This is a genomic window from Streptomyces sp. C1-1, from assembly GCF_050214755.1.
Classification (GTDB): Bacteria; Actinomycetota; Actinomycetes; order Streptomycetales; family Streptomycetaceae; genus Streptomyces.
In genome coordinates, this window is sequence record NZ_CP189826.1 from 7973185 (window position 1) to 8086957 (window position 113773).

The 113773-nt window shown below is 72.1% G+C and carries 102 protein-coding genes and 1 pseudogene (2 of these 103 running past the window's edge); 64 read left to right on the top strand and 39 right to left on the bottom strand.

Going from position 1 to position 113773, the window contains the following annotated elements:
- On the top strand, positions 1-1267 hold the 3' portion of the coding sequence (locus ACQF4J_RS36240; protein ID WP_351569018.1) for a DUF2252 domain-containing protein. The gene continues 143 nt to the left of window position 1, outside the view; 1267 of the gene's 1410 nt are visible here — the last part of the coding sequence; its start codon lies beyond the left edge, outside the window; it ends in the stop codon at positions 1265-1267.
- Between the two features lie 13 nt (positions 1268-1280).
- Here the strand turns inward: ACQF4J_RS36240 and ACQF4J_RS36245 are convergent, their stop codons facing one another.
- The 8 genes from ACQF4J_RS36245 to ACQF4J_RS36280 form a co-directional block, all read right to left on the bottom strand.
- On the bottom strand, positions 1281-1478 hold the full coding sequence (locus tag ACQF4J_RS36245) for a hypothetical protein (RefSeq protein ID WP_142150741.1): 198 nt from the start codon (positions 1476-1478) through the stop codon (positions 1281-1283).
- A gap of 117 nt (positions 1479-1595) precedes the next feature.
- A complete protein-coding gene (locus tag ACQF4J_RS36250; RefSeq protein ID WP_351569015.1) occupies positions 1596-2114 on the bottom strand; it encodes a hypothetical protein in 519 nt (172 codons plus the stop codon).
- A 124-nt stretch (positions 2115-2238) separates the two neighbouring features.
- The gene (locus ACQF4J_RS36255) at positions 2239-3864 is read right to left on the bottom strand and encodes an MFS transporter (protein ID WP_351569012.1); all 1626 of its coding nucleotides are present in this window, start codon (positions 3862-3864) and stop codon (positions 2239-2241) included.
- Positions 3865-3976: 112 nt separating this feature from the next.
- Positions 3977-6658 carry a LuxR C-terminal-related transcriptional regulator gene (locus tag ACQF4J_RS36260; RefSeq protein ID WP_427167711.1) on the bottom strand — a complete coding sequence of 894 codons (2682 nt, stop codon included), beginning with the start codon at positions 6656-6658 and terminating at the stop codon, positions 3977-3979.
- Positions 6659-6786: 128 nt separating this feature from the next.
- Complete coding sequence (gene atzF, locus ACQF4J_RS36265; protein WP_427168662.1) at positions 6787-8487, bottom strand: allophanate hydrolase; 1701 nt, start codon at positions 8485-8487, stop codon at positions 6787-6789.
- A complete protein-coding gene (locus ACQF4J_RS36270; RefSeq protein WP_427167713.1) occupies positions 8484-11999 on the bottom strand; it encodes a 5-oxoprolinase/urea amidolyase family protein in 3516 nt (1171 codons plus the stop codon). The genes atzF and ACQF4J_RS36270 overlap by 4 nt, the downstream gene beginning before the upstream one ends.
- Positions 11996-12595 carry an urea amidolyase associated protein UAAP2 gene (locus ACQF4J_RS36275; RefSeq protein WP_351569004.1) on the bottom strand — a complete coding sequence of 200 codons (600 nt, stop codon included), beginning with the start codon at positions 12593-12595 and terminating at the stop codon, positions 11996-11998. Before ACQF4J_RS36275 ends, ACQF4J_RS36270 begins: the two co-directional genes overlap by 4 nt.
- A gap of 59 nt (positions 12596-12654) precedes the next feature.
- Positions 12655-13479: an urea amidolyase associated protein UAAP1 gene (locus ACQF4J_RS36280; RefSeq protein ID WP_351569001.1), complete on the bottom strand. Its 825-nt coding sequence runs from the start codon at positions 13477-13479 to the stop codon at positions 12655-12657.
- Positions 13480-13670: 191 nt separating this feature from the next.
- Between ACQF4J_RS36280 and ACQF4J_RS36285 the strand changes: the two genes are divergently transcribed.
- From ACQF4J_RS36285 to ACQF4J_RS36310, 6 genes are all read left to right on the top strand, one after another.
- Complete coding sequence (locus tag ACQF4J_RS36285; RefSeq protein WP_351568998.1) at positions 13671-14297, top strand: TetR/AcrR family transcriptional regulator; 627 nt, start codon at positions 13671-13673, stop codon at positions 14295-14297.
- Between the two features lie 280 nt (positions 14298-14577).
- Positions 14578-16173 (top strand): sensor histidine kinase, encoded by a 1596-nt coding sequence (locus tag ACQF4J_RS36290; protein ID WP_351568995.1) that lies wholly within the window; start codon positions 14578-14580, stop codon positions 16171-16173.
- Entirely contained in the window at positions 16170-16577 is a 408-nt protein-coding gene (locus ACQF4J_RS36295) for a roadblock/LC7 domain-containing protein (protein ID WP_058926362.1), read from the top strand. Before ACQF4J_RS36290 ends, ACQF4J_RS36295 begins: the two co-directional genes overlap by 4 nt.
- On the top strand, positions 16574-16981 hold the full coding sequence (locus ACQF4J_RS36300; RefSeq protein ID WP_351802466.1) for a DUF742 domain-containing protein: 408 nt from the start codon (positions 16574-16576) through the stop codon (positions 16979-16981). The genes ACQF4J_RS36295 and ACQF4J_RS36300 overlap by 4 nt, the downstream gene beginning before the upstream one ends.
- On the top strand, positions 16962-17582 hold the full coding sequence (locus tag ACQF4J_RS36305; protein ID WP_351568990.1) for a GTP-binding protein: 621 nt from the start codon (positions 16962-16964) through the stop codon (positions 17580-17582). The genes ACQF4J_RS36300 and ACQF4J_RS36305 overlap by 20 nt, the downstream gene beginning before the upstream one ends.
- Before the next feature lie 64 nt (positions 17583-17646).
- On the top strand, positions 17647-19140 hold the full coding sequence (locus ACQF4J_RS36310; protein WP_351568987.1) for a cytochrome P450: 1494 nt from the start codon (positions 17647-17649) through the stop codon (positions 19138-19140).
- Positions 19141-19155: 15 nt separating this feature from the next.
- Here the strand turns inward: ACQF4J_RS36310 and ACQF4J_RS36315 are convergent, their stop codons facing one another.
- From ACQF4J_RS36315 to ACQF4J_RS36325, 3 genes are all read right to left on the bottom strand, one after another.
- Complete coding sequence (locus tag ACQF4J_RS36315; RefSeq protein ID WP_351568984.1) at positions 19156-20097, bottom strand: RluA family pseudouridine synthase; 942 nt, start codon at positions 20095-20097, stop codon at positions 19156-19158.
- 43 nt (positions 20098-20140) lie between these two features.
- Complete coding sequence (locus ACQF4J_RS36320) at positions 20141-21217, bottom strand: terpene synthase family protein (RefSeq protein WP_427167716.1); 1077 nt, start codon at positions 21215-21217, stop codon at positions 20141-20143.
- Positions 21218-21360: 143 nt separating this feature from the next.
- Complete coding sequence (locus tag ACQF4J_RS36325; RefSeq protein ID WP_427167718.1) at positions 21361-22881, bottom strand: hypothetical protein; 1521 nt, start codon at positions 22879-22881, stop codon at positions 21361-21363.
- Positions 22882-23384: 503 nt separating this feature from the next.
- Between ACQF4J_RS36325 and ACQF4J_RS36330 the strand changes: the two genes are divergently transcribed.
- The gene (locus ACQF4J_RS36330) at positions 23385-24782 is read left to right on the top strand and encodes a cytochrome P450 (RefSeq protein ID WP_351568976.1); all 1398 of its coding nucleotides are present in this window, start codon (positions 23385-23387) and stop codon (positions 24780-24782) included.
- Between the two features lie 43 nt (positions 24783-24825).
- Complete coding sequence (locus ACQF4J_RS36335) at positions 24826-25407, top strand: GNAT family N-acetyltransferase (protein ID WP_351802476.1); 582 nt, start codon at positions 24826-24828, stop codon at positions 25405-25407.
- Here the strand turns inward: ACQF4J_RS36335 and ACQF4J_RS36340 are convergent.
- Positions 25404-26921: an amino acid permease gene (locus tag ACQF4J_RS36340; RefSeq protein ID WP_351802478.1), complete on the bottom strand. Its 1518-nt coding sequence runs from the start codon at positions 26919-26921 to the stop codon at positions 25404-25406. The two genes, ACQF4J_RS36335 and ACQF4J_RS36340, sit on opposite strands and share 4 nt — an antisense overlap.
- Before the next feature lie 221 nt (positions 26922-27142).
- Between ACQF4J_RS36340 and ACQF4J_RS36345 the strand changes: the two genes are divergently transcribed.
- The 3 genes from ACQF4J_RS36345 to ACQF4J_RS36355 all read left to right on the top strand — a co-directional run bounded on the left by ACQF4J_RS36345 (position 27143) and on the right by ACQF4J_RS36355 (position 29824).
- Complete coding sequence (locus tag ACQF4J_RS36345) at positions 27143-27775, top strand: PadR family transcriptional regulator (protein ID WP_351568900.1); 633 nt, start codon at positions 27143-27145, stop codon at positions 27773-27775.
- A gap of 259 nt (positions 27776-28034) precedes the next feature.
- A complete protein-coding gene (locus ACQF4J_RS36350; protein WP_351802480.1) occupies positions 28035-29051 on the top strand; it encodes an ATP-binding cassette domain-containing protein in 1017 nt (338 codons plus the stop codon).
- Positions 29048-29824, top strand: a complete 777-nt coding sequence (locus tag ACQF4J_RS36355; RefSeq protein WP_351568894.1) for an ABC transporter permease — start codon at positions 29048-29050, stop codon at positions 29822-29824. Before ACQF4J_RS36350 ends, ACQF4J_RS36355 begins: the two co-directional genes overlap by 4 nt.
- 117 nt (positions 29825-29941) lie before the next feature.
- On the opposite strand, the gene ACQF4J_RS36360 is transcribed toward ACQF4J_RS36355, so the two are convergent.
- From ACQF4J_RS36360 to ACQF4J_RS36370, 3 genes are all read right to left on the bottom strand, one after another.
- On the bottom strand, positions 29942-30790 hold the full coding sequence (locus ACQF4J_RS36360) for a siderophore-interacting protein (RefSeq protein WP_351568891.1): 849 nt from the start codon (positions 30788-30790) through the stop codon (positions 29942-29944).
- Positions 30791-30889: 99 nt separating this feature from the next.
- Complete coding sequence (locus tag ACQF4J_RS36365) at positions 30890-31810, bottom strand: 5'-3' exonuclease (protein WP_427167722.1); 921 nt, start codon at positions 31808-31810, stop codon at positions 30890-30892.
- A gap of 29 nt (positions 31811-31839) precedes the next feature.
- On the bottom strand, positions 31840-32193 hold the full coding sequence (locus ACQF4J_RS36370) for a hypothetical protein (RefSeq protein ID WP_351568889.1): 354 nt from the start codon (positions 32191-32193) through the stop codon (positions 31840-31842).
- 142 nt (positions 32194-32335) lie between these two features.
- Here ACQF4J_RS36370 and ACQF4J_RS36375 point away from each other — a divergent pair, with 142 nt between their 5' ends.
- From ACQF4J_RS36375 to ACQF4J_RS36390, 4 genes are all read left to right on the top strand, one after another.
- Positions 32336-33388, top strand: coding sequence for a quaternary amine ABC transporter ATP-binding protein (locus tag ACQF4J_RS36375; RefSeq protein WP_351568886.1), 1053 nt, complete (start codon positions 32336-32338; stop codon positions 33386-33388).
- Complete coding sequence (locus ACQF4J_RS36380; protein ID WP_351568883.1) at positions 33381-35999, top strand: ABC transporter permease/substrate binding protein; 2619 nt, start codon at positions 33381-33383, stop codon at positions 35997-35999. Before ACQF4J_RS36375 ends, ACQF4J_RS36380 begins: the two co-directional genes overlap by 8 nt.
- A gap of 361 nt (positions 36000-36360) precedes the next feature.
- Positions 36361-36936, top strand: a complete 576-nt coding sequence (locus ACQF4J_RS36385) for a helix-turn-helix domain-containing protein (RefSeq protein ID WP_351568881.1) — start codon at positions 36361-36363, stop codon at positions 36934-36936.
- The gene (locus ACQF4J_RS36390) at positions 36936-37661 is read left to right on the top strand and encodes a helical backbone metal receptor (protein ID WP_351568879.1); all 726 of its coding nucleotides are present in this window, start codon (positions 36936-36938) and stop codon (positions 37659-37661) included. The genes ACQF4J_RS36385 and ACQF4J_RS36390 overlap by 1 nt, the downstream gene beginning before the upstream one ends.
- Here ACQF4J_RS36390 and ACQF4J_RS36395 read toward each other — a convergent pair.
- Positions 37573-38736 carry a TDT family transporter gene (locus ACQF4J_RS36395; protein WP_351802484.1) on the bottom strand — a complete coding sequence of 388 codons (1164 nt, stop codon included), beginning with the start codon at positions 38734-38736 and terminating at the stop codon, positions 37573-37575. The two genes, ACQF4J_RS36390 and ACQF4J_RS36395, sit on opposite strands and share 89 nt — an antisense overlap.
- A 70-nt stretch (positions 38737-38806) precedes the next feature.
- Between ACQF4J_RS36395 and ACQF4J_RS36400 the strand changes: the two genes are divergently transcribed.
- Positions 38807-39742: a LysR family transcriptional regulator gene (locus ACQF4J_RS36400; protein WP_351568867.1), complete on the top strand. Its 936-nt coding sequence runs from the start codon at positions 38807-38809 to the stop codon at positions 39740-39742.
- Positions 39743-39826: 84 nt separating this feature from the next.
- Here ACQF4J_RS36400 and denD read toward each other — a convergent pair whose 3' ends face one another.
- Positions 39827-40831, bottom strand: coding sequence for a D-erythronate dehydrogenase (gene denD / locus ACQF4J_RS36405; RefSeq protein ID WP_427167723.1), 1005 nt, complete (start codon positions 40829-40831; stop codon positions 39827-39829).
- 89 nt (positions 40832-40920) lie between these two features.
- On the opposite strand from denD, the gene ACQF4J_RS36410 reads away from it, so the two are divergent.
- Positions 40921-41889 (top strand): aminoglycoside phosphotransferase family protein, encoded by a 969-nt coding sequence (locus tag ACQF4J_RS36410; RefSeq protein ID WP_427167724.1) that lies wholly within the window; start codon positions 40921-40923, stop codon positions 41887-41889.
- Here ACQF4J_RS36410 and ACQF4J_RS36415 read toward each other — a convergent pair.
- Together ACQF4J_RS36415 and ACQF4J_RS36420 are read right to left on the bottom strand one after the other, a co-directional pair.
- Entirely contained in the window at positions 41858-42544 is a 687-nt protein-coding gene (locus ACQF4J_RS36415; protein ID WP_351802488.1) for a gamma-glutamyl-gamma-aminobutyrate hydrolase family protein, read from the bottom strand. The two genes, ACQF4J_RS36410 and ACQF4J_RS36415, sit on opposite strands and share 32 nt — an antisense overlap.
- Positions 42545-42627: 83 nt before the next feature.
- Positions 42628-43362 carry a FadR/GntR family transcriptional regulator gene (locus tag ACQF4J_RS36420; RefSeq protein ID WP_427167725.1) on the bottom strand — a complete coding sequence of 245 codons (735 nt, stop codon included), beginning with the start codon at positions 43360-43362 and terminating at the stop codon, positions 42628-42630.
- Between the two features lie 85 nt (positions 43363-43447).
- On the opposite strand from ACQF4J_RS36420, the gene ACQF4J_RS36425 reads away from it, so the two are divergent.
- The 3 genes from ACQF4J_RS36425 to ACQF4J_RS36435 are packed head-to-tail and all read left to right on the top strand — an operon-like array spanning position 43448 to position 46982.
- Positions 43448-44806 carry a glutamine synthetase family protein gene (locus ACQF4J_RS36425; protein ID WP_351568852.1) on the top strand — a complete coding sequence of 453 codons (1359 nt, stop codon included), beginning with the start codon at positions 43448-43450 and terminating at the stop codon, positions 44804-44806.
- Positions 44807-44814: 8 nt separating this feature from the next.
- Positions 44815-46194, top strand: coding sequence for an aldehyde dehydrogenase family protein (locus tag ACQF4J_RS36430; protein WP_351568849.1), 1380 nt, complete (start codon positions 44815-44817; stop codon positions 46192-46194).
- On the top strand, positions 46191-46982 hold the full coding sequence (locus tag ACQF4J_RS36435; protein WP_351568846.1) for a 3-oxoacyl-ACP reductase: 792 nt from the start codon (positions 46191-46193) through the stop codon (positions 46980-46982). Before ACQF4J_RS36430 ends, ACQF4J_RS36435 begins: the two co-directional genes overlap by 4 nt.
- 6 nt (positions 46983-46988) lie before the next feature.
- Here ACQF4J_RS36435 and ACQF4J_RS36440 read toward each other — a convergent pair whose 3' ends face one another.
- On the bottom strand, positions 46989-48191 hold the full coding sequence (locus ACQF4J_RS36440) for an amino acid deaminase/aldolase (RefSeq protein WP_351568843.1): 1203 nt from the start codon (positions 48189-48191) through the stop codon (positions 46989-46991).
- A 1257-nt stretch (positions 48192-49448) separates the two neighbouring features.
- On the opposite strand from ACQF4J_RS36440, the gene ACQF4J_RS36445 reads away from it, so the two are divergent.
- Entirely contained in the window at positions 49449-50534 is a 1086-nt protein-coding gene (locus ACQF4J_RS36445; RefSeq protein WP_351802490.1) for a hypothetical protein, read from the top strand.
- Positions 50531-51697, top strand: coding sequence for a type VII secretion-associated serine protease mycosin (gene mycP / locus ACQF4J_RS36450; RefSeq protein WP_351568837.1), 1167 nt, complete (start codon positions 50531-50533; stop codon positions 51695-51697). Before ACQF4J_RS36445 ends, mycP begins: the two co-directional genes overlap by 4 nt.
- 14 nt (positions 51698-51711) lie before the next feature.
- On the opposite strand, the gene ACQF4J_RS36455 is transcribed toward mycP, so the two are convergent.
- Positions 51712-52716, bottom strand: a complete 1005-nt coding sequence (locus ACQF4J_RS36455; RefSeq protein WP_351802492.1) for a serine hydrolase — start codon at positions 52714-52716, stop codon at positions 51712-51714.
- Positions 52717-52877: 161 nt separating this feature from the next.
- Between ACQF4J_RS36455 and ACQF4J_RS36460 the strand changes: the two genes are divergently transcribed.
- Positions 52878-53606, top strand: a complete 729-nt coding sequence (locus ACQF4J_RS36460) for an SseB family protein (protein ID WP_351568831.1) — start codon at positions 52878-52880, stop codon at positions 53604-53606.
- Position 53607: 1 nt separating this feature from the next.
- Here the strand turns inward: ACQF4J_RS36460 and ACQF4J_RS36465 are convergent, their stop codons facing one another.
- Positions 53608-53979 carry a DUF1844 domain-containing protein gene (locus ACQF4J_RS36465; protein ID WP_351568828.1) on the bottom strand — a complete coding sequence of 124 codons (372 nt, stop codon included), beginning with the start codon at positions 53977-53979 and terminating at the stop codon, positions 53608-53610.
- Positions 53980-54328: 349 nt separating this feature from the next.
- Between ACQF4J_RS36465 and infC the strand changes: the two are divergent.
- From infC to ACQF4J_RS36515, 10 genes and pseudogenes are all read left to right on the top strand, one after another.
- Positions 54329-55010 (top strand): annotated as a pseudogene (infC, locus tag ACQF4J_RS36470) (translation initiation factor IF-3).
- Positions 55011-55122: 112 nt separating this feature from the next.
- Positions 55123-55317 carry a 50S ribosomal protein L35 gene (gene rpmI / locus ACQF4J_RS36475; RefSeq protein WP_004933563.1) on the top strand — a complete coding sequence of 65 codons (195 nt, stop codon included), beginning with the start codon at positions 55123-55125 and terminating at the stop codon, positions 55315-55317.
- Positions 55318-55418: 101 nt separating this feature from the next.
- Positions 55419-55802, top strand: coding sequence for a 50S ribosomal protein L20 (gene rplT / locus ACQF4J_RS36480; protein ID WP_004933571.1), 384 nt, complete (start codon positions 55419-55421; stop codon positions 55800-55802).
- Positions 55803-55896: 94 nt separating this feature from the next.
- The gene (locus ACQF4J_RS36485) at positions 55897-56739 is read left to right on the top strand and encodes a TrmH family RNA methyltransferase (protein ID WP_351568825.1); all 843 of its coding nucleotides are present in this window, start codon (positions 55897-55899) and stop codon (positions 56737-56739) included.
- Positions 56740-56793: 54 nt separating this feature from the next.
- Positions 56794-57930 carry a sensor histidine kinase gene (locus ACQF4J_RS36490; protein WP_351568822.1) on the top strand — a complete coding sequence of 379 codons (1137 nt, stop codon included), beginning with the start codon at positions 56794-56796 and terminating at the stop codon, positions 57928-57930.
- A gap of 150 nt (positions 57931-58080) precedes the next feature.
- On the top strand, positions 58081-59202 hold the full coding sequence (pheS, locus tag ACQF4J_RS36495) for a phenylalanine--tRNA ligase subunit alpha (protein WP_351568819.1): 1122 nt from the start codon (positions 58081-58083) through the stop codon (positions 59200-59202).
- The gene (gene pheT / locus ACQF4J_RS36500; protein WP_351568816.1) at positions 59202-61712 is read left to right on the top strand and encodes a phenylalanine--tRNA ligase subunit beta; all 2511 of its coding nucleotides are present in this window, start codon (positions 59202-59204) and stop codon (positions 61710-61712) included. The genes pheS and pheT overlap by 1 nt, the downstream gene beginning before the upstream one ends.
- A 137-nt stretch (positions 61713-61849) precedes the next feature.
- Positions 61850-62905 carry a PP2C family protein-serine/threonine phosphatase gene (locus ACQF4J_RS36505; RefSeq protein ID WP_351802495.1) on the top strand — a complete coding sequence of 352 codons (1056 nt, stop codon included), beginning with the start codon at positions 61850-61852 and terminating at the stop codon, positions 62903-62905.
- Positions 62906-63242: 337 nt separating this feature from the next.
- Complete coding sequence (locus tag ACQF4J_RS36510) at positions 63243-64583, top strand: transcriptional regulator (RefSeq protein WP_351568810.1); 1341 nt, start codon at positions 63243-63245, stop codon at positions 64581-64583.
- A gap of 74 nt (positions 64584-64657) precedes the next feature.
- Positions 64658-65203, top strand: coding sequence for an NUDIX hydrolase (locus ACQF4J_RS36515; protein WP_351568808.1), 546 nt, complete (start codon positions 64658-64660; stop codon positions 65201-65203).
- 26 nt (positions 65204-65229) lie between these two features.
- Here ACQF4J_RS36515 and ACQF4J_RS36520 read toward each other — a convergent pair whose 3' ends face one another.
- Positions 65230-65487, bottom strand: a complete 258-nt coding sequence (locus ACQF4J_RS36520; RefSeq protein ID WP_351568805.1) for a hypothetical protein — start codon at positions 65485-65487, stop codon at positions 65230-65232.
- A gap of 222 nt (positions 65488-65709) precedes the next feature.
- Complete coding sequence (locus ACQF4J_RS36525) at positions 65710-66570, bottom strand: 3-hydroxybutyryl-CoA dehydrogenase (protein WP_142150648.1); 861 nt, start codon at positions 66568-66570, stop codon at positions 65710-65712.
- Between the two features lie 187 nt (positions 66571-66757).
- On the opposite strand from ACQF4J_RS36525, the gene ACQF4J_RS36530 reads away from it, so the two are divergent.
- Positions 66758-68017, top strand: coding sequence for a glycoside hydrolase family 10 protein (locus tag ACQF4J_RS36530; protein WP_427167727.1), 1260 nt, complete (start codon positions 66758-66760; stop codon positions 68015-68017).
- A gap of 1 nt (position 68018) precedes the next feature.
- Here the strand turns inward: ACQF4J_RS36530 and ACQF4J_RS36535 are convergent, their stop codons facing one another.
- A complete protein-coding gene (locus ACQF4J_RS36535; RefSeq protein ID WP_351568799.1) occupies positions 68019-68213 on the bottom strand; it encodes a DUF1918 domain-containing protein in 195 nt (64 codons plus the stop codon).
- 92 nt (positions 68214-68305) lie between these two features.
- Positions 68306-69277 (bottom strand): DMT family transporter, encoded by a 972-nt coding sequence (locus ACQF4J_RS36540; RefSeq protein WP_427167728.1) that lies wholly within the window; start codon positions 69275-69277, stop codon positions 68306-68308.
- Between ACQF4J_RS36540 and ACQF4J_RS36545 the strand changes: the two genes are divergently transcribed.
- The 3 genes from ACQF4J_RS36545 to ACQF4J_RS36555 all read left to right on the top strand — a co-directional run bounded on the left by ACQF4J_RS36545 (position 69276) and on the right by ACQF4J_RS36555 (position 71892).
- Positions 69276-70712 carry a PLP-dependent aminotransferase family protein gene (locus ACQF4J_RS36545; RefSeq protein ID WP_427167730.1) on the top strand — a complete coding sequence of 479 codons (1437 nt, stop codon included), beginning with the start codon at positions 69276-69278 and terminating at the stop codon, positions 70710-70712. The genes ACQF4J_RS36540 and ACQF4J_RS36545 overlap by 2 nt on opposite strands.
- Positions 70713-70752: 40 nt before the next feature.
- Positions 70753-71196: a GNAT family N-acetyltransferase gene (locus ACQF4J_RS36550; protein ID WP_351568791.1), complete on the top strand. Its 444-nt coding sequence runs from the start codon at positions 70753-70755 to the stop codon at positions 71194-71196.
- Between the two features lie 117 nt (positions 71197-71313).
- Positions 71314-71892, top strand: a complete 579-nt coding sequence (locus tag ACQF4J_RS36555) for a histidine phosphatase family protein (protein ID WP_351568788.1) — start codon at positions 71314-71316, stop codon at positions 71890-71892.
- On the opposite strand, the gene ACQF4J_RS36560 is transcribed toward ACQF4J_RS36555, so the two are convergent.
- Genes ACQF4J_RS36560 through ACQF4J_RS36570 form a run of 3 tightly spaced genes read right to left on the bottom strand, consistent with a single transcriptional unit; the run spans position 71889 to position 73294 of the window.
- A complete protein-coding gene (locus tag ACQF4J_RS36560; RefSeq protein WP_351568786.1) occupies positions 71889-72398 on the bottom strand; it encodes a DUF6314 family protein in 510 nt (169 codons plus the stop codon). The genes ACQF4J_RS36555 and ACQF4J_RS36560 overlap by 4 nt on opposite strands.
- A 36-nt stretch (positions 72399-72434) precedes the next feature.
- Positions 72435-72875: a carboxymuconolactone decarboxylase family protein gene (locus ACQF4J_RS36565; protein WP_351568783.1), complete on the bottom strand. Its 441-nt coding sequence runs from the start codon at positions 72873-72875 to the stop codon at positions 72435-72437.
- The gene (locus tag ACQF4J_RS36570) at positions 72872-73294 is read right to left on the bottom strand and encodes a MerR family transcriptional regulator (RefSeq protein WP_351568780.1); all 423 of its coding nucleotides are present in this window, start codon (positions 73292-73294) and stop codon (positions 72872-72874) included. Before ACQF4J_RS36570 ends, ACQF4J_RS36565 begins: the two co-directional genes overlap by 4 nt.
- A 333-nt stretch (positions 73295-73627) precedes the next feature.
- Here ACQF4J_RS36570 and ACQF4J_RS36575 point away from each other — a divergent pair, with 333 nt between their 5' ends.
- From ACQF4J_RS36575 to ACQF4J_RS36610, 8 genes are read left to right on the top strand one after another with little or no spacing between them, the layout of a single operon-like run.
- Complete coding sequence (locus ACQF4J_RS36575; RefSeq protein ID WP_427167731.1) at positions 73628-76270, top strand: YfhO family protein; 2643 nt, start codon at positions 73628-73630, stop codon at positions 76268-76270.
- A gap of 21 nt (positions 76271-76291) precedes the next feature.
- On the top strand, positions 76292-77242 hold the full coding sequence (locus ACQF4J_RS36580) for a glycosyltransferase family 2 protein (protein WP_351568775.1): 951 nt from the start codon (positions 76292-76294) through the stop codon (positions 77240-77242).
- Positions 77242-77673, top strand: coding sequence for a GtrA family protein (locus ACQF4J_RS36585; RefSeq protein ID WP_351568772.1), 432 nt, complete (start codon positions 77242-77244; stop codon positions 77671-77673). The genes ACQF4J_RS36580 and ACQF4J_RS36585 overlap by 1 nt, the downstream gene beginning before the upstream one ends.
- 34 nt (positions 77674-77707) lie before the next feature.
- Positions 77708-78736 carry an N-acetyl-gamma-glutamyl-phosphate reductase gene (gene argC, locus ACQF4J_RS36590; protein ID WP_351568769.1) on the top strand — a complete coding sequence of 343 codons (1029 nt, stop codon included), beginning with the start codon at positions 77708-77710 and terminating at the stop codon, positions 78734-78736.
- On the top strand, positions 78733-79884 hold the full coding sequence (argJ, locus tag ACQF4J_RS36595) for a bifunctional glutamate N-acetyltransferase/amino-acid acetyltransferase ArgJ (protein ID WP_351568766.1): 1152 nt from the start codon (positions 78733-78735) through the stop codon (positions 79882-79884). Before argC ends, argJ begins: the two co-directional genes overlap by 4 nt.
- Positions 79881-80789 carry an acetylglutamate kinase gene (gene argB / locus ACQF4J_RS36600; RefSeq protein WP_351568763.1) on the top strand — a complete coding sequence of 303 codons (909 nt, stop codon included), beginning with the start codon at positions 79881-79883 and terminating at the stop codon, positions 80787-80789. Before argJ ends, argB begins: the two co-directional genes overlap by 4 nt.
- Positions 80786-81973, top strand: a complete 1188-nt coding sequence (locus ACQF4J_RS36605; protein ID WP_427167732.1) for an acetylornithine transaminase — start codon at positions 80786-80788, stop codon at positions 81971-81973. The genes argB and ACQF4J_RS36605 overlap by 4 nt, the downstream gene beginning before the upstream one ends.
- 19 nt (positions 81974-81992) lie before the next feature.
- A complete protein-coding gene (locus tag ACQF4J_RS36610; protein ID WP_351568758.1) occupies positions 81993-82532 on the top strand; it encodes an arginine repressor in 540 nt (179 codons plus the stop codon).
- Positions 82533-82936: 404 nt separating this feature from the next.
- Here ACQF4J_RS36610 and ACQF4J_RS36615 read toward each other — a convergent pair whose 3' ends face one another.
- The 5 genes from ACQF4J_RS36615 to ACQF4J_RS36635 all read right to left on the bottom strand — a co-directional run bounded on the left by ACQF4J_RS36615 (position 82937) and on the right by ACQF4J_RS36635 (position 87905).
- Positions 82937-83674 carry an FAD:protein FMN transferase gene (locus tag ACQF4J_RS36615; RefSeq protein WP_351584869.1) on the bottom strand — a complete coding sequence of 246 codons (738 nt, stop codon included), beginning with the start codon at positions 83672-83674 and terminating at the stop codon, positions 82937-82939.
- Positions 83675-83732: 58 nt separating this feature from the next.
- Positions 83733-84548, bottom strand: coding sequence for an FMN-binding protein (locus ACQF4J_RS36620; RefSeq protein WP_351584867.1), 816 nt, complete (start codon positions 84546-84548; stop codon positions 83733-83735).
- Positions 84549-84576: 28 nt separating this feature from the next.
- Positions 84577-85959: a ferredoxin reductase family protein gene (locus ACQF4J_RS36625; RefSeq protein WP_351584865.1), complete on the bottom strand. Its 1383-nt coding sequence runs from the start codon at positions 85957-85959 to the stop codon at positions 84577-84579.
- 76 nt (positions 85960-86035) lie between these two features.
- Positions 86036-86533, bottom strand: coding sequence for an FMN-binding protein (locus ACQF4J_RS36630; RefSeq protein WP_351584863.1), 498 nt, complete (start codon positions 86531-86533; stop codon positions 86036-86038).
- A gap of 19 nt (positions 86534-86552) precedes the next feature.
- Positions 86553-87905 carry a ferredoxin reductase family protein gene (locus tag ACQF4J_RS36635; RefSeq protein ID WP_427167733.1) on the bottom strand — a complete coding sequence of 451 codons (1353 nt, stop codon included), beginning with the start codon at positions 87903-87905 and terminating at the stop codon, positions 86553-86555.
- A gap of 150 nt (positions 87906-88055) precedes the next feature.
- Here ACQF4J_RS36635 and ACQF4J_RS36640 point away from each other — a divergent pair, with 150 nt between their 5' ends.
- Both ACQF4J_RS36640 and ACQF4J_RS36645 read left to right on the top strand, forming a co-directional pair.
- Positions 88056-88793 carry a response regulator transcription factor gene (locus tag ACQF4J_RS36640; protein WP_351584859.1) on the top strand — a complete coding sequence of 246 codons (738 nt, stop codon included), beginning with the start codon at positions 88056-88058 and terminating at the stop codon, positions 88791-88793.
- Positions 88790-90247 carry a sensor histidine kinase gene (locus ACQF4J_RS36645; protein WP_351802509.1) on the top strand — a complete coding sequence of 486 codons (1458 nt, stop codon included), beginning with the start codon at positions 88790-88792 and terminating at the stop codon, positions 90245-90247. Before ACQF4J_RS36640 ends, ACQF4J_RS36645 begins: the two co-directional genes overlap by 4 nt.
- Before the next feature lie 9 nt (positions 90248-90256).
- Here the strand turns inward: ACQF4J_RS36645 and ACQF4J_RS36650 are convergent, their stop codons facing one another.
- Together ACQF4J_RS36650 and ACQF4J_RS36655 are read right to left on the bottom strand one after the other, a co-directional pair.
- Positions 90257-90862 (bottom strand): pyridoxamine 5'-phosphate oxidase family protein, encoded by a 606-nt coding sequence (locus tag ACQF4J_RS36650; protein ID WP_351584855.1) that lies wholly within the window; start codon positions 90860-90862, stop codon positions 90257-90259.
- 144 nt (positions 90863-91006) lie between these two features.
- Positions 91007-91936 (bottom strand): hypothetical protein, encoded by a 930-nt coding sequence (locus ACQF4J_RS36655; protein WP_427167734.1) that lies wholly within the window; start codon positions 91934-91936, stop codon positions 91007-91009.
- Positions 91937-92133: 197 nt separating this feature from the next.
- On the opposite strand from ACQF4J_RS36655, the gene argH reads away from it, so the two are divergent.
- The 4 genes from argH to ACQF4J_RS36675 all read left to right on the top strand — a co-directional run bounded on the left by argH (position 92134) and on the right by ACQF4J_RS36675 (position 96836).
- Positions 92134-93567 (top strand): argininosuccinate lyase, encoded by a 1434-nt coding sequence (gene argH / locus ACQF4J_RS36660; protein ID WP_351581521.1) that lies wholly within the window; start codon positions 92134-92136, stop codon positions 93565-93567.
- A gap of 139 nt (positions 93568-93706) precedes the next feature.
- Entirely contained in the window at positions 93707-94678 is a 972-nt protein-coding gene (locus ACQF4J_RS36665) for an aldo/keto reductase (RefSeq protein WP_351581523.1), read from the top strand.
- 83 nt (positions 94679-94761) lie between these two features.
- A complete protein-coding gene (locus ACQF4J_RS36670; protein ID WP_427167735.1) occupies positions 94762-95328 on the top strand; it encodes a TetR/AcrR family transcriptional regulator in 567 nt (188 codons plus the stop codon).
- Complete coding sequence (locus tag ACQF4J_RS36675; RefSeq protein WP_427167736.1) at positions 95325-96836, top strand: MFS transporter; 1512 nt, start codon at positions 95325-95327, stop codon at positions 96834-96836. The genes ACQF4J_RS36670 and ACQF4J_RS36675 overlap by 4 nt, the downstream gene beginning before the upstream one ends.
- A 69-nt stretch (positions 96837-96905) precedes the next feature.
- Here the strand turns inward: ACQF4J_RS36675 and ACQF4J_RS36680 are convergent, their stop codons facing one another.
- Entirely contained in the window at positions 96906-97577 is a 672-nt protein-coding gene (locus ACQF4J_RS36680) for a lysophospholipid acyltransferase family protein (protein ID WP_427167737.1), read from the bottom strand.
- 333 nt (positions 97578-97910) lie between these two features.
- Between ACQF4J_RS36680 and ACQF4J_RS36685 the strand changes: the two genes are divergently transcribed.
- From ACQF4J_RS36685 to ACQF4J_RS36695, 3 genes are all read left to right on the top strand, one after another.
- Positions 97911-99071: a glycerophosphodiester phosphodiesterase gene (locus ACQF4J_RS36685; protein ID WP_427167738.1), complete on the top strand. Its 1161-nt coding sequence runs from the start codon at positions 97911-97913 to the stop codon at positions 99069-99071.
- Between the two features lie 75 nt (positions 99072-99146).
- Positions 99147-99653 (top strand): sigma-70 family RNA polymerase sigma factor, encoded by a 507-nt coding sequence (locus ACQF4J_RS36690; RefSeq protein ID WP_427167739.1) that lies wholly within the window; start codon positions 99147-99149, stop codon positions 99651-99653.
- A gap of 46 nt (positions 99654-99699) precedes the next feature.
- The gene (locus tag ACQF4J_RS36695) at positions 99700-100197 is read left to right on the top strand and encodes a GNAT family N-acetyltransferase (protein WP_351581534.1); all 498 of its coding nucleotides are present in this window, start codon (positions 99700-99702) and stop codon (positions 100195-100197) included.
- Here the strand turns inward: ACQF4J_RS36695 and ACQF4J_RS36700 are convergent.
- Together ACQF4J_RS36700 and ACQF4J_RS36705 are read right to left on the bottom strand one after the other, a co-directional pair.
- Positions 100187-100603 (bottom strand): hypothetical protein, encoded by a 417-nt coding sequence (locus tag ACQF4J_RS36700; RefSeq protein ID WP_351581535.1) that lies wholly within the window; start codon positions 100601-100603, stop codon positions 100187-100189. The two genes, ACQF4J_RS36695 and ACQF4J_RS36700, sit on opposite strands and share 11 nt — an antisense overlap.
- Before the next feature lies 1 nt (position 100604).
- Positions 100605-100964, bottom strand: a complete 360-nt coding sequence (locus ACQF4J_RS36705) for a hypothetical protein (RefSeq protein WP_351581537.1) — start codon at positions 100962-100964, stop codon at positions 100605-100607.
- Positions 100965-101033: 69 nt separating this feature from the next.
- Between ACQF4J_RS36705 and ACQF4J_RS36710 the strand changes: the two genes are divergently transcribed.
- The 9 genes from ACQF4J_RS36710 to ACQF4J_RS36750 all read left to right on the top strand — a co-directional run.
- A complete protein-coding gene (locus ACQF4J_RS36710; RefSeq protein WP_351581539.1) occupies positions 101034-101684 on the top strand; it encodes an HAD-IA family hydrolase in 651 nt (216 codons plus the stop codon).
- Between the two features lie 325 nt (positions 101685-102009).
- Positions 102010-103041, top strand: a complete 1032-nt coding sequence (locus tag ACQF4J_RS36715) for a methionine ABC transporter ATP-binding protein (protein WP_351581541.1) — start codon at positions 102010-102012, stop codon at positions 103039-103041.
- On the top strand, positions 103038-103775 hold the full coding sequence (locus ACQF4J_RS36720) for a methionine ABC transporter permease (protein WP_427167740.1): 738 nt from the start codon (positions 103038-103040) through the stop codon (positions 103773-103775). The genes ACQF4J_RS36715 and ACQF4J_RS36720 overlap by 4 nt, the downstream gene beginning before the upstream one ends.
- 65 nt (positions 103776-103840) lie before the next feature.
- A complete protein-coding gene (locus ACQF4J_RS36725; RefSeq protein ID WP_351581545.1) occupies positions 103841-104671 on the top strand; it encodes a MetQ/NlpA family ABC transporter substrate-binding protein in 831 nt (276 codons plus the stop codon).
- Between the two features lie 163 nt (positions 104672-104834).
- Positions 104835-105473, top strand: a complete 639-nt coding sequence (locus ACQF4J_RS36730) for a GNAT family N-acetyltransferase (RefSeq protein WP_351581547.1) — start codon at positions 104835-104837, stop codon at positions 105471-105473.
- Positions 105474-105576: 103 nt separating this feature from the next.
- The gene (gene cbiE, locus ACQF4J_RS36735) at positions 105577-106788 is read left to right on the top strand and encodes a precorrin-6y C5,15-methyltransferase (decarboxylating) subunit CbiE (RefSeq protein ID WP_351581549.1); all 1212 of its coding nucleotides are present in this window, start codon (positions 105577-105579) and stop codon (positions 106786-106788) included.
- Positions 106789-107177: 389 nt separating this feature from the next.
- Positions 107178-111599, top strand: a complete 4422-nt coding sequence (gene cobT / locus ACQF4J_RS36740) for a nicotinate-nucleotide--dimethylbenzimidazole phosphoribosyltransferase (protein ID WP_427167741.1) — start codon at positions 107178-107180, stop codon at positions 111597-111599.
- Between the two features lie 141 nt (positions 111600-111740).
- Positions 111741-112973: a uroporphyrinogen-III C-methyltransferase gene (gene cobA / locus ACQF4J_RS36745; protein ID WP_351581552.1), complete on the top strand. Its 1233-nt coding sequence runs from the start codon at positions 111741-111743 to the stop codon at positions 112971-112973.
- A 64-nt stretch (positions 112974-113037) separates the two neighbouring features.
- Positions 113038-113773 carry the 5' portion of a TrmH family RNA methyltransferase gene (locus ACQF4J_RS36750; RefSeq protein ID WP_200702712.1) on the top strand. Its footprint extends 83 nt past the window's final position, so only the first 736 of its 819 coding nucleotides appear in the window; it begins with the start codon at positions 113038-113040; its stop codon lies beyond the right edge, outside the window.

Consider the following 113773-nt stretch of genomic DNA (forward strand, 5'->3'; position numbering starts at 1 on the left):
CGAGCGTCAGTCGGCGACCCGCGTCCAGGAGTTGGTGCCGGTGCGCTACGGCCGCATGCTGGAGTCGCCGTTCCGCTTCTACCGCGGCGCGGCTGCGATCATGGCCGCCGACCTGGGGCCCACACCGAACTCGGGGCTTCAGGTGCAGCTGTGCGGGGACGCCCATCTGCTGAACTTCCGGATGCTCGCGTCACCGGAGCGGCATCTGGTCTTCGACATCAACGACTTCGACGAGACCTACCCCGGCCCGTTCGAATGGGACGTCAAGCGTCTGACGAGCAGTTTCGTCACGGCCGGCCGGGAGAACGGCTTCTCCGTCAAGGAGCAGAACCTCGCCGTACTGGCCTGCGCGGCGGCCTACCGCAGGCGGATGCGGGAGTTCGCCGGCATGCGCACCCTCGACATCTGGTACGCCCAAGACGACGTGGAAGGCCTGCGCAAGCTGCTCGCGTCGTCGATGGACAAGGACGTCAGGCGCCGTACCGAACGCGCCGCGGCACAGGCCCGCACCCGCACCAGCATGCAGGCGTTCGAGAAGTTGACCCGCGACACCGCCGACGGCCGCCGGATCACCCCGGACCCACCGCTCATCACCCCCCTCAAGGACCTGCTGTCCTCGTCGACGGGGGACGAGGAGGAGAAGGTGCTCCGGGGCGTGATCGAGGACTACGCGCGCACCCTGCCGTCCGAGCGCAGGCATCTGCTGCGCCACTACCACCTCGTCGACATCGCCCGGAAGGTGGTGGGCGTCGGCAGCGTCGGCACCCGCTGCTGGATCCTGCTCATGCTCGGCAGGGACGACGACGACCCCCTGCTGCTGCAGGCCAAGGAGGCCCAGGAGTCGGTGCTGGCCGCCCACACCGGCGACGCCGGCTTCGACAACCAGGGCCGCCGGGTGGTCTCCGGGCAGCGCCTCATCCAGACGACCAGCGACATCTTCCTGGGCTGGACGCACGTGGTGGGCCTCGACGGCAGGGACCGCGACTTCTACGTACGACAGCTGCGCGACTGGAAGGGCATCGCGCGCCCGGAAACCATGGGGCCGGAGACGCTGAACCTCTTCGCCCAGGTGTGCGGCGCCAGTCTGGCCCGGGCCCACGCCCGCTCCGGCGATCCGATCGCCATCGCCGCCTACCTGGGCGGCAGCGACCGGTTCGACCGCGCGCTCACCGAGTTCGCGCAGTCCTACGCCGACCGCAACGAGAAGGACTTCGAGGCGCTCGGGGCCGCGGTCCGCTCCGGCCGGGTCCTCGCCCGGGACCTGTGAGCGGACGTCCGGCTCACTCCGGCACCTGTCGCATCTCCAGCACGTGCAGGCCAAGGGACTGGCAGCGGGCCAGCAGCCCGAAGAGCTGAGCCTCGTCGATGACCGATCCGTACAGGACCGTCTGACCGGACATCACCACGTGGTCCAGCTCAGGAAAGGCCTGGGCCAGCGTGTCCGACATGTGTCCGTCGACTCGGATCTCGTAGCGCATGGGCTTTGCTCCCGCGAGCGGCCTGGTAAGGCGGTCTGCGCCCCGTACCGCGATGGTCCGGCCCGGCGGCGCGCGGGGCCTCACCCGGCAGAGGTGATCCGAGTGCCGTGTCGCGGGTCAGTGCGTCAGGACGAACTTGAAGGAGACGATCAGCAGGCCCAGCAGCAGGTTGACCGACGCGGTGGCCGCCACCAGACGCCAGGAGGCACCGGACCGGCGGGCCGCGGCGACCGACCACCCCACCTGTCCGGCCACGGCCACGGCCAGCGCCAACCAGACGGTGCCCTGCACGTCCAGTCCCAGCAGCGGGCTGACGGCCACGGCGGCGGCCGGGGGGACGGCGGCCTTGACGATCGGCCACTCGTCGCGGCACGCGTGCAGCACCGCGCGCCGGTCGAGGCGGCGCCGCGCCAGGCGGGCCCCGAACAGCTGGGCGTGCACGTGCGCGATCCAGTACACCAGCCCGGTGAGCAGCAACAGCAGCATCAGTTGCAGCCGTGGGAAGGAGCCGAGCGCGCCGGCGCCGATGACGACGGAGGCGGCGAGCATGGAGCCGTAGACGCCCCCGGTGTAGTCCGTGTGGGCGACCTGCGCGGGGGTGTCCGCGCCGGCCGTGGCGTGATCGGTTCGGGGCATCGCAGTCCACTTCCGGGTCGGCGGGACGAGTGGTCCGCTTGTGGCTCGGGCGGTTCGCCTGGGGCTCGGGCGGTCCCCCTGGGGCTCGGCGGTCCATCTGCGGCTCAGGCGATCCAGCCGCGGCTCAGCGGGACGAGCCGACGGCTCCGGCCGGTGTGTCGGTCTCCCGCGGTTTGGTCCGGCCCTTGCCGGTCGGCAGGTTCGAGGTGACGAGGAAGGTCGCCACGGTGACTCCGCCGGCGGCGAGGATCGCCGCCTTCAGGCCGTCGAGCTGCGCCGACGCGTACGAATCCGTGACGGCCTCGACCTCGGACGGCGGGAGCCCGGCCTCCTCGGCCGCCGAGCGCACCTGGTCGGTGGTGACGAAGGAGATCCCCGACTCCAGGGCGACACCGGTCTGCTTGCGGGCCTCGTCCGACAGCCTGGGATCGTCCGCCACCTGGGCGGTGAAGGCGTGGGCCAGCGCGCCCAGGAGGATCGAGCCGATGAGCGCCGTACCGAGCGCGGAGCCCAGGTTCTGTGCCGTGAACTGCAGGCCGCCGACCTCGCTGCGCTCCTCCTCGCCGACGCTCGACTGGACGACGTTGCCCAGCTGCGAGGCGAGCAGACCGGTGCCCACCCCGACCAGGGCCATGGCTCCGGCGAACTGCGCGTCGTCGATGACCGGGTCGATGGTGGCCAGCAGCCATACGACGGCCACCGCGAGGACGACCAGGGCCAGCCGGACGATCCGGCGCGGGCCTGCCGCCCGACCCAGCGCGGAGGCGAGCACGGAGGCCACGAGCATGGTGATCGAGACCGGGAGCAGCCGCAGGCCCGTCTGGAACGCGTCGAAGCCCTGCACCACCTGCAGGTACAGCGGGATGACGAAGAACAGTCCCAGCAGGATCAGGTTCTGGCCCAGCAGGGCCAGCAGACCGGAGCGCAGGGCCGGCCTGCGCAGCAGGGGCAGATGGACGAGCGGGTCGGCGCCCTTGGCGTCGCGGTGCCGCTCCCAGCGCGTGAAGCCCGCCAGGACGAGGACGCCGGCGCCGACGACGAAGAGGGTGGGGGAGAAGCCGAAGACGGTGAAGGGCGGGTTGCGGGGCGACACCCAGCCCCAGGTGCTGCTCTGCAGCACACCGAGCACGCCCAGCCCGAGTCCGGCCGCCGACAGCACGGCCCCGATCCCGTCGAGCCCGGGACGCCGCCCGGTCCGCGCGGCCTCGGTGATCATCCGACGGCACAGCAGCACGGCCAGCACCACCACGACCTCACCCGCGAAGACCAGCCGCCAGGTGAGGTACGTCGTCACCCAGCCGCCCAGCAGCGGGCCGACCGCGATGCCGGCGCCGGCGAGTCCGCCGATCACGCCGTACGCCACGGCCCGGTCCGGTCCGCGGTACGACTCGGCGACCAGGGCCGCCATGGCCGGCAGCACCAGGGCGGCACCGATCCCCTCGATGACCGACCAGCCCAGCGCCAGGACCCACACCGTGGGTGCCACGGCGGTCAGGGCCGATCCGGTGCCGTAGACCATGAGTCCCAGGAAGAAGACGCGGCGGCGCCCCAGGATGTCGCCCAGCCTGCCCCCGATGATCATGAATGCGGCCATGACCAGCGCGTACAGGGTGATCACGGCCTGGATGGTGGTGACCTCGGTGTCGAAGTCCTTGACCAGTTGGCTGATCGAGACGTTCATCACCGAGGTGTCCAGGACCATCAGGAACTGGGCCGTTCCCAGGACGATCAGAGCGCGCCAGCGTTTCACTGTGCCCACCTCGCCGAGTCGGGCCGGAGCGGCGTCGGGTCGGACGCCAGTCCCATGGCAGCGGAAGCCCGGCACCCGGCGCCTCACCCGTCGCGGGCGAGACCGTGCCGGCTCACAGCAGGCCCATGTCCCGTGCGCGGCGCACCGCGGCACCGCGCCGGTTGACCGCGAGCTTGCGGTACAGGCTCTTCAGGTGCGTCTTCACCGTGTTCACGGACACGTACAGGTCCGCGGCGATCTCCTGCGTCGACATCATCTGGGCCAGCCGCAGCAGGACGTCGCGCTCGCGTGCGCTGAGCTCCTCCACGACGATCGGCGCGGGGGGTGTCCCTGGCCCGGCCGGTTCCTCGTTGGTGGGGTTGCCGGCGGTGAGCCAGCCCGCCGCCAGCCTGTCCAGCGGCGCCGTGACCAGCAGGGGCCGGATCCACCGCCCGGCGTCGAGGAACGGCCGCCGCAGCCGCTCGCGCCGGGCGTCGAGGAGGGCCTGCGCGACGAGCCTGCGGGCAGTGGCCGTGTCGCCCGCGGCATCCGCGGCCATGGCCTTGACCAGCGTCGCCCGGACGGTCACCGCCGGGCCCGCCCGGCCGGTGACGGGGACGCTGAGGAGGAGGTCGATGGCCTCTTCCTCGTTGCCCACGGCGAACTGGATACGGGCGGCCTCCGTGGTGCACGTCGGCTGGTCGTCCCCCAGCTTCCGCAGCATCTCGGCCGCCTCCCCGGCCCGGCCTTCGGCCAGGTGGGCGGCCGACGCCACCAGCGTCTTGTGGCTCTCGGCCCAGGGGGAGGACACGACGGCGGAGACGTCCGGGTCGGCGGCCTCGACGGCCGCGCGGGCGTCGCCCCGGGCCAGCTGGAGCCGTGCGGTGACGATGGCCCGGCCGGCGGCCGTGACCGGATCGTGCGGGGTGGCGGAGCGTTCGGCGGCCTCGTCGAGGAGGGCCCTGGCCCGGCCCAGTTCGTTGCGGTCGACGGCGACGCCCGCCAGCACCACCTGCTCGATGCCGGAGCCGGCCGACGGCGACGGGCCGAACCGCTCCGCCTCCGCCACCGCCTCCAGGGCCTTGTGTTCCGCCCTGCCCGGCCAGCCGTCCAGGTAGTCGATCAGCGCGAGGTGTCCCATCGACTCCTCCCGGGCCAGCACGGTCGAGGCGTTGTCGGGCGAGTCGGCCGCCTTCGACAGCGCGGCCCGGGCCTCCTCGAAACGCCCGGCCCACAGGCGCGCGGAGCCCAAGTGGGTGAGCAGGAGCGCGGGCAGCTCGGGATGCTTCTCCAGCAGGTCCGGGTCCACCTCCGGGCGTACTTCGTCGGCGGCCTCGGCGGCCAGTTCCGCACGGGTGGGGGACCCGGTCAGCCGGGCGGCCAGGGCCTCCAGCAGTGCACAGCTCAGCTGGGCGGCCGCCGGATCGCCGGTGACGGTGTCCAGCCGGGCGCGTGCCTGGCGCAGATGAGCCGTGCCGTGCCGGAAGTCGCCGTGGGAGAGGTCGCGAGCCGCCCGGACGAGGTCGGTCGCGGGGCTGGTGGTCTCGGGCCCCATCCGGGAGAACAGCCCGGCCAGGTCGTCGGAGCGCATGCCCGTGAAGAACCGGCCGATGGCCAGGTCGTCGACCAGCGCGCCGGCGGTGAAGTCCCAGTCGCCCGCGGCGGCGCCGTGGGCGAGCGCCTCCGGGAGCGATCCCGCCCGCCGCAGCCACTGGGCGGCCCGCCGGTGGAGCTCGGGCTCCAGACCGGGACGGCGCACGCACAGGTGGGTGCGGAGTATCTCCCCGAACAACGGGTGCAGGCGGTACCACGAGTGTCCGAGCTGCTCGACGAAGGCGTTCTCGCGGTGCAGGTCGGCGAGGATGCGCGCGGAGTCGGTGCGCCCGGTCAGCGCGTTGGCCAGCTCGGGGCTGAAGCGGTCCAGGACGCTGACCCGCAGCAGGAGGTCCTGCGTGGCCTCCGTCTGCCGCTTGAGCACCTCGGCCAGCAGGAAGTCGGCGATGGTGCTCCGGTCCGCCTCGAACTCCTTGAGATACACCTCCGGGTCCTGGCTCTCCTGCGCGGCGAGGGCGCACAGCCGCAGTCCGGCGGCCCAGCCGCGGGTGCGGTCCACCAGAGGCCGCGCCGACTGCACGGACAGGCGCAGTCCGTGCCGCTCCAGCAGGGCCACCGTCTCCTCGGGGGTGAAGGCCAGCTCGGCGGCGCGGATCTCGGTCAGTTCACCGGCCGTACGGTACCGGTGCAGCGAGAGCATCGGTTCCGTACGGGTGACGAGGATCAGCCGCAGTCCCCGCCCGGCGTGCTGCAGCACGAACTCCAGCTGCTCCGCGATGTCCGGCTCCGTCACGCGCTCGAACTCGTCGAGGACGACGGTGACGGGCGGCTCGGCGGTGGAGAGGTCCTCGGCGATCGCCGACAGCAGTCGGTGGTCCACGTGGTAGGCGTCGGCCGGGCCGCGGACCCGGTCCGAGAGCCGTCTGCCACTGGTTCGCACGGCGTGGAGGAAGTACGCCCAGAACATGCCGGGCCGCTTCTCCTGCGCCTCCATCGTGAGCCAGGCGACCGGCCGGGGCAGGCCCGCGGCCCAGTCCGCGAGCAGCAGGGTCTTCCCGGCGCCGGCCGCGCCGTTGACCATGGTCAGCAGCGTGTGCGGCGAGTGGTCCAGACGCTCCTTGAGCCGCGGCCGCGACAGGAAGGTGACGGGCCGTGACGGCAGAGTGAAACGCGTGCGTAGGTACGGGTCCCCGAGCGGATCTGTGTGCTGTTCGGCCGGTTCCTGCTGGTCGTCGTCGACGGACACGGCGCTCACCACCACTGGGCGTCAAATCATGGGCAGCGCTCCCCATCGCTGATCATCCCATCGTTCTCGGGTGCGCGCTCGCCGCACATGAGCCGAAGGTCCGGTTGCAGGGCCGAACGTCCCGGATCGAGGGACCTGAGGGCCTACGACCGCCGGTGTGCTTCGCGGTATGCCCGCCAGCCGCCGTACGACGTGATGTCCTCGGCGTCGTCGAGGGCGCCCGGTTCACACAGGAAGCCGGGGACGAGGCCGCCGTCCGCCAGCTCCACGGCGCCCAGGGTCATCGGGCGGGGAAGGGCGGCCAGCAGGCGGCCCAGGCCCTCGGCCGGCAGCCGCCACACCTCGGCCTCGATCGCGGCCCCGCTCTCGCCGACCCGGACCAGGCCCGGCTTCGGCGGGGTGGTCCGCAGGGCGTGCAGACGGTACGCCGGGGCGGTCGTGGTCGTGCGTTCCAGGCGGGCGCCCAGGGACAGCAGCTGGGGGTTCAGGGGCTGACCGGAGAGGTGGGCGCCGACCACCGCGACGCGTGTCTCCGGGCGGAGCAGCGCGGCGATCGTCGCCAGCCGCTGGTCCGTGAACGCCGGGCCGATCAGCATCACCCCGAAGGGGAGGCCGTTCACCTCGCCCGCCGGTACGGCGACGGCCGCCAGGTCGAAGAAGTTGGTGGAGTTGGTGAAGCGGCCCAGGCGGGCGTTGGCGCCCAGCGGGTCGGCGGCGACCTCGGCGAGGGTGGGATGGCCGGGGGTGGTGGGCAGGAGCAGGGCGTCGCAGTCGGCGAGCGCGGCCAGGGCGCGGGCGCGCAGTGCGGCGAGGCGGTCCAGGTCGGCGTAGAGCCGGTGGGCGGGGATGTCGCGGGCCCGGGTGATGATGCCGGTGACGGTGGGGTCCAGGCCCTCGCTCCCGTCGAGGGCCGCCTTGTCGACGAAAGCGCCCACCGCCGTGTAGCGCTCGGCCACGAACGCGCCCTCGTAGAGCATCGCCGCCGCCTCGGTGAACGGCGTGAGGTCGAGCGTGCGCACCTCGGCACCGGCCGACCCGAGCTGTTCCACCGCCGACTCGTACGCCTCCGCCCAGCCGTCGTCCAGTTCGCCCAGCTGACCCGGTGCCGGGACGGCGACCCGCCAGGGGCCCGGTGCCCGCTGCGGGAGCGGGGGGAGTTCCCGGGCCGGCGGGGACGTCATGATCGACAGGGCCTGCTCGGCCTCCGGGAGGGTGCGGGCGAACACCGTCACGCAGTCGAGGGAGGCGCAGGCCGGGACTACGCCCGTGGTGGGGACCAGGCCGCGGGTCGGCTTGAGGCCGACGATGCCGTTGAAGGCCGCCGGGACCCGGCCCGAACCCGCGGTGTCCGTGCCCAGGGCGAAGTCGACGATGCCGAGGGCCACGGCGACCGCCGATCCGGAGCTGGAACCCCCGCTGACCCGGGCGGGGTCGTGGGCGTTGCGCACGGCGCCGTAGGGGGAGCGGGTGCCCACCAGGCCCGTCGCGAACTGGTCCAGGTTCGTCGTCCCCAGCACGATCGCGCCCGCCGCCCGCAGCCGGGCCACCACCGGCGCGTCGGACGCGGGCCGGTAGGCGTACGCCGGGCAGCCCGCGGTCGTGGGCAGTCCGGCCACGTCGATGTTGCCCTTGGCCGCGAACAGGCGTCCGGCGAGCGGGAGCCGCTCACCTGCGGCGACGCGTTCGTCGACGGTCCGCGCCTCCGCCTCGACCTCCTGCCGCGGACGCAGGTCGATCCAGATCTCGGGCCGGTCCACCGCCTCGATGCGGGCGTGGGCGGCGCGGACACGGGAGAGAGCGGACATGCTGTGTGCCTCTTTCGGTTCGTGGACCGCAGCGGTCAGTTCGTCGCCGGGGCCAGGACGAGCAGTGCCGTTCCCGCCTCCACCTGGTCGCCGGGCCGGGCCAGGATCCTCGTCACCACGCCGTCCATCGGCGCGTGCACCCTGGACTCCATCTTCATCGCCTCCAGCGCGAGCAGCGGCTGTCCGGCCGACACCGCCTCGCCCGGCCGAACGTTCAGCTGCCAGACCGACGCGGCGAACTCGGCCTCCACCAGCCTGCCCCCGGGCGGAAGGGCGACCTCGGCGGGCGGGGCCGGTGGCGCGGCCGCCGCCTCGGCGCGGGCGAACTCGCCGGCCGCCTCCCACGCGTCGCGCTCCGCCGCGAACGCCGCCTGCTGCCGGGTCCTGAACTCCCGTACGGACTCGGCGTTCTCGGCCAGGAAGGCCTGGTGGGCGGCGAGCGAGAAGGTGCCGTCCTCGATGCGCGGCACGAAGCGGCCGGACGTGATGTCGGCCCGCAGGTCGAGGAGTTCGTCCGCGCTCACGGGATACCACTTGATGCGGTCGAAGAAGCGCAGCAGCCAGGGGGAGCCCGGTTCGAAGGCGCCGCGCTGCTGCCAGCCGGACCAGACCTGGGTGGTGCGGCCGACGAACTGGTAGCCGCCGGGGCCCTCCATGCCGTAGACGCACAGGTAGGCGCCGCCGATGCCGACCGAGTTCTCGGCCGTCCAGGTGCGTGCCGGGTTGTACTTGGTGGTCACCAGGCGGTGGCGGGGGTCGAGCGGGGTGGCGACGGGGGCCCCCAGGTACACGTCGCCCAGGCCCAGTACGAGGTATTCGGCGTCGAAGACCGTGTCGTACACGTCGTTCACCGACTCCAGGCCGTTGACGCGACGGATGAACTCGATGTTCCACGGGCACCAAGGGGCGTCGTCGCGTACGCCCGCCATGTAGCGGGCGATCGCCTCGCGGGTCGCCGGGTCGTCCCAGGACAGTGGGAGGTGGACGGTGCGGGAGGGCACGACCAGTTCGTCCGTGGGCGGCAGGGCGGCCACGATCTCCCGTACGGCGTCCAGGAGTTCGGGCTGGGGGAGGCGGGCCGGGTCGGTCCGGATCTGCAGGGAGCGGATGCCCGGGGTGAGGTCGGTGATGCCGTCCGGGCCCTGCGCGGTCAGCGCCTCCATCAGGGCGTGGACGCGCATGCGCAGCGCCAGGTCGAGGTGCGGGGGACCGAACTCGACCAGCAGGTTGTCGTCGCCGCTGCGCCGGTAGGTGACGTCGCCGTCCCGGGCCAGGACCCCGCCGTCGACGATCTCGGGGCGCGGCGAGCCGTCGATCTGGACGGGGGCGAACCGCACGGTGTCGCCCGGCCGGAGCTGCCCCAGCTTCCAGCGTTCGGCGCCGAGCACCGTCGCCGGGCACACGAAACCGCCCAGCGACGGCCCGTCCGGGCCGAGCAGCACCGGCATGTCGCCGGTGTAGTCGACGGCGCCGACCGAGTACGGGGTGTCGTGGATGTTGGAGGGGTGCAGGCCCGCCTCGCCGCCGTCGGCGCGGGCCCAGCGCGGTTTGGGCCCGACCAGGCGCACACCGGTGCGCGCGGAGTTGAAGTGCACCTTCCAGTCGGCCGCGTAGAAGTCGCGGATGTCGTCCTCGGTGAAGAACTCCGGTGCCGCGTGGGGGCCTTCGACGGCCCCGATCCGCCACACCGCGCCGAAGGAGGGCCGGTCCGCCGGCGGCACCGGTGCGCCGTCCCGGGTCACGCGCCCGCCGTGCAGGACGTCGCCCGTGCGCAGCGCACGGCCGCCGTGCCCGCCGAACCCGCCCAGCGTGAAGGTGCTCGCGCTGCCGAGGAAGGCCGGGACGTCGAGGCCGCCCGCGACGAGGACGTAGGTGCGCAGGCCGTGCCGAGCCGGTGCGGCGGTCTCCAGTACGGCACCGGCGGGCACCGTCACCGGCTCCCACTGGGCGACCGGCGTGCCGTCGACGGTGACCTCGGCGGGGGCGCCCGTCACACACACGGTCGTGGCGTGCGTGAACCTCAACGCCGGTCCCTGAAGCGTGCATTCGAGGCCGGGGGCGCCCTCGTGGTTGCCGAGGGCACGGTTGCCGAGCCGGAAGGACAGGTCGTCCATCGGGCCGCACGGGGGCACGCCCACCTGCCAGTAGCCGGTGCGGCCCGGCCAGTCCTGCACGGTGGTGAGGGTGCCGGAGGAGACGACCTCGATCCGGGGGGTGGGGTCGGTGACGCGGGCGAGGGTCGCCGTCGAGTGGCCGGCCGTACGGAAGGCGTCGTCGGCCAGGGCCGCCCGGACGAGGCCCAGGTTGGTCTCGATGCCGTCGACGCGGGTGCGGGAGAGAGCCTCGTCGAGCCTGCGCAGCGCGTGGGCGCGGTCCGAGCCGTAGGCGATGATCTTCGCCAGCAGCGGGTCGTACGACGTCGTCACCTCGGTGCCGGTCTCCACCCAGCCGTCCACGCGCACGCCCGGCGGGAACTCCACTCGCGTCAACAGGCCGGCGCTGGGCCGGTGTTCGCGTGAGGGGTCCTCGGCGTAGAGGCGGGCCTCGACGGCGTGGCCGCGCGGCGTGCCCGGGTCGCGGACGACGTCGCGCTCGCCGCGGGCCAGGCGCAGCATCCAGGCGACCAGGTCGACGCCGTACACCTCCTCGGTGACCGGATGCTCCACCTGCAGACGGGTGTTGACCTCCAGGAAGTAGGCCTCCTCGCGGGCGGCGTCGTAGACGAACTCGACCGTGCCGGCCGAGCGGTAGCCGACGGAGGCGCACAGGTCGCGGGCGCTCACGGACAGTTGCTCGCGCACGTGGTCCGGAAGGCCGGGGGCGGGTGCCTCCTCCAGGACCTTCTGATTGCGGCGCTGCAGCGAGCAGTCGCGGTCGCCGAAGGTGACGACCCTGCCCTCGCCGTCGCCGAAGACCTGCACCTCGACATGGCGGGCGTGCTCCACCAGGCGTTCCAGGAACACCCCGGCGGAGGCGAAGGACGCGGCGGCGACACGCTGCACCCGCTCCCAGGAATCGGCCAGCTCCTCGGCCGACCGGCACGCCGACATGCCGATGCCGCCGCCACCGCCGGTCGCCTTGAGCATGACGGGATAGCCGATGACCGCGGCTTCGGCGAGGGCCTGGTCCAGTGAGGCCAGCAGCCCCGTCCCGGGCGCCAGCGGCACCCCCGCCGCCTCGGCCGCCGCCCGTGCCGTGTGCTTGGCGCCGAACAGCTCCAGCTGCTCCGGCGCCGGACCCACGAACACGATCCCGGCCTCCTCGCACCGGCGCGCGAACAGGGCGTCCTCGGACAGGAAGCCGTACCCGGGGTGGATGGCACCCGCGCCGGTGTCCTTGGCCGCCTTCAGTACCAGGTCGGCGTCGAGGTACGACTCCTTCGCGGGTGCCGGGCCGAGCCGTACCGCCTCGTCGGCCAGGCGGACGTGCGGTGCCCAGCGGTCGGGGTCGGAGTACACGGCGACCGTGCGCAGGCCGAGTTCGCGGGCGGTGCGGATGACGCGCACGGCGATCTCGCCGCGGTTGGCGACCAGCAGCGTGTCGAAGGTCATCGCGTGGCTCCGGTGATGGTCATCTCCACCGCCGTCGGCTCGAAGCCGTTGCAGGGGTTGTTGATCTGGGGGCAGTTGGAGACGAGGACCAGGACGTCGCGCTCGGCGCGCAGGGTGAGTCCGAGGCCCGGGGCGGAGAGGCCGTCGACGATGCCGAGGGTGCCGTCCCGCTCGACCGGCACGTTCATGTACCAGTTGATGTTGGAGACGAGGTCGCGCTTGCCGAGGCCGTGCCGGGCGCCCTCGGCCAGGAAGTTGTCCACGCACGCGTGCTGCGTGAAGGTGTGGTGGCCGTAGCGCAGGGTGTTGGACTCCTTGGAGCAGGCGCCGCCCACCGTGTCGTGCCGGCCCACCTCGTCCTCGACGACCGTCATCAGCGGGGTGTGCTCGTTGGACATCAGCACACTGCCCGTGGTCAGGAAGAGGTTGCCCTGCGCCTGGATCGTGTCGGGCGCGCTGTAGCGGACGGACGTGTCGTGGGCGTCGTACACGAGGAAGTCCACGGCCTGGTTGCCGTGCAGGTCGGTGACGGTCAGCGTCTCGCCCTCGCGGACGATCGACGACCAGGCGGCGCGGGCCGGAACCACGGTCTTCATACGGCCTCCCTCGGTCTTCGTGCGAGCTCCCTCGGTCTCCATACGCGCTTCCTCGGTCTTCATGCGAGCCCCCTCGATGCGAGGTGTTCGGCGGTGTTGAGGAAGGCGCGGCGGCCCTCGGGGGTGGCGTCCCACAGCGGGTCGCCCGGCGCGGTCGGCGCGGCGCGCCAGGCCAGGACCTCCAGCGGGGTGGAGACGTACTCCTGCCGGGGATCGGCCGGATGCGGCACGTTGGCGATCAGGACGGTGACGTCCTGCTCGGTGCGGAGCGTGACACTGCCGCCGGGGCCGGCCGAGCCCGTGAAGTCGAGGGAGCCGTCGTCGCCGATCCGGACGCCCTGGAAGAAGGAGAGGGAGGGCGGCAGGTCGCGGGGCTCCAGGCCGTTCTTGGCCGCCGCCAGCTTCAGCAGCTCCCGGCCTGCTGGGGAGGCCGACTGGGGGGTGCCGTCGCCGTACCGCCGGGTGTTGCGTACGAGGGTGGAGGTGCCGCACAGCGCGTCGTGCCGTCCGGAGGTGTCGGCGACGACCGACGCCAGGACCCGGCCCTGGTCGGACAGCAGCAGCCGGCCCTCGCCCAGGTAGGCGTTCCACTGCACCTTGACCGTGTCGGCGACGTTCAGCCGCTCCCAGGGCCGTTCGGCGACGTACAGCAGAAGATGGGCGCAGGCGTCGCCGCGCAGGTCGGTCAAACGCAGCTCGGTGCCGCGGGCCAGCACCCGGTGCGTGTAGTTGCCGCCCGCCACCGTCTCGGCCCACAGCAGATGACCCGCCTCGCAGGGCGGGGCCGGCCAGTCGGTCGCCGGGACGACGGGCATGGCCTCGGCGCGGGCGCCCTCCTGGGCGCGGGCATGGTCTCGGGCTCCGTATGTGGTCGCTGTCGCCATCGCGGACCTCCGGCTGCGGGGTGGCTCGTCGGGATGTGTCTCAGGGGCTCTTCGGGTATTTCTGTCGGTCGACAGAAATTAGAAGGGCCCGGCGGGTCGAGGGCGTTGCCCGCGCGTTGCCGGTCGGTTACCGGGTCCTCACCAAGATCGCCGCGAGGCCGGCGGGAGGGCGGTGTGCGAGGATCGAACCCATGGGGACGACAGGTGGGCGCCGGGTCGGCAGGCCGCGGGCCGCGCGGCGGCCGGAAAGCGGGCTCTCGCCGCGCGACGAACTGCTCACCGCCGCCGCAGAGTTGTTCACCACCCGCGGCTACGCGGCCACCTCCACCCGGGCGGTCGCCGAGCGGGCGGGCATGCGCCAGGCCTCCATGTACCACTACGTCTCCGGCAAGGAGGAACTCCTCGCCGAGCTGCTGGAGTCCACCGTCACGCCCTCGCTGGCCTGCGCCCGCGACCTCCTCGCCGACGACGCGAGGCCGGCCGGGGAGCGGCTGTGGGAACTGTGCCGCACGGACGTGGAGCTGCTGTGCGGCGGCCCGCACAACCTCGGCGGCCTGTACCTGCTGCCCGAGGTGCGCGCCGAGCGGTTCGCGGGCTTCCATGCCGTGCGTGCCGAACTCAAGGACGCCTACCGGCAGTTGCTCGCGGCCACGCCCGCCGGCGGAGCGCTCGCCAAGAGCGAGCTCGACCTGCGTACGGATCTGCTGTTCGGGTTGATCGAGGGCGTGATCCTCGTGCACCGCTCCGATCCCGACCGCCCGGCGTCGGCGTTCGCGGAGGCCACCGCCGACGCGGCGCTGCGCATCGCCGGCGTCTGAACCGACCGCCGGGTCACGGCCGGAAACCGGTCTTCACTCGTCACAGTGAGTGATTTTCGCACCCACATTCGCCGTCACTCGCTGTATGCGAACAAGGGCGCACCGTGTAAATGGAGCCGAGAGTACTCGCTTCCGGTGCCCGTTTTCAGGGGCTTGCTGAATATGACACGGCGATGATCCGGTCGGACTAAGCTCGCCCGCAGCGCACCGAGTTGAGATGTATTCGTGCGCTTGTTCCCTATATGTGCGACTCCCTGCCGATTCGTTTCAGAGGGCCTAAATGGTGAGTGTTCAATCCCCGCCCGGGCGCCGCGAACTGCCTTACGCGCGCGTGTTGTTGCTGCCCGCGATACTGATGGCCGCGGCGACCGGCGCCGCCGTCGCCGTGGTGACCGACCCGGCCCGGGCCGCGGTCGGCTGGTGCGGCGCCGCCGCCACCCTCCTGGTGATCGCGACGGCGGCCGAAGCGGTCCGGCGCGGCCGCAGCCTGCGGGCCCTGCGCGAGCAGACCGGCCGTCACACTGCGTATCTGGAACAGCGCCTCGCCGGACACGAGCAGCAGATGCTCCGCTTCGCACGCGAGATCGCCCCGAACGCGATCTACTGGCTGCGCAGGGGCAATTCGCCCACAGAGGTGATTCGCCAACTCCCCAACGTCGACCCGAGCTACGCCGAACTGCCCGAGTCACAGCTGCGGTTGCTCAGGACGATCCTCGACATCATCGACACCGAGGAAGCCCTGCGGGACTCCTCCCAGCGCTCCTTCGTCAGCATCGCCCGCCGCGTCCAGGCGATCGTGCACCAGCAGGCCAAGGAACTCCGCGAGATGGAGGAGGACCACGGCCGCAACCCCGAGGTCTTCGACGACCTGCTGCGCATCGACCACGGCACCGCGCTGATCGGCCGCCTCGCCGACTCCATCTCCGTCCTCGGCGGCGGCCGCCCCGGCCGCCAGTGGCCGCAGCCCGTCCCGCTCTACAGCGTGCTGCGCGGCGCCATGTCCCGGATCCTGGATTACCGGCGCATCTCGCTGGACACCATCGCCAAGGTCAACATCCGCGGCATCTCCGTCGAGCCGGTCATCCACGCCTGCGCCGAACTCCTCGACAACGCCACGCGCTACTCACCGCCGCAGACCAAGGTGCACGTCACCGCCTCCGAGGTGCAGACCGGCATCGCCATCGAGATCGAGGACGCCGGCGTCAGCCTCAGCGAGGAGGCCCGTGCCAAGGCCGAGGGCATGCTGGAGCGCGCCAAGGCCGGCGTCGACCTCCAGGAGCTCGGCGAGTCCCCGCGCCTCGGCCTCGCCGTCGTGGGCCGCCTGTGCAAGGCGTACGACATGCAGATCTCGCTGCGCTCCTCGGCGTACGGCGGCGTGCGCGCCGTACTCGTCGTGCCGCGGGTGATGGTCACCGAGGACATCGCGCCGGGCATCGCCCACGGCATCGGCGCCACCGCCGCGCCCAAGCTCGACATCGGCGGCATCGAGGGCCCCAAGCGCGCCCCCAAGCGGCGCCGTCCCACCAGCCCGCGCATCCCCGCCGGCGTCTCCATGGAGGACGACGTCCCCGTGGTCACCGAGTGGACGGCGGGCGGTCTGCCGCAGCGGCGCAGCCGGGTCAAGACGCCGCTCAGCGTGCGGCTCGCCGAACAGGCCGCCGCCGAACGCGCCGAACGGGAGGCCGAGGAGGCCCGCTCCGCCTGGGCGACGCCCGAACCCGAGCCCGAGCCGGAGGAGAAGGACGAGCCCGAACCGGGCCTGTGGGTCGAGGCGTTCTGGAACGGCCTGAAGGGCACGCCCGACCCGTTCGACATTCCCCAGCCGACCAACGAGCCGGCCCGCCTTGAGGCCGACGACGAGAGGGACCCCAAGTGATCCAGCAGCGAGCCAACTTCGACTGGATGCTCAAGGATCTCGCCGATGGAGTACCGGGCATCGAGATGATCGTGGTGCTGTCCGCGGACGGCCTGCGCATCGCTCGCTACGGAGGTGATCCGGACGCGGCCGACCGCGTCGCCGCGGCCTGCGCGGGCCTGCAGAGCCTCGCGGGCGCCGTCGCCCAGGAGATCCCGGACAGCGACGGCCGGATGAAGATGGTCCTCATCGAGATCAACGGCGGCTACTTCTACCTGATGGCCGCCGGCCCCAACGCCTATCTCGCGGTCCTGTCGGACGTGGTCGCCGAACCGGGCCTGATGAGCAACCGCATGCGCGACCTCGTCGTCCGCATCGGCGCTCACCTCACCAGTCCACCCCGACGCAACGGGCAGGCCGTATGACTCCTCCGCAACGCCGGCGACGACATCCGAACCGGCAACCACCCCCGCCGCCCCGCCCGCGGACCGCCAAGCAGGGCGACGAGAAGGCCCCGGAACGGCTGTACGTCGTCGCCGGACCGGACGGCGAGCGGGCGGACATCGACCTCGTGACCTTAATCGTGGCGCGCGCCGACCCGCCGCCCTCGGCCACACCGGAGCAGACGGCGACGCTCCGCTTGTGCGCGGCCCCCCTCTCGGTGGCCGAGCTCTCGGCCTATCTGAACCTGCCGTTCAGCGTGATGACCGTACTGCTCACCGAGATGCTGGCGGCCGAACTGGTGCAGGCGCGCGCCCCGATCGTGCGGCAGGCGCTTCCCGACCGTTCCCTCCTCGAAGCGGTGATGCATGGACTTCAAAGGCTCTGACACCATCCCCGGACCACGATCAGAGGATCATCTGCCGCAGACGGCCCAGGCCGCGGTGAAGATCGTGATCGTGGGCGGCTTCGGAGTCGGCAAGACGACGATGGTCGGTTCGGTCAGCGAGATCAGGCCGCTGACGACCGAGGAGACCATGACGCAGGCCGGCGTCGGCGTCGACGACAACTACGGCTCCGAGTCGAAGACGGCCACCACCGTGGCCATGGACTTCGGCCGCATCAGCATCACCGACCAGCTGGTGCTCTACCTCTTCGGCACGCCCGGCCAGGAACGCTTCTGGTTCCTGTGGAACGGCCTGTTCGAAGGCGCGCTCGGTGCGGTCGTCCTGATCGACACGCGCCGCCTCGAGGTCAGCTTCGACGTCATAGGGCGACTGGAGGAGCGGGGCGTCCCCTTCGTCGTCGCCGTCAACTCCTTCCCCGACGCCCCGCGTTACCCCATCGAGGACCTGCGCAGCGCCCTCGACCTGGCCGCGGAGATCCCGATCATCGAGTGCGACGCCCGCCGCCGGGCCTCCAGCAGGGACGTCCTGATGACCCTCATGCGCTTCCTGCACGCCCTGGCGACGGCGAAAACACGGGCGTGAGCAGCGCGCCCGACCTCGACCTCCCCCTTCACACCTGATCCACCTCAGCTTCGGAGCGACCATCGTGACGCCTGAATCCTTCTCCCCGACCGGCACGGACGAGCCCATCACCGCCCCGCCCCCCGGCTGCCCGGCCCACGGCATCGGCCCCGGCGGGCTGCGCCGGCTGTACGGCCCCGGGTCGGAGGATCTGAGGCCTGTGTACGAGCAACTCCGCGCCGAGCACGGCCCGGTGGCTCCCGCGCTGCTGCACGACGATCTGCCGATCTGGGTGGTGCTCGGCCACAGCGAGAACATGCAGATGGTGCGGACGGCCTCGCAGTACTCCCGTGACCTCCGGTTGTGGACCCCGCTGCGGCAGGGCATGGTCAAGCCCGACAATCCGCTCATGCCGCACCTCGCGTGGCAGCCCATCTGCAGTCACACCGAGGGCGACGAACACCTGCGGCTGCGCGGCGCGGTCAACGGCGCCATGTCGACCATCGACCATCGGGGTATCCGCCGCTACATCAACCGCGCAACCCAGCACCTCGTCAACAAGTTCTGCGAACAGGGCCGGGCCGACCTGGTGGGTCAGTTCGCCGAGTACCTGCCGATGGCCGTGATGTGCGAGATCCTCGGCATGCCCGAGGAGTACAACGACCAGATCGTGCAGGCCGCCCGCGACATGCTCAAGGGCAGCGAGACCGCCATCGCCAGCAACGCGTACATCATGGACGTCCTGATGCGGCTCACCGTCCGCCGCCGGGCGGACCCCCAGGACGACTTCACCAGCCACCTGATCAACCATCCCGCGCGGCTCACCGACGACGAGGTGGGCCAGCACCTGCGCGTCGTCCTGATCGCCGCGTACGAGGCCACGACCAACCTCCTCGCGAACGTCCTGCGCGTGGTGCTCACCGATCCGCGGTTCCGCGCCCAGCTCAACGGCGGCCAGATGACGGTGCCCGAGGCGGTCGAGCAGTCCCTGTGGGACGAGCCGCCGTTCAGTACCATCCTCGGCTACTTCGCCAAACAGGACACCGAGCTGGGCGGCCAGCACATCCGCAAGGGCGACGGTCTCCTCTTCGGTATCGCGCCCGGCAACGTCGACCCGCGAGTCCGTCCGGATCTCACCGCCAACATGCAGGGCAACCGCTCCCACCTCGCCTTCGGCGGCGGCGCCCACGAGTGTCCCGGCCAGGACATCGGCCGCGCCATCGCCGACGTCGGCGTCGACGCGCTGCTCACCCGGCTTCCCGATGTCGAACTCGCCTGCGAGGAGGACGAGTTGCGCTGGCGGGCGTCCATCTCCAATCAGCACCTGGTGGCACTTCCGGTGGAGTTCGCACCGAAGCCCCAGCAGGACGTCATGGAGCGGCTCACGATCTCCCCGGTGCCGTCACAGCGCTCGAACGACTGGCAGATCGGCACCGTGCAGACACAGCTTCCCCCTCAGCAGCCCACCGCCGCGGAGCCCGCCGCCGCGATGCCGGCTCCGACGCCGCCTGCGACGCCCGAACCGGTCGGCCGACCGAATCTGTTCCAGCGCCTTCTTCGCTGGTGGCACGGCGACTGACCGACCGAGCCCGTGCTATCCGGCCCACTCGTCGTACGACGACCAGGCCCGCAGCAGACGGCAGCTGACGAACCGGTGCTCGCGCCCCGTGACCGGATCGCCGAACTCCAGCACGCGCGACAGCAGTTGGAGCGGCCGACGAAAATCACCGTCCGGCACGGGGCCGGTCACCACGGGATAGAGGGGGTCGCCGAGGATCGGCACTCCCAGCGCGCTCATGTGCACCCGCAGTTGATGGGTCTGGCCGGTGTGTGGTCTCAGCCGGTACCGGGCACGTCCGTTCCGCTCCTCCAGCAGGTCGACCCGGCTGACGGCGTTGGGCTCGCCCTCGACCTCGCGTGCCGTAAGCACCCCGCGCTCCTTGATGATCCGGCTGCGCACGGTGCGTGGCAGGACGAGTTCGGGGTCGTGAGGGGCCACCGCCTCGTATTCCTTGCGCACGCGCCGCTCCTGGAACAGCGCCTGGTACCTGCCGCGTTCCTCGGGGCGCACGGTGAACAGCACCAGCCCGGCCGTCAGCCGGTCCAGCCGGTGCGCCGCCCCGAGCGTCGGGATGTCCAGCTGCCGCCGCAACCGTGCCAGGGCGGTCTCGGTGACATGGCTGCCACGCGGGGTGGTGGCCAGGAAATGCGGCTTGTCGGCCACGACCACATGCTCGTCGCGGTACACGATGTCGATCTCGAACGGTACCCGCTCCTCGGCGGGCAGTTCGCGGTGGAACCACACGTACATCCCCGGCACGTAGGGGGCGTCCCACGGCACCGGACGTCCCGTGGCCTCGACGATCCGTCCCGCGTGGAACATCTCGTCGATCACCCCGGCCCCGGGCGCGAGGCGCGCCACGAGATGGTCCCGCACGGTCGCCCAGGTGCCTGCGGGCGGCAACCGCACCCGAACGGGATCCACCCCGTCGCGCTGCGGCAGGGGAGAGGGCGGGGGCGGAGTACGGCGTCTCATCGCGTCCAGCTTACGAAGGTGTCGGCCCTCGCCTCGTACCCCGTTACCCGGCGACCTTGCTGGACAGCCGCCCCCACCAGGCGATCGACGGGATCCTCAGGGGGTCCGGGCCGGAGGTGTCGCAAGCGGGGCGCGCGGAGCTGATCCGGATGACCGAGCCGCCCTGCGGGACGGTGTGGCGGGGGCAGGCCGCCGCCCAGTCGAGGTGCCCGCGGATCATGGACGCGAGGTTGGCGATATGGGCGGCCAGCGCGGGCCTCGCGGTGTCGGCGACCTGGTCGCGCAGTGCCAGCCAGTGGGCCAGTACCCGATCACGCATCGCCACGGCCTGGGCGAGGGACTCGGCGGGGTCGGCGCCGGTGGTGCGGGCGAGGACGTCGGGCAGGTTGTTGACGTCGACGACACCGTCGCGACGGTCCTTGGCGTAGCCGCAGATGTCGTTGTCCCATCCCAGGATCAGGCCGGTCATCTCGGTCAGCGCCCGTACCTCCGGTCGGTCCAGGTCCGCCGGAGCGGGTTCCGCGCCGTCCACGGATGCGGCGAGGTCCGTGAGTGGCAGCACCCAGGTGGTGGCGAGGCGGTTGCGCACATAGGTGTCCAGGTCGGGCGGCAGGCGGCGGACATTGTGCGTGCTTTCGCGGACCTCGGCGGCGAGGGTGAGACGGAAGTCGCGGACGAGGCGTGCCCTGAGCCCGGGGGACACCGAATGCCTCAGACGCCGGCCGATGTCGTGGAGCGCCCCAACCGTGGGTTCGGTCGGTTCGCCCAGTGGGCTGCGGTCGAGTGCGCGGGAGAGCGCCGAGGCGTAGCGCGCGAACTCGTCGGGCCGACCGCGCAGCGGGCCCTCGTCGTTCAGGTCGTCGATGACGAACGTCAGGGTGAGCAGGGCGGCCATGGCCCGGACGCCCGCCAGGGTGGCACGCGGAACGAAGCGGGCGGCGAGACCGGCGATGTCCGCGCGGGCGAGGCGTGTCAACTCGGCGTCGCCCGCGACGAGCCGGTGACGGAGGCTCCAGTCGAGCTGGAACTCGGTGACGGAGGCGCGTTGCGGGTGGATCCGGCTGGGGATCGGGCACCACAGCGAGGGTATGGAGAGCGATCCACGCGGCTGCTCGTTCATGCGTATTCCCTTCCTGGCCGCCGGCCCGCGGCGTGGTCGGCCGACGGTGGGCGAAGGGGGCGGATCGGTCGGGACGGGCCCTGTCGGCTGAGCGAGTCGGTTGCGCTACGGGCGTGTTCGGGCCGGGGTCACGGCGCGGACCGTCAGGTGCGGGCCGCCGTCGTGTGCGGCAGCAGATCCATGAGCCCTCGGCAGGTCAGGGCGTGTGCCTGGGCAAGCACGTCGGTGAGGAACGGTCGTGGTCCACTCATGAACGGGTCAGGCTCGTCCCAGGTGCCGTCGTCCAGTTGAGTCTCGACGAGGAAGCGGGCGGCCCGCACGAGCACCTGCGGCGTGCTGGTCCGGGAACGGATGAGGACGGTCGCGGCGAGGGCTGTCGCCGCCGGGCTGGAACCGCTCGCGCCGGGGAACGCGGGCCAGCCGCCGTCCCTGTTCTGAGTGGCCGCCAGTGCTCTGGCCTCGGAGCGGGCCGCGGCGGTGCTCCAGCCCACCACCGGACTGATCTCGGCGGCGGGGTAACCGGGGAAGACGTACCAGTCGGCGGTCCAGCGACTGGCACCGCGGTGCTGCTGGTGAAGCCACCGGGCCGCCCGTGCGACGTCGACCTCGTCGGGGGCGTGGGCACGTACTCCGCCGACCATGTGCGCGACGGTGTCCTGGGCCACCGTGTCCCGGGCCGATCTCCATGTGGTCCACAGGCCCCGGCCGTCCTGGTTCTGGCGCGCGTACACCGCGACGGCCGGCCAGACCCGGCGTCCCTGTTCCGTGCCGGCCAGAGCGAGCAGGGTGTTGCCCGTGGTGTCCGCGTCACAGTCCAGTCCGCTGCCGGCGATCGCCGGGGACACACTGCCCCATCCTCCTTGTGGGGACTGGGCGTCGGCCAGGAAGTCCAGTGCCGCGGGCCGGGCAATGGTGTCGAAAGCGGAGTGGCCGCGCAGGCAGCGAACCATCAGGCCGGTGTCCCAGACGTCGAAGGTCGTGAACCGCCATGTCCCGTCCGCGTGTTGGTCCGCCAGGAGCCTTGTCGTACAGCGGTGCGTGGCAGGCCGCCCCGGTGCGACCCGGGTCAGTGCCAGGCAGGCCATGGCGGTGACCAGCGGCATGGCGTGGTAGGAGCCGTCCGGGGCCTGTTCGGCGGCCAACGCGGCGACAAGGCGTTCGTCCACCGGCAGGCCGACCGCGTCCCTGGCGATGATCGCGGCGGACAGGAACTGTGCTCGATGCCATCCGGTCAGCGCGGTGCCGTGTCCGTGGCCGAGTGCCTTTGTAGCGTGGTCGAGCAGATCGTACGGGGAGCAGCCGGGCGCGCCGGCGGCCACACCCAGGGTCTGCAGAAGCAACCGGCGGCGCTGATGCGCGGCACTGTCGCGTGGGAAGACGGGCAAGGGGGGAGGGCTTGTGAGGTCGAGTGCGAGGGCGCGCAGCCATGCGTCCGCCGCCGCCGTGAAGGCGTCGTGTCTCTGGGGCTCCGCCTGCCGGAGCCAGGCACGCACACGGTCGTGGTACGGCGAGCCGCATTCCGCCTTGGCCAGGGCGAAGGCCGCGAGGGCGTTCTCCAGAATGCGGGGGCGCGCGGGCGTCGCCCACGAGCCGTTGGATCGCTGCAACTCCAGGCAGGCGGCAACGGCGTGGTCCAGGCAGCGCCGTATTTCGCGGGCCGGCACAGGCGCTTCGCCCAAAGGATGCCATGCAGTACGGGAACTATTCATAACGGCTCAACTCCGCAGCGCAGGTGAGGGCCGGGTTCCGGTCAAGGCGTGCCGAGGAACAGGGTCGGGGACAACCTTCCCGCCCGCCATACGGCGCGATGCGCTCGGTTGTACGCCCCAGCGCGCGCGGTCGTGACTGGCGAGCCTCAGTGCGTCTCACAATGAGGTTTGTGTAGCCGGTAGTTGCAGACTGCGGTCCTGAGCGGGGGGGCGCACGATGTCGCGTGAAGAGCAGGAACGGTCAGGTCCGCGCCTCCATGTCACAAGACCTTACTTCCGTGCGCCCTCATGTGGTTGGCTTGCGTACCAAACTGACAGGGCACCTTCCGAGGAGCCCGGGCATCGGCCCCAGAACCGCAGTCAGTTGCCGGGCACACCGTTTCGTCGGTCGGTGCCCCCGAGGCGCGGCGCAACCTGATCTGTGCGGGTGCATGTGCACCCACAACGGTGGAGGACTCATGGCGCAGGCCGACTGCTCGTTCGTCATCGCGCCGGGGGCGCTGCCGCTGCTCGGACACACGCTGCGGTTCCTGCGTGATCCATTGGGCTTCCTGCGTTCACTGCCCGACTCCGGAGACGTCGTGGCCATCCGGCTCGGACCCGTCAGCGCCGTCGTCGTCTGCGCTCCCGAGCTCGTCCGCCGGGTCCTCGTGGACGACCGCACCTTCGACAAGGGCGGCTTCCTCTTCGACCGCAGTCGCGAGTTCCTGGGCAACGGTCTCGGCACCTGCCTGCACAAGGACCATCGTCGGCAGCGACGGATGATCCAGCCGGCGTTCCACCGGGCGCGCCTGCCGGGCTACGCGCGGGAGATGAGCACACAGGCCCACGCCGTGGCCGACGCGTGGCAGCACGGGCGGACCATCGACGTGCTGGCCGAAACGACCACGATCAGCCTGCGCACGACCGCGGTCACGATCTTCTCCGCCGCGCCCGCCGCCCTGCGGGAGTCACTGGCGACCGATCTGGCGACGCTGGAGGAAGGCGTGTTCCGGCGTATGCTCCTGCCGCCTCACGTCGATGCCGTCCCCACACCCGGCAAGCGGCGCTACGACCGCGCACACGCCAGGTCCCAGCAGACCATCAACCGCATCATCGCCGACTACCGCGCCGACGGTGTCGACCACGGCGACCTGATGTCCATGTTGCTGGCGGCCCAGGACGATCTCGCCGGCCCAGGTGCAGAGGGGGCACGGCTGTCCGACGAAGAGGTCAGGGACCAGGTCATGTCGTTCCTCTTCGCGAGTACGGACACGATCGGCAAAGCCCTCGCCTGGGCGCTGCACCTTCTGGGACGTCATCCCCACGTCGCGGAGCGGCTGCACGCAGAGGTCGACGACGCGCTCGCCGGCGGCGTCGCCGGCTTCGAGGATCTGCCGCGGCTGGAGGTCACCCGGAACATCATCACCGAGACCATGAGGCTGTATCCGCCGGGCTGGCTGCTGACCCGCACCACGACGGTCGACACCGAACTCGGTGGCCTGCACATCCCCGCCGCCACCGATGTCGCCTTCAGCCCGTACCAGATACATCATCGCGGGGACCTGTACACCGAACCGGAGCGCTTCGATCCCGACCGATGGGCGCCGCACCGGGTGGGGGCCATCCCCCGCGACGCGTTCCTGCCCTTCGGGGGAGGTGCGCGCAAGTGCATCGGTGACGCGTACGCGTTGACGGAAGCCACCCTCGCGCTGGCGACCATCGCCGCCCGGTGGCGACTGGAGCCCACGCCCGGCCGACAGGTCAGGGCTGCGCCCTATGCGCTCGCCCTGGGACCCAAAGGGCTGTTCATGCGTACCGTCGCGCGGGACGTCGCGGGACACGGGGTCGAAGGGCGCTCGGCAGTTCTCGGATAAAAGCGTTGGGCAGGTGCCACCACAGGGCGGCAGGATGCCCCCCATGCCGTACACCGCCGACGAACTGCTGCCCAAGGGCACCCTCTCCCGTGCCTCCCAGCCCCTGCTGGCCACCGGGGACGGGCTGGTGCTGCGGCCCTGGCGGGTCGAGGACGTGCCCGCCGTGCACCAGGCGTTTCAGGATCCCCTCATGCATCAGTGGCACATCCGGCGCAGTGACTCCGAGGAGGAGGCCGCCGGGTGGGTGCGGGAATGGGTCGAGGAGTGGGAGGGCGAGCGCAAGGCCCAGTGGGCCGTCGTCGACGCCGACACGGACCGGCTGCTGGGGCGGGTGGCCCTGCTCGGCATCCTGCTCGTGGAGGCCCAGGCCAAGGTCGCCTACTGGACCACGGCGGCGGCCAGGGGCCGGGGCGTCGCCACCCGCGCGACGGACACCCTGACCCGCTGGGCCTTCGACGAGATCGGCTTCCACCGCCTCGAACTCCTGCACGCCACCGCCAACCAGGCCTCCTGCCGCGTCGCCGCCAAGGCCGGCTTCGCCCTGGAGGGGACCAAGCGCAGCGCCGCCTACCACCAGGACGGCTGGCACGACATGCACCTGCACGCCCGCCTGCGCGAGGACTAGACCGCGGCTTCCTGAACGGCCGGTTCCGGTACGGGAGTCGTGATCTCGGTCGTCCTGCGGTACGCGCGGTACCCGGCGCCCGTCACGAGGGTCGCGGCGAGGAACAGGACCGTGAACCACTGGAAGTACCAGTGGCCGCCCGCCGGGTCGTACACCGCCGCCCGCGGCCAGGCCAGGTTGACCGTCATCAGGAGGCCGTAGAGCAGGGCCAGCGCGTTGACCGGGACGCCCCAACGGCCCAGGGAGAACAGCTTTCCGCCCGTCTCGTCCGTGCCTCGCGAGGTGAACTCGCCGCGCAGACGGCGGACCAGGAGCGGGCCGGTGACCATCGCGTACGCCAGGTACAGCATCACGATGCAGGTGGTGCCGATGGCCAGGAAGGCGTCCGGCGAGGCGAAGTTGAGCAGCAGGAGCGCGGCGGCCAGGACGCCGACGACCACGGCCGGGGCGCTCGGCATGCCGGTGCGCGGGTTGACGCGTGCGAGGCGCGCGGAGAAGGGGAGTTGTCCGTCGCGGGCCATGGAGAACAGCATCCGGCAGGCCGCCGTCTGGATGGCGAGGGTCGCCACCGCGATCGCCACCACCACGTCGGCGAGCAGGACCTTGCCGACCCCGTCGCCCAGGCTGCTGGTCAGCACGTAGCTGAGGCCGTCGACGCCGAGATGGCCGTCGGTGAGGCTGGGTGCGGCGAGCAGTCCGCCGAGGATCACCAGGCCGCCCAGCAGACCGGCGGCGGCGAGCGCGGTGAGGATCGTACGCGGCGCCGTACGACGGGGGTTGTGCGTCTCCTCGCTCATCTCGCCCGCGCTGTCGAAGCCGATCATCACGTACGCCGCCGTGAAGGAGCCGACGAGCAGCGCCCCCAGCAGCCCGGAGCTCGCGGCGCCCTCGGTGTGGAAGGTGATGCCGGGGGAGCGCTTCGAGTGGGTGAGCAGCAGGACGACGATCAGGACCGCGCCGATGATCTCGGCGGTCACGCCGACCCGGTTGATCACCGACATCACGCGGTTGTCGACGATGTTCACGATCGTGGTGAGCACCAGCAGGATCACCCCGAGCACCGCCGCGTTCGCGGCGCCGTCCGTCGACGTCACCGCCGGGTCGGTGCCGACGAGTTGGAAGCCGGACCAGATCGCCGGCAGCACCATCTGCAGCGCCAGCGCCGCCGCCGCGACCACCACGATCTGCCCGATCACCATGATCCAGCCGGCGAACCAGCCGAAGGTGAGGTTCGACAGGCGGGAGGACCACTGGTAGATCGCGCCCGAGATGGGGTAGCGCGCCGCGAGTTCGGCGAAGCACGCGGCCACCAGCAGCTGGCCGAGCAGTACCGCCGGCCAGGCCCAGAAGAAGACGGGGCCGCCGAAGGCGTACCCGAAGGCGAAGAACTGGAAGACGGTCGTGAGGACCGAGATGAAGGAGAAGCCCGCCGCGAAGGAGGCGTACCGCCCCAGGCTGCGGTGGAGCTCCTGGCGGTAGCCGAACTCGGCTAGGGAATGGTCGGTTGTCGGCACGGCGGCACCTGCCTTCGGCACGGTCCTGCGAGCGGATTCCTGTCAGGCGACAGAAATTAGGGACGGGCTGTTTCCGCCGCGTCACGCCGGCATGTCGGGGGCGGGCCCAAGTCCTCACGTGCTTGCTATGCACGCCAAAACGCGATACATCGTGTGTATTGACGCTCATCTGCTGGTCGCGATATGTTCGGCCACGGATATTCGTTGGCGAGGTGAGGTCCATGGCGAGGAAGCGACGCAAGCTCGGCAACCCGCTGGCGCTCGCCGTGATGGTGACGCTGTGGCAGAAGCCGATGCACCCGTACGAGATCGCGCAGACCCTTCGCCGGCAGGGCAAGGACACCAGCACGAAGATCAACTACGGCTCGCTCTACACCGTCGTGCAGAACCTCCAGAAGCACGGCTTCGTGGAGGTCACCGACGTGGAGCGGCAAGGCAACCGCCCCGAGCGCACGGTCTACGGCCTCACCGGGGCCGGGCGCCAGGAGGCGACCGAGTGGCTGTCGGACCTGCTGGCCGTCCCCGCCGAGGAGTTCCCGGTCTTCGAGAGCGCGCTGTCCTTCCTCGGGGCCGTGCACCCCGATGAGGCGGTGCGGCTCCTCGAGGAGCGGCTGAAGACCCTGGAGGTGCAGGCGGCGAGCTCGCGCGGAGCGCTGGAGAAGCTCTACGAGTCCGTGCCCCGGCTCTTCCTGGTGGAGGTCGAGTACCGCCTCCACATGGTCGAGGCCGAGGCGCAGTGGGTCCGCGGCTTCGTCGAGGAGATCGGCAGCGGTGGGCTGCCGGGCGTCGACGCATGGCGCCGGTTCCACGAAACGGGGGAGCTGCCACCGGAATTCATGGAGGAGAGCACCTAGAGCACCTAGAGCACCTGGATCACTGGATCACTGGATCACCTGAATTACTCAGATCATCCAGACCACCTGGAGCACCCAGGAAGAAACAGACCCCGGCAGGGCTGTTGCAGCAGCTCCCGCCGGGGTCTCGAACCCCGAACCGACTCCGCCGTGCGGCAGGCCGGGCCATCGAGGTGCGGCACACCCAGGATAGCCCGGCCCTCCCCACGCGGATCAGTCGTCACCATCCGTCATCCGCTCACTCAGGAGAGCTGTCGTCATGAGCAGTACCCGTGCGCCCGCCGTCGAGGCGCGTCAGCTGATCAAGACCTATCCCGGCGAAGTCACCGCCCTCAACGGCATGGACGTCACCGTCGAACCGGGCACCGTCTTCGGGCTCCTCGGCCCCAACGGCGCCGGCAAGTCCACCACCGTCAAGATCCTCACCACCCTGGCCCGGCCCGACTCGGGCACCGCCACCGTCGCCGGACACGACGTGCTGCGCCACCCCGACCGGGTGCGCCGCGCGATCGGCGTGGTCGCCCAGGGCTCCGGCGCCGACCCGGTCGCCACCGGCCGGGAGAACCTCCGACTGCAGGGCAGGCTCTACGGCCTGAAGGGCGCCGCCCTCGACCTGCGGGTGGACGAGCTGCTGGACCGCTTCGGTCTCGCCGACGCGGGCCGACGCCCGGTCAAGGGCTACTCGGGCGGTATGCGGCGTCGCCTCGACGTCGCCCTCGGCCTGGTCCACCGGCCCCAGGTGCTCTTCCTCGACGAGCCCACCACCGGCCTGGACCCCGAGGCCCGCACGGCGATGTGGGACGAGATCGACCGGCTCGCGGGGGAGGAGGGGCTGACGATCCTCCTCACCACGCACTACCTCGACGAGGCCGACCGGCTCGCCGAGCGCGTCGCCATCGTCGACCGCGGCCGGGTCGTCGTCGAGGGCAGCCCGGACGCCCTCAAGGGCGAGCTGCGCGGCGACGCCGTGCACGTGGAGCTGCGGGAGGCGGTCGGCGAGGCCGGGCGCACCCTGCTCGACGGCGCCCTGACCGGGCTGCCCGGCATGCACGAGATCCTCGTCGACGGCCGCCGCGTCAGCGTCCGGGCCGACGACGGCGCAGCCGCCGTACCGGCGCTGCTCGCCGCCCTGGAGCGGGCGGGGGTCGGGGTCGCCGCCGCGACCGTCGCCCGGCCTTCGCTCGACGACGTCTACCTCCGCTACGCCGGCCGCCGTTACTCCGAGGTCGACGCCGAGGCCGACGGCACCCTCGTCCTCGCCGGAGGTGCCCGATGAGCACGGCCGTCTCCCAGACCTGGTACATGACGCAGCGTCAACTCATGGTGTTCGCACGGCAGCCCGCGTACGCGGTCATCACGCTCGTGCAGCCGGTGATCTGGCTGTTCCTGTTCGGTGGCCTCTTCAAGAAGGTCGTCGAGCTGGGCGGCTTCGGCACCACGACCTACCTCACCTATCTCGTCCCGGGTGTGGTCGCGATGAGTGCGCTCAGCTCCAACATGTGGGCCGGAATGGGCACGTTGGAGGAGATCCAGCGCGGGACTCTCAACCGCTTCCTGACCACGCCGGTCAGCCGGGCGGCGCTGATGAACGGCAACGTCGTCAACAACGGCCTGGTCACCGCGCTCCAGTCGGTCGTCATCGTGCTGCTGGCCCTGGCGGGCGGCGCCGACTACCCGGGCGGCGCCGGTGGCGTCGCGATCCTGGTGCTCGCCTCGGTGCTGCTCGGCACGATCTTCGGGGCGCTGTCCAACGCGCTGGGCATGCTGGTCCGGGAGCGGGAGTCGATCATCGGCATCAACACCTTCCTGCTGCTGCCGCTGACCTTCCTGTCGTCCGCCTTCATGGCGCCGTCCCAGATGCCCTCCTGGATGCGGCACATCGCCGACTTCAACCCGCTGAACTGGGCGATGGTCGCGGGTCGTTCGGCGCTGTCCGCGCACCCCGACTGGAACGTCGTACTCAGCCGCGGCGGGGGGCTGCTGGCCCTCGCCGTGGCGGCGGTGTGGCTGTCGATCCGGACGTTCCGGTCGTACCAGCGGTCGGTGTGAGCGCAGGTTCCGGGAGGTGTGAACGCCGGTTCCGGTCGGTGTGGGCGCACGCTCCGGTCGGTGTGAGCGCATGACGGAGGGGCGGCACCTCGACCGGGTGCCGCCCCTCCGCGAAGCTCATGCGGCCGGAGCCGCGCCCTCCTGCTCCGCCTCGATGCTCGCGTTCCACTCCCGCTTGGAGGACTGCCAGCCGTCCTCGTTGTGACCGAGGCGCCAGTAGCCGGAGATCGACAGGTCCTCGCGGGGGATCTCCCGCTCGACGCGCAGCAGCCGGCGCAGCTCCCTCACGAAGTGCGCCTCGCCGTGGACGAAGGCGTGCAACCGGCCCTCGGGGAAGTCGAAGGACCGTACGGCCTCCAGCAGTGTCTCGCCGACAGGGCGGTCGCCGCGGTGCAGCCAGACCACCTCGATGTCGGAGTCGATCTTCTGCTCCTCCTCGGGGCCGGCCACCTCCACGAAGGCGTGCGCCGTGGTGCCGCCGGGCAACGACTCCAGGGAACGGGCGATCGCGGGCAGCGCGCTCTCGTCACCCACCAGCAGATGCCAGTCGGCGCTCACGTCGGGAGCGTAGGCGCCGCCCGGCCCCATGAAGCGCACGGTCTCGCCCGGCTGGACGCGCATCGCCCAGGGCCCGGCGAGCCCCTCGTCGCCGTGGATGACGAAATCCAGCGTCAGTTCGCGCGTCTCGGGGTCGAAGGCCCGCACCGTGTAGGTCCGGGTCACCGGCCACTGCTCGCGCGGCAGCTCCTCGCGGATGCGCTCCATGTCGAAGGGCTCCGGGTAGGTCACGCCCTCGCTCGGGGGGAACAGCAGCTTGACGTAGTGGTCGGTGCAGGTGTCGGCCGCGAATTCGGCCAGCCCCTCGCCGCCGAGAACCACGCGCTGCATGTGCGGAGTCAGCCGTTCTGTGCGGACGACCTGCGCGGAATGGGGCTTCCGCGGCCTCCGAGCCGGACGTTCTGCCATGACGGCCTCCCAGATTCATGCTTAGGCTTACCTAAGTTAGCACCTCTCTCTTGAGAACCACCTCAATGAGGGCGGCCATTACCGAAACAAGAACATCGCCTACGCGCCGAGCGTGCTCAGCAGCCGCTGCAGCGAGCCGCCCAGCCCCCACCGCGCCGCCAGTGCCTCCAGTGCCGCCGCGTCGCGCGGGGCGTGCGGCAGGGCCGTGTCCACGTCCGGCAAGGGCACGTCGTCGGCGACCTTGACGACCGTCGGCGCCACGGCGACGTACGGCCGGGCCTCGTCCAGCCGCTTGCGCTGCGAAGGCGTGAGCCTGGCCTTCGGATCGTCGACCGCGGCCATGATCCCCGCCAGGTCCCCGAACTCGGCGAGCAGCTTCGAGGCCGTCTTCTCGCCGATGCCCGGCACGCCCGGCAGACCGTCGCTCGGGTCGCCGCGCAGCAGCGCCAGATCCGCGTACCCGGGCCCGTCGACCCCGTACTTCTCGCGCAGCCACGCCTCGTCCGTCAGCTGCAGCGTGCCCACGCCCTTGAGCGGGTACAGCACCCGCACCCCCCGGGCGTCGTCCACCAGCTGGTAGAGGTCGCGGTCGCCGGTGACGATGTCGACCGGGCTTTTTGCGCGCGCCGTGAACGTGCCGATCACGTCGTCCGCCTCGTACGGCTCGACGCCCACGCGCGCGATGCCGAGCGCGTCCAGGACGGCCTCGATGACCGGCACCTGCGGCGACAGCGTGTCCGGCACCTCCTCCTCGTCCGGGCCCGCCGCGTGCTCCTCGGCGACGCGGTGCAGCTTGTAGGAGGGGATCAGGTCGACCCGCCACTGCGGGCGCCAGTCGGCGTCCATGCACGCCACCAGGTCACTCGGCCGGTGGTCCTTGACCAGTCGGTCGATGAATTCCAGCAGCCCGCGCACGGCGTTCACCGGCGTGCCGTCCGGGGCCTTCACGGACTCCGGGACGCCGAAGTAGGCGCGGAAGTAGAGCGAGGCGGTGTCGAGGAGCATCAGTCGTCCGGTCACGCTCGCATCATGCCGCACGGCACCGACAGTCACCCGCCGGCCAGCAGCCACCGTGTCCGCGGACCCTCGGTCACCAGGGTCGCGGCGGCCAGCAGCGACACCAGGACGGCCGCCCACACGGGCATCAGCCACCACGACGACACCACGGCCGCGACGAGCTGGAGCAGCACCAGCAGGACGGTGGCCCAACCGGGGACCGCGACGACGACGTGCGCCTTGTCGCCCGGCGTGGAGAGGACGGTCGGCAGACCGATCAGCAGCACCACGGCGAGCACGGCCAGCGGCGGGGAGCAGGACCACAGCGCCCACGGCGTCGCGATCCAGGCGACCAGTTCCGTCGCGAAACGCAGCACGGAGGCGCGTCTGTCGTCGGGTCGGTCCACGGTCGTCCCCCCGGTGAACGGCGATGTGAAGCAGCGGCGGCGATCCTACGCACCCCTTGTGAACCGGACCACTGTCGCGTTTGGGCCGGTCGGGCCAGGGCAGGCGCCGCCCCGTTCACCGCCCCCGAGACCAGAGGCAAGCGTGTCAGCGAGACTTGAGGCCGAGCAGCTCTACAAGGTGTTCGGCAGACGACCGGACGAAGCAGTCGAACGGCTGAGGCGGGGAGCCGACCGGGAGGAGCTGCGCGCCGACGGCACCACCGCCGCCGTGATCGACGCCTCCTTCACCGTGAACCCCGGCGAGATCTTCGTCGTCATGGGCCTGTCCGGCTCCGGCAAGTCCACCCTGCTGCGCATGCTCAACGGCCTGCTGGAACCGACCGCCGGACACGTCCGCTTCGACGGCCAGGACCTGACCGCGCTGGGCGCCCGCGAACTGCGCGAGGTCCGCGCCCACAAGATCAGCATGGTCTTCCAGCACTTCGCGCTGTTCCCGCACCGCAGCGTCCTGGACAACGCCGCCTACGGCCTGGCCGTGCAGGGCGTGCCCCGCGCCGAGCGCGAGCGGCGCGCCGGCGAGGCGCTCGCCCTGTGCGGACTGGCCGGCTGGGAGAAGTCCTGGCCCGACGAGCTGTCCGGCGGCATGCAGCAGCGCGTGGGCCTCGCCCGCGCCCTCGCCACCGACGCCGACCTGCTCCTCATGGACGAGTCCTTCAGCGCCCTGGACCCGCTGATCCGCCGCGACATGCAGGACCAGCTGCTCGAGCTGCAGCGGACGCTGAAGAAGACCATCGTCTTCATCACCCACGACCTCAACGAGGCCATGCGGCTGGGCGACCGCGTCGCCGTCATGCGCGACGGCCGCATCGTCCAGACCGGCACCGCCGAGGACATCCTCGTCCGGCCGGCCGACGAGTACGTCGCCTCCTTCACCAAGGACGTCGACCGCTCCCGCGTCCTGACCGCCTCCGCCGTCATGGACACCGACCTGCGCGGCGACGAGGCGGACTGCGGCTGCGAGAGCGGGTGCGAGACCGCGACCCCGGACACCCCGTTCACCGAACTGTGCGCGATCAGCGCCCGCCTGACCCACCCGGTGATCGTCCTGGACGACGAACGCAGGCTCGTGGGTGTGGTGCCGACCCGGCGGCTGGTCGGCTTCCTCGGCGACGGGGAGGTGCCGGCCCATGCCTAGGATCCCTCTCGGCGACTGGGTCAACAGCACCGTCGACTGGCTGCTCAACCACGTCTCCTGGCTCTTCGACTTCCTCAAGACGGTCTTCACGGGCACCTACGACGGCATCGTCGCCGTCCTGCAGGCCCCCGAGCCGCTGCTCCTCGCGGGCATCTTCGCCGTGCTCGCCTTCTGGCTGCGCGGCACGCTCGCCGGTGTCCTCACCTTCGGCGGGTTCGCCTTCATCGACTCCCTCGAACTGTGGGACGACGCGATGGTGACCCTCGCCCTCGTCCTCGTCGCGACGATCATCGCGCTGGTGGTCTCCGTGCCGCTGGGCATCTGGGCCGCGCGCTCCGACCGGGTCAGCTCGATCGTCCGCCCGGTCCTGGACTTCATGCAGACGCTGCCCGCGATGATCTACCTCATCCCGGCCATCCTCTTCTTCGGCACCGGTGCCTCCGCGGGCATCGTCGCCACCCTGATCTTCGCGCTCGCCCCCGGCGTCCGCATGACCGAGCTGGGCATCCGGCAGGTCGACGGGGAACTGGTCGAGGCGGCCGACGCGTTCGGCACCACACCCCGTGACACCCTGCTGCGCGTCCAGCTGCCGCTCGCCCTGCCCACCGTCATGGCAGGCGTCAACCAGGTCATCATGCTCGGCCTGTCCATGGCCGCCATCGCCGGCATGGTCGGCACCGGCGGCCTCGGCGGCGACGTCAACGAGGCCATCGGCCAGCTCGACGTCGGCCTCGGCTCCGAGGCGGGCGTCGCCATCGTCATCCTCGCGATCTACCTGGACCGGATGACCGGCGCCCTGGGCACCCATGTCTCCCCGCTCGGCCGCCGGGCCGCCGCCAGGGCCCGCGCCGCCCAGGGCCTGAAGATCTGGTCCTACCGCCCCCGCCCCCAGGTCGCCGTGATCGGCGTCGTGATCCTCGCCCTCGTCGCGGGCGGCATGGGCGTGTTCGGCGGCGGCTCCGGGGGCTCCACCGCCGTCGCCGACGCCAAGGACGTCGGCCGGGGCAAGAAGGTCACCATCGGCTACGTCCCCTGGGACGACGGCGTCGCCTCCACCTTCCTGTGGAAGGAGATCCTCGAGGAACGCGGCTTCCAGGTGGACGCCAGGCAGTTCGACGCCGGCCCCCTCTACACCTCGGTCGCCTCGGGCGACGTCGACTTCATGACGGGCGCCTGGCTGCCGACGACCCACGAGCAGTACTGGAAGAAGTACGGCAGCAGGCTCGACGACCTCGGCGCCTGGTACGGCAAGACCTCGCTGGAGCTCAGCGTGCCGTCGTACATGAAGGGCATCGACTCCCTGGACGACCTCAAGGGCAAGGCGGCGCGGTTCGGCGGGAAGATCACCGGCATCGAGTCCAGCGCCGGCGAGACGGCCCTGCTCAAGAGCAAGGTGCTCAAGGAGTACGGCCTGGACCAGGAGTACAAGGTCGTCGACAGCTCCACGCCCGCCATGCTGGCCGAGCTGAAGCGGGCCTACGGCAAGAAGCAGCCGATCGTCGTCACGCTCTGGTCGCCGCACTGGGCCTACAACGACTACAAGCTGACCAAGCTGAAGGACCCCAGGGGCGCCTGGGGCTCCGGTGACGGCATCCACACCGTCGCCCGCAAGGGCTTCGCCGGCGAGAACCCGGTCGTCGCCAAGTGGCTGAAGGACTTCAAGCTGGACGAGAAGCAGCTCACCGGCCTGGAAGCCCAGATCAACAAGTCCGGCGAGGGCAGGCAGCGGGACGCCGTCCGCGCCTGGCTGAAGAAGAACCCCGGCGTGGTCGACAAGCTGGCGCCGGTGAGCGAGAGCGCCGCCCCCGCCGAGGCCCGGCGGCCGGTGAACGTCGCCTGGTTCCCCTGGGACGAGGACATCGCCGTCACCTACCTGTGGAAGCACGTCCTTCAGCGGCGCGGCTACAAGTTGAACCTCAGGCAGATGGACGTCGGCCCCGTCTACACGGGACTGGCCTCCGGGGACCTCGACGTCAACTTCGACGCCTGGCTGCCGTATGCCCAGAAGAACTACTGGGACAAGAGCAAGGACAGACTGACGGACCTCGGCACCTGGTACCGGCCCACCTCCCTGGAGGTCGCCGTGCCCTCCTACGTCAAGGGCGTGAAGTCCTACGAGGACCTCAAGGGCAAGGCGGGCCTCTTCGGCGGGAAGATCATCGGGATCGAGCCGGGGACCGGCGAGATGAACCTGCTCAAGACCAAGGTGCTGCCCGGCTACGGCCTGGACAAGGAGTACAAGGTCGTCGACGGCTCCACGCCCGCGATGCTGGCCGAACTCAAGCGCGCCTACGCCAAGAAGCAGCCGGTCGCCGTCGTGCTCTGGTCGCCGCACTGGGCCTACAGCCGCTACGACCTGACCAAGCTCCGGGACGACGAGAAGCTCTTCGGCGAGGGCAACACCATCCGCACCGTCGCCAACGAGAGGTTCCCCGGGCAGTACCCGCAACTCACCAAGTGGATCAAGGGCTTCCACATGAGTGAGGCCGAGCTCGGCAGCCTGGAGAGCGAGATCAACCGGCGCGGCCAGGGCCACGAGGAAGAGGCGGTTGCCGCCTGGCTGAAGGAGCACCCCGGCATGGTCGACCGAATGACCCCGCGGTCCGGATGACCCCGCAGTAGCGGCCGGTTCCCGCGCGTTATCGGCCGGATCCTCACCGTGTCCAAGGGCACGGTAAGGATCCGGCCAACCACGTAGCGCTACCCCGACCCCAAGCCTCTCCGCTCTCCTCGCTCCCCCCGCTGGTCAGTCCCTTCGATTCGAAGACGAAATCCGGACCCGTCGGCTCCGCGGAACTGGTCTACTGGCGATAGTTGGCGCATTGACCGCACGCCTCGTTTACGGGTGCGTGACGGGCACATGAAACGGTTTGCCGAACCTGCGTAAGGTGCAGAGAACCCATCGGGGGCCACCGCATCCCGACGGCATCGCACACACGACGGACCGACGAGCGAAGGAGGGAGCCGGAGCGATGGGCGACCACAAAGACCTCAAGGAGCAGCCCCTGCGCGTGGGTGCGGCCGTGCGGCGCAGACGTCGGACCCTGGAACTCACGCTCGCCGTCGTGGCCGAGCGCAGCGGCCTGTCGGTGCCCTTCCTGAGCCAGATCGAGAACGACCGGGCCCGCCCCAGCAGCACCTCCCTGGAGAAGGTCGCCGACGCGCTGCGCACCACCGCGGTCGAACTGCTCGCCGCCGCCGACCCGGCGTGCAGCGTCGACGTCGTGCGCGCCGAGGGCCCCGAGCCCGCGCTGGAGCCCCGGGTGCGTTCCCTGGTCCGCGGCCACCATCAGATGCATGCCTCGGAATTCACCGGCGACCATGACGCGGGCCGCGAATTCCAGTACCGCAACGACCAGTTGATGTACGTCGCCGACGGCGCGGTGGAGATCGAGGCGGAGGGCCGCGCCTACCGGCTCGGCCGTGGCGACACCCTGTACCTCACCGGCGGAGTGCGCCACCGCTGGCGGGCGACCGTCGCGGACACCCGCCTGGTCGTCGTCGCGGTGGCCGAACACGTCGAGGCGGTCCAGGACCGGTCGCGGTAGTGCCGCCACGCGTCGTCTCGCTCGTCCCCTCCCTGACCGAGGCGGTCGCCGTCTCGGTCCCCGGCGCTCTGGTGGGCGTCACCGACTGGTGCACCCACCCCGCCGGCCTCGACGTCACCCGCGTCGGCGGCACCAAGAACCCCCGCCCGGACGGCGTCCTCGCGCTCGCCCCCGACCTCGTGATCGCCAACGAGGAGGAGAACCGCGAGGCCGACCTCGCCGTCCTGCGCGAGGCGGGCGTCGAAGTCCTGGTGACCGAGGTACGGGACGTGCCCCAGGCCTTCCGGGAGCTGGACCGCGTGCTGACCGCCTGCGGCGCGCGGACCCGGCCGCGCTGGCTGGACGAGGCCGAGCGGACCTGGACGTCCCTGCCCCCGCCCGGGCAGCGCACCACCGCGGTCGTCCCCGTGTGGCGCCGGCCGTGGATGGTGCTGGGCCGGGACACCTTCGCGGGGGACGTGCTCGCGCGGCTCGGGGTGGACCACCTGTACGCCACCCACCCCGACCGCTATCCCCGCATTCCGCTCGACGAGCTGCGGGCGGCGGCCCCGGACGTCGTCGTGCTGCCCGACGAGCCCTACCGCTTCACACCCGAGGACGGCCCGGAGGCGTTCCCCGGACTGAGCTGCGCCCTCGTCAGCGGACGGCATCTGACCTGGTACGGGCCCTCACTGACGCAGGCACCACGGGTGCTGGCCGAGGCGCTGCGAGGAGCTCGCCGCTGAGCAGACCGCGCGCGGTGTGCGCGGCGGCGACCGCCCAGGCGACGACGAGACCGGCGTACAGTCCCACCGCGAGCCAGTCGTACACCACGAGCCCGGTGTGCCGGGCCAGGGTTTCGGCGCCGGTGACGCAGGTGCCCACGGGGAAGGTGAACGCCCACCAGGTCATCGCGAAGCGCATGCCGTTCCGGCGGGCCCGCAGCACCTGGGCGCCGGCGAACACCAGCCACAGCAGCGCGAAGCCCATCACCGGCACGCCGTAGAGCACCGGCAGGACTCGCAGGCCGGCGTCGTAAGGAGCCGGTACGACACCGGGCGCGAAGTCCGCGAACTTGCCGACGGCGGTGGTGGACTGCCCCAGGGGGCCCAGTACCAGGAAGAGCGTGGGCGTCAGCGCGAGGGGCAGCGGGCCGCCGGTGATCAGCCGGGCGAAGACCAGCGGGAGCGTCACCAGGGTGGCGAGCAGGCTGAGGCCGAACAACGCCAGGCAGCCCAGCAGCAGGGTCTCGCGGGGCTGCCCCGGCGGCAGATACGGCACGAGCAGCGGCCCGAGCGCCGCGGACACCATCGGCGCGACCAGCGGCAGCAGCCACACGGGCGAGGCCTGCCCCGGCGCCACCTCCTGTCGTACGGCCATGAGGTACGGCACCGCGACGGCGGCCGCCAGCCCCACGACCGTCCCGGCGGTGAACAGCACGGCGTCCAGGGCGAGGGCGGCGCGCGGGCCGGTCCAGTCGCGGCCGACGGTGAGGGCGCCGCCGCCGACGGCCAGCAGGGCCATCGCGAGGCAGCCGTAGAAGGGCGCGGTCCCCGGGTCGAGGAGGTGGGCGCGGGCCTGGTCGCGGTGGTGGGTCCAGTGCAGGGCGCGGGCGGCGAGAAGGACGAGGAGCAGGCCGAGGGAGAGCGCCCAGACGGCCGCGCAGGCGGTGCGCAGGCCGGGGACCTGGACGGGGAGGCCGGCTCCGGCCGTGGCGACGATCGCGGTCCCCATGACGGCGGCGTACCAGTTCGGTCCGAGGTGACGGACGGCGATGGCACGGGGGAGCGCCCGGGTGACGGGCTGGGCTGCGGTGACCATGGGATCACCGTCTCGCCGCCGCGAGGTGCGGACCAGGGAGTACGTCTCTATGAGGACATAAGCTGGAGTTATGAGCGACGTGGAGGAGCAGGCGGCTGCCCGGCCGGGGCCCGGCGGTTCGCTCGCGCACCGGGTGCCGGATCTCGGCGCGCTGGAGCTGCTGCTGGCTGTGGCGCGGCTGGGGAGCCTGGGCGGGGCCGCCCGGGAGGTCGGGATCAGCCAGCCGGCGGCGAGCAGCCGGATCCGGTCCATGGAGCGGCAGCTGGGGGTGGCGCTGGTCGACCGGTCGCCGCGCGGGTCCCGGCTGACGGACGCCGGTGCGCTGGTGACGGACTGGGCGCGGCGGATCGTCGAGGCGGCGGAGGCCTTCGACGCGGGCGCGCAGGCGCTGCGGGACCGGCGTGACTCGCGGCTGCGGGTGGCTGCCAGCATGACGATCGCGGAGTATCTGCTGCCGGGGTGGCTGCTGGCCCTTCGGGCGGGGCGGCCGGACACCGCGGTGTCCCTGCTGGCGGGCAACTCCACGGCGGTGGCGGAGCGGCTGCTGGCCGGGGAGGCGGACCTGGGGTTCGTGGAGGGGGTGAGTGTGCCGGCCGGTCTCGACTCGGCCGTCATCGCCCACGACCGGCTGATCGTGGTGACGGCGCCGGGGCACGCGTGGGCCCGCCGGCGGCGGCCGCTGGAGGCGTCGGAGCTGGCGGCGACGCCGTTGATCCTCCGGGAGAAGGGCTCGGGGACCCGGCAGGTGCTGGACGCGGCGCTGGGCGGCCTGGCCAGGCCGCTGATCGAACTGTCCTCGACGACCGCGGTGAAGGCGGCGGTGGTGAGCGGGGCCGGGCCCGCGGTGCTCAGTGAACTCGCCGTGGGGGAGGAGCTGGCGCTGCGGCGGCTGGTGCGGGTGCCGGTGGAGGGGGTCGCGCTGGCGCGGGAGCTGAGGGCGGTGTGGCCGACAGGGCATCGGCCGGTGGGGCCGGCGCGGGATCTTCTGTCGCTGACACGGGGGTAGGGGGTCGCTTGGCCCCGGTTCCTGGGGCTGCCGCCCCCAGACCCCGGTGCCAGCGACGGACGGGCTGGAATGCGCGGGCCGGCGTCAATGAATCGGCCGCGTCTCGTCGTTGATGTAGTCCCGCAGGACCGTCTCGAAGTCCGGGTCGGAGTGCAGGCCCAGTGCTGCCGCGCGAGCGGGGTCCACCACTGCCGGCCAGGAGGCGACGATGGCCTCGATGGCGGGGTCGGGGGAGACGGTGACCAGGTCGGCGACCGCGTCGCCGGACACGCGGCGCAGGGTGGACAGGATCTCGGCCACCGACACCGACAGGGCGGGGAGGTTGACCGGCAGGGTGCCGGTGAGTTGTCCCGGCGCCGTGCCGCGGTCGGCCTCAGCCAGGCGCAGCAGGGCCTCCACGGTGCGCCTCGGCGAGGACAGGGCGACCCGCAGACCGGGGTCGACGGGGCAGACGGCCGGGAGCCCGGCGAGGGGCTCGCGGACGATGCCGGAGAGGAAACCGGACGCGGCGGCGTTCGGCTTGCCGGGCCGGACCGTCACCGTCATCAGCCGGGCCACGCGCCCGTCGACGAAACCGCGGCGTGTGAAGTCCGCGACGAGCTGCTCGCAGACCAGTTTCTGGGTGCCGTAACTCGTCCGCGGCAAGGGCAGCGTCGACTCGTCGACCACCGGCGGCAGAGGGAGCGCCGGGTCGCCGCCGTAGACCGCGACGCTGCTGGAGAACACCAGCCGCGGCACCGGTCCGCCGGACTCCGACTGGGCGCGGGCGGCCTCCAGCAGCGCACGGGTCGTGTCCAGGTTGGCGCGCATGCCGAGGTCGAAGTCGGCCTCGCACTCGGCCGAGACCGCGGCGGCGAGGTGGAAGACCACGTCGACCGGCTCGGCGAACACCTCCTCGAGCCGGTCGCAGACGTCACCGTGCACGACCTGGACGCGTGTGTCGGACGGCAGCGGGGACTCCGGGCGTACGACCCGGTCCGCGAGCACCAGCCGGCCGATCGGTTCCCCGCGGAACGCGCCCCGCGCGAGCAGGGCGGCGGCCAGCCGGCCGCCCAGGAAGCCGAAACCGCCCGTGACCACGATCCTCATGCGCTGCTTCCTGCCCAGGCGACGGTCAGATCATCCCCGCGCGGAAACGCGGTGGCGCCGCCCGCCGCCCGGCACGCACCATGACGCGCATGAACCCCACCGCACCGCCCGCCTCCGGCGTCCGCACCCCCTGGGAGGAACTCCCCGCCGCCGTACGCGACGCGGTCGCCGGTGTGCTCGGCGGGGCCGTCGTGCACGCCGAGACCCAGACCGGCGGGTTCTCCCCGGGAGTCGCCAGCCGCGTCGCCACGGGCCACGGCCGCCGCGCCTTCGTCAAGGCCGTCAGTGCGCGGAGCAACCCCCACAGCCCGGCCCTGCACCGCGCCGAGGCCCGCAACGCCGCCGCCCTGCCGCCCGCCGTCCCCGCTCCACGTCTCCTCGGCACTCACGACGACGGCACCTGGGTCGCGCTCGTCTTCGAGGAGGTCGACGGCCGCCAGCCCCATGTCCCCTGGCGGGAGAAGGAGTTGGGGCTCGTGCTGGACGCGGTGGCCGAGCTCGGCCGCAGTCTCACGCCGTCCCCCGTGGCCGCGCCGCCCGCGGCCGAGGCGCTCGCCGAGCCCTTCTCCGGCTGGCGGCGGCTGCGCGAACGGCCGGAGGGAGAGCTGCGCGGACGGCTCGACGCCTGGACCCTGGACCGGCTGGCCCGCCTCGCCGACCTCGCCGACGGCTGGCCGGACGCCGCGGCCGGCGACACCCTCGCCCACGCCGACCTGCGCGCCGACAACATGCTGGTGACCGCCGAGGGCCGCGTGGTCTTCGTGGACTGGCCGCACGCCGTGCGCGCCGCCCCCTGGTTCGACCTGCTGATCATGCTGCCGTGCGTACGCGCCCAGGGCGGGCCGGACCCGGAGGAGGTGTTCGCCGCGCACCCGCTGGGCCGGGACGCGGACCGAAACGGCGTCACCGCCACGCTCGCGGCCCTCGCGGGCTTCTTCGTGGAGCACTCCCTGCGACCGGACCCGCCCGGTCTGCCCACCCTGCGCGCCTTCCAGCGCGCCCAGGGCGAGGCCGCGACGGCCTGGCTCAGGAGGCGGCTCGCACCAGGGCCTGCATGACACGCAGGTCTTCGCCCATCTCGGGATGCCACTGCACGCCGAGGACCCAGCGGTCGGCGGTGGGCACCTCCACCGCCTCCACCGTGCCGTCCGCCGCGTAGGCCGACGGCATCAGACCCGTGCCGAGCCGGTCCAGGGCCTGGTGGTGGTACGTCGGTACGGCCGTCTCCTCCGGGGCGATCTCGGCGTACCGCGTGCCCGGCACCGGCTTGACCGCGTGCCGGCCGAAGACGCCGACCACCTCCGCGTGGCCGTCGATGTGCTGGGTGAGCGTGCCGCCGAGGGCGACGTTCAGCAGTTGCATGCCCCGGCAGACGCCGAGCAGCGGCACACGCGCGGACAGGGCCGCCTCGATCAGGGCCAGCTCCCAGGCGTCCCGGGCCCTTGCAGGCGGGCCGGTACGGGGGTCGGGTTCGGCGCCGTAGCGCACCGGCTCGACGTCCGGGCCGCCCGCGATCACCAGCCCGTCGAGCCGGGCGACGGTCGCCGCCGCCTGCTCCGGGGCGTCCGGCGGCAGCATCGCGACCAGCCCGCCGGCCCGCTGCACCAGCCGCGCATAGCCGGCCGGCAGCAGCGCTGCCTCCAGCTCCCACACGCCCCAGCGCACCCCGGGCTCCAGATACGTGCTGACGCCGATCAGCGGCCTGCCCGCCATGCGCCCTCCCACTCCTGCAATGGACTGTTCCCATACCTTTTCTCAGGAGTGCCGTGCACGGCAAGGCTTCCGGGGCGTGACGCTCACGCCAGGAAGCCCCTGAGCAGCGCCGCCGTCCCCGCGCAGTGCTCCCGCATCATCTCCCGCGCCCCGTCCGCGTCCCTGTCGAGTACGGCCTCGACCAGGGCGGTGTGCTGGCGCTGCGAGTGCTCCAGGTTGCGCACCAGGAGCGGGATGCAGTCGAGCAGGTCGTTCACCGAGGCCCGTACCGCCGCGTACTGGGCGGTGAGCGTGGGCGAGCCGCACAGCTCCGCCAGTGTCAGGTGCAGCAGGGTGTCCAGGCGGCGGTACTCCGCCAACGGCGCGTCATGGGTGCGGGCCAGCGCCTCGCGCAGCCGCTCCGCCTGCTCGTCCGTCAGCCCGTGCGCGGCGCACAGGCCCGCGGCCCCCACCTCCAGGACCTCACGGAAGCGCAGCACGTCCTCGATGTCGACCTCGGAGATCCGCCGCCGCAGCTCGTCCTCGCCGCCCGCGTCCGGCCGCGGCAGGACGAACGTGCCGCCGTAGCGGCCCCGGCGGGACTCCACCAGGCCCTGGTCCTGCAGCACCTTCAGCACCTCGCGCAGCGTCACCCGGCTGATCCCGAGCCGCTCCGCCAGCTCCCGCTCGGCCGGCAGCCGTTCGCCGCCCGGCACCAGACCCAGCCGTACGACCTGAAGGATCTGCTCCAGCGCCTCCTCGAAGCCGTTCCCCGCCCGCACCGGCCTGAGCACCGGCGTCAACCGGTCCTCCAAGCTGCCGTCCGGATCGAGCGACATCCCGCCGCACCCCCTTCCCAAGCAAAGGTTCTCCCGAATACCTTATGGCTTCCGGCTGACCGTAGAAGCCGAAGGAGGCTTTCCCGTGGCAGACCGCACACCCCCACTCGCCGTCGAGGAGCTGCACGCCCTCGTCGCGAGCGGTGAGATCGACACTGTCGTCCTGGCGTTCCCCGACATGCAAGGGCGCCTGCAGGGCAAGCGGTTCGCCGCACGCTTCTTCCTCGACGAGGTCCTCCACCACGGCACCGAGGGCTGCAACTACCTGCTCGCCGTCGACACCGACATGAACACGGTCGACGGCTACGCCATGTCCTCCTGGGACCGTGGCTACGGCGACTTCGCCATGCACCCCGACCTGACCACCCTGCGCCGCGTCCCGTGGAACGCCGGCACGGCCATGGTGATCGCCGACCTCGCCTGGACCGACGGCTCCCCTGTCGTCGCCGCACCCCGCCAGATCCTGCGCCGCCAGCTCGACCGCCTCGCCGAGCACGGCTTCACCGCCAAGGTCGGCACCGAGCTGGAGTTCATCGTCTTCAAGGACACCTACGAACAGGCCTGGGACGCGGGCTACCGAGGGCTCACCCCGGCGAACCAGTACAACATCGACTACTCGGTGCTGGGCACCGGGCGCATCGAGCCCCTGCTGCGCCGCATCCGCAACGAGATGGCCGGCGCCGGGCTGACCGTGGAGTCCGCCAAGGGCGAGTGCAACCCCGGCCAGCACGAGATCGCCTTCCGCTACGACGACGCCCTCGTCACCTGCGACCAGCACGCCATCTACAAGACCGGCACCAAGGAGATCGCCTCCCAGGAAGGCGTGTCGATCACCTTCATGGCCAAGTACAACGAGCGGGAGGGCAACTCCTGCCACATCCACCTGTCGTTGGCGGACGCGGCCGGCAACAACGCCATGGCCGGCCCCGACGGCATGTCCGACGTCATGCGGTACTTCCTCGCCGGGCAGCTGGCCGCCCTGCGGGACTTCTCCCTCCTCTACGCCCCCAACATCAACTCCTACAAGCGGTTCCAGCCGGGCTCCTTCGCCCCGACCGCCGTCGCGTGGGGACACGACAACCGCACCTGCGCGCTGCGGGTCGTCGGGCACGGCCGCTCCCTGCGCTTCGAGAACCGGCTGCCCGGCGGCGACGTCAACCCGCACCTCGCCGTCGCCGGGCTGGTCGCCGCCGGCCTGTACGGCATCGAGCAGAAACTCGCGTTGCCCGAGCCCTGTCCGGGGAACGCGTACACGGCGGAGTTCGAGCACGTCCCGACCACCCTGCGGGAGGCCGCCGAGCTCTGGGAGAACAGTCCGATCGCCAAGGCCGCCTTCGGCGACGAGGTCGTCGCGCACTACCGCAACATGGCGCGCGTCGAACTGGACGCCTTCGACGCCGCGGTCACCGACTGGGAGCTGCGCCGCTCCTTCGAACGCCTGTGAGGCCCCTGTTGTCCACCGAGCACGAACTCGTCGTACTGAACCCCGCCACCGAGGAGGTCCTCGCCACCGTCCCGGCCGCGACCGCGGCCGACGTCGACGCCGCCGTCGTACGGGCCACGGCGGCACAGGCCCGGTGGGCCGCCCTGCCCCCCGCCGACCGCGCCCGGCTGCTGCGCCGGTTCGCGGCGAAGGTCGACGAGCACGTCGAGGAACTGGCCCGCCTGGAGGTCCGCGAGGCCGGGCACACCGTCGGCAACGCCCGCTGGGAGGCCGGCAACGTCCGTGACCTGCTGGACTACGCGGCCGGGGGAGTGGAGCGGCTGACCGGCCGGCAGATCCCGGTACCCGGCGGCCTCGACGTCACCATCCTCGAACCGCTGGGCGTCGTGGGCGTCATCGCGCCCTGGAACTTCCCCATGCCGATCGCCGCCTGGGGCACCGCCCCCGCGCTGGCCGCGGGCAACGCCGTGCTCCTCAAGCCCGCCGAGACGACCCCGCTGACCGCGCTGCGGCTGGCCGAACTCGCCCTGGAGGCAGGGCTCCCGGAGGGGCTGTTCCAGGTGCTCCCCGGGCACGGACCGGTCGCCGGGAACGCCCTCGTCGAGCACCCCGGCGTCGCGAAGATCGTCTTCACCGGGTCGACCACCGTGGGCAAGCAGGTGCTCGCCAAGGGCTCGGCGCTCCTCAAGCGCGTCACCCTCGAACTCGGCGGCAAGAGCCCCAACATCGTCTTCGCCGACGCCGACCTGGAGACCGCCGCCGCGGCCGCCCCCATGTCCTTCCTCGACAACTCCGGCCAGGACTGCTGCGCCCGCACCCGCATCCTCGTCCAGCGCGACGTGCACGACCGCTTCCTGGAGCTGCTGAGCCCCGCGATCGAGGCCGTGCGGGTCGGCGATCCGGCCGACGAGACGACGGACATGGGCCCGCTGATCTCCAGGGTCCAGCTGGAGCGCGTACGTTCGTACGTGGGCGACGACCTGAAGGGCATCCGCGGCAAGGCCCCCGAGGGCCCCGGCTTCTGGTTCCCGCCCACCGTCCTCACCGACGTCGAACCGCACGCGCGCGTGGCCGTCGAGGAGGTCTTCGGCCCCGTCGCCGTGGTCCTGCCCTTCGACGACGAGGCGGACGCCGTACGCCTGGCCAACGCGACCGACTACGGCCTCTCCGGCTCCATCTGGACCCGGGACGTCGGCCGCGCGCTGCGCGTCTCGCAGGCCGTGCGGGCCGGCAACCTGTCCGTCAACTCCCACTCCAGCGTCCGCTACTGGACCCCCTTCGGCGGTTTCAAGCAGTCCGGCATCGGCCGCGAGCTCGGCCCGGACGCCCTGACCGCCTTCACCGAGACCAAGAACGTCTTCATCAGCACGGAAGGCCCCGCACAGTGACCTCTCAGGACACCGACATCATCTGCCGCCGCCTGGTGGGCCGCACCGCCGTCATCACCGGCGCCGGCAGCGGCATCGGCCTCGCCACCGCCCGCCGGCTCGCCTCCGAGGGCGCCCACGTCGTCTGCGGCGACGTCGACGAGGTCCGCGGCAAGGCGGCCGCCGAGGAGGTCGGCGGCCTCTTCGTGAAGGTCGACGTCACCGACCCCGAGCAGGTCGAGGCCCTCTTCAAGGCCGCCTTCGACACCTACGGCAGCGTCGACATCGCCTTCAACAACGCCGGCATCTCCCCGCCCGACGACGACTCCATCCTGGAGACCGGCCTGGAGGCCTGGAAGCGCGTCCAGGAGGTCAACCTCACCTCCGTCTACCTCTGCTGCAAGGCCGCCATCCCCTACATGCAGCGCCAGGGCAGGGGCTCCATCATCAACACGGCGTCCTTCGTGGCCCGGATGGGCGCGGCGACCTCCCAGATCTCCTACACCGCGTCCAAGGGCGGCGTCCTCGCGATGTCCCGCGAGCTGGGCGTGCAGTTCGCCCGCGAGGGCATCCGCGTGAACGCCCTGTGCCCCGGACCGGTCAACACCCCGCTGCTGCGGGAGCTGTTCGCCAAGGACCCCGAGCGGGCCGCACGCCGCCTGGTGCACATCCCCGTCGGCCGGTTCGCCGAGGCCGAGGAGATCGCCGCCGCCGTCGCCTTCCTGGCCAGCGACGACTCCTCCTTCGTCAACGCCGCCGACTTCCTGGTGGACGGCGGGATCTCGGGGGCGTACGTCACGCCCCTGTAGGCCCGCTCAGAGGAACGTGTGACCCTCGCCCCGGTACGTCGGGACCGTCGCCGTCACCGTGTCGCCCTCGACGAGGTGCAGCCTCTCGAACCGCTCGCACAGTTCGCCGGCCTTCGCGTGCCGGAACCACACCCGGTCGCCGATCAGCAGATCGTCGGCGGGGGAGCCGAGCAGCGGGGTCTGCACCTCGCCGGGCCCCTCCTGGGGGTCGTAGCGCAGCCCCTCCGGCAGGTACGGCACGGGGAGCCGGTCGGGGCCCGGCGCGCCGGAGGCCGGGTAGCCGCCGCCGAGGACCGTGACGACCCCGACGCCCGGCCGCCGCACGACGGGCATCGCGAACAGCGCGGCCGGACGCCCGCTGAAGGACGTGTAGTTGTCGAACAGCCGCGGCACGTACAGGCCGGACCCGGCGCCGATCTCGGTGACCGCGTCCTCGGCGGCCGTGTGCTGCACGCTGCCCGTGCCCCCGCCGTTGACGAACTCCAGATCGGGTACGACGGCCCGCACCGCGCGCACGACCTCACCGCGCCGCTCGGCCAGCTCCCGGCGGGCGGTGGCCTGCATCAGCCGTACGGCACGCGACCGCAACGGCCGCCCCGCGACGGAGTCGCCCACACCTGCGATGTGCCCCTCGTAGGCCATGATCCCGACCACCTTGAACCCCGGCCGGCCGGCCACGAACCGGGCCAGGTCGGCCACTTGGGCGGGGGAGTGCAGCGGGGAGCGACGCGCGCCCACGCGCACCCGGCCCCCGAGCAGCTTCAGCGAGGTGTCCAACTCCAGGCAGACCCGGATGACTTCACGCCCTCCGTCGCGCGCCTCGTCGATCAGCCTCAGCTGCGCCGGGTCGTCGATCATGACGGTGACCGCGGCGGCGAGCTTGGGGTCGGAGGCCAGTTCGGCGTACCCGGCACGGTCGGCGGACGGGTAGGCGAGCAGGACGTCGTCGAATCCTCCGCGCGCCAGCCACAGGGACTCCGCCAGGGTGAAGGACATGATGCCGGCGAAGCCGTCCTTCGCCAGGACCCGCTCCAGCAGGGCCCGGCAGCGCACGGACTTGCTGGCGACGCGGATCGGCTTGCCGCCGGCCCGACGCACCAGATCGTCCGCGTTGGCGTCGAAGGCATCCAGATCGACGATCGCGAGAGGGGCTTGGAGGTCGGCGGTGGCCCGGTCGTAACGGGCCCGGTCGGCGGCGCGCGCAGTCATGAACGAAGCCTGCCAGACAGGATTACCGCAGGGTAGGGGGACGTTCCGGGCAGATGCCCCGGGCTCGTGGACTGGTTCCCGTTCCCACAGGGGCAAGCCGTAGAGTGACGCGCACGTACGGCGGAAGGGCGAGTGCCGCATACGCTGCACCGGGATGCCGGTCCGCTCGTACGGGTATGCGTGCCCGGGACGGACCGTCCGCGTCGGACTCGGCGCCCAGTGAATGAGCGCAACGACCACGGCCCGCGTACGAGTAGACGGCCCGGGGGACGAGGAAACGGGGGGTGCATGACCACGGAACCGCGGCACGCCTCTTTTCCGCCACGCCCGTCCCGTCCACCGACGGCGGGGACCGAGGGCTCCGAGGCGCAGAGCGAGACCCCTTCGGCGACCGGTGGGGCGGGCCCCGACGCGTCGCCGGGCGGCGGGAGAAACGGGAGTGCGGTGTCCGGCGGCGAGGGTTCACGACCGGTGTCCGGAAGATCCGGCGGGCGTTCCGCCGCCGACGCGACGACGTCCGGGCCCACCGGCGTGTGGTCGCCCTGGCGCAACGCCGAGCCCTTCGAGGCCTTCGGCACCCGCACGCCCCCCAACGGCAGAGCGGGGACGAACCAGGACATCAGGGACGCCGACGCCTCGCGCAACCGGCCCCGCGCCCCCAGGCCGGACACACCCGTGCCCGGGGCCCCGGGAGCCCAGGCACCGCCGCCCCAGGCCTCGGCGCGCTTCCCGGACGCTCCTCCGGCGGTCGGACGGGAACAGGACCGGGCCGCGCAGGGCCCGGCGAAGCCGCGCACACCACCGCGCCCCACGACGCCCCCGGCCGAATCCACCCGCCCCGACGCACCGACCCCACCACAGGCCCGGACCGCATCCGCCCCGGCACGCCCGTCGAGCCCACCCACGCCGCCGACGCCGGAGGCCCGCCCGTCGTCGGGTGCGTCGGGCTCGGGGCGGGTTCCGGGTTCGTCGACTCCGCCGATGCCGGAGGCGCGTCCGTCCTCGGCGGGTCCGGTGTCGCAGTCGCGTCCGGTGTCGGGTGCGTCCGCGCCGCCGATGCCGGAGGCCCGCCCGTCGTCGGGTGCGTCGGGCTCGGGGCGGGTTCCGGGTTCGTCGACTCCGCCGATGCCGGAGGCGCGTCCGTCCTCGGCGGGTCCGGTGTCGGGTGCGTCCGCACCGCCGATGCCGGAGGCGCGTCCGTCTTCTCCCGGCCCCGTGCCCCAGGCGCGGCCCGCGTCGGGTCCGGTGGTGCCGCCGATGCCGGGCACGCGCCCCGGCTCCGGCTCGGCTGCCGCCGGCACCCCGCGGCGCAACGGCTCGGCTCCGGCCGACGTTCCGCGCCGTACGGGCGCCGCTCCCGCCGCCGACCCTCGGCACACCACCCCCGTCACGCCGCCCATGCCGCCGGGGCGGCCGGAGTCCGCGGTCGTCGGCTCCGGGGGCGCGGCGAGTGTGGCGCCCGATCCGGCGTTGTCGTGGAGTGCGCCGATGGCGCCCGGTGGGGAGAGCGGAACCATCAGGCCCGTGGTGTCGTTCGGGGAGCCCGAGGGGTACGACGAGCGGGCTCGGCCCCGGCCGCTCGCCGGGCGATTGCGCTCGCGGACCCTCGCCGTCGCCACCTGCCTCGTGCTGGGGCTCGGCCTCATCGGCGGTGCCGTGACCGGAAGCTGGCTGCTCGGAGACTCGGGGGACGGCGGCGCGCAGGGCACCTTCGTCGCGGCCCGCGGACTGTGGCACAGCGTGCCCGTGGACCGGCTGTTCCCGCGGACCGTGCTGGGCACGGGAGCCGGACCCGGCGGCGCCGACCGCACATGGACGCGGATAGCCGTCGCCCCCGACAGCGGCTGCAAGGGCGCCTTCGACCCACTGCTCGCCAAGGCGCTCGCGCCCGTGGGCTGCCAGCGGCTGGTACGGGCCACGTACACCGACGCCACCCAGAGCTTCGTCACCACCGTCGGCCTGCTGTTCACCAAGGGCGACCAGGCCGCCATGTCCTCCCTCGCCAAACGCTTCCAGGACGACGGCCTCGGCGACCGCGCCGACCTCATGCCCCGCCCCTACGCGGCGAAGGACACGGCCGCCGCCCGCTTCGGCCCCGCACAGCGGGCCTCCTGGACGATCTCCGTCCTCACCGACGCCCCCGTCGTGGTCTACGCCGTCTCCGGCTGGGCCGACGGCCGCGGCGTCGACACTCCGCAGCCCGCCGACCAGGCCACCCAGTCAGGCGCCGGCACCGCCCCCGCCCAGGCCGGCCTCGGCAACGAGGCGCAGGGCCTGGCCGACCGCATCGAACGCGCCCTGCGCAAGGACATCGCGGGCCCGGCCACGGAGCAGCCCTCATGAACCGCCGTACGGGGGCCGCGAGCCTCCTCCTCGCCGCCTCCCTGGCGCTGGTGCCCTCCACCTCCGCGCACGCCGACGGCATACGCGGCCAGGAGTGGGCCCTGGACGCCATGCACACCCAGCAGGCCTGGCAGACCACCAAGGGCAGGGGCGTCACCGTCGCCGTCCTGGACACGGGCGTCGAGGCCGACCACCCGGACCTCGTCGGCAACGTCCTGCCCGCCAAGGACATGATCGGCTTCGGGGCACAGGAGGGGGACCGCGCCTGGGCCCGGCACGGGACCGCGATGGCCGGCATCATCGCCGGCCACGGACACGGCACCGGCGACGCCGACGGCGTCATGGGCATCGCCCCCGAGGCCAAGATCCTGCCGGTACGGGTGATCCTGGAGGACGGCGACAGCGCCCGCGGCAAGGCCCGCTCCACCCGGGGCAACGCCCTCGCCGAGGGCATCCGCTGGGCCGCCGACCACGGCGCCGACGTCATCAACCTCTCCCTGGGCGACGACTCGGCCTCCGCCCACCCCGAGCCCGCCGAGGACGAGGCGATCCAGTACGCCCTGGAGAAGAACGTCACCGTCGTCGCCTCCGCCGGCAACGGCGGCAAGAAGGGCGACCACGTCTCCTACCCCGCCGCCTACCCGGGCGTCATCGCGGCGACCGCCGTGGACCGCTTCGGCGCCCGCGCGGACTTCTCCACCCGCCGCTGGTACGCCGCGGTCAGCGCCCCCGGCGACGACGTCGTCATCGCCGACCCCGACCACAAGTACTACGAGGGCTGGGGCACCAGCGCGGCCTCGGCCTTCGTGTCGGGCGCGGTGGCACTCGTCAAGGCGGCCCACCCGGGCCTGACCCCGGCCCAGGTCAAGCAGCTCCTGGAGGACACCGCCCGCGACGCCCCGGCCGGCGGACGCGACGACTCCCGCGGCTTCGGCATGGTCGACCCGGCCGCCGCGATCAAGGCCGCCGGCCGTCTGAAGCCGAAGGACCTGCGGGCGGTCTCCTACGCCGACAGGTACTTCGGCCCCGGCCCGGACACCGCCGGGTCCGGCGACGACACCAGCGGCTGGGCCGGCCCGCTCGCGGGCGGCCTCGGCGGCGTGCTGCTCGTCGCCGCCGTGGTGCTCTGGCGCGGCCGCCGCCCACGCCACGAGGGCTTCTAGAGGCGACGCTCCCGTTACGAGGACGCGGTGGCCGAAGCCGACGGGGACGCCGACGCCGACGCACCCTCACCGCCCCCGGTGAACACCGAGACCGCCGCCTTCGCCGCCGCCTCGACCAGCGAAATCCCCTTCGCCTGCGTCGAGTTGCCGTTGGAGAGCACGGCCACCAGGAACGCGTGACCGCCGGCCGTGACCCGGCCGATGCTGTTGATGTCCCACAGCCCGGTCGTGCTGCGGGCCAGCCAGCCGTTCTTCAGCGCCCACCGCGTGCCGTCCGCCGCGGCCGACACACCCCAGTGCTGATCGGCCTCGATCTGCCCCATCAGCCCCCGCAGGTACGACCGCGAGGCGGCGGTCAGCTTCGAGTCGTCCCCGAACACCTGCCGCAGCAGGGTGAGCTGGTCGGCCGCCGTGGTCTGGGTCAGCCCCCACAGGGCACCGTCACCGCCCTCGGTGCCGGTCAGCCCGAACCTCTTGTTCGCCGCGTCCAGCCCGTCGGCCCGCCCGATGACGTCCCACAGCGCGGAGGCCGACGCGTTGTCACTGTTCTCGATCATCTTGGTGGCGTACGACTTCTCGGCCGCGGTCAGACGCCGGTCCTCGTCCTGCGCCCGCAGCAGCAGCGCCGCGAGGATGTCGACCTTGACGATGCTCGCCGTGTCGAAGGCGCCGTCCCCGTACGTGGCGCTCTCGCCCGAGTCCAGGTCCAGCACCGCGACCGACACCGCCGCCCCGTCCTCGGCGGCCACCGACCCCATCGCCTGCGTGAGCAGCGCGTCGTGGTCCACCGTCGGCTCCGCCACGGGCTCCACCGATTCCCTCCCGTCGGCCGTGGCCGAGGAGGAGGCCGACGCCCGCGACGATACGGGGCCCGGGCCCGAGTGCGCCTGTGCCTTCACGTACACCGTCCCGGCCGCGGTGACGCCCACCACGGCGACCACGGCGAGGGCGGTGCTGAGCAGAGGACGTGTCCGGGAGGGGCGGGCGCGGCGGCCGCGGCGGGCTCTGGGGGACTCCATGCCCGCGATGCTCGGGGCGCCGACTGTGCGGGCCGTTAGACGGACGTTAGATCCAGGTCAGGGAAATCTGAGAAAGCCGTGAAGTCCGTGAACACCTGGTTTCCGGGGCCGCACAAGCCCAGCAGCATTCCCCCGATACCCGCCCTATAGGGTCGGTGACCGTGGCGAACAAGAACATCCCGGACCCCGGCTTCTCCGACGACGACGGCTCCGCCGACCCCCGGCTGAGCGCCGCGCTCGCCGCCTGGGCCGAGGACCGCACCGCACTGGGCCCGGTCCTCGAGGCGCTCAAGGGCGCCCGGCTGCTGGTCCCCGTCGTGGCCGTGCTCGGCGAGGTCGAGGAGGACGAGAACGGGCTGCGCCGCGAGAAGACCTCCGACATGGCCGTGCCCACCCTGAAGGCGGGATCCCGCACCGCCCTGCCGGCCTTCACCTCCACCGACTCGCTGGCCCGCTGGGACCCGGCGGCGCGCCCCGTCGCCGTACCCCTGCACCAGGCGCTGCAGGCCGCCGCGCACGAGAAGGCGGACACGGTGGTGCTGGACATGGCCGGACCGGTGCCCTTCGAGCTGACGGGACCCGCCCTGCTCGCGCTCGCCGAGGGCCGTACGACGGCCGACCCGCTCGCCGACCCGGCCGTGCGGGAGGCGGTACGGGCCGCGGTCGCCGCCGAGTCCGCCGTGCTGAGCGCCTACCTCGGGCCCGGGCGGGCCGACGGCACCCTGGCCCTCGTGCTCGACGAGGCCGCCGCGCCGGCCGAGGCCGCGCGGGCCGTCGCCGAGCGGCTCGCCGGTGACGACACACTGAGGGCCCGCCTGGTGCGCGGCCTCGACCTGGCACTGCTGCCGGCCGGGACGACGCCCCCGGGCGAGCCCCTGTACGTGCGGTGACCTACTTGCCGTAGACCGGGCCCGTGTACTTCTCGCCCGGGCCCTGACCCGGCTCGTCGGGCACGAGCGAGGCCTCGCGGAAGGCCAGCTGCAGCGACTTCAGGCCGTCGCGCAGCGGGGCCGCGTGGAAGGAGCTGATCTCCGTCGCGGAGGCGTCCAGCAGACCGGCGAGGGCCGCGACCAGCTTGCGGGCCTCGTCCAGGTCCTTGTACTTGTCGCCCTCCTCCGTCAGGCCCAGCTTCACCGCGGCGGCGCTCATCAGGTTGACGGCGACCGTCACGATCACCTCGACCGCGGGCACCTCGGCGATGTCGCGGGTCATGGCGTCGAAGTCGGCGGGGGACTCGGGGGACTCAGGAGGGGTGTCACTCATGCCTCACACGATAGGGCCCGGTGCACGCCGGTTCGCACCACCCCCGGACAGCTGCTAACCTTGTGTGACGACCGGCTGGACACGCCTGCAGTACCAGTGCCCGGCCCACAAGTGGAGGCTCCGATCTCCCACCCGACCGTCCCCCGGGACGGCGGGTCACCCCGGTCAGGCGGCCACCATCGTTCCGTACGGACGATGGAGTCGCCCGAAAGCGCGCCCCGTGATCATCGCGGCGGTGCTCCGGCAGTGTATTTGGAGCCCCGCCTGTGATCGTCCGGGGCATTTTTTGTGCTTCGGCGCGGTTAGGTCTGTCGAAAAGAGACAAAACGCGGCCGTCCGCCAGATGGCCGTGTGGTGCTAACCGAGGAGGATCCATCAGCGCCGAGCCCCGCATCAACGACCGGATTCGCGTTCCCGAGGTGCGACTTGTCGGTCCCAGTGGCGAGCAGGTGGGCATCGTCCCGCTGGCCAAGGCACTGGAGCTTGCCCAGGAGTACGACCTCGACCTCGTCGAGGTAGCGGCGAACGCCCGTCCGCCCGTGTGCAAGCTCATGGACTACGGGAAGTTCAAGTACGAGTCGGCCATGAAGGCCCGTGAGGCGCGCAAGAACCAGGCGCACACGGTCATCAAGGAGATGAAGCTCCGGCCGAAGATCGACCCGCACGACTATGACACCAAGAAGGGTCACGTCGTCCGGTTCCTCAAGCAGGGCGACAAGGTCAAGATCACGATTATGTTCCGTGGTCGCGAGCAGTCCCGGCCCGAGCTGGGCTACCGACTGCTGCAGCGTCTCGCGGAGGACGTCCAGGACCTCGGTTTCGTCGAGTCGAACCCGAAGCAGGACGGCCGAAACATGATCATGGTCCTCGGTCCGCACAAGAAGAAGACCGAGGCGATGGCCGAGGCCCGCCAGGCGCAGGAAGCCCGCAAGGCAGACGCGAAGGCCAACCCCGGCAAGTCGCAGAACGCCGCGGAAACCGAGAACGCCGTGGAGACCGAGGCACCTGCCGAGGCTTCCGCCGAGGCGTGATCCCGGGGACGCCAGTCCCAGGACGCAGTAACCGATACAAGAGCGACGTTCCGACGTGCCCGGTTTTCGTGACCGGGCACCGGAGCGCCACCGACGAGGAGATAACGGCGCTATGCCGAAGAACAAGTCGCACAGCGGTGCCAGCAAGCGCTTCAAGGTCACCGGCTCCGGCAAGGTGCTCCGTGAGCGCGCCGGCAAGCGCCACCTGCTCGAGCACAAGTCGTCCCGCGTGACGCGTCGCCTCACCGGCAACGCCGAGATGGCCCCGGGCGACGCCGCGAAGATCAAGAAGCTTCTCGGCAAGTGACGTGCCCGGCGCTCCACCTGAGCGCCGCACGTCTGGACCGGGACCCAATCGATACCGGGCCGTGTGAGTCCACCCACGGCCCCGCTACAAGGAGTTAACAAGTGGCACGCGTCAAGCGGGCAGTCAACGCCCACAAGAAGCGCCGGGCGATCCTCGAGCAGGCCTCCGGCTACCGCGGTCAGCGTTCGCGCCTGTACCGCAAGGCCAAGGAGCAGGTCACCCACTCGCTGGTCTACAACTACAACGACCGCAAGAAGCGCAAGGGTGACTTCCGTCAGCTGTGGATCCAGCGCATCAACGCCGCTGCCCGCGCCAACGGCATCACGTACAACCGCTTCATCCAGGGTCTGAAGGCCGCGAACGTCGAGGTCGACCGCAAGATCCTGGCCGAGCTGGCCGTCAACGACGCCACCGCCTTCGCCGCGCTGGTCGAGGTCGCGCAGAAGGCGCTGCCCGCCGACGTCAACGCCCCGAAGGCGGCCTGACGCCGCGCTCGGCCCGAGCCGACGTGACTGGACGGACCCGTGGGCCGATGCCCGCGGGTCCGTTGTGCTGAGTGGAAACGAAGGTGAGCACCGCATGCCCCCCGTCAGCCCCGAGCTGATCTCCCCCCGGTCCCCCCGCGTGTCGGCCGCACGGCGGCTGGCCAAGCGGAACTTCCGGGGCAAGGAGCGGCTGTTCCTGGCCGAGGGTCCGCAGGCCGTGCGGGAGGCCGCCGGACACGGGCTGGTGGAGCTGTTCGCCACGGTCGAGGCCGCCGAGCGGTACGCCGACATCGTGGGCGAGGCCAGGGACGCGGCCGCCCGGGTGCACCTCGCCTCCGAACAGGTCATCGCCGACATCTCCACGACCGTCACCCCGCAGGGGCTCGTCGGGATCTGCCGGTTCGTCGACACGCCCTTCGAGGAGATCCTCGCCGCCCGCCCCCAGCTGGTGGCCGTCCTCGCGAACGTGCGGGATCCCGGGAACGCCGGGACCGTTCTGCGGTGCGCCGACGCCGCGGGGGCCGAGGCCGTCGTCCTGACCGACGCCTCCGTCGACCTGTACAACCCCAAGGCCGTACGGGCCTCCGTCGGTTCCCTCTTCCACCTCCCCGTGGCCGTCGGCGTCCCCGTCGACGAGGCCGTCGCGGGGCTCAAGGGCGTCGGCGTGCGCATCCTCGCCGCCGACGGCGCCGGCACCGACGACCTCGACGACGAGCTGGACAAGGGCACCATGGGCGGGCCGACCGCATGGGTGTTCGGGAACGAGGCGTGGGGGCTCCCGGAGGAGACCCGCGCACTCGCGGACGCCGTGGTGCGCGTTCCGATCCACGGAAAGGCCGAGAGCCTGAACCTCGCCACCGCGGCCGCCGTATGTCTCTATGCGTCGGCCCGTGCACAGCGCGCCTCCGGAGGGTGCCGCTCCGTCACCGGCAACTAGTAGGGTGACCAGCTCGGGGGGCCACCTGCGCCGTCGAGAGGTGGGGTTTCGGGGATGAGTGTCGGCACGGGCAGGGCACGGGGAGCACAGGACGCGCCGCACGCGCCCGCGCCCCGGCACGGTGAAGCCACCGAGCTCGGCGTCGACCCCGACGAACTGCCCGACGGTCTCGTCATCGCCGACGAGCGGGGCCAGGTCGTCTGCTTCAACGCCGCCGCCGAGCGCATCACCGCCGTCCCCGCCGAGGAGGCCCTGGGGCAGCGGCTGGAGAAGGCCCTGCCGCTGGAGGACCTGGAGGGGCGCCGCTGGTGGCAGTTGACCGACCCCTACGGCGGCCTCGCCATCCGGCAGCGGCAGCCCGAGCGGAACCTCCTGCTGCCGGGCGGGCGGGAAGTCCTCGTGTCGGCCCGCTATGTACGGACCGAGCCCACCGGGCCCGTCCGCCGCGTCGTGGTCTCCCTGCGGGACACCGAGGCCCGGCGCCGCACCGAACGCAGCCACGCCGAGTTGATAGCCACCGTCGCCCATGAACTGCGCTCGCCGCTGACCTCGGTCAAGGGCTTCACAGCCACGCTGCTGGCCAAGTGGGAGAGGTTCACCGACGACCAGAAGCGGCTGATGCTGGAGACCGTCGACGCCGACGCCGACCGGGTCACCCGGCTCATCGCCGAGCTGCTGGACATCTCACGGATCGACAGCGGGCGGCTGGAGGTGCGGCGCCAGCCCGTCGACATCGGTGCGGCCGTCGGGCGGCACATCCAGGCGTACGTCGCCGCCGGGCAGCCCGCCGACCGGTTCCTGCTCCGCCTCGAGCAGCCGCTGCCCGCCCTGTGGGCCGACCCCGACAAGATCGACCAGGTGCTCAGCAACCTGCTGGAAAATGCCGTGCGCCACGGCGAGGGAACCGTCACCATCGACATCACGGCCACGGAGTCCCCGCGCGAGGGCGAGGACACCGGCACGTCGGTCACGGTGAGCGACGAGGGGCCCGGCATCCCGGAGGAGTCCATGAACCGCGTCTTCACCCGCTTCTGGCGGGGCAGCAAGCGCGGCGGCACGGGCCTCGGGCTCTACATCGTCAAGGGCATCGTCGAAGCCCACGGCGGCACCATCACCGTCGGCCGGGGCCCCCAGGGCGGAGCCGAGTTCCGATTTACGTTGCCCGTGGCGGCCCCGGCGTATCTCACCTGAGAGCCGGCAAGGGCCCCACGGGCGCATTCGTATACCTCCACCCCGTTAGACTCGGCCTTTGGCACCCTTGTGTCCCATGGACGGCCCTCTGACCTCTGTGTGAGTCGGTGACGGGGACCTTCAGCCAGCCAATCGGAAGCACGGGAAGAGATGTCGGCACCGAATAAGTCGTACGACCCTGTCGAGGTCGAGGCGTTGAAACCGGAAGAGATCGAGCGCATGCGGGACGAGGCGCTCGCCGCCTTCGTCGCCGCGGACTCCCTCGACAAGCTCCAGGAGGCAAAGGTCGCCCACACCGGCGGCACCTCCCCGCTGGCCCTGGCCAACCGGGAGATCGGCGCCCTGCCCCCGCACGCCAAGGCCGCCGCCGGCAAGCTGGTCGGCCAGGCCCGCGGCGCCGTCAACAAGGCGCTGGCCGCCCGCCAGGTCGAGCTGGAGGCCGAGCGGGACGCGCGCGTGCTGGTCGAGGAGTCGGTGGACGTCACGCTGCCGTACGACCGTGTACCGGCAGGCGCCCGTCACCCGCTGACCACCCTGTCGGAGCGCATCGAGGATGTCTTCGTGGCCATGGGCTACGAGGTCGCCGAGGGCCCCCAGGTCGAGGCCGAGTGGTTCAACTTCGACGCCCTGAACATCGGCCCGGACCACCCGGCCCGCGGCGAGCACGACACCTTCTTCGTACAGGGCCCGGAGGGCGGCACCGAGTCCGGTGTCGTGCTGCGTACCCACACCTCGCCCGTGCAGATCCGCTCGCTGCTCGACCGTGAGCTGCCGGTGTACGTGATCTGCCCCGGCGTCGTGTACCGCACCGACGAGCTCGACGCGACGCACACCCCGGTCTTCCGCCAGGTCGAGCTGCTCGCCGTGGACGAGGGCCTGACCATGGCCGACCTCAAGGGCACCATGGACCACATGGTCCAGTCGCTGTTCGGCGAGGGCATGAAGACCCGGCTGCGGCCCAACTTCTTCCCGTTCACCGAGCCGTCCGCCGAGATGGACATGGTGTGCTACGTCTGCCGCGGCGAGTCCGTCGGCAACCCCGACCGCCCCTGCCGCACCTGCTCCTCCGAGGGCTGGATCGAGCTGGGCGGCTGCGGCATGGTCAACCCGCGGGTGCTCACCGCCTGCGGCGTCGACCCGGAGAAGTACAGCGGCTTCGCCTTCGGGTTCGGCATCGAGCGGATGCTGATGTTCCGCCACAACGTCGAGGACATGCGAGACATGGTCGAGGGTGACGTCCGGTTCACCCGGCCGTTCGGGATGGAGATCTGATGCGGGTCCCGCTTTCTTGGCTGCGGGAGTACGTCGACCTGCCGGCGACGGAAACCGGCCGTGACGTACAGGAGAAGCTCGTCTCTGCCGGGCTCGAGGTCGAGACCGTCGAGCACCTCGGCGCCGACCTCAAGGGCCCCCTGGTCGTCGGCCAGGTGCTGACCATCGAGGAGCTGGAGGGCTTCAAGAAGCCCATCCGCTTCTGCACCGTCGACGTCGGCCAGGCCAACGGCACGGGCGAGCCACAGGAGATCGTCTGCGGCGCCCGCAACTTCGCCGTCGGCGACAAGGTCGTCGTGGTCCTGCCCGGCGCCACGCTGCCCGGCGGCTTCTCGATCTCCGCCCGCAAGACCTACGGCAAGACGTCCCACGGCATGATCTGCTCCAGCGACGAGCTGGGCATGGGCGACGACGGCGCGCACGGCATCATCGTGCTGCCGCCGGAGACCGAGGTCGGCAAGGACGCCATCGAGCTGCTCGAACTGGTCGACGAGGTCCTGGACATCGCAGTCACCGCCAACCGCGGCGACTGCCTGTCCATCCGCGGCGTCGCCCGCGAGACGGCCATCGGCTACGGCCTGCCGCTGCGCGACCCGGCCCTGATCGACGTACCCGGCCCGAACGCCTTCGGCTACCCGGTCCAGGTCAGCGACCCGCACGGCTGCGACCGCTTCACCGCCCGCACGGTGACCGGCCTGAGCCCCGAGGCCCGCTCCCCGATCTGGCTGCAGCGCCGCCTGCAGAAGGTCGGCGTGCGCCCGATCTCGCTCGCCGTCGACGTCACCAACTACGTGATGATGGAGCTGGGCCAGCCCCTGCACGCCTACGACCGCTCCCTGGTCCAGGGCACCATCGGCGTGCGCCGCGCCGAGCCGGGCGAGAAGCTCGTCACCCTGGACGGTGTCGAGCGCAAGCTGGACGCCGAGGACCTCGTCATCACCGACGACCGCGGCCCGATCGGGCTGGCGGGCGTGATGGGCGGCGCCAACACGGAGATCGCCGACCACGCGGAGGGCGAGGGCACCACCGACGTGGTGATCGAGGCCGCGCACTTCAACGCGGTCTCCATCGCCCGTACGTCCCGCCGCCACAAGCTGTCCTCCGAGGCCTCCCGCCGCTTCGAGCGGGGTGTCGACCCGCAGGCCGCCGCCGCTGCCGCGCAGCGCACGGTCGACCTGCTGGTCCTCCTCGCGGGCGGCACCGCCGAGGCCGGTGTCACCGAGGTCGTCGCGCCCTCCGCGCCGCACACCATCGCCGTCGCCGCCGACCACCCGGACCGGGTGGCCGGCGTGGAGTTCGGCCGTGAGACGGTCGTACGGCGGTTGCAGGAGATCGGCTGCGACGTGTACGGGCAGGACGAGCTGATCGTCACCGTGCCGTCCTGGCGTCCCGACCTCCAGGAGATCAACGACCTCGCCGAGGAGGTCATCCGCCTCGAGGGCTACGAGAACCTGCCCTCGACGCTGCCCAAGCCCCCCTCGGGCCGCGGCCTGACCCACCGCCAGCGGTTGCACCGCCGGGTCGGCCGCGCGCTGGCCGGAGCGGGCTACGTGGAGGCGCCGAACTACCCCTTCATCAGCGAGCAGGTCTTCGACCAGCTGCTGCTGGAGGCCGACGACCCGGCGCGCCGGGTGGTGAGGCTCACCAACCCGCTCAACGACGAGGAGCCCGCGCTGCGTACGTCGCTGCTGCCGGGCCTGCTCGGCGCCCTGCGGCGCAACGTCGGCCGCGGCTCGCACGACCTGGCCCTGTTCGAGACCGGGCTGGTGTTCCACCCGCGCGAGGAGCAGAAGGTCGCCGCCGCGCTGCCCGTCGACCGGCGTCCGACCGACGAGGAGATCGCCGAGCTCGACGCCGCGCTGCCCGAGCAGCCGCGGCACGTCGCCGCCGTCCTCGCGGGCGCCCGCGAGCAGGCCGGCTGGTGGGGCAGGGGCCGCCCCGCCGACTGGGCCGACGCCGTCGAGGCGGGCCGCGCGGTCGCCCGGGAGGCCGGTGCCCAGCTGCAGGTCCGCAAGGGCCAGTACGGGCCCTGGCACCCCGGCCGCTGTGCCGAGTTCACGGTGGTCGCCGACGGCGCGGAGACCGTCGTCGGGCACGCCGGTGAGCTGCACCCGCGGGTGGTCAAGGCGCTCGGGCTGCCCGAGCGGACCTGCGCGGTGGAGCTGAACCTGGACGCGCTGGAGCGGGTCGGCGACGACACCCCCCAGGCGCCGAGCATCTCCACGTTCCCGGTGGCCACGCAGGACGTCGCCCTCGTCGTCGACCAGTTCGTGCCGGCCGCCGAGGTGGAGGCCGCGTTGCGCGACGGCGCGGGTGAACTCCTGGAGTCCATCCGGCTGTTCGACGTGTACGAGAACGAGGAGCAGCTGGGCGAGGGCCGTAAGTCGCTGGCGTACGCGCTGCGGTTCCGGGCCGACGACCGGACGCTGACCGTGGACGAGGCGTCCGCGGCCCGGGACGCGGCCGTCGCCGTGGCGGGCGACCGCACCGGGGCCGTCCTTCGGGGCTAGGCGACCACGCCCTTCCCTCGTTCGGGTGACAACTCCGGGTGATCTGGTCCTATCGGGCCAATCGCTCGACAGAATCGGACCGGCCTTTCGAGGCCGGTCCGTCTGTGCTCTCGGGGCCTGTATGGGGGGCCATCGGCATGATTCGCGTCAGGGCTGGGCTTTCTCGTAAGCACTTGCTCTCGCTGGGGCCGCCCATGGTGTGGGGAGCCATGGCCATCACCTACAAGCTGACCTGCCCGCTCGCCCAGCAGAACGGGCTGCGGGCGCGCATCGTGACCAGCGCGGTGTTCTTCGTCGTCGGCACCGGGCTGGTCCTCCAGGTCCGGTGCGCGCTGTTGCGGGAGCTGCGGGAGGCCCGGGAGGTCGCCGGGGCGGCGCAGCGGGTGCTGGTGCGGCCCCTGCCCGCGCGGGTCGCCGGGCTGAACGTCGCCGCCACCCAGCTGTCGGCCGACCGGGGCGCGGTCATCGGCGGAGACCTCTACGAGGTCATCGCCACCGAGCACGGCGTGCGTGTCGTGATGGGCGACGTGCGTGGTCACGGACTCGCCGCCATCGGTACGGTCGCCGCGGTCCTGGGCAGTTTCCGCGAGGCCGTGCACGACGAGCCGGAACTGGGGTGCGTGCTGCGGCGGCTGGAGCGGGCGCACGCCCGGCATCTGCGCGAGGGGGCGCGCGGGGAGCATCCCTCCGCCGAGGGCGAGCCGGACCATCCGGTCGCCGAGGAGTTCGTCACCGTACTGCTGCTGGAGATCCGGCCGGACGGCGAGGTGCGCGTCCTCAACTGCGGTCACCCCTGGCCGTATTTGCTCGGTCCGGCCCGGGCCGAACCCCTGACCCGGGCCGAACCGCTTCCTCCCCTCGGGCCGTTCCCGTTGCCCGCCGAGCTGCCGGCCGTCGGCTGCGGCCGGTTGCCGCCCGGTGAGGCACTGTTCCTGCACACGGACGGGGTCGAGGACGCCCGGGACGGAGCCGGCCGGTTCTTTCCGCTGCCGGCCGTGCTCGCCGGGGCCGTCCGTGCCGGACCCGTCTGCCCGCAGTCGGTGCTGCGCGCCGTCCTCGCCGCGTTGCTGCGGCACGTCCGCGGCAGGCCGGCCGACGACGTCGCGCTGCTCGTGCTGCGCAACGACCGCCGTGACGTCGTCCGACAGACTCCCGGTGAGCCGGTCGGACACCGGGCGCACCGCCTCACGTGACGTCGAGGCCGCGAACCGTCACGCACCCCCGCGGTGCGCCCGGCGCTCCCGCGTGGTCTCGGCGGGCAGGTCCCTCATCCCTCGCTCTCGGCCCGGCGCGCCGTCCCCCCGCCACGGAGTGTCGGGCAGGCAGCGGGGCGGACGGCGCGGAAGCGGGCCGCCGCACTGTACGAGGGGGAGCCGGCGGCCCGGCCGGCCTCTTGCGAGGCATTTCAGTCAACCGGCTGGAAACTCTCCGCGACAGTGCGCGCACACTGCGGATTCTTGTACTCCGTTCACACCCCGTGTGAAGGCGCCCGCACTACTCTGACGGCACCGAGGCTCCCGGGGGGCACCCATGCAGCCCAACACTCTGCTCGACGCGATCCTGGACGAGGCCGGGATCTCGCACGCCGGGCTGGCCGCGCACGTGAATCAGGCGGGACGGGCACGCGGTCTCGCGCTGCGCTACGAACACACCGCCGTGGCACGGTGGTTGAAGGGGCAGCGGCCGCGCGGTCAGGTGCCCGACCTGATCTGCGAGGTGCTGGCGGTACGGCTGCACCGCCCGGTCACCCTCGACGACATCGGCCTGGGCGTGCCGGGGGAGCCGTCGACTCCGCACGGCACGTCCCTGTCCGGCTTCGTCGAGCGCGCCACCGCGCTGTGGCGCTCCGACGAGCAGCAGCGCCCGCACATCCTGGGCGCGCCGGCGGTGACGGGCACGCCCGCGGTCATGCCCGTGTGGGAGTGGGAGAACCCGCCCGAGGACGTCGACGTCTCGCGCGGAGGCCGGCACCGGGTCACGCCCGCCGACCTCGAGATGCTGCGCGCCGCCCGCACGCACTACGAGCAGATGTACCGCAAGGCGGGCGGCATAGCGACCCGCACCCGGATCGTGGGCTTCCTCAACGCCGAGGCCGCGCCGCTGCTGCGCGGCAGCTACACCGACGCCACCGGCCGTCAACTGCACCGCGCCACGGGCGGATTGGTGGCGATCGCGGGCATCTGCGCGTACGACTCCGATGCCCACGGCCTCGCCCAGCGCTACTTCCACCAGGCCCTGCGCCTGGCGAAGGCCAGCGGGGACCGGGGGCTCGGCGCCTATGTGATCGCCCTGCTGGTGAACCAGTCCCTGTTCATGAAGGAGCACCGGCAGGCCGTCGCCTTCGCGGAGGCCGCGCTGCGCGCCGCCGGCAAGCACATCACCCCCGCCCTCGCCTGCGACCTGTACGCGATGCAGGCCAAGGCGTACGCACACCTCGGCGACGGCACGACCGCCCTGTCCTGCATCCGGCGTGCCGAGCAGGCGGCCGAACGCATCCGGCGCGGGTACGAGCCGGACGAGACCGGCTATGTCCAGCCCGGGCTGGTCAACGTCCAGGTGGCGGAGGCCCTGCTCAGCCTCGGCGAACTCGTGGCGGCGGGGGAGCACGCGGCGGCCGCCGTGGACAACCCGGCGCACGACCGGGGGCGCGTGCACCGGCTCGCGATGCTCAGCACGATCGAACTGCGCCGCGGCAACGCCGACAAGGCGGTGGCCATCGCGGTGCAGATGGCGGAACAGGCGCGCGGGATGGAGTCGCAGCGGCTGCGCGACAGACTCCGGGCGGTGCGCGAACACCTGGTGCGCAGCGGTTGCGCGGGCACCGCCGAGGCCGCCGAACTCATCGACGGGGCCCTGCGCGTACCTCTGTAGACCGGTTACGGGCACCGCCGAGCCACAGTCCCTGCTGCGATATTGCCACTTACTCGACGGAAGGTGGCAGAACCGTGCAGTGGACGAAACAGAACGAACAAACTGTGTACTCAAACCGCTGGTTCAGCGTCAACCTCGCGGATGTCGAACTGCCGGACGGCCGGCATCTCGATCACTTCCTCATACGGCTGCGGCCCGTGGCCGTGGCCACGGTGGTCAACGAGGCCAACGAGGTCCTCCTCCTGTGGCGCCACCGCTTCATCACCGACAGCTGGGGGTGGGAACTCGCGGCGGGGGTCGTCGAGGACGGCGAGGACGTCGTCCACGCGGCCGCCAGGGAGCTGGAGGAGGAGACCGGCTGGCGGCCGGGGCCCCTGCACCACCTCATGAGCGTGGAGCCGTCCAACGGCCTCACCGACGCCCGGCACCACATCTACTGGTCGGACGAGGGTGAGTACGTCGGTCCCCCCGTGGACGACTTCGAGTCGGACCGCCGGGAATGGGTCTCCCTCAAGCTCGTCCCCGACATGGTCGCCCGCGGGGAGGTCCCGGCCGCCAACATGGCGGCCGCGTTACTGCTCCTGCATCACCTCAAACTCGGGCAGGACGCCAAACCCTGATCCCCCACCCGCGTCCCGGTCCCGTCTCAGCGGCCCAGGGCCTGCCATATCGTCGCCACGAGCGCGCCCACCGCGGTCAGCGTCGCGATCGCGGGCAGCGGCCAGCGGGCGTGCTCCAGCACGATGATCCGTGCGCTCAGGTCGTCGATCTCCTTGTCCGTCTCCTCGGTGCGATGGTTGAGCAGGGCCAGTCCTCCCTCGACACGCGCGTAGGCGACGTCGAGCCGGCGGCGTAACTCTGCGAGTTCTCCATGGACCACGGGATGCTCGGGGTCGGCGGTCACGAGTCCGCTCCTTTCCGTAGTCGTCACATCCCTTGCATGCGCATGAAGAGTCAACTCGCCTGGTGGACGGGTGGGGAGCGTGTGCGCGCGGCATATGCGGGCCCGGCGCGCACACGGCGTGTGAATGACGCGGGCCCGGCACTCACCGAGTGCCGGGCCCGCGGTCGTCGCACTGTGTCACCGGCACCCTGGAACGGGCACTGTGCACACAGCCGCCGGCCGTCAGTCGTAGGTGTAGAAGCCCGAGCCGGTCTTCCGGCCGAGCCGGCCGGCGTCCACCATGCGCTGCAGCAGCGGGGGAGCGGCGTAGAGCGGCTCCTTGTACTCCTCGTACATCGAGCTCGCGATGGAGGCGATGGTGTCCAGACCGATCAGGTCGGACAGCTTCAGCGGGCCCATCGGGTGGGCGCAGCCCATCTCCATGCCGTTGTCGATGTCGTCGCGGCCGGCGATACCGGACTCGAACATGCGGATCGCGGAGAGCAGGTACGGCACCAGCAGCGCGTTGACCACGAAACCGGAGCGGTCCTGGGCACGGATCGCGTGCTTGCCGAGCACCTTCTCGGCGAAGACCTGGGCACGGCTGAGCGTGCCCTCGGACGTGGTGAGCGCCGGGATCAGCTCGACCAGCTTCTGCACCGGGGCCGGGTTGAAGAAGTGGATGCCGACGATGTGGTCCGGGCGCGAGGTGGCGACCGCGAGCTTCACCAGCGGGATGGAGGAGGTGTTGGAGGCCAGGATCGCGTCCGGGCGGGTCACCACCTGGTCGAGGACCTGGAAGATCTGGGTCTTGACCTGCTCGTTCTCGACGACGGCCTCGATCACCAGGTCGCGGTCGGCGAACTCGCCGAGGTCCGTGGTGAAGCTCAGCCGCGCCTGGGTCGCGTCCCGCTCCTCCTCGCTGATCTTGCCGCGCTCGGCCGCCTTGCCCAGGGAGTTGAACAGCCGGGTCCGGCCGATCTCCAGGGCCTCGCCGGTGGTCTCGGCGACCTTCACGTCCAGGCCGGACCGGGCGCACACCTCGGCGATGCCCGCTCCCATCTGGCCGCAGCCGACCACTCCGACGCGCTCGATGTCGGTCACATCGTCCCCTTCGCTGATCTACGAATCGGGCAGGTTACCCGCTGGTTCGGCGCCTGCTCCAAACCTGCACGTTACCTCCGGCGATCGTTGATCGATCGTTCGGGTACCGCGTGGCAGGCTGACGCCGGAGGGCGCCCGGGTCGACAATCGCGCCGGGACTCGCGCATCGACACACGGAGGTCGGGGAATGCTGCACCGGAAGTCTGGGCTGTCACGGCGGGTGTTCGCGGTGACCGCCCTGTCGGCTCTCGCGGCGGGAGGCGGTGCCGTGGCGGCCGGGGCGGCGATGGCGGGCGGTGAGCCGAAGCGCCGTCGGGCCTCGCGCGAGATGCGGGGCGTCTGGGTGGCGACCGTGGCCAACCGCGACTGGCCCTCGAAGCCGGGACTGACGGCCGCCCGGCAGCGCACCGAGCTGATCGCGATTCTCGACCGCGCGGTGGAGGACCGCCTCAACACCGTGATCCTCCAGGTGCGCCCGACGGCCGACGCGCTGTGGCCCTCGCCGTACGAGCCCTGGTCGCAGGTGCTCACCGGCACCCAGGGCGGGGACCCGGGCTGGGACCCGCTGGGCACGGCCGTCGAGCAGGCCCACGCCCGCGGCCTGGAGCTGCACGCCTGGTTCAACCCGTACCGCATCGCCAACCACACCGATCCGGCGAAGCTCGTCGCCACGCACCCCGCGCGCAAGCACCCGGACTGGGTGGTGACGTACGGCGGGAGGATGTACTACAACCCCGGCCTGCCCGAGGTCCGCGCCTTCGTGGAGAAGGCGATCCTCGACGCGGTGCGCAGGTACCCCGTCGACGCCGTCCACTTCGACGACTACTTCTACCCGTACCCGGTGGCCGGCCAGACCTTCGACGACGACGCGGCCTACGACCGCTACGGCGGCGGCTTCGCGAGCCGCGCCGACTGGCGCCGGGACAACATCGACAAGCTGGTGCGCGAGACGGCGGCCGGCATCAAGCGGATCCGCCCGGCCGCGCAGTTCGGCATCAGCCCGTTCGGCGTGTGGCGCAACGCGGACACCGACTCCCGCGGTTCGGACACGAGGGCCGGGGTGCAGACGTACGACGACCTGTGCGCGGACACCCGCAAGTGGGTGCGGAAGAACTGGATCGACTACATCTGCCCGCAGATCTACTGGAACATCGGCTTCTCGGCCGCCGACTACGCCAAGCTGCTGCCCTGGTGGGCGGAGGTGGCCGAGGGCACCGCGACCAGGCTGTACATCGGGGAGGCCCTGTACAAGGCCGGCGACCCGGCGCAGTCCGCCGCCTGGCAGGACCCCGCCGAGCTGTCCCGGCACCTCACACTGGGTGCGGACCACCCCGAGGTGCGCGGGCACGTCTTCTTCGCCGCCAAGGACGTGGCGGCGGACCCGATCGGCGCGATGGCGCGGGTGATCGCCGACCACTACCAGCGGCCGGCGAGGTCCCCGCGCTGATTCACGCCTGTGTTTCCCTGTGCCGGATCTCGGTGTCCGGGCCCGGTGAGCAGATGCCCGTGTGCCCGTCCTCGAAGCGGACGCGGTACGGAGGGTTGCCCTGCTGGCCCATGACTTCGACGATCTCGCCGACCTTGTCCTGTTGGCCTACCACCCTGCCGTGCTGGACAAGCTGGTCGCCCACGGTTGCGCGCATCTTCGGTGCCTCCTCGGCAAGTGCGGGAGAAGCGGTCCGTGGCCCTGAGTCTACGGCGCCGAACGGCGGTGGGAAGTGGGCCGTTGGGCCCCTCAGCCCCGGGCTCGCTGGGTCACCGCGATGCACACCAGCACCGCCGCGGCCGTCAGCGGGGCGGCCACCGTCAGGTGCTCGCCCAGCAGCAGCACCGACCACACCAGTGTGAGCAGGGGCTGGGCCAACTGCAACTGGCTGGCCCTGGGGACGCCGATGGCCGCCATGCCCCGGTACCAGACGACCAGCCCGAGGAACTGCGAGCCCGCCGCCACCCACAGCAGCCCCGCCACACTGTGCGCGGTCAGCCGCACGGGTTCGTGCGACAGCGCGATCGCCGCGGCCGGCACGGACAGCGGCAGGCACAGCACCAGCGCCCAGCCGATGACCTGCCAGCCCGGCATGACCCGCGCCAGCCGGCCGCCCTCGGTGTAGCCGGCCGCGCACACCAGCAGCGCCGCGAACAGGTACAGGTCGGCGGCCGTCAGCGCCCCGCCGCTCTGCTGCACGGTGAACGCGACGACCGCGGCCGCGCCCGCGAGGGCCGCCGTCCAGAACGTACGCGAAGGACGGTTGCCGATGCGCAGGGCCGACAGCAGCGCGGTCGTCAGCGGCAGCAGGCCGACCACGACCGCGGCGTGCGCGGTGGTCGAGGTGCGCAGGGCCAGGGTCGTCAGCAGCGGGAAGCCGAGGACGACACCGGCGGCGACGACCGCGAGGCCCGCCCAGTGCCGGCGGTCCGGCACCGGTATCCGCCCCCACGCTCGGCCTCGCTCGCGCGGGGGGACCCCCACCGCCAGCAGACAGCCCCCGGCGACGACCGCGGCGAGCACGCTGCGCACGGCGACCAGCGACCAGGGCCCGAAGCCCTCCAGTCCCCAGGCCGTGGCGGGGAACGTGAGGGAGAAGGCGGTGACGCCGAGTGCGGCCTGGAGGGTGCCGGAGCGCCGGTCCGCCGGGGCCGCCGGATCGGCGGTGCGGGTGCTGACCGCTATCGTGGTCGCCGTAGTAGCGCTACTCTGTGCTCTCATGCAGCAGCGTAGCAGCGTCGGTGAACTGGCGGAACAGCTGAAGAGTGAGCTCGACCGCTACTCGCCGGGTGGAAAGCTCCCGTCCAGTCGGGTCCTGGTCGAGCGGTTCCGGGTCAGTCCGGTGACCGTCTCGCGCGCCCTGGCCCAGCTGGCCGCCGAAGGCCTGGTGGTGACCCGGCCGGGGGCCGGCGCCTTCCGGGCCGCGCCGCGCGCCGCCACCGCGCCCGTCGGCGACACCTCCTGGCAGGAGGTCGCGCTGAGCGCCGACGGCGCCGGCGATCTCGTCCCGCGCACGGTCGACGCCTCCGGCGTGGTCGTCTCGCTCGCCGCCCCGCCGCCCGGCGTCATCGAGTTCAACGGCGGCTATCTGCACCCGTCGCTGCAGCCGGAGCGGGCCATGGCGGCCGCCCTGTCCCGGGCCGGCCGCCGCCCCGGCGCCTGGGGGCGGCCGCCGATGGAGGGACTGGAGGAACTGCGGGAGTGGTTCGCCCGCAGCATCGGCGGCGGGGTCGGCGCGGCCGGTGTGCAGATCACCGCCGGCGGCCAGTCCGCGCTGACCACGGCACTGCGCGCGCTCGCCCCGCCCGGGGCGCCGGTGCTCGTCGAATCGCCCACGTATCCCGGCATGTTGGCGATCGCGCGGGCGGCGGGTCTGCGTCCCGTTCCGGTCCCGGTGGACGCCGACGGCGTCCGCCCGTCGCTGCTGGCCGACGCCTTCCGGGCCACCGGCGCCCGCGTCTTCGTCTGCCAGCCCCTGTTCCAGAACCCGACCGGGGCCGTGCTCGCCCCCGAGCGGCGCGGGGAGGTGCTGCGCATCGCCCGTGCGGCGGGCGCGTTCGTCGTCGAGGACGACTTCGTACGACGGCTCGTGCACGAGGACGCGGGGCCGCTGCCCAGCCCGCTCGCCGCCGACGACCCCGACGGAGTCGTCGTCCACGTCTGCTCGCTGACCAAGGTGACCTCGCCGAGCTTCCGGCTGTGCGCCCTGGCCGCCCACGGCCCGGTCCTGGAACGGCTGCGCGCCATCCAGGTCGTGGATACCTTCTTCGTCCCCCGCCCGTTGCAGGAGGCGGCCCTCGAACTCGTCGGCTCACCGGCCTGGCCCCGCCATCTGCGGGCGGTCTCGGCGGAGTTGAAGGCCCGCCGCGACACCATGACGGCGGCCCTGCGCCGGGAGCTGCCCGAACTCGCCCTGCCGCACATCCCGTCCGGCGGCTACCACCTCTGGCTGCGCCTGCCCGACGGAACCGACGAGGCCGCCCTCGCCTCCGCCGCCCTGCGCGCCGGCGTCGCCCTCACCCCCGGCCGCCCCTACTTCAGCGCCGAACCCCCGGCCGCCCACGTGCGGTTGAGCTTCGCGGCGGTGGCGGGCGCGGGCGAGATCACGGAAGGCGTACGGCGGTTGCGTACGGCCTGCGCGGAAGTGCTGGGATAACCGTTCGACGACGGCGACCGCGGCCTGCGAGCATCCCGCCATGACCGACAGCGACACCCCGGACCTGCCCGAGGGCTACGAGCTCTCCACCGACGCCGACCGCCTCGACACCGACCGCGTGCACCGCTGGCTGTCCACCGACGCCTACTGGGCGATCGGGCGGCCCCGGGAGAAGCACGAGCGCGCGATCGAGGGATCGCTCAACTTCGGGGTCTACGAGGCGGTTTCCGGTGACCAGGTCGCTTATGCGCGAGTTGTCACTGATTACGCCACCTTCGCCTGGTTGTGTGATGTGTACGTCGATCCGTCCGTGCGCGGCAAGGGCGTCGGCACGGCGATGGTGGCGGCCGTACGGGAGCACCTGCGGCCGTTCGGGCTGCGGCGCGTCATGCTCGCCACGTTCGACGCGCACGGCGTCTACGAGAAGGTCGGCTTCACCGGGCTGGAGCGGCCCGAGATCTGGATGGCGCTCGAGTTCGGGTGAGCAGCCTCGGGTGACTTGTCCGCCAAATCCTGACCCGCGGGTAAGGTTTCGGCCACCCTCGGTGACTCGTGAGTGACATCCCTTGACCTGCAATCCTTCACGATTCACCATCACCGCATGCAACTCAGGGTCACATTCCTCGCCGCCGCTCGCAGCGCCCCGCTGCTCGCCGAGCGCTTCGAGGACGACCGTCCGCTGGACCAGGCCGGCTGGGAGGAGGTGCAGCGCGTCGCCCACGAGCTGATCCCGCTCGCGGCGGCCGAGCTGCGCTACTGCTCACCCACGCCGCGCAGCCGGGCCACGGGCGACGCCCTCGGTTACGCGCCACTGGTGCAACTCGCCCTGCGCGACTGCGACATGGGTCGCTGGCGTGGGCTCACCCTGGGCGAGGCGATGGCCCGGGAACCGCAGGCGGTGGACGCCTGGCTCGCCGACCCGCGCTCCGCCCCGCACGGCGGGGAGTCGCTGCTGACCTTCATCGGACGGGTCGGCGAGTGGCTCGACACCCGACCCGTCGAGGACGGCGGCAGGATCGTCGCGGTCGCCGAGCCCTCGGTCGTCCGCGCCGCCCTCGTCTACGCCCTCAAGGCCCCGCCGGCCACGTACTGGAACCTCGACGTGCGCCCCCTGTCGACGACCACCGTCATGGGTCGCGCGGGCCGCTGGAACCTCCGTTTCGACGCGGTGCCGGCCTAGGGCCCGACGATCCGGGCGTACTCCGTGACCAGCACGAGGTCCTTGGCGGGGCCCCGCACCCGCCACACCGTCCGCCAGTGGTCGGTGTCGCGGACCGTGAACTCGCCGCGGTAGAGGTCCGCCGAGCAGGGGTGGTCGGCGACATGGCGGCCGGTGCCGAGGTCCAGGTCGTGGAAGGGGCGGCCGTCGGCGAAGCGCACGTCGGCCGTTCCCGGCGCGCTCCCCGGCAGAAAGCGCAGGGTGCGTTCGGCGGGCCGCGGGACGCCCCGCCAGACGAAGGTGCCGGACTCGACGTGCAGGAGTCCGCCGCCCTCCAGCGGGCCGAACTCGGTCGTCCCCTCGAAGTGCCCCTCGTCGCCGCTCGCGAGGTCCCGCACCGTGCGCTCCACGTGCCAGCGCCCGGCGAGATGCGTCAGGACGTCCGGCACGGGAAGGAACCCACCCGCCCGCACGTCCGCCTCCCGGCCCGGCGATGCGGCCGGGACCGGTGATCCCACGGCTTCCATGGCCCCGACCCTACGTCGTGACCGGCGCCGTGAGGATCAGGCGGAGGTGGCGGGGGCCGTGTCCGCGGGCTGCTGTCCGAGCGGCAGCAGCCCGCGCTCGGCGAAGACCTTCTTCGCGGCGAAGGTCGCGTTCAGGGCCTTCGGTATGCCGCAGTACACCGCCGAGTGGGTCAGCGCCTCGGTGATCTGCTCGGGCGTGAGGCCCACGTTCAGCGCCGCGTTGACGTGCACGTCCAGCTGGGCCTCGCAGCCGCCGAGCGCGGTGAGCATGCCCAGCGTCACCAACTGGCGGTCGCGCGGGGCGAGTCCGGGACGGTCGTAGATCTCGCCGAAGGCCCAGGCGACGATCTGGTGGCCGAGCTCGGGGTTGACGTCGGCGAGGGAGTCGACGACCCGCTGGCCCGCCTCCCCGTCGACCCGCTTCAGCACCTCCAGGCCATGGGCGAAACGCTCTTCACGGGTGGTGCTCTCGCTCATGTCGTGTCTTCCGTTCCCGGCTGCCCGTCGAGCAGCCGTTCGTAGTGGTCGATCTTGGCGTCCAGCGCACGGGCGTTGCGCCGCAGCGCCCTGATCCGGTCGCCCAGTTCGGCGCGGTGTTCGCGCAGCACCGCCAGCCGGTCGGCGACCGAGACGTCCCCCTGTGCCCGCAACCGCGCGTACCGCTGCATGCCGGCGATCGGCATCCCGGTCTCGCGCAGCCGCAGCAGGAACTCCAGCCAGACCAGGTCGGCCGCGTCGTAGCGGCGCTGGTTGCCGGTGGTCCGGCCGACCCGCTCGATGAGACCGGCCTTCTCGTAGTACCGCAGGGTGTCGTGCGTCAGGCCCGTGCGTTCGGCGACCTCGGCGATGGTCAGGGTCGGCTCCGGGTCCTGCGGGAGAGGGTGTCCGCTGGTCATGACGAGAACGGTAGAACCTGGAGCGCGCTCCAGGTCAAGCGGCCTCCGTGCCGAGCGCGGGCGCCGTATTCAATTCACTGCCGCATCACACGCCGGGGGATTTCCGTTTCCCGTCCGTTCATTTTCCTCTCGAATTCAAGTCCAGGAGTTGTTCGGAACAGACATTGTCACTTCCTGTGGGCGGCGCAACCGATGGGGAATTCGATCCGTCTAACCCCGCGAATCGACGACCCGCGGGGAGTAACGAGGAATGCAGCGCGCAACCCTGTCCAGAATCGTTTCGAGTGCGATTTCGCACGGGAACGCGCCGTCGTGCCGGGGCGGGAACAGGGCGTGAAACAGTCCTCTCGGAGCCGGCCGGGGCGCGCGGCCGCACTTCTCGCGGCTCTTGTCGCGACCGCGGTGTCGTGCACCGCGGACGCGCTCGCCCGCAGCCGTCCCTTCGGTCCGCGCACCCGTGACGTCAACGACCTGGGCAACCAGTACGTGCCGTTCCACGCCCATCTGTGGGACCTGCTGCACGGGCGGGCCGACGGCGGGCTCCTGGTCAACTGGCAGTCCGGGTACGGCTCCAGCTTCCTGCCCGACCTCGGCACCTATCTCGGCAGCCCGTTCGCCCTGCTCGTCGGGGTGTTCCCGCGGGACGAGACCGACCTCGCGGTGTACGTGATCACGCTGCTGAAGACTGCGTCGGCCGGTGCCGCCATGGCCGTGCTGCTGCTGACCCTGCGGCCGGGCCGGTGGTGGGCGGCGGGGCTGCTCGGTGCCTCGTACGCGCTCTGCGGCTGGAGCGTCGCGGTCGCCTCGTACAACCCGATGTGGCTGGACGGACTCGTCGCGCTGCCGCTGCTGTGCCTGGTGGGCGAGTGGACGCTGCGCCGACGCCGGCCGCTCCTCGGCGTGCTCGTCGTGGCACTCGCCTGGACCGCCAACTTCTACACCGCGTACATGGCGACACTCGCCGCCGGCCTCGTGCTGCTGCTGCGGCTGTGGCTCAGCGGCGTCCCGGCCGGGCGGCGGCTCAGGACGGCGGGCCGCGCGGCCGCGACCGTCGCACTGGGGGTGGGCCTGGCGGCCCCGCTGGTCACGGTGGTCTACTTCGGCACCAGGCACGCCTACCCGGGCAGGACCGTGACGTTCCGGCCGGTGTCCACGCCCGACCTGCTGGCCCGCCTCCTCCCCACGACGTACAGCTTCGGCAGCCCCGCCCTCTACGCCGGCACCGCGGCGCTCCTGCTCGCCCTGGCCCTGCCCTTCCACCGGGCGGCCCCGCGCCGGGTGCGGGCCGGCTGGCCCCTGCTGCTCACGGCGGTCGCGCTGTCGTTCCAGTGGGGCCCGACCCACCTCGTCTGGCACGCCTTCGCCACCCCGCAGGGCAGCCCCTACCGGCAGGCCTTCGTGCTGTGCGCGCTGCTGGTGATCACCGCCTGGCACACCCTGTCGTACGGTCTGCCCGACCCGCGCGCGCTGGGCGCCGCAGGGGGGCTGCTCGCCCTGCTCACGGCGGTCGCGAGCCGCAGCGCGCTGATGAAGCCCGTGACATGGGCGGTACTGGCGCTCGCCGTCGCGGGCGCGGCCGGCGGCCTGGCGCTGCTGCGGACGGCCGAGAGCCGCCTCCCGACCTTCGGCGGCGGAACCCCGCCCGCTCCCGGCCACCCGGCTCCCTCGTCCGGGTCCCGGTCCGTCGCCCGCCGCCGGACCGTCCTGGCCGCGCTCGCCCTCGCCCTGCTCTTCGGCGGTCAGTTCGGGGAGGCGATGGCGACCTCCTTCGTGGCGACCCGGCAGCGCTTCGGGCACATGGACGACTACGCCCCCTGGGGACCCCGGCAGCACACGCAGGCGGAGGCGGTCGCGTGGGCCGACGGCTGGCCCCGCTACCGCACCGACCCGGGCCGCGAGCAGACCGTCGGCAACGACCCGCTCATGGTCGGCGGCCAGGGCGCCCAGTACTACAGCAGCCTCACCTCGGACGTCCTCAGCCGCACCCTCACCGCCCTGGGCGGCGGCTGGACCTCCCGGGGCCGCAGCGTGCAGAGCCTCGACAACGCCGTCACCGACGCGATCTTCTCGGTCGGGGCGCGCGTGCACTCGCCCACGGACCCCCACCAGGCCTACCTGCCACAGGTGGGCGGCCCGTTGAGCGTCTCCCGGGCCGACGTGCCGCCGCTCGTGACGGTGCGGCCCCGGCCCGACACGACGCCCTTCGGCCCGTCGCCGTACCGCAACCAGGAACTGCTGCTCGGCAGCCGCGTCTACACCGTCCCCCGGATCGCCCTGTACGACGACGCCGGAAAGCCGCTCAGGTCCGGGCGGGTCGGTTCCGGCAACGCCCTGGCCGCACCGGTGATCACGGCCGACTGCCCCGCCGGGAGCCGGGTCTACCTGTGGGCCCCGCACTTCTCCGGCACCGTCGGCCTGGCGGACGAGACCGCGTTCTTCCGCTCGGCCCGCCCCCGCAACCGTGCCGCCATGGAGCCGCTCGGCACCGCCCCGGCCTCCGGGCGGCTCCGCATCCGGCTGACCCCAGACCGCCCCGGCAGCGTCCCCCGGGGCGCCGTCGGCTGCCTGGACACCGCCCGGCTGCACGCGGCGGTGGAGCGCCTCAAGGCCACCGGCGCCACCCGCGTGACCGTCTCCGGCGCCACCGTCCGGGCCGAACTCCCCGCCCACAGCAAGGGGATCGCGGTGGTGGCGGCACCCCGCATCGCGGGCTGGCGCTGCGCCACCGGCGACGGCGCCGCCGTACCGGCCAAGGACCACCACGGCCTGATCGCCGTCCCCCTCGACGGCACCTCGACCACTCTGACCTGCACCTTCCACCCGCCCGGGCTACGGCTCGGCACGAGTGTCGGGGCCGGCTCGCTGCTGACCCTGACTCTGCTCGGCGTCCTGGCCGCCGTCCGCCGACGACGCGGCACACCGCCGGCCCCGTCCCTGCCCACCCGACCGCGCGAGCGCGTGCCCGGCGCTGCCTGAACGCGTCCCAGGGGGAGACCCATGCTGATATCGATCGTCGCACCCTGCTACAACGAGGAAGCCGTCCTCGACCGTTTCCACGAAGAGGTCCAGAAGGTCGCGGAGGAACTCCTCCCGCTCGGCCACGATATGGAGTTCGTCTACGTCGACGACGGCAGCCGCGACCGCACCCTCGCCGTCCTGCAGCGGCTGGCGGACCGCGACTCGCGGGTCAGGTACGTCTCCCTCAGCCGCAACTTCGGCAAGGAGGCGGCGCTGCTCGCCGGTCTGCGCCATGCCACGGGGGACAGCGTCGTCGTCATGGACGCCGACCTCCAGCACCCGCCGGCGCTGATCAAACACATGGTGGAACTGCGCGCGAAGGGCTACGACCAGGTCATCGCCCGCCGCACCCGCACCGGCGACAAACTGACCCGGACCCTGGCCGCCCGCGTCTACTACCGCCTGGTCAACCGGCTCGTGGACGTCCGGCTGGTCGACGGCGTCGGCGACTTCCGGCTGCTGTCCCGCCGGGTGGTGGACGCGGTGGTGAACCTCACCGAGTACAACCGCTTCTCCAAGGGCCTGTTCGCGTGGGTGGGGTTCCCCGGCACCACCTTCGAGTACGAGAACGCGGCCCGGGAGGCCGGCCGCAGCTCCTGGAGCATGCGCGGCCTGCTCAACTACGGCCTGGACGGCCTGCTCTCCTTCAACAACCGCCCGCTGCGCGCCGCCCTCCACCTGGGCATGGTCCTGCTGCTGATCGCCGGGCTGTACACGGCGTGGATCGTGGGCGCCGCGCTCGTCAACGGCGTGCAGACGCCCGGCTACGTCACGATCATCACCGCCGTCACCGGTCTGGCCGGAGTGCAGATGGTCATGCTCGGGGTGATCGGGGAGTACACCGGCCGGATCTACTACGAGGTGAAGGGACGCCCGCACTTCCTGGTGAAGGCGACCAACGTGGAACGCGCGAAGGACCTCATTCCGTGATGTCCAGGCAACTCCTCATGTTCGCCGTCATCGGAGTCGTGAACACCGGCACGTATTACGGTCTCTACCTGTTGTTCCTCATGTGTGTTCCGTATCTCGTGGCGCATGTCCTCGCCTCGCTGCTCAGTATGGTCGGTTCCTTTTTCCTCAATGCGCGGTTCACCTATCGGACACCTCCCACCTGGCGGAAATTCCTGCTGTTCCCCCTGTCGAACGCCACCAATTTCGCGGTGACGACCGCGGGCCTGTACGTGATCGTGGACGTGCTGCACGCCGGAAGCCGTTTCGCGCCGCTGCTCGCCTCCCTCTGGGCGATCCCCGCGACCTTCGTCGTCTCCCGCTGGGTGATGCTGCCCGCGGCCGCGCCCGCGCGGCGCGAACCCGACGGGGCGCCGCATAGCGATCCACGAGATTGCATAAAACTGCAGTGAAACGTATAGTCATGCCATCCAGGAGGAGGATGACATGGCGGTACGTGCGGCGGTGGCCGGAGCGAGCGGATACGCGGGCGGTGAACTCCTGCGTCTGCTGCTCGCGCACCCCGAGATCGAGATCGGGGCCCTGACCGGCAACTCCAACGCCGGCCAGCGGCTCGGCGCGCTCCAGCCCCACCTGCTGCCGCTGGCCGACCGCGTGCTCCAGGAGACCACCCCCGAGGTCCTCTCCGGTCACGACGTCGTCTTCCTCGCTCTGCCCCACGGCCAGTCCGCCGCCGTCGCCGAACAGCTCGGCCCGGACGTCCTGGTCGTCGACATGGGCGCCGACTTCCGGCTGAAGGACGCGGCCGACTGGGAGAAGTTCTACGGCTCCGCCCACGCCGGGACCTGGCCCTACGGCCTCCCCGAACTGCCGGGCGCCCGCGCCGCGCTGGAGGGGTCCAAGCGCATCGCGGTGCCCGGTTGCTACCCGACCGCCGCCACCCTGGCCCTCTTCCCGGCCTACGCGGCCGGCCTCGCCGAGAACGAGGCCGTGATCGTCGCCGCCTCCGGCACCTCCGGTGCGGGCAAGGCGCCCAAGGCGCACCTGCTCGGCAGCGAGGTCATGGGCTCCATGGCGCCGTACGGCGTGGGTGGCGGTCACCGGCACACCCCCGAGATGATCCAGAACCTCGGTGCGGTGGCGGGGGAGCGGGTGTCCGTCTCCTTCACCCCGACCCTGGCGCCCATGCCCCGCGGCATCCTCGCCACCTGCAGCGCGAAGGCCGTCTCGGGCGTGACGGCGGAGTCCGTCCGGGCCGCCTACGAGAAGGCCTTCGCCGACGAGCCCTTCGTCCACCTCCTCCCCGAGGGCCGGTGGCCCGCCACGGCGTCCGTCTACGGTTCCAACGCCGTTCAGGTGCAGGTCGCGTACGACGAGGCCGCCGGCCGCATCATCGCGATCAGCGCCATCGACAACCTGACCAAGGGCACCGCGGGCGGTGCCGTCCAGAGCATGAACCTCGCCCTCGGTCTCGACGAGACGACCGGACTGACCACGATCGGAGTTGCGCCGTGAGCGTGACGGCAGCGAAGGGATTCACGGCCGCGGGCATCGCCGCCGGAATCAAGCAGAACGGCAATCCCGACCTGGCCCTCGTGGTCAACAACGGTCCGCGCCGCGCCGCCGCCGGTGTCTTCACCTCCAACCGGGTGAAGGCCGCCCCCGTGCTGTGGTCCGAGCAGGTCCTCAAGGGCGGCCAGGTGTCCGCGGTCGTCCTCAACTCCGGCGGCGCCAACGCCTGTACCGGACCGAAGGGCTTCCAGGACACGCACGCGACCGCCGAGAAGGCCGCCGAGGTCCTCGGCCGCGCCCCGATCGAGGTGGCCGTCTGCTCCACCGGCCTCATCGGCGTGCTCCTGCCGATGGACAAGCTGCTCGCGGGAGTCGAGACCGCCGCCGCCCAACTCTCCGAGCACGGCGGCGAGAAGGCCGCCATCGCGATCAAGACCACCGACACCGTCCACAAGACGTCCGTCGTCACCAAGGACGGCTGGACCGTCGGCGGCATGGCGAAGGGGGCGGGCATGCTCGCCCCGGGCCTGGCCACCATGCTGGTCGTCCTCACCACCGACGCGGTCCTCGACGACGCCGCACTGGACAGCGCGCTCCGGGCGGCGACCCGCACGACCTTCGACCGCGTCGACTCCGACGGCTGCATGTCGACCAACGACACGGTCCTGCTGCTCGCCTCGGGTGCCTCCGAGGTCACCCCCGAGTACGCCGAGTTCGCGGAGGCCGTACGGCAGGTCTGCGACGACCTCGGCCAGCAGCTCATCCGGGACGCCGAGGGCGCCAGCAAGGACATCAAGGTCGAGGTCGTGGGCGCGGCGACCGAGGACGACGCCGTCGAGGTGGGCCGCTCCATCGCCCGCAACAACCTCCTCAAGTGCGCGATCCACGGCGAGGACCCCAACTGGGGCCGTGTGCTCTCCGCGATCGGCACGACGAAGGCCGCCTTCGAACCGGACCGCCTCAATGTCGCCATCAACGGCGTCTGGGTGTGCAAGAACGGCGGCGTCGGCGAGGACCGCGACAAGGTCGACATGCGCTACCGCGAGGTGCACATCGTCGCCGACCTCGCCGCCGGGTCCGAGACCGCCACCATCTGGACCAACGACCTCACCGCCGACTACGTCCACGAGAACAGCGCCTACAGCTCATGAGCACCACACGTAAACACACCGCGCTGCCCAAGGCCCAGATCCTCATCGAGGCGCTGCCCTGGCTGGTCAGGCACAACGGCAAGACCGTCGTCATCAAGTTCGGCGGCAACGCCATGATCGACGAGGACCTGAAGGCCGCGTTCGCGCAGGACGTCGTCTTCCTGCACCACGCCGGCCTCAAGCCGGTCGTCGTGCACGGCGGCGGCCCGCAGATCAGCGCCGCCCTCGACAAGCACGGCATCGTCAGCGAGTTCAAGGCCGGCCTCAGGGTCACCACCGAGGACGCCATGGACGTCGTACGCATGGTGCTGGCCGGGCAGGTGCAGCGCGAGCTGGTCAACCTGCTCAACGAACACGGTCCGCTGGCCGTCGGATTGACCGGCGAGGACGCGCACACCATCACCGCCACCAAGCACCAGCCCGAGATCGACGGCGAGTTGGTCGACATCGGGCGGGTGGGCGAGATCACCGAGATCGACACGGGCGCGATCGAGGCTCTGCTCGCCGACGGCCGTATCCCGGTCGTCTCGTCGATCGCCCGTAGCCAGGACGACGGACATGTCTACAACGTCAATGCTGATACGGCGGCTGCGGCACTCGCTGCTGCTCTTGGAGCGGAGACTCTCATGGTCCTCACGGACGTCGAGGGTCTCTATGAGGACTGGCCGAACAGCGACGAGGTGATCAGCCGCCTGACCGCTTCCCAACTGGAGAAACTGCTGCCGGAGTTGAGCTCCGGCATGGTGCCGAAGATGGAGGGCTGCCTGCACGCCGTGCGCAACGGCGTCAACACCGCCCGCGTCATCGACGGCCGGGTGCAGCACTCGATCCTGTTGGAGATCTTCACCGACGAGGGCATCGGCACGATGGTCGTGCCCGACGCCGAAGAGGGGGACGTCGCATGACCGCCAACGCAGAGCTCACCCAGCGGTGGCAGGGCTCGCTCATGAACAACTACGGCACCCCGCTGCTGCCTCTGGTGCGCGGCGAGGGCACGAAGCTGTGGGACGCCGACGGCAAGGAGTACCTCGACTTCGTCGGCGGCATCGCGGTCAACGCCCTCGGGCACGCCCACCCGGCGATCGTCGACGCCGTGAGCACGCAGATCGCGTCCCTCGGCCACATCTCCAACTTCTTCATGGCCGACCCGACCGTCACACTCGCCGAGCGGCTGCTGCAGCTCTTCGGCCGTGAGGGCCGCGTCTTCTTCTGCAACTCCGGCGCCGAGGCCAACGAGGCCGCCTTCAAGATCGGCCGGCTGACCGGGCGCACCCATGTCGTCGCCACCGAGGGCGGCTTCCACGGCCGCACCATGGGCGCCCTCGCGATGACCGGCCAGGAGGGCAAGCGGACGCCGTTCCTGCCGCTGCCCGGCGAGGTCGCGCACGTGCCCTACGGCGACGCGCAGGCGCTGGCCGCCGCGGTCACCGAGGACACCGCGCTGGTGATCCTCGAACCCATCCAGGGCGAGATCGGCGTGGTCACCCCGCCGCCGGGCTACCTCAAGGCGGCCCGCGCGATCACCGCCGCGAACGGTGCGCTGCTGGTCCTCGACGAGGTGCAGACCGGCGTCGGCCGGACCGGGCACTGGTTCGAGTACCAGGCGCACGAAGGGGTCCTGCCGGACGTCGTCACCCTGGCGAAGGGCCTGGGCGGCGGGCTGCCGCTCGGCGCGACCGTCGCCTTCGGGCGGGCTGCTGAGCTGCTGCAGCCGGGCCACCACGGCTCGACCTTCGGCGGCAACCCGGTCGCCTGCGCCGCCGGACTCGCCGTCGTCGACACGATCGCGAACGACGGGCTGCTGGAGAACGTCAAGCGGCAGGGCGAGAAGCTGCGGGACGGGATCGAGTCACTGGGCGACCCGTTGATCGCCCATGTCCGGGGCGCGGGCCTGCTGCTGGGTATCGTGCTCACCGAGCCGCTCGCGCCCCAGGTGCGCCAGGCGGCTCAGGAGGCCGGGTTCCTGGTGAACGCGCCTGCCGCCGACGTCGTACGGCTCATGCCACCGCTGAATCTCGGCGACGACGAGGTGGACGCGTTCCTCCGGGCCCTTCCCGGCGTCCTGAACGCGGCCAAGGGGGACGGATGATCCGGAGAAACGAACGACGATGAGTCATGCGCAGGACGACGCACAGCACGCCGGGCCTGCCGTGCCGCAGACGCGGACAGCGCGGCATCGCCGGATCGTGGACATCCTCAACCGGCAACCCGTTCGCTCGCAGAGTCAGTTGGCGAAGCTGCTCGCCGACGACGGCCTGACCGTCACGCAGGCGACGCTCAGCCGGGACCTCGACGAGCTCAACGCGGTCAAGATCCGCAACACCGACGGCGACCTGATCTACGCGGTGCCGAGCGAGGGCGGTTTCCGGACCCCGCGCGCGCCGCTGGGAGGGTCGGCGAAGGAGGAGCGGATGCGGCGGCTGTCGCAGGAGCTGCTGATCTCCGCGGAGGCGTCGGCGAACCTCGTGGTGCTGCGGACGCCCCCGGGGGCCGCGCAGTTCCTGGCGTCGGCGATCGACCAGGCCGAACTGCACGACATCCTGGGCACGATCGCCGGCGACGACACGCTGCTGCTGATCAGCCGCGAGCCCACCGGCGGCCAGGCCCTGGCGGAACATCTGCTGCGCCTGGCCCAGAACGGCCACTGACGAACCGGTGCCCGACCGGCGACGGCCGCCCGCGGCCTTGCGGCCATGCGGTGCTGGCCGCGAGTGCGGCGCGGCCTTGCGGCCTTGCGGTGGGGGCGGGGTGCGCGGGGCGGCCATGGGGTGATAGCAGGGTGCGCTGGGGCGGGTCTACGCCCACGCGGTGGTGGCCGCGAGTGCGGCGCGGCCTTGCGGCCTTGCGGTGGGGGCGGGGTGTGCTGGGCGGGCATGCGGTGATGGCAGGGTGTGATGGGCGGGTCTACGCCCACGCGGTGCCCGACCGGCCACGGCCGTCCGTGGCCTTGCGGCCATGCGGTGGTGGCCATGTGTGCGGCCGATGTCGCGCCCATGTGGTGGATGTCAGCGGGCCGTGTGCGGCGCGGTTCGTGCCACTCGGCCGGACGCCGTCACCCGAGGCGGGACGCCAGGCCCCCCGTGCACCGGACCTCGTCGCCCGCTGTGATCAGCAGGGCCTCTACGTCGGGCAGGGACTCCAGCCAGCGCAGACCGTCCCGCGACCCCATCGCGAAGGCGGCCGTCGCCCAGCAGTCCGCCCAGGTCAGCCGGGGGGCCACCACCGTCACGGCCACCAGGTCGGTGACCGCCGACCGGCCCGTCCTCGGGTCGACGATGTGGTCGCCGCGTTCCGCCGTGCCCGACGTCGCCACGGCCAGCTCGTCCGCGCCGGCCGCCGAGACCACCGCGGCCAGGCCGCCGGGGCGGAGCGGGTCGGCGACGCCCACCCGCCAGGCGCGGTGCTCCTCCGGCACCCCGAACATCTGGACGTCGCCGCCGCCGTTGACGCTGACTCCGGTCGCACCGGCCGCACGCAGCCGGAGCGCGGCGCGCTCGGCCGCCCAGCCCTTGACGATCCCGGTGGGGTCCAGCGCCTTCCGGTAGTGCATGCTGAACCAGCCGCCGCTCACCCGCTCCGCCTCCGCGCCAAGTTCGAGCACCTCGGCGATGTCAGGATCGCACTCCTCCAGGTCCAGCTCCCCGCGCGCCAGCCGCGACACCTGGCTGTCCTCGCGGTAGGTGCTGAACAACTCGTTCACCCGGTGCAGTCCGGCGATCGCCTCCTCGAGCGCCGCCTCGACCGCACCGGGTTCCCCGCCGCGGACGTCGAAGGAGAAGACGGTCCCCATGACCTCCTCCGCATGCCGACGTACCGCGACGGGAGCATCTGACGACTCGGCCACCCGCTCAGCCACCGGCCTGGTCCAGCGCCGACTGCAGCGACTGCTTGTAGCCGCCGCTGGTGTACGTGGCTCCGGACACCGAGTCGATCTTCGCGCTGCCGGCGGCCACCGCCTCCTGGTTGAGCTTGGGGATGGACAGGGCCGTCTTCTGGTCGCTGAGGCCGCCCTTGGGCGCCTGGACCGCCTCCGCCTTGGTGATCTTGCCGTTGCTGACCGTGATCCGGACCTGGACCGGGCCGTACTGGGTCTGCGCGACTGCGCCTGTGACGGTCTTCGTCCGGGCGGCACCCGAGGAACCCGAACCACCGCCCTGCGACGGGCTGCCGGCACCCTGCGAGGGGCTCGCGCCGCTCTGGGAGGAACCGGCGCTCGCCTTCATCTTGTCGAGCGCCGACTGCAGCGACTGCTTGTAGCCGTTGCTCGTGTACGTCGCCCCCGACACCGAGTCGATGGCGGCGCTCTGCGCGGCGACCGTCTCCTGGGTGAGCTTGGGGATGGACAGGGCCGTCTTCTGGTCGCTGGTGCCGCCCTTGGGCGCCTGGACGGCCTCCGCCTTGGTGATCTTTCCGTTGGCGACGGTCAGCCGGACCTGGACGTTGCCGTACTCCGTCTGGACCACACTGCCGTCGATCGTGCCGTTCCCGGTGGCCGAGCTGCCGCCCTGGGGCGACTCCTGGGCCGCCTGGGTCTGCTGCGGTGCCGCGCCGGCCGCCTGGGCGTTCGGGTCCGACGCCGGCTTCAGCGACAGCAGCAGCACGACACCCGAGACGGTGGCGGCGGTGGCCAGCACGACACGCCGGACGGGGTGACTCTTCTTCATTCTTCCGAGGCTCCTGAAGTCCCGTCGCTCACATCTCGAACGACTCGTGATGGATGCGGCGGGCGGGCACTCCCGCTCCGCGCAGTGCTTCGTACACGGTCTGCGCGAACCCGGCCGGGCCGCACATGAAAACGTCGTGGTCGTCGATGTCCGGCAGCTTCTGCCGCAGCCGCTCGGCGGAGATGTCCGGGCGCTCCCCGTCGGGGCTGTTGACGGCGTACATCAGGCGGGCACCGCGGTCGTCGGCGATGGCGGCGAGCTCGTCCCACAGGGCGAGGTCCTGCGTGGTGTTGGCCCGGTACAGCAGGGTGATGTCGCCGGCCGCGCCGGGCAGCGTCTCGAACAGCGCCCGCATCGGCGTGATGCCGACACCGCCGGCGACCAGCAGCACCTTGCCGCGGCTGCGCCGCTGCGCGGTCATCGCGCCGTACGGGCCCTCCGCCCACACCCTCGTACCCGGCGTCAGCTCGCGCAGCCGGGCGCTGTGGTCGCCGATCGCCTTCACGGTGATCCGCAGCATGTCCGGGCGGGGCGCCGCCGACAGCGAGTACGGGTGCGAGCTGAACCGCATGCCCGGCGCGAGGAACCGCCACCGGAAGAACTGCCCGGCCTCCGCGCCCATCCGGTGCAGCTTGCGCCCGCCGATCAGCACCGACACGATGCCCGGCGTCTCCTCGATGACCGCCTCGACGCGCATGCGGTGCCGCATGTTCAGCCGGATCGGGACGAGGACGCGGTACCAGACGACCAGCGCGGTGACCGACCCGTACAGCGCGTACCAGAAGGTCTTCGCGGTCGGCTCGACGGCGAAGTCGTTGCCGGTGGTGATCTGGTGCCAGAACGTCAGGAACACCGCGCCGTACGTCAGCAGATGGACGTGGTACCAGGTGTCGTACCCCATGCGGCGGCGCACCGGGCCGATCGACGTCAGCCCGATGAGCACGAACAGACCGGTGCCGATGGCGGCCTTGCCCATGTCCGGCAGCTGGTTGATGGAGTCGATCGTCTGCTGGACGATGTCGCCGAGCGTCTTGCCGGCCTGCAGCGCGTAGCCCCACATGGTGAGGAAGATGTGCGCCGCGATGAGGCTGAGCGTGTAACGGCCGCTCATCGCGTGCCAGCGGGCCACCCGGTCGGAGCCGACCCGCCGTTCCAGTGCGGGCACGCGGGCCATCTGCAGCACGACGAGTGCCATCAGGTAGCCCGCCAACAGGCCGGTGATCCGGCCCGCGTTGAGGATTCTGCCGTTGTTGTCGGCGATGGACGGAGTGTTGTGCCACCACAGCCACATCACCGCCGCGGCGCCCGCCCAGACGGCGAGCAGCAGAACGGTCGCCGGGGAACGGCGCGGGCGGATGCGGCGCATCGTCTGGCGGCGGGCGGCGCGGCCGCCTGCGAGCGTGGTGGTCACGATTCCTCCGGGGGCGGGGGCAAGGGGGGTGGCGTGGTCCCTTGGCCCTGAGATACGTGCCACGACGCCCGTGCGTTCAGCCGCGTGCAGAGTCGAGTGCCGACTGGAGTGACTGGCGGTAACCGTCGCTCGTGTAGGTGGCCCCGGAGACGGTGTCGATGCTCGCGCTCTGCGCCTGCAGCGCCTCGCTGCGCAGGCGGGGCAGGGCGTAGCTGTTGATCTCCTGGTCCCGTGGGTTGTCCGTCGGGTACTGCACGGCCGTCACCTCGGTGAGCTTGCCGCTCTTGAGGGTGATCTTGACCTGGACCGGACCCCAGCGGGTCTGGATGGTGTTGCCGGTGACGGTCTTCGTGCCGGAGGTGGTGGACCCTCCCGAACTGCTCGACCCTCCGGAGCTGCTCGACCCACCGGAACTGCCCGACCCGCTCGAACTGCTGGAGGGCGCGGGCACCGCCAGGGCGGCCTCCGGTGAGGAATGCGGCTTCAGCGACAGCAGCATCACCATTCCGGAGACGGTGGCGGCGCTCGCCAGCACGATGCGGCGCAGCGGACGGTTCTTCTTCAGCGCGTGCACGGTTACGGCCTCACAGCTCTCAGAATTCGAACGACTCGTGGTGGATGCGGCGGTCCGGCACCCCGGCGGCACGCAGTTCCTCGTACAGGTCCCGGGCGAAGCCGTGCGGGCCGCAGATGTACACGTCGTACGCGGCAAGACCGGGGAAGGTGGCCCGCAGCGACTGCGCGGTCAGGTTCGGGCGCCGGCCGTCCGCTCCGTTGAGCGCGTACATCACCTTCGCGCCGCGCCAGCGGGCGATGGCCTCCAACTCCCCGCCCAGGGCGAGGTCCTCGGACGTACGGGCCCGGTAGAGCAGCGTGACGTCGCCGGGCAGGGTCTCGAACAGGGCCCGCATGGGCGTGATGCCGACACCGGCGGCGATCAGCAGGGACTTCGCCGAGGTCTGCCGGTCCGCTGTCATCGAGCCGTACGGGCCCTCCGCCCACACGCGGGTGCCGGGCCGCAGCAGCGAGACGGCCGCGCTGTGGCCGCCGAGCGCCTTGACCGTGATCCGCAGCAGGTCCTGGCGCGGCGGCGCCGACAGCGAGTACGGCGTCGACGTCCAGCCCATGCCCTCGCCGAGGAACCGCCAGCGGAAGAACTGCCCCGCCTCGGCCCCCATCTCGTCCAGCCGCCGGCCGCGCATGACGACCGAGTACACGTCCGGCGCCTCACGGTGCACCGACTCGACCCGCAGCCGGTGCCGCAGGTTCAGCCGCACCGGCGCGAGGACCCGGAACCACAGCACCAGGGCCGCGACACCCAGGTACAGCGCGTACCAGACGGCCGTCGCGATCGCGTGCCCGTTGAAGTCGTTGCCCAGCGCCAGCTGGTGGCCGAAGGCCAGGAACACGGCCGCGTACGTCAACAGGTGGACGTAGTACCAGAACTCGTAGCTCAGCCGCCGTCGCGCGGCCCGCGCCGAGGTGATGCCGACCGCGAACAGGATGACCGTGCCGGCCGTGGCCTTCAGCATCTCCGGATAGTCCATGACCACGGTGACCGTCTCGTGCCACAGCGAGGCGCGGTCCTGTGCCGCGTACCCGAGGAGGATCAGCACGACGTGCGCGACCAGCAGGCAGATCGTGTAGCGGCCGGCCATCGCGTGCCAGCGGGCCACCCGGTCGGAGCCGACCCGCCGCTCCAGCAGCGGCACGCGCGCCATCAGGCCGACGAGCACCGCGCAGGCGTAACCGCACAGCAGTCCGGCGATGCGCCCGGCGCCGGTCAGCCAGCCCGCCGTGCCGACGACGGAACCGGTGTCCACCCACCACAGGGCGACCACGGCCGCGGCCCCGGCCCACAGCAGCGCGAGCACGGCACCGGCGGGGGAGCGCGGCGCGGCCGGCGTCACGGCAGGGGCCGTCCGCCGGTCGTACACGGTGGTCATATGTGCGTCCTTTCGCCTTCTATGGGACGCAAGCGTGCCGTCGCAACTTCTCAGGACCCTCTGAAAGGGCCCGCGCCGAGGCCACTCAGAGGAAACTCAGAGCTCCGCGAGAGACCCGGCGGGCCCGCGAGGGGCGATCCTGGTGAGGAGATGAACACCAGATCAGGCCGCCCCGCCCTCACCCGCCCCGACGGCACCCCGCTGCGCGTCCTCGTCGTCGACGACGACCCCGACCTCGCCGAAGTGCTCTCCGGCGCCCTGCGCTACGAGGGCTGGCAGGTCCGCACGGCCGGCGACGGGGCAGCCGCGCTCGCCGAGGCCCGCGAGCTGATGCCCGACGCCGTCGTCCTGGACGTGATGCTCCCCGACACCGACGGCTTCGCGGTGCTGCGCTCCCTGCATGCCGTGCAACCGGACGTCTGCGTGCTGTTCCTCACCGCCCGGGACGCGGTGGAGGACCGCATCGCGGGCATCACCGCGGGCGGTGACGACTACGTCACCAAGCCCTTCAGCCTGGAGGAGGTCGTCGCCCGGCTCCGCGGCCTGCTGCGCCGCGCCGGCATGGCCCGCCAGCTGGAGGAGGGCCCGCAGCTGATCGTCGGCGACCTCGTCATGGACGAGGACTCCCACGAGGTCACCCGCGCCGGCGAACTGATCGAGCTGTCGCCGACCGAGTTCGAGCTGCTCCGCTTCCTGATGCGCAACCCGCGCCGCGTCCTGAGCAAGACCCAGATCCTCGACCGCGTCTGGTCCTACGACTTCGGTGGCCGCGCCCACGTCGTCGAGCTCTACATCTCCTACCTGCGCAAGAAGGTCGACGCGGGCCGGGAACCGATGATCCACACGGTCCGCGGGGCCGGGTACGTGCTGAAGCCGGTGAGTCCATGAGGTTCCTGCGGCGCCTGCCGCGCCCGCGCACCCTCCGGGCCCGGCTCACCGTCGGACTGGTCGTCCTGCTCGCCGTCAGCTGCGCCGCGGTCGGCGTGGCCGCGGTGATCGAGCTGGACGGGTTCCTCGTCAGCCGGCTCGACCAGCAGCTCGCCCAGGTCGGCAACCGCTTCCCGGAGAGCCTGGAGCACAAGGGGCTGCAGCCCGACGACCACGACGGCGACGAACACGGCGACACCCGGCGGCAGACCAGCGGCACGTACGGGGCCCGGCTGGTCGGCGACACCGTCACCAACTCGGCCGTCGTCCGCCCCGGCAGCGTCACCGACGTCCCCCTGACCACGGCGGACCGGCGGCAACTGCTTGCCGTCCCGGTCGACGGCCGGGCCCACAGCGTCGAGCTGTCCACGCTGGACTCCTACCGGGTCAAGGCCTCCCAGGGCATCGACGGGGACGTCCTGATCACCGGTCTGCCCCTGGAACCGGTGGAGGCGGCCGTCCACCGTCTGATACTGGTCGCCGCCGTCGTCTTCGGCCTGGCCCTCACCGTCACCGGCGTGGTCGGCGCCCTGTGGGTGCGCTGGTCGCTGCGGCCGCTGAGCCGGGTCGCGGCCACCGCCACCCGGGTCAGCGAACTGCCGCTGGCCAGCGGTGAGGTGGCCCTGCCGCCGCGGGCCCCCGAGTCGGACCCGCGCAGCGAGGTGGGCCAGGTCGCCGGGGCCTTCAACCGCATGCTGGGCCATGTCGAGGACGCGCTGACCAAGCGGCACGCCAGCGAGGAGCGGCTGCGCAGCTTCGCCGCAGACGCCAGCCACGAGCTGCGCACCCCGGTCGCCTCCGTCCGCGGCCACGCGGAACTCGCCCTGCTGCACCCGGGCCCGGTGCCGCCGAAGGTCACCCGTGCCCTCGAACGCATCGCCGCCGAGTCCGGCCGCATGGGCGAGATGGTCGACGAGATGCTGCTCCTGGCGCGTCTGGACGCGGGCCGGCCGCTGGAACGCCGTCCCGTCGACCTCACCATGCTGGTCCTGGACGCCGTCACCGACGCCCGTGCCGCGGGCCCCGACCACCGCTGGTCCCTGGACCTGCCGGAGGAACCGGTCACGGTGGAGGGCGACGCCCACCGGCTGCAGCAGGTGCTGGCCAACCTGCTGACCAACGCCCGGGTGCACACCCCCGTCGGCACCAAGGTCACGGTGTCCCTGGAGACGGAGGGCAGGTTCGTCCTGCTGAAGGTGCACGACGACGGGCCCGGTGTTCCCAAGGACGTCCAGCCCACCATCTTCGAACGCTTCACCCGGGCCGAACACCGCCGCCGCTCGGACGCCCCCGGCGGCGGCGCGGGGCTGGGCCTGTCGATCGTGGCCGCGGTGGCAGAGGCGCACGGCGGAAGGGTGGAGCTGGAGAGCCGGCCCGGCTCGACGACGTTCACCGTACGGCTCAGCGGCGCGTGAGGGCCGTGCTCAGGCCGGGCCCGGCGCCCGGGCCGGGGTGGGCGGGAGGGGCAACGGGAGCCCGGGCAGTCCGTCCAGGCTGGTGGCGACGTGCTCCTTCTTGGTGAAGTACTCGCTCAGTGAGGCGTCGTCCTCGCGTGCGAACCGCCTGCCGTGCAGATCGCGGTCCTCGTCGTATGTCATGAACGGCACCGCGTAACCGCAGGTGTCACGCACGAGTTCGGCGGTCACGACGATGATCGCGCGCAGCCCGTGCGCCGTCGGGTCGATGCCGGGGAACCGGGTGAGGAGTTCCTCGAAACGGGGGTCGTCACGGAAGACCGGCTCGCCGCGCCCGTGCACCCGCACGATGTTCGGCGGCCCCTGGAAGGCGCACCACATCAGGGTGATCCGCCCGTTCTCCCGCAGGTGGGCGATCGTCTCGGCGTTGGACCCGGCGAAGTCCAGGTAGGCCACGGTGAGTTCATCGAGCACCGCGAAGGAGCCCTTGAGGCCCTTGGGGGAGAGGTTGACCGTGCCGTCGCCGGACAGGGGCGCGGTCGCGGTGAAGAAGAGGGGCTGCTCCTCGATGAACGTACGCAGCCTGCCGTCTATGCGCTCATAAGTCTTTCCCACAGCTGACGATTATGGGCGCAAGTCTTTCGCCTGTCTAAGGAATTGTCGTGCCCGGCTTGTCGTGCTCGGCCCCCGGAGGGGCCGAGCCCCTGCCGCGGCCGCCCCGGCCGGCGCTGAATCGGGGCGGCCACGGCGCCTGTCACGTCACTTGGTGAGCGTGCAGGCGGCCAGGGAGTCCAGGCCGGTCGGCTTCGTCGACGTACGGCCGATGGCGATCGCGATGCGGTCGATGGTCGACTTCCGCTTGTCCGCGAGCGGGCCGAGGATGGCGTTGTTGACGAAGTTGGGGCCGCCCTGGCCGACGGTGGACTGCAGGCGCTTGTTGGCCTCGTCGATCTGGGTCTGCAGCAGGGTGAGGTTGCGGGTGACCTCGGCCTGGGCGGAGGCGGGGATGGCCGGCAGCTTCGAGGCCACGTCCGGGCACGTGATCGTGCCGGCGGCGGTCGAGGCGTTGGCGTTGCCTCCGGCGTTGGCGTTGGCCCCGTTGGCGTTGCCCTTGCCCCCGGCGTTGCCCTTGCCCCCGGCGTTGGCCGTGCCGCCGGCGTTGGCGTTGCCCCCGGCGTTGGCCTTGCCCCCGTTGGCGTTACCGGCCGCGTTGCCGGTGTTGGCGCCGCTCGCACCGGCGGCGTTCAGCGTGCACGGCGCGAGCGCGTCCAGGCCGGTCGGCTTGGCCGCCGTACGGCCGATGGCCGTGGCGATGCGGTTGACCGTGGCCACGCGCTTGTCCTTGAGCGGGCCGAGGATGGCGTTGTTGACGAAGTTGGGGCCGCCCTGGCCGACGGTGGACTGCAGGCGCTTGTTGGCCTCGTCGATCTGGGTCTGCAGCAGGGTGAGGTTGCGGGTGACCTCGGCCTGGGCGGAGGCGGGGATGGCGGGCAGCTTCGAGGCCACGTCCGGGCACGTGATCGTGCCGGGCGAGGCCGCCAGGGTCCGCGCGTCGGCGCCGCCGCTGCTCTTGGACGGCGTCCCGGCGAGGGCGGTACCGGCGATGATCGCCCCGGACAGCGCCACAGCGGCGGCGCCGCCGAGGATGACGACGCGACGCTTGTTGTACTTCGGAAGAGCCCTGGACATGCGGCTGCCTCACTCGGGTCTCGGGTGACAGGTGTGTCACTGCTGTGTGGCTGGTGTGCACAAACGCGGCGCCTGCGTTCGGCGTGAGGTACGTGAAAGCGGTTGCGGGCGTTCAACCACTTCACAGATTGACGAATCATGCATAACTCTGCATACTCATGCATGACGGTTCGGCCTCTTCCCTAGGAGCAACGCAAGTGAGCAGCAACAGCGGTGACGTCCGGCTCTGGGGCGGCCGGTTCGCCGACGGTCCCGCCGAGGCCCTGGCGAAGCTGTCCGCGTCCGTCCACTTCGACTGGCGGCTCGCGCCGTACGACATCGCCGGTTCGCGTGCCCACGCACGCGTGCTGCACAAGGCCGGGCTCCTGACCGAGGACGAACTCCAGCGCATGATCGCCGGGCTCGACCAGCTGGAGTCCGACGTGGCCGACGGCTCCTTCGTCGGCACCATCGCCGACGAGGACGTGCACACCGCCCTGGAGCGCGGCCTGCTGGAGCGCCTCGGTCCCGACCTCGGTGGCAAGCTGCGCGCGGGCCGCTCCCGCAACGACCAGGTCGCCACCCTCTTCCGGATGTACCTGCGCGACCACGCCCGCACCATCGGCGGCCTGATCGCCGAACTGCAGGACGCCCTGATCGGCCTGGCGGAGGCCCACCCGGACGTGGCGATGCCCGGCCGCACGCACCTCCAGCACGCCCAGCCGGTCCTGTTCGCCCACCACGTCCTGGCGCACGTGCAGTCGCTGTCCCGGGACGCCGAGCGGCTGCGCCAGTGGGACGAGCGCACGGCGGTGTCGCCGTACGGCTCGGGCGCCCTGGCGGGCTCCTCCCTCGGCCTGGACCCGGAGGCGGTGGCCAAGGACCTCGGCTTCGAGCACGGCAGCGTCGGCAACTCCATCGACGGCACGGCGTCGCGCGACTTCGTCGCCGAGTTCGCCTTCATCACGGCGATGATCGGTGTGAACCTCTCCCGCATCGCGGAGGAGGTCATCATCTGGAATACGAAGGAGTTCTCCTTCGTGACCCTGCACGACGCGTTCTCCACGGGCTCGTCGATCATGCCGCAGAAGAAGAACCCGGACATCGCGGAGCTGGCGCGCGGCAAGTCGGGCCGCCTCATCGGAAACCTGACCGGCCTGATGGCCACCCTCAAGGCCCTGCCGCTCGCCTACAACCGCGACCTGCAGGAGGACAAGGAGCCGGTCTTCGACTCCATCGACCAGCTGGAGGTCCTGCTCCCGGCGTTCACCGGCATGATGGCGACGCTCACCGTCCACCGTGAGCGCATGGAGGAACTGGCCCCCGCCGGCTTCTCCCTGGCCACCGACATCGCCGAGTGGCTGGTCAAGCAGAACGTCCCCTTCCGTGTCGCGCACGAGGTGGCGGGCGAGTGCGTGAAGGCCGCCGAGGCCGAGGGCAAGGAACTGGACGAGCTGACGGACGAGCAGTTCGCCAAGATCTCCGCCCACCTGACCCCGGAGGTCCGCACGGTCCTCAACGTCCCGGGCGCCCTCGCCTCCCGCAACGGCCGAGGCGGCACGGCCCCGAGCGCGGTCGCCGTCCAACTGGCCGAGGTCAAGGCGAACGTGGCCGCCCAGCACACCTGGGCAACGGCCCGCCAGCAGGCCTGAAGGGGGGTGCGGGGAACTGCGCGCCAAGCCGCGAACCACCCGCCGCGCCGACGCACCGCACCCACCGAGCCCTGAGCCGAAGGCCCCCGCGGGCTACGTTGGTCGGGAACCGAACCGGACCCGACCCACGGAGCCCGCGATGCCCTTCGCCCGACTGGCCGCCGCAACCACCCCCACCTGCCACATCGGACTGGGCCTCGCCGCCGTCGGCCGCCCCGGCTACATCAACCTCGGCCGGGACGAGGACCTCGGAGAGCACCGCACGGTGGAAGCCCTCCGCACCCGGACCCACGAACTCCTCGACGCCGCCTACGCCCAGGGCGTCCGCTACTTCGACGCGGCCCGCTCCTACGGCCGCTCCGAGGAGTTCCTCGCGGCCTGGCTCGCCGGGAACCCCCACGTCGACGACGTGGTCATCGGCAGCAAGTGGGGCTACACCTACACCGCCGACTGGACCACGGACGCCGCGACGCACGAGGTCAAGGACCACAGCGTCCGGACCTACGACCGTCAGCGCGCCGAGACCGACGCCCTGCTCGGCGACCGTCTCGACCTCTACCAGATCCACTCGGTGACCCCGGACAGCCCCGCCCTCACCGACAAGGAACTCCACGCCGAACTCGCCCGGGCCGCCGCGCGGGGCCTGACGATCGGCTTCTCCACCAGCGGCCCGGCCCAGGCGGACGCGATCCGCGCCGCCCTCGCCGTGACGGTCGACGGCGAACCCCTCTTCCGTACCGTCCAGTCGACGTACAACGCCCTGGAGACCTCGGCCGCCCCCGCCCTCGCCGAGGCGCACGACGCCGGGCTCACGGTGATCGTCAAGGAGGGCATGGCCAACGGCAGGCTCGCGGCCCAGCACGCCCCCGAAGCCCTGAAGGCCGTGGCGGAGGAGACCTCCCTCGGCTGCGACGCCGTCGCCCTCGCCCTGATCCTCCGGCAGCCCTGGGCCGGTGTCGTCCTCTCCGGTGCGGCGACCCTCACCCAGCTCGCCTCCAACCTGCACGCGGCCGCGGTGGACCTCGACGAGGACCAGCTGACCCGCCTGGCCGCGCTGGCCGAGGAACCGCGGGCGTACTGGGAGAAGCGCAACAGCCTGCCCTGGCACTGAGGAAACCCGCCCGAACCACCCCTGGGTGAGTCACGCATGCGTCGCATGAGACATGAATGTCTCACATGGTTTATGGTTGTCTCATGCCTGTCGACCGTGACCACGTCCTCCGCTCCGCCGCGGCCCTGCTGACCCGCAAGTCCACCGCGACGATGGACGAGGTCGCCAAGGCCGCCGGCATCAGCCGCGCCACCCTGCACCGCCACTTCGCCGGCCGCGACGCGCTCGTACGGGCGCTGGAGTCGCTCGGCATCGCGGAGTGCGAGGCGGCGCTGGACACGGCCGCCCTCGACGAGGGCCCCGCGCCCGACGCCGTACGGCGTCTCATGCGGACGCTGGAGCCCTCGGCCGCCCTGCTCGCCTTTCTCTACACCGAGAACCAGCTGTTCGAGGGCGAGGAGGTGAACGCGGGCTGGACCAGGATCGACGACCGCATCGCCGCCCTGTTCCGGCGCGGGCAGGCGGCCGGCGACTTCCGCATCGACCTCACCCCGGCCTGGCTCACCGAGGCGCTGTACGGCCTGCTGGCCTCCGGCGCCTGGGCGGTGACCGAGGGCCGCGTGGCCCGCAAAGACTTCACCCACATGATCGCCGAGCTGCTGCTCGGCGGCGCACTGCGCCAGGACACTCCACGAAGGAAGGAATCATGACCAGCACCCTGCGGCCGGCGACCACGACCGAGGCGGTGAAGCGCCCGGGCCGCTGGGCCGCGCTCGCCGTCCTCGTCCTCGCCGTGCTGCTGGTGGCCGTCGACGCGACCGTCCTCGGCCTGGCGACCCCCTACATCAGTGAGGACCTCGACCCCTCCGGCACCCAGCTGCTGTGGATCGGCGACGTGTACTCCTTCGTCATCGCCGGCCTGCTCGTCTCCATGGGCAGCCTCGGCGACCGCATCGGCCGCAAGCGCATCCTGCTCGGCGGCGCCACGGCGTTCGGCGCGATATCCGTCCTCAACGCCTACGCGACGACACCGGAGATGATGATCCTGGCCCGCGCCCTGCTCGGCGTCGCGGGCGCGACCCTGATGCCGGCCACCCTCGCCCTGATCCGCAACATCTTCCACGACCCGCGTGAGCGCAGCCTCGCCATCGGCGTCTGGGGGGCGACGGCCTCCGCGGGCACGGCGGTCGGCCCCATAGTGGGCGGCTTCCTGCTGGAACACTTCTGGTGGGGCTCGGTCTTCCTGATCAACCTGCCCGTGATGGCGGTCCTCGTCGTCGTCGGCATCCGCACCCTGCCCGAGTCCCGCAACCCGAACCCGGGCCCCTGGGACCTGACCAGTGTCGCGCTGTCCCTGGTCGGTGTGATCGCGGTCGTCTACGCGGTGAAGGAAGCGGCCACCCACGGCCTCGCCTGGCTCCCGCTCGCCGCCGGCGCACTGGGCGCGGCGGCCCTGACCTGGTTCGTCCGCCGCCAACTCACGCTTTCGAACCCGCTGTTGGACATGCGACTGTTCCGCAACCGCGGCTTCAGCGCCGCGGTCCTGGCCGACCTGCTGACCATCCTCGGCCTGTCCGGCCTGGTGTTCTTCCTCTCCCAGTACCTGCAACTCGTCCAGGGCAGGGGCCCGTTGGAGGCGGGGCTCGCCGAACTCCCCGCGGCGGTCGGCGCGGTGGCGGCGGGGCTCGTCGCCGGGCGCGTGGCCCGCCGCTTCTCGGTGCGCGCGGTGGTCGCGGGCGGCCTCGCGGCGGTGGGCCTGGCCCTTGCCGTGCTGACGGCCCTCGACCGGTCGACCGGCTACGGCATCCTCGGCGCGGCCCTGCTCGTGGTGGGCGTGGGCGCGGGCTTCTCCTTCACCGTCACCGCGGACGTCATCCTGTCCTCGGTGCCCAAGGAGCAGGCGGGTGCGGCGTCCGCGGTGTCGGAGACGGCGTACGAACTGGGCGCGGCACTGGGTATCGCCCTGCTGGGCACCATCGTCACGGGCGTCTACCGGGGCTTCAGCGCCCCGGCGGGTACTCCGTCAGGGGCACATGAATCGCTGGGCGGCGCGGTGGAGGCGGCGGCCGGCATGCCGACGGCCGCGGGTCGGGAACTGCTGTCCTCGGCCCGCGAAGCCTTCGTCGACGGCCTGAGCATGGCGTCGGGAGTGGGCGCGGCGGTGCTGCTCGTGACCGCGGTGGCCGCCTGGTTCCTCCTGCGAGGCCAACGCCTTTAGGGGCGCGGGGAACTGCGCGACGAGCCCCCACAAACCCGCACCCGAAGACCGGCCCAACCGCCGGAGGCGCTACGCGGCCTTCGCCTTGGTGGCGTACATGTCCACGTACTCCTGCCCGGACAGCCGCATGACCTCCGCCATCACGGAGTCCGTCACGGCCCGCAGCACATAGCGGTCCCGGTCCATACCGTCGTACCGGGAGAACTCCATGGCCGGACCGAAGCGGACCGTCACCTTCGAGGGGCGCGGCATGCCCGCGCCACCCGGCTGGATCTTGTCCGTGCCGATCATCGCGAAGGGGACGACGGGCGCGCCGGTCATCAGCGTCAGCCGCGCGATGCCGGTGCGCCCCCGGTACAGCCGCCCGTCGGGGGAGCGGGTGCCCTCGGGGTAGATGCCGAAGACCCGGCCGTCCTCCAGGATCCGGCGCCCGGTCATCAGGGCGGCCACGCCGCCCTTGCCGCCGTCCCGGTCGACCGGGATCATGCCGACGCCGGTGAAGAACCACGCCATGAGCCGGCCCTTGAAGCCCTTGCCGGTGACGTACTCGTCCTTGCCGATGAAGAAGACCTGCCGGTCGCACACGAGCGGAAGGATCATCGAGTCGATGAAGGTGACGTGGTTGCCGGCCAGGATGACGGGACCGTCCCCCGGGATGTTCTCCACGCCTTCCACCTGTGGGCGGAACATCAGGCGCATGATCGGTCCGAGCACTGCCTTGATGAGCGCGAAGCGGGACAACGGGCCCTCCGGTGTCAAGGGTTTCGGTATGAGTCTGTGCAGGTGAGGACGATACTCCCGGGCCCGGGGGTCGCGCACATCGGGTTCACCGAGGTCTTACGCACTGTTGACACGCGTTTACCTGCGGTGACGCCCTGTCACTCGCCGGTAACCGGGGTGGAACCTGTGACGCAGGTCGCGTGCGCCGAAGGAGTGGGGCCGACACCTCGTCAGATCTTCTTTCCCGTACGACATCGGGCGTCACCCGCGTGTTCCGGCCACGGTCTCCCGGGCGTCATGTCCACGCACCTACGATCGGCCCGCATCCAGGAGCCCACGTCAGGGGAGGCGTTCATGGGAACGCAGGAGAACGGTCAGACAGGCGGCACCGGGCGACGGGCGCTTCTCGGCGCGGCGGTGCTGGGCGCCGGCGGAGCCGTACTCGGCCTGTCCGGGACCGCGAGAGCCGCCGAGGCGCGGCACGGCGGCGGACTGGGCAGCCTGCCCCGGCCGACGATCATCGGCCACCGCGGCACCGCCGGCTACCGCCCCGAGCACACCTTCGGCTCGTACGACCTGGCCCTCGACATGGGCGCCGACATCGTCGAGGCCGGCGACCTGTGCCCGACCAAGGACGGTCATCTGGTCTGCCGGCACGAGCCGGAGATCGGCGGGACGACGGACGTCGCCTACCACCCCGAGTTCGCCGGCCGCAAAACCACCAAGGTGCTGGACGGCGTCTCCACCACCGGCTGGTTCACCGAGGACTTCACCCTCGCCGAGCTGAAGACGCTGCGCGCGATCGAGCGCATCCCGGCCAACCGCCCGCACAACACGCTCTACAACGGCCGCTGGGAGATCCCCACCTTCGAGGAAGTCCTGCGGTGGCAGGACGAGCAGACCCGCAGGCGCGGCAAGCAGGTGTGGATCTACCCCGAGACCAAGCACCCCACGTACTTCCGCAAGCTGGGCCTTGGCTTGGAGGAACGTGTCGCCAAGCTGCTGCACAAGCACGGCAAGGACAGGTGGAACTCGCCGGTCGTCCTGCAGTCCTTCGAGCCCACCAGCATCCAGCGGCTGAACAAGCTCCTCGACAACCCCCTCGTCGTCCTGCTGTCCGGAGCGACCACCCGCCCCTGGGACTTCGTCGAGTCGGGCGACCCGCGCACCGTGGCCGACCTGATCACCCCCAAGGGCCTCAGGGAGATCGCCGGCTACGCGCAGGGCATCGGCCCGACCCTCGACCTGGTCATCACCAAGAAGGCGGACGGCGGCCTCGACAAGGAGACCACCCTCGTCTCCGACGCGCACAAGGTCGGCCTGATCCTGCACCCGTACACCATGCGCAACGAGAACCCCTTCCTGCCGGCCGAGTACCGCAAGGGCACGGACGCCGACGCCTACGGCGACGCCTTCGGCGCCTTCAAGCGCTACTTCGCCACCGGCATCGACGGCGTCTTCACCGACAACGCCGACACCGGCCTGCTGGCCCGCGCCGACTTCGTCAACGGCTGAGCGCCCCACCCCGGTTGGGGTGAACGGGCGGCCGCCCGGGCAACCCGGCACCCGGGCGGCCGCGTCGTGTCGTACATGACGCACGACCTGGTCACCGCCCTGCGCCCGCTGCTCACCGCCGAGGCCTCGGCCGAGGCACCAGCCTCCGGGGCGGAACCGGCCGACCTGGAGCAGGCGGTCTGGCTCCGCCTGCTGGAACGCCTCGACACGGACGGCCCGCCCCTGGACCCGCCGGGCTGGCTGCGCCGCGCCGTCCGCTCCGAGGCCCGCCGCAGCCGCCGTACGACGCGTATCGAACGGCCCTACGGCGCCGAGCCCGCCGACGAGACCGACCGTGACCCGGCCGACCTCGCCCTCGCCGCCGCCCGCCGTCGGGCCCTGCGCGACGCGGTCCGCCGGCTGCCCGGCCGATGCCCCGGTCTGGTCGAGGCCCTGCTCTCCCCGAAAGACCTGACATACAGGGAAATCGCGGGGGAGTTGGGTATCTCACAGGGCAGTCTGGGCCCGGAACGCTCCAGATGCCTGGGATGTCTTCGCCGTTTGCTCACATCGGAGGTTGCGGCGCGCGAAGGGCGGGGATAGGAGTGAGGGACAACGTGGCGATCAGGTGAGCGGGAGGCGTGCGCACATGGGCATGAGCGTGACCATCTCGGTGGCGACCGAGCAGGACACAGAGCAGATCTTCAAGCTCCAGTACCTGTGCTTCCAGAGCGAGGCGGCGCTGTACGGCAACTACCGCATCGACCCGCTCGTCCAGTCCCTGGAATCGGTCCGCCAGGAGGTGGCCGCCGACTGCGTCTTCGTGGCGCGGCTCGGCGAGGAGGTCGTCGGTTCGGTGCGCGGCCGCGTCACCGAGGACGGCTCGGCCTCCATCGGCAAGCTCTGCGTCCACCCCCGCCTGCAGGGTCACGGCATCGGCGCGCGGCTGCTGCGCGCGGCCGAGACGGCGCTGGTGGAGGAGCGCGGGGCGAAGAAGTTCCGCCTGTTCACGGGCCACCGCAGCGAGGGCAACCTGCGTCTGTACCGCCGCGTGGGCTACCAGACGGTGGGCACGTCCGAAGGCACCGACGGCGTACCGATGATCATTCTGGAGAAGCCGGCGGAGGCGTACGTCACTACCGCGTGACGGCGCGGTTCCTGCGGAGCCAGTACAGGGCGGACAGCGGCAGCAGCACCGGGATGAAGACGTAGCCCATGCCGTAGTCCGACCAGACCGTCGCGTCCGGGAAGGCCGAGGGGTCGACCAGGGTCCAGGTGCCGACGATCAGCACGCCCGCGAGTTCGGCGGCGCAGCACACCTGCGCCGCCTTGCGGGCCCTCTCGCCGCCGCGCACCAGCGTGTACGTGATGAACCCGTACACCACGCCCGCGACGGCCGACAGCGAATAGGCGAGCGGCGCCCGGTCGAACTCGGTCGTGATCTGGTAGACCGAGCGCGAGACCGCGCCGACGACCATCACGCCGTAGAACCAGACGAGCAGCATGCCGGGCCCGCTGATGAGTCGCTTCGGCTTGTCGTCCACGGCGGTCATCTCACCCTCCCCAGATGTCGTAGAGCCGCACCTCGAGCACGGCCAGCACCACACCGCCGGCGGCGACCGTCACCGAGCCCCAGCGCGTCCGCTCCGCCAGCGACATGAACCCCGCAACCGGGACGCAGGCGACGGCGCCGATCAGATACGCCACGAAGATCGTCGTGCCCTGTTCCGGCTTCTCGCCCCGCGCCAGCTGCACGATCCCGATCACCAGCTGGACCAGGGCCAGCAGCGACACCACGGCCATCCCGATGAAGTGCCAGTCCTTGGTGGGCTGGTCCCGATAGGCCGCCCACCCGCACCAGGCGGCGAGCAGCAGCGCGGCGACACCGGTCACCAGCGTCAGGGCATCAAGCATGTCGTGACCTTATTACGGCCGAAACCGGCCGCCGCCGCCGACCCCGTTGTACGCCGTAGGGTCTAGACCATGACGATCCACGCGCAAGCCCTCCTGTTCGACAACGACGGCACCCTGGTCTCCTCCCTCGCCTCCGTGGACCGCTGCTGGACGCGGTGGGCCCGGGAGTACGGCCTCACCGCCGAGGAGTTCGGCCGCGTCGAGCTGCACGGACGCACGGCCGTGGCGATAGCCGCCGACCTGCTGCCCGCCGAGGTGGTGCCGGAGGCGGTCGCGCGGATCGAGCTGCTGGAGGTGGAGGACGTGCCCGACGGGGGTGTCCAACTGCTGCCCGGGACGGCCGACTTCCTGGCCCCGCTGCCCGCCGACCGCTGGGCCGTCGTCACGTCCGCCACCCGGCGCCTGGCCGAAGCCCGCCTCGACGCCGTCGGCATCCTGCCCAAGACGCTGATCGCCGCCGACGACATCACCCGCGGCAAGCCCGACCCGGAGCCCTACCTCCTCGCCGCCCGGCAGCTGGGCGTCGACCCGGCCGACTGCGTCGTCTTCGAGGACGCCCCGGCGGGCCTCGCGGCCGGGCGCGCCGCCGGAATGACCACGGTGGCGTTGGCCACAACCCACCAGGCCCACGAGCTCGACGCCGACCTCGTGGTCGAGGACCTCTCGGCCTTGTCCGTACTGGTCACCGACCGGGGCGTGGAGATCTCCGTCCGCGCCTGACCCCTGTCCACCGCCGTCCACGATGTGGGACGGCGGTTCTTGGTCACGTCGATACGTCTGATTTACTGACCGCATGACCACGACGAGCTGCCGCACCCTTGCGACCGAGGCGACCATGATGCCCGGTGCTCGTTGTATGTGTCGAATGTGCGCCTTCTAGAGGGCCCCCGCACCATTCCGAGCCTCGCGCCCCGAAGCGAGCCGCCGTGGCATGTCCGTGCGCGCTGAACGCCGTACGAGACCGAGCCCCCGCGCATGAACCCTTCCTCCCGTACCAGGGCACACCCACGCCCGCGTACGGATTCGACAGTGACGGAAAACCCCTGTGATCACGACATCGGGCCTGACCAAGGTCTACCGCTCGCGCGGTCGTGAGGTCACCGCCCTGGACGGCGTCGACCTGCACGTCCGCGAAGGCGAGGTGTACGGCGTCATCGGCCAGTCCGGCGCCGGCAAGTCCTCGCTCATCCGCTGCGTCAACCTGCTGGAGCGTCCGACGTCCGGGACGGTGACCGTCGCCGGGCAGGACCTCACCGCCCTCGCCGGCCGCGGCCCCCGCGCCGGCCGGGAGCTGCGGCGGGCACGCAGCCGTATCGGCATGGTCTTCCAGCACTTCAACCTGCTGTCCTCACGCACCGTCCAGGACAACGTCGAACTGCCGCTGGAGATCCTCGGCAAGTCCGGCAAGGAGCGCTCGCGCAAGGCGCTGGAACTGCTGGACCTCGTCGGGCTCGCCGACAAGGCACGGGCCTACCCCGCCCAGCTCTCCGGCGGCCAGAAGCAGCGCGTCGGCATCGCCCGCGCCCTGGCCGGCGACCCCGAGGTGCTGCTCTCCGACGAGGCCACCAGCGCCCTCGACCCGGAGACCACCCGCTCCATCCTGACGCTGCTGCGCGACCTGAACCGGCAGCTGGGCCTCACGGTCCTGCTCATCACCCACGAGATGGACGTAGTGAAGTCGGTCTGCGACTCGGCAGCCCTGATGGAGAACGGCCGCATCGTCGAATCCGGCACGGTGAGCGAACTCCTCGCCACCCCGGGCTCCGAGCTGGCCTCGGCCCTCTTCCCGCTCGGCGGCGAGGCCTCCGGCGCGGACCGCACGGTCGTCGACGTCACCTTCCAGGGCGAGGCCGCCACTCAGCCGGTCGTCTCCCAGCTCTCCCGCACCTACAACATCGACATATCGATCCTCGGCGCCGCCATCGACACCGTCGGCGGCCTCCAGGTCGGCCGCATGCGCATCGAACTGCCCGGACGCTACGAGGACAACGTCGTGCCGATCGGCTTCCTGCGCGAACAGGGACTCCAGATCGACGTCGTCGGTGAGCTCCAGCCGGTGAAGGAAGGTGCCAGGTGAACTGGTCCGAGATGCAGCCCCTGCTGTCCCAGGCCTGTTGGGACACCCTGTACATGGTCGGCTGGTCCACGCTCATCGCCGTCGTCGGCGGACTTCCGCTCGGCATCCTGCTCGTCCTGACGGACCGGGGCGGACTGCTGCAGAACATCGTGGCCAACAGGGTCATCGGTCAGGTCGTGAACATCGCCCGCTCGATGCCGTTCATCATCCTCATGGTCGCGCTGATGACCTTCACCCGCTGGATCACCGGCACCACCATCGGCCGCGAGGCCGCCATCGTGCCGCTCGCCGTCGGTGCCATCCCGTTCTTCGCGCGCCTCGTCGAGACGGCTGTCCGCGAAGTGGACGGCGGGCTCGTCGAGGCCGTGCAGGCGATGGGCGGCAACACCTGGACGATCGTGCGCAAGGTGCTCGTACCGGAAGCGCTCCCGTCCCTCATCGCCAGCACCACGACGACCGTCGTCGCCCTGATCGGCTACTCCGCCATGGCCGGCACGGTCGGCGCGGGCGGACTCGGCGACATCGCCATCCGCTACGGCTACCAGCGCTTCGAGACCGCGCTGATGTGGATCACCGTGGCGATCCTCGCCGTGGTCATCTCGCTCATCCAGTTCGCCGGCGACTTCGCCGCCCGCTCGCTGCACCGCCGCGGCGGCCGCTCCGGCCCGGCACCGAAGCTGCGGCTGCTCAAGGCCACGGACCCCGCGTCGGCCGACGTCGGCAAGGTCGCGTAACCGCTCCACGACTTCCCGCCCCACCAACCGCGGGATCGCTGCACCCATAAGGAAAGGCACTTTTCGTGCGTAACACCGCAAAGCTCAGCACCGCCGTCCTCGCCGCCGGAGCCCTCACCTTCGGGCTCACCGCCTGCGGCTCGGGCAACGACTCGGCCTCCTCCGACTACAGCGGACCGCTGGTCGTCGCCGCGAGCCCGACCCCGCACGCCGAGATCCTGAACTTCGTCGAGAAGAACCTCGCCAAGAAGGCCGGACTCGACCTGCAGGTCAAGGAGTTCCAGGACTACATCGTCCCGAACACCGCCACCGAGGACGGCTCGGTCGACGCCAACTACTTCCAGAACCAGCCCTACCTCGACGACTTCAACAACAAGCGCGGCACCCACATCGTGCCGGTCGTCACGGTGCACCTGGAGCCCCTCGGCCTCTACTCCCACAAGGTCAAGAAGGCCGACGCGCTGAAGAGCGGCGCCACCGTCGCCGTCCCGAACGACGCCGTGAACGAGGCGCGCGCATTGAAGCTGCTCGCGGCCAACGGCCTCATCACGCTCAAGGACGGCGTGGGCAACGAGGCGACCCCGCAGGACATCACCAAGAACCCCAAGAGCCTCAAGTTCAAGGAGGTCGAGGCGGCCCAGACCGCGCGCTCCCTGGACGACGTGGACGCGGCCGTCGTCAACGGCAACTACGCCATCTCCGCAGGCATCAAGCCCGCCAAGGACGCGCTCGTCCTGGAGTCGGCGAAGAACAGCCCGTACGGCAACTTCCTCGCGGTGAAGAAGGGCAACGAGAAGGACCCGCGGGTCAAGAAGCTCGCCAAGCTGCTCACTTCGCCCGAGGTGAAGAAGTTCATCGAGGACAAGTACCAGGGCTCGGTCATCCCGTCCTTCTGAGCCGTCACCTATCTGTGCCGACGGCACGTATACGGCGTATCGCCACGCACGGGGTCTACTCGCTCACTGCGAGTGGACCCCGTGGTGCGGTCCGGCGGGTCCATGCTGCATGCTGGGCAGTTCAGCAGGACTTGAAGGTTTTCCGAAGGTTACGGAGCGGCGCATGAGTGGCACCTTCCCCAACATCTCCATCAGCACGGAGCGGTTGGTGCTGCGTCCCCTCGACGAGGACGACGTGCCCGCACTGGCCGAGATGATGAACGACGAGCAGGTGGGCGCCTGGACGAGCGTCCCCCAGCCCTACACCGAGGAACAGGCCCGCGCCTGGATAACCGAGCGCACGGCCGCCGAGCGGGAGGCGGGACGCGGACTCGACCTCGCCGTCACGGAGTTCCTCACCCAGCGTCTGGTCGGCGTCGTCCAGCTCGCCAGGACCAACTGGCACGTCCGCTCCACCGAGCTGTCGTACATCATCGCCCCCTGGGCCCGCGGCGAGGGCTACGCCTCCGAGGCCGCGCTCGCCACCGCCCAATGGCTGCTCGGCGACCAGAAGTTCGAGCGCATCGAGCTGCGCACGGCGGCCGACAACACCGCCTCCCAGCAGGTCGCCCAGAAGATCGGCTGTATCAGCGAGGGCGTCCTGCGCAACGCGTGCATGGCGCGGGTCCGCGCGGAGGACGGCACCTGGAACGACGTACGCACCGACTACATCGTGTGGAGCCTGCTCCCCGAGGACCTGGACGGCGCCGGCGAGCAGCTGGCCGACAGGAGTGGTTTCACGTCGTTCCCCGACTGGAACTGAACCCTGGGGACCGAGGCGTACGGCACCGCCGCAGCGGCCGCCTCCGCCACCAGGTACCCTCACGGAGCCCGACCTGCGTGAACCCCCCTGGAGACTGACGACCATGGCCGACCGCGTCACGGTGATCGGCTGGGACGGCTCGCCGCTGACCGCCGCGGCTCGCTCCGCCCTCGGCGCCGCCACCCTGGTGGCCGGTGCCGCCCACCACCTGGCGCTGCCCGAGGTGCCGCCCTCCGCCGAGCGCATCCGACTCGGCAGCGTCGCCCTCGCCGCCCGCCGCATCGCCGGCCACCGGGGCACCGCCGTCGTCCTCGCGGACGGCGACCCGGGGTTCTTCGGAGTCGTACGGACCCTGCGCGCACCCGAGTTCGGCCTGGAGGTCGAGGTCGTCCCCGCCGTCTCCTCCGTCGCCGCCGCTTTCGCGCGCGCCGGCATGCCCTGGGACGACGCTGAGGTGGTCGTCGCACATCGACGCACCCTGCGACGCGCGGTGAATGTATGCCGAGCCCACACCAAGGTGGCGGTTCTCACCTCACCGGGCGCCGGCCCCGCCGAACTCGGCCTGCTCCTGGAGGGCGTGCACCGCACCTTCGTGATCTGCGAGGAACTGGGCACCGAACGCGAGCAGGTCACCGTGGTCACCTCGGACAAGGCTCCCGACCACACCTGGCGTGATCCGAACGTCGTCATCGTCATCGGCGGCCCGGCCGCGGCGGGGGACAGCGGCGGCTGGCTCGCCGGACGCGACCCCGGCGGCGGCCCGCGAGGCTGGACGCAGCCCGGCGAGGCCTACGACGGCCCGCTCGGCGAAGGGGAGACGGATCTGCTTCGGGCGGCCCAACTCGCCCGGCTGGGGCCGCGCGTCGGCGACCTCGTCTGGGACATCGGCTGCGGCAGCGGCGCCTTCGCCGTCGAGGCCGCCCGCGCCGGCGCCGCCGTCATCGCCGTCGACCGGGAACTGGACGCCTGCGCCCGCACGGACGCCGCCGCCCGCCGCTTCGGCGTGCAGCCGCAGATCATCCGCGGTACCGCCCCGCACGTCCTGGAGAACCTCCCCGAGCCGGACGTCGTACGCGTCGGCGGCGGGGGAGCGGCCGTCGTCTCGGCAGTCGCCGACCGTCGCCCGCAGCGCATCGTCACGCACGCCGCGACCCGCGACGCCGCCGAACTCATCGGCCGCGACCTGACGGAGCACGGATACGAGGTGGAGTGCGCCCTCCTCCAGGCCGTCGAACTCGACACCCGGGCCTGGACGGAGACGGAGCGGAGCGTCGCGTTCCTGCTCAGCGGCGCGCTGCCGGAGCGCACAGTGTGACTCCGGCTCCGTCCCAGTGATCCTGTTTTCTTCCCTCCCGGTGATCCGCTAGTCCTATCGCTCGCGGTAGGCTGGCCGACCGTTGTACCGCACCGGGTGGCCCGGCTTCGTTCGCCAATGTCCGGAAAGCGCGCCCCTTTTGGGGTGGGTGCGGTACGGCAGAACCGGAGGACGCGCAACGTGGCGCAGTCCACAGCGGGCCGTCGCGGATCAAGCTGTCGCGACGGAGGAACGACCGGGACAATGCCACTGAATGGCTTTGTCGCCTTTTATGGGCGGGTCGTTCGTGCCGCTGGGCACGCACGCTCGTTCTTCACTACGGGGGCGGTCGGTGCGCCGTTCCCGGTGAGCCGGACCGAGAAGCACTAACCGATGGGCGAGGGGTACGCATGACCGACACCGGCCAGGTCCCGGGCGAGGGGCTGCCGGAGAACGCAGGCATGGTGGAACAGCCGGGCGTTCCCGCGCCCGGTGCGTACGCCTACCTCTCCGAGACCACCGCCGAGGACGAAGACCTCCTGCTGCTGCCCGGTGCGCAGAGCCCCTGGGGCAACGAGGTCGCGCCGCCCGCGCCCGAGCCGGTCGTGGAGACCGTGCACGAGCCGGGCCCGCACGAGATGTCCGGCCGCGACAGCGGCTCGGTCGACCTCGGCGGCGTCCGTCTCCCCGAAGCGCCGACCACGCCGATCCCGCCGGTCACCCCGCGCCGCCCGCTCCACCTCGGCCCGCCCATCCCCGACGCCTCCGCCAGCCCGGTCCGCTCCCTGGCCGACCGCGGCCCCGCGGGCGCCCCGGTGCGCCAGCCGGGTCCGCCGACGGTCGGCCCCGAATACCTCGACGCCCCCCAGGCGCGTGCCGCGTCCCCGCAGGGCGCGACCCCCTGGAGCGCCCAGGCGCCGGGCGCGGCGCCGGCCCAGGTCGGCACCGAGGGTACGGCTGCGGAAACGGTTGTTCCGGCTGTTTCCGCAGATCCCGCGCAGGCGCAGCAGGAGCGGCAGGCCGAGCCGGTGGGCGCGGCCCAGGCCGTCATGGCCCGCATCGCGACGGAGGCGGGGGCCGCCGCGCAGGGGCCAGACGGTTCGTACCCGGTCCAGAGCGGTGACGTCGCTCACCACACGCAGACCGGGGTGACGGAGGGCGCGAGCGCGGCACACGGCCCGGAGAGCGGGCAGGTGCCCGTGGGAGTGGCCGCCGTGGACGGCGCCCACGTCGCCGGAGCCGACGCCGCCGCGGGCGGATTCGCTCCGGATGCCGGTGGGCCGGCCGGGGCGTTCCCCGCGGACGGCGCGCCGACGGCCGCCGGAGACCTTCCGGACGGCACGCCGATGGCGCCTGGCAACCTTCCGGCGGACGGTGTGCCGACGGCGCCTGGCAACCTTCCGGCGGACGGCGCGCCGACGGCTTCCGGTATGCATGGGGCGGACGATGCGCCGACCGCTTCCGGGATGCATGCGGCGGACGATGACTCGACGGCTTCCGGGACCCATGCGGCGGGGGGCGCGCAGGCCGACGCGGCCGGTGCGCCGGTCGAGGGTGGGCCCGTCGCTGCGGGCGCTCACGCGGCCGACGCCGAGGGCGGCCTGGTCGCGGCGGGCGTGCCGTTGGCTCCCGATGCGGTCGGCGTGCCGGTCGAGGGTGGGCCCGTCGCTGCGGGCGCTCACGCGGCCGACGCCGAGGGCGGCCTGGTCGCGGCGGGCGTGCCGTTGGCTCCCGACGCGGTCGGCGTGCCGGTCGAGGGTGGGCCCGTCGCTGCGGGCGCTCACGCGGCCGACGCCGAGGGCGGCCCGGTCGCGGCGGGCGTGCCGTTGGCTCCCGACGCGGTCGCTGTGCCGGTCGAGGGTGGGCCTGTCGCCCCGGGCGCTCACGCGGCCGATGCGGGAGACGCGGGTGTCGCCGGGTTCGCCGTGGACGGTGCGCAGGTCGCGCCGGGTGTGCCCGCTGCCGAGGGCGCGCACGCGGGCGCCGGGGGGTTCGCCGTGGAAGGCGGGCCCGCAGGCCAGGGTGCGCCCGCGGCCGACGCGGCTGACCAGGGTGCCGGCGAGTTCGCCGCGGACGGTGCGCCCGCGGACCCGGGCGTTCCCGTGACCGATGCCGGGCACACGGGCCGGTTCGTCCCCGAAGGGGACCTGGCCATTCCGGGCGGCCCCGGCGCGGAGGACGCGTCCGCTCTCCCGGCCGGCCCCGACGCGGGCGGCGCTGCCGTCGTGCCCGCCGCCGAAGCGGGACACGGCGCCGAGACGGAGGCGTCCGCCACCGGACTCGTACCGGAAGGCACGCCCGCCGAGGCCGCGGTTCCCGAGGTCGGCCCGACTGTGGACGCCAGTCAGGTTCCCGGAGCCGTGTTTGCCGCGCCCGCGGGCGCACAGTTCGCGGAGGGCGCCGCGCCCGAGGGTGCCCAGCTCACCGACGCCGCCGTACCCGAGACCGGGCAGGTCTCCGACGCCGCGGCCGCCGAGCCCGCGGCCGTGCCCGGCGCGCATGCCCGACCCGAGACCGGCCAGGTCGCCGTCGCCGACCCCACCGACGCGGCGGACGCCCCCGGCACCCCCGTAACCCCCGAGCCGCCGGAAGGCGCCCTCCCGCCGGACCCCGACCCGACGCAGCCACCGCAGCCGACGGACGGCCCCACGGCACCGACCGGAGATGCCATCATCGCCACCCATCCCTCCCCCCAGCCCGCGGACGGCGAGCACTTCGCCCAGGTCCCCAGCCCGCTCGTCGAGACAGCGGCCGCACCCCAGCCGGTCGACGCCGTCTCCGCGGCGGACCCCGCGCACACGCCCCCGCCGGTGACCGCCGAAGCCGACCGGCCCGGCCTCCCCGCGGACAACCGGTCCATGGGCCGGTTCGTGCCGGTGGCCGGCTCCGTGCCGACCACCCCGCACCTCGCGCCGACCCCGCCGCACGCGCTCATGCTCCCCGCGGAGCAGGCGCAGGCGCCGGAACCGGCCCCCACCGTCCCCGCCCCGCGCGAGGCCGACCCCGAACCCGTACAGCACGCGGACGACCTGGACACCCAGGTCGCCGACCAGGAAGAAGAGAGCAAGGCCGCAGTGGAAGAAGTACGACAGTCCACCGGCCCGGCCGCGCCCGCCTACGACGACGCCGAGCGCGAGGCCGTCCTGAAGGTCATGCGCGAGCGCCGCGACATCCGCAACGGCTTCCGCAGCGACCCCATCCCGCACGAGGTGCTGCTCCGCGTCCTGGAGGCCGCGCACACCGCCCCGTCCGTGGGCCACTCGCAGCCCTGGGACTTCGTCGTCATCCGCTCCGCCGACACCCGGCGCAGCATGCACGAACTCGCCATGCGGCAGCGGGACGCGTACGCGAAGTCGCTGCCCAAGGGTCGGGCGAAGCAGTTCAAGGAACTGAAGATCGAGGCCATCCTCGACACCCCGGTGAACATCGTCGTCACCGCCGACCCCACCCGCGGCGGCCGCCACACCCTCGGCCGGCACACCCAGCCGCAGATGGCGCCCTACTCCGCCGCGCTCGCCGTGGAGAACCTCTGGCTCGCCGCCCGCGCCGAGGGCCTCGGCGTCGGCTGGGTCAGCTTCTTCGACGAGCGCGAGATGGTCCGCGCGCTGGGGCTGCCCGAGCACCTGGAGGTCATCGCCTACCTGTGCGTCGGGTACGTCGACGAGTTCCCGGACGAGCCCGAGCTGATGCAGGCCGGCTGGTCCAAGCGCCGCCCGCTGTCGTGGGTCGTGCACGAGGAGACGTACGGCCGGCGCGCCCTGCCCGGCGAGGAGCCGCACGACCTGCTCGCCGAGACCGTCTCGCAGATCCGCCCGCTGGACGCCAAGGCGCTCGGCGAGGCCTGGGAGCGGCAGAAGCGCATGACCAAGCCGGCCGGCGCGCTCGGCATGCTGGAGATCATCTCCGCCCAGCTGTCCGGTCTGTCCCGCCAGTGCCCCCCGCCGATCCCGGAGCCCGCGGCCGTCGCGATCTTCGCCGGCGACCACGGCGTGCACGCCCAGGGTGTCACCCCCTGGCCGCAGGAGGTGACGGCCCAGATGGTCGCCAACTTCCTCGGCGGCGGTGCGGTGTGCAACGCCTTCGCCGGCCAGGTCGGCGCCGAGGTGTGCGTCGTGGACGTCGGTGTGGCCACCGACCTCCCGGCGACCCCGGGTCTGCTGCCCCGCAAGATCCGCGCGGGCACGTCCGACATGACCACCGGCCCCGCGATGACCCGCGAGGAGGCCAAGCTGGCCATCGAGGTGGGCATCGAGACCGCCCGCGACCTGGTGGCCGCCGGCAACAAGGCGCTTCTGACGGGCGAGATGGGCATCGCCAACACGACCGCGTCGGCCGCCCTGATCTCCGTGTTCACCGGCGCCGACCCGGCCGAGGTCACCGGCCGCGGCACCGGCATCAACGACGAGACGCTGGCCCGCAAGACCGAGGTGGTCCGGCGCGCCCTCGAACTCCACCAGCCGGACGCGGCCGACCCCATCGGCGTCCTCGCCGCGATCGGCGGCTTCGAACACGCCGCGATGGTCGGCCTGTTGCTGGGCGGTGCGTCCCTGCGCACGCCGGTGATCCTCGACGGCGTGAGCGCCGGGGCCGCCGCTCTGGTCGCCCGCGCCATCGCCCCGGAGGTCCTCGCGGCCTGCATCGCGGGTCACCGCAGCGCCGAGCCCGGTCATGTGGCCGCCCTGAACAAGCTGGGCCTGCGCCCGCTGGTCGACCTCGACCTGCGCCTCGGCGAGGGCACGGGTGCCCTGCTCGCCCTGCCGCTGGTGCAGAGCACGGCCCGTGCCATGCACGAGGTGGCGACGTTCGACTCGGCGGGCGTCACCGAGAAGTGAGCCCCGGCCGGGGTGGGCATGCGCTCCTGCGGGGCGCCCCACCCCGGCCGTACGCTGATACCCCTCTTTAGAATTCGCACGTCAGGGCTGCTCCAGCGCCGTAGCGCCCATCGCTTTTGCCAGGACGAGGAGCCGCACCTCATGGCCGAACACCCCGCCTATCCCGTAGGCCTCCGCCTCACCGGCCGCAAAGTGGTCGTCCTCGGCGGCGGCCAGGTCGCCCAGCGCCGCCTGCCGGCCCTGATCGCCGCGGGCGCGGACGTCCTCCTCGTCTCACCCGAGGCGACCCCCTCCGTCGAGGCGATGGCGGAGGCCGGCGAGATCACCTGGCACCGGCGCGGGTACGCCGACGGGGACCTGGCCGACGCCTGGTACGCCCTGATCGCCACCAGCGACACGGAGGCGAACGTCCGGGCCTCCGCCGAGGCGGAGGCGAACCGCGTGTGGTGCGTACGTTCCGACGACGCCGACGCCGCCACCGCCTGGACCCCGGCCACGGGAACGAGCGAGGGCGTGACGGTCGCCGTCCTCACCAGCCGCGCCCGAGGCCGCGACCCTCGGCACACCGCCGCCATCCGCGACGCGGTCGTCGAGGGCCTGCGCGACGGCAGCCTGGTCGCCCCGCACCACCGCACCCGCACCCCCGGCGTCGCCCTCGTCGGCGGCGGCCCCGGCGACCCGGACCTGATCACCGTCCGCGGCCGCCGCCTGCTGGCCGAGGCCGACGTGGTCATCACCGACCACCTGGGCCCCCGCGACCTGCTCGCCGAGCTGTCCCCGGGCGTCGAGGTGATCGACGCGGCGAAGCTGCCTTACGGACGCTTCATGGCCCAGGAGGCCATCAACAACGCGCTGATCGAACACGCCAAGCAGGGCAAGTCGGTCGTACGGCTCAAGGGCGGCGACCCGTTCGTCTACGGCCGTGGGATGGAGGAGGTCAACGCGCTCGCGGAGGCCGGCATCCCGTGCACGGTCGTCCCCGGCATCTCCAGTTCGATCTCGGTCCCCGGCGCGGCCGGCATCCCGGTCACCCACCGCGGTGTCGCACACGAGTTCACGGTGGTCAGCGGACACGTCGCCCCTGACGACGCGCGCTCCCTGGTCGACTGGCCGTCCCTCGCCCGGCTGACCGGGACCCTCGTGATCCTCATGGGCGTGGCCACGATCGGGAAGGTCGCCGAGACGCTCATCGCGCACGGCAAGTCGCCCGACACCCCGGTCGCGTTGATCCAGGAGGGCACGACGGCCGCCCAGCGGCGCGTCGACGCCACCCTCGCCACGGTCGCCGAGACGGTCGTCACGCAGGAGGTCAGGCCGCCGGCGGTCATCGTCATCGGCGCGGTCGTGAACGTGGGCCCGGGGACCTCGGCGTAACCCGGGGTAACACAACTCGCTCCCAGCCGTTGGCACCACACCCAGGACAAGGCAGTATCACCCTGTGGCCGATCTCATCACCGTCGAGGATCCCGACGACCCGCGCCTGCGCGACTACACAGGCCTGACCGACGTCGAACTGCGCCGCAAACGCGAGCCGGCCGAGGGCCTGTTCATCGCCGAGGGCGAGAAGGTCATCCGCCGGGCCAAGGACACCGGGTACGAGATGCGCTCGATGCTGCTGTCCGCCAAGTGGGTCGACGTCATGCGCGACGTCATCGACGAGCTCCCCGCCCCGGTCTACGCCGTCAGCCCGGAGCTCGCCGAGCAGGTCACCGGCTACCACGTGCACCGGGGCGCGCTCGCCTCGATGCAGCGCAAGCCGCTGCCGACGGCGGCCGAACTCCTGCAGACCGCACGCCGGGTGGTGGTCATGGAGTCGGTCAACGACCACACCAACATCGGCGCGATCTTCCGCTCGGCGGCGGCTCTGGGCATGGACGCGGTCCTGCTCTCGCCCGACTGCGCCGACCCCCTGTACCGCCGTAGCGTCAAGGTCTCCATGGGCGCGGTCTTCTCCGTCCCCTACGCACGCCTCGACACCTGGCCCAAGGGCCTGGAGTCGGTGCGCGAGGCCGGCTTCACGCTGCTCGCCCTCACCCCCGACGAGAAGGCCAAGACCCTCGACGAGGCCGCCCCGCACCGGATGGACCGCGTCGCCCTGATGCTCGGCGCCGAGGGCGACGGCCTGTCCACGCAGGCACTGGTCGCCGCCGACGAATGGGTACGCATCCCGATGT

Bases quoted from the DNA above. Each gene is read 5' to 3' on its own strand.
- ACQF4J_RS36685 (WP_427167738.1), top strand. From the start codon at position 97,911: ATGGGAACGCAGGAGAACGGTCAGACAGGCGGCACCGGGCGACGGGCG.
- ACQF4J_RS36710 (WP_351581539.1), top strand. From the start codon at position 101,034: ATGACGATCCACGCGCAAGCCCTCCTGTTCGACAACGACGGCACCCTG.
- ACQF4J_RS36285 (WP_351568998.1), top strand. From the start codon at position 13,671: ATGGGGACGACAGGTGGGCGCCGGGTCGGCAGGCCGCGGGCCGCGCGG.
- ACQF4J_RS36605 (WP_427167732.1), top strand. From the start codon at position 80,786: ATGACCGCCAACGCAGAGCTCACCCAGCGGTGGCAGGGCTCGCTCATG.
- cbiE (WP_351581549.1), top strand. From the start codon at position 105,577: ATGGCCGACCGCGTCACGGTGATCGGCTGGGACGGCTCGCCGCTGACC.
- ACQF4J_RS36250 (WP_351569015.1), bottom strand. From the start codon at position 2,114: ATGCCCCGAACCGATCACGCCACGGCCGGCGCGGACACCCCCGCGCAG.
- ACQF4J_RS36455 (WP_351802492.1), bottom strand. From the start codon at position 52,716: ATGGAGTCCCCCAGAGCCCGCCGCGGCCGCCGCGCCCGCCCCTCCCGG.
- ACQF4J_RS36675 (WP_427167736.1), top strand. From the start codon at position 95,325: ATGACCAGCACCCTGCGGCCGGCGACCACGACCGAGGCGGTGAAGCGC.
- ACQF4J_RS36245 (WP_142150741.1), bottom strand. From the start codon at position 1,478: ATGCGCTACGAGATCCGAGTCGACGGACACATGTCGGACACGCTGGCC.
- ACQF4J_RS36300 (WP_351802466.1), top strand. From the start codon at position 16,574: ATGACTCCTCCGCAACGCCGGCGACGACATCCGAACCGGCAACCACCC.
- ACQF4J_RS36565 (WP_351568783.1), bottom strand. From the start codon at position 72,875: ATGAGCGAGAGCACCACCCGTGAAGAGCGTTTCGCCCATGGCCTGGAG.
- ACQF4J_RS36655 (WP_427167734.1), bottom strand. From the start codon at position 91,936: ATGTCCAGGGCTCTTCCGAAGTACAACAAGCGTCGCGTCGTCATCCTC.
- ACQF4J_RS36665 (WP_351581523.1), top strand. From the start codon at position 93,707: ATGCCCTTCGCCCGACTGGCCGCCGCAACCACCCCCACCTGCCACATC.
- ACQF4J_RS36360 (WP_351568891.1), bottom strand. From the start codon at position 30,790: ATGGCAGAACGTCCGGCTCGGAGGCCGCGGAAGCCCCATTCCGCGCAG.
- ACQF4J_RS36580 (WP_351568775.1), top strand. From the start codon at position 76,292: ATGCTGATATCGATCGTCGCACCCTGCTACAACGAGGAAGCCGTCCTC.
- ACQF4J_RS36550 (WP_351568791.1), top strand. From the start codon at position 70,753: ATGACCGACAGCGACACCCCGGACCTGCCCGAGGGCTACGAGCTCTCC.
- cobT (WP_427167741.1), top strand. From the start codon at position 107,178: ATGACCGACACCGGCCAGGTCCCGGGCGAGGGGCTGCCGGAGAACGCA.
- ACQF4J_RS36305 (WP_351568990.1), top strand. From the start codon at position 16,962: ATGGACTTCAAAGGCTCTGACACCATCCCCGGACCACGATCAGAGGAT.
- ACQF4J_RS36275 (WP_351569004.1), bottom strand. From the start codon at position 12,595: ATGAAGACCGTGGTTCCGGCCCGCGCCGCCTGGTCGTCGATCGTCCGC.
- ACQF4J_RS36335 (WP_351802476.1), top strand. From the start codon at position 24,826: ATGCCGTACACCGCCGACGAACTGCTGCCCAAGGGCACCCTCTCCCGT.
- ACQF4J_RS36670 (WP_427167735.1), top strand. From the start codon at position 94,762: ATGCCTGTCGACCGTGACCACGTCCTCCGCTCCGCCGCGGCCCTGCTG.
- ACQF4J_RS36415 (WP_351802488.1), bottom strand. From the start codon at position 42,544: ATGGCGGGCAGGCCGCTGATCGGCGTCAGCACGTATCTGGAGCCCGGG.
- ACQF4J_RS36690 (WP_427167739.1), top strand. From the start codon at position 99,147: ATGACGCACGACCTGGTCACCGCCCTGCGCCCGCTGCTCACCGCCGAG.
- ACQF4J_RS36695 (WP_351581534.1), top strand. From the start codon at position 99,700: ATGGGCATGAGCGTGACCATCTCGGTGGCGACCGAGCAGGACACAGAG.
- ACQF4J_RS36555 (WP_351568788.1), top strand. From the start codon at position 71,314: ATGCAACTCAGGGTCACATTCCTCGCCGCCGCTCGCAGCGCCCCGCTG.
- pheT (WP_351568816.1), top strand. From the start codon at position 59,202: ATGCGGGTCCCGCTTTCTTGGCTGCGGGAGTACGTCGACCTGCCGGCG.
- ACQF4J_RS36385 (WP_351568881.1), top strand. From the start codon at position 36,361: ATGGGCGACCACAAAGACCTCAAGGAGCAGCCCCTGCGCGTGGGTGCG.
- ACQF4J_RS36465 (WP_351568828.1), bottom strand. From the start codon at position 53,979: ATGAGTGACACCCCTCCTGAGTCCCCCGAGTCCCCCGCCGACTTCGAC.
- argC (WP_351568769.1), top strand. From the start codon at position 77,708: ATGGCGGTACGTGCGGCGGTGGCCGGAGCGAGCGGATACGCGGGCGGT.
- ACQF4J_RS36510 (WP_351568810.1), top strand. From the start codon at position 63,243: ATGCAGCCCAACACTCTGCTCGACGCGATCCTGGACGAGGCCGGGATC.
- ACQF4J_RS36485 (WP_351568825.1), top strand. From the start codon at position 55,897: ATGCCCCCCGTCAGCCCCGAGCTGATCTCCCCCCGGTCCCCCCGCGTG.
- ACQF4J_RS36610 (WP_351568758.1), top strand. From the start codon at position 81,993: ATGAGTCATGCGCAGGACGACGCACAGCACGCCGGGCCTGCCGTGCCG.
- ACQF4J_RS36700 (WP_351581535.1), bottom strand. From the start codon at position 100,603: ATGACCGCCGTGGACGACAAGCCGAAGCGACTCATCAGCGGGCCCGGC.
- pheS (WP_351568819.1), top strand. From the start codon at position 58,081: ATGTCGGCACCGAATAAGTCGTACGACCCTGTCGAGGTCGAGGCGTTG.
- ACQF4J_RS36440 (WP_351568843.1), bottom strand. From the start codon at position 48,191: ATGACTGCGCGCGCCGCCGACCGGGCCCGTTACGACCGGGCCACCGCC.
- ACQF4J_RS36420 (WP_427167725.1), bottom strand. From the start codon at position 43,362: ATGTCGCTCGATCCGGACGGCAGCTTGGAGGACCGGTTGACGCCGGTG.
- ACQF4J_RS36350 (WP_351802480.1), top strand. From the start codon at position 28,035: ATGAGCAGTACCCGTGCGCCCGCCGTCGAGGCGCGTCAGCTGATCAAG.
- ACQF4J_RS36620 (WP_351584867.1), bottom strand. From the start codon at position 84,548: ATGAAGAAGAGTCACCCCGTCCGGCGTGTCGTGCTGGCCACCGCCGCC.
- ACQF4J_RS36545 (WP_427167730.1), top strand. From the start codon at position 69,276: ATGCAGCAGCGTAGCAGCGTCGGTGAACTGGCGGAACAGCTGAAGAGT.
- ACQF4J_RS36290 (WP_351568995.1), top strand. From the start codon at position 14,578: ATGGTGAGTGTTCAATCCCCGCCCGGGCGCCGCGAACTGCCTTACGCG.
- ACQF4J_RS36380 (WP_351568883.1), top strand. From the start codon at position 33,381: ATGCCTAGGATCCCTCTCGGCGACTGGGTCAACAGCACCGTCGACTGG.
- ACQF4J_RS36355 (WP_351568894.1), top strand. From the start codon at position 29,048: ATGAGCACGGCCGTCTCCCAGACCTGGTACATGACGCAGCGTCAACTC.
- ACQF4J_RS36505 (WP_351802495.1), top strand. From the start codon at position 61,850: ATGATTCGCGTCAGGGCTGGGCTTTCTCGTAAGCACTTGCTCTCGCTG.
- cobA (WP_351581552.1), top strand. From the start codon at position 111,741: ATGGCCGAACACCCCGCCTATCCCGTAGGCCTCCGCCTCACCGGCCGC.
- ACQF4J_RS36535 (WP_351568799.1), bottom strand. From the start codon at position 68,213: ATGCGCGCAACCGTGGGCGACCAGCTTGTCCAGCACGGCAGGGTGGTA.
- ACQF4J_RS36615 (WP_351584869.1), bottom strand. From the start codon at position 83,674: ATGGGGACCGTCTTCTCCTTCGACGTCCGCGGCGGGGAACCCGGTGCG.
- mycP (WP_351568837.1), top strand. From the start codon at position 50,531: ATGAACCGCCGTACGGGGGCCGCGAGCCTCCTCCTCGCCGCCTCCCTG.
- ACQF4J_RS36280 (WP_351569001.1), bottom strand. From the start codon at position 13,479: ATGGCGACAGCGACCACATACGGAGCCCGAGACCATGCCCGCGCCCAG.
- ACQF4J_RS36445 (WP_351802490.1), top strand. From the start codon at position 49,449: ATGCCGGGCACGCGCCCCGGCTCCGGCTCGGCTGCCGCCGGCACCCCG.
- ACQF4J_RS36530 (WP_427167727.1), top strand. From the start codon at position 66,758: ATGCTGCACCGGAAGTCTGGGCTGTCACGGCGGGTGTTCGCGGTGACC.
- ACQF4J_RS36560 (WP_351568786.1), bottom strand. From the start codon at position 72,398: ATGGAAGCCGTGGGATCACCGGTCCCGGCCGCATCGCCGGGCCGGGAG.
- ACQF4J_RS36320 (WP_427167716.1), bottom strand. From the start codon at position 21,217: ATGAACGAGCAGCCGCGTGGATCGCTCTCCATACCCTCGCTGTGGTGC.
- ACQF4J_RS36640 (WP_351584859.1), top strand. From the start codon at position 88,056: ATGAACACCAGATCAGGCCGCCCCGCCCTCACCCGCCCCGACGGCACC.
- rpmI (WP_004933563.1), top strand. From the start codon at position 55,123: ATGCCGAAGAACAAGTCGCACAGCGGTGCCAGCAAGCGCTTCAAGGTC.
- ACQF4J_RS36315 (WP_351568984.1), bottom strand. From the start codon at position 20,097: ATGAGACGCCGTACTCCGCCCCCGCCCTCTCCCCTGCCGCAGCGCGAC.
- ACQF4J_RS36585 (WP_351568772.1), top strand. From the start codon at position 77,242: ATGTCCAGGCAACTCCTCATGTTCGCCGTCATCGGAGTCGTGAACACC.
- ACQF4J_RS36395 (WP_351802484.1), bottom strand. From the start codon at position 38,736: ATGGTCACCGCAGCCCAGCCCGTCACCCGGGCGCTCCCCCGTGCCATC.
- ACQF4J_RS36645 (WP_351802509.1), top strand. From the start codon at position 88,790: ATGAGGTTCCTGCGGCGCCTGCCGCGCCCGCGCACCCTCCGGGCCCGG.
- ACQF4J_RS36345 (WP_351568900.1), top strand. From the start codon at position 27,143: ATGGCGAGGAAGCGACGCAAGCTCGGCAACCCGCTGGCGCTCGCCGTG.
- ACQF4J_RS36705 (WP_351581537.1), bottom strand. From the start codon at position 100,964: ATGCTTGATGCCCTGACGCTGGTGACCGGTGTCGCCGCGCTGCTGCTC.
- argB (WP_351568763.1), top strand. From the start codon at position 79,881: ATGAGCACCACACGTAAACACACCGCGCTGCCCAAGGCCCAGATCCTC.
- ACQF4J_RS36490 (WP_351568822.1), top strand. From the start codon at position 56,794: ATGAGTGTCGGCACGGGCAGGGCACGGGGAGCACAGGACGCGCCGCAC.
- ACQF4J_RS36540 (WP_427167728.1), bottom strand. From the start codon at position 69,277: ATGAGAGCACAGAGTAGCGCTACTACGGCGACCACGATAGCGGTCAGC.
- ACQF4J_RS36635 (WP_427167733.1), bottom strand. From the start codon at position 87,905: ATGACCACCGTGTACGACCGGCGGACGGCCCCTGCCGTGACGCCGGCC.
- ACQF4J_RS36570 (WP_351568780.1), bottom strand. From the start codon at position 73,294: ATGACCAGCGGACACCCTCTCCCGCAGGACCCGGAGCCGACCCTGACC.
- ACQF4J_RS36330 (WP_351568976.1), top strand. From the start codon at position 23,385: ATGGCGCAGGCCGACTGCTCGTTCGTCATCGCGCCGGGGGCGCTGCCG.
- ACQF4J_RS36410 (WP_427167724.1), top strand. From the start codon at position 40,921: ATGAACCCCACCGCACCGCCCGCCTCCGGCGTCCGCACCCCCTGGGAG.
- ACQF4J_RS36400 (WP_351568867.1), top strand. From the start codon at position 38,807: ATGAGCGACGTGGAGGAGCAGGCGGCTGCCCGGCCGGGGCCCGGCGGT.
- denD (WP_427167723.1), bottom strand. From the start codon at position 40,831: ATGAGGATCGTGGTCACGGGCGGTTTCGGCTTCCTGGGCGGCCGGCTG.
- ACQF4J_RS36270 (WP_427167713.1), bottom strand. From the start codon at position 11,999: ATGACCTTCGACACGCTGCTGGTCGCCAACCGCGGCGAGATCGCCGTG.
- ACQF4J_RS36730 (WP_351581547.1), top strand. From the start codon at position 104,835: ATGAGTGGCACCTTCCCCAACATCTCCATCAGCACGGAGCGGTTGGTG.